Annotated in this window: 109 protein-coding genes, 1 other RNA gene, 10 pseudogenes and 1 riboswitch (1 of these 121 cut by a window edge); of the genes and pseudogenes, 75 read left to right on the top strand and 45 right to left on the bottom strand. The window is 43.9% G+C overall.

The window, feature by feature from the left end; translation table 11 throughout:
- Both FU659_RS01290 and FU659_RS01285 read right to left on the bottom strand, forming a co-directional pair.
- On the bottom strand, positions 1 to 1,098 hold the 5' portion of the coding sequence (locus FU659_RS01290; protein WP_147945863.1) for a phosphodiester glycosidase family protein. The gene continues 18 nt to the left of window position 1, outside the view; 1,098 of the gene's 1,116 nt are visible here — the first part of the coding sequence; its start codon is at positions 1,096 to 1,098; its stop codon lies off the left edge, out of view.
- A gap of 113 nt (positions 1,099 to 1,211) precedes the next feature.
- The gene (locus FU659_RS01285) at positions 1,212 to 1,865 is read right to left on the bottom strand and encodes a helix-turn-helix domain-containing protein (RefSeq protein ID WP_147945862.1); all 654 of its coding nucleotides are present in this window, start codon (positions 1,863 to 1,865) and stop codon (positions 1,212 to 1,214) included.
- A 173-nt stretch (positions 1,866 to 2,038) separates the two neighbouring features.
- Between FU659_RS01285 and FU659_RS36760 the strand changes: the two genes are divergently transcribed.
- The 10 genes from FU659_RS36760 to FU659_RS01240 all read left to right on the top strand — a co-directional run bounded on the left by FU659_RS36760 (position 2,039) and on the right by FU659_RS01240 (position 11,681).
- Positions 2,039 to 2,446, top strand: a complete 408-nt coding sequence (locus FU659_RS36760) for a hypothetical protein (protein WP_261807544.1) — start codon at positions 2,039 to 2,041, stop codon at positions 2,444 to 2,446.
- Between the two features lie 43 nt (positions 2,447 to 2,489).
- On the top strand, positions 2,490 to 4,076 hold the full coding sequence (locus FU659_RS01280; protein WP_261807543.1) for a glycoside hydrolase family 15 protein: 1,587 nt from the start codon (positions 2,490 to 2,492) through the stop codon (positions 4,074 to 4,076).
- A gap of 27 nt (positions 4,077 to 4,103) precedes the next feature.
- Positions 4,104 to 5,264: a glucose 1-dehydrogenase gene (locus tag FU659_RS01275; protein WP_147945861.1), complete on the top strand. Its 1,161-nt coding sequence runs from the start codon at positions 4,104 to 4,106 to the stop codon at positions 5,262 to 5,264.
- Positions 5,265 to 5,397: 133 nt separating this feature from the next.
- Complete coding sequence (locus tag FU659_RS01270) at positions 5,398 to 5,817, top strand: disulfide oxidoreductase (RefSeq protein ID WP_147945860.1); 420 nt, start codon at positions 5,398 to 5,400, stop codon at positions 5,815 to 5,817.
- Positions 5,818 to 5,903: 86 nt separating this feature from the next.
- Positions 5,904 to 6,905: a polysaccharide deacetylase family protein gene (locus FU659_RS01265; RefSeq protein ID WP_147945859.1), complete on the top strand. Its 1,002-nt coding sequence runs from the start codon at positions 5,904 to 5,906 to the stop codon at positions 6,903 to 6,905.
- Positions 6,906 to 7,002: 97 nt separating this feature from the next.
- Positions 7,003 to 7,812 (top strand): glutamate racemase, encoded by an 810-nt coding sequence (racE, locus tag FU659_RS01260; protein ID WP_147945858.1) that lies wholly within the window; start codon positions 7,003 to 7,005, stop codon positions 7,810 to 7,812.
- Between the two features lie 135 nt (positions 7,813 to 7,947).
- The gene (locus FU659_RS01255) at positions 7,948 to 8,835 is read left to right on the top strand and encodes a M14 family metallopeptidase (RefSeq protein WP_261807542.1); all 888 of its coding nucleotides are present in this window, start codon (positions 7,948 to 7,950) and stop codon (positions 8,833 to 8,835) included.
- A gap of 115 nt (positions 8,836 to 8,950) precedes the next feature.
- Complete coding sequence (locus FU659_RS01250) at positions 8,951 to 9,160, top strand: hypothetical protein (protein ID WP_147945857.1); 210 nt, start codon at positions 8,951 to 8,953, stop codon at positions 9,158 to 9,160.
- Positions 9,161 to 9,260: 100 nt separating this feature from the next.
- A complete protein-coding gene (locus FU659_RS01245) occupies positions 9,261 to 9,932 on the top strand; it encodes an HlyD family secretion protein (RefSeq protein ID WP_147945856.1) in 672 nt (223 codons plus the stop codon).
- Positions 9,933 to 9,944: 12 nt separating this feature from the next.
- Positions 9,945 to 11,681, top strand: a complete 1,737-nt coding sequence (locus FU659_RS01240; protein WP_147945855.1) for a DHA2 family efflux MFS transporter permease subunit — start codon at positions 9,945 to 9,947, stop codon at positions 11,679 to 11,681.
- Positions 11,682 to 11,729: 48 nt separating this feature from the next.
- On the opposite strand, the gene FU659_RS01235 is transcribed toward FU659_RS01240, so the two are convergent.
- The 6 genes from FU659_RS01235 to FU659_RS01220 all read right to left on the bottom strand — a co-directional run bounded on the left by FU659_RS01235 (position 11,730) and on the right by FU659_RS01220 (position 14,998).
- Positions 11,730 to 11,912 carry a DUF2524 domain-containing protein gene (locus FU659_RS01235; RefSeq protein WP_147945854.1) on the bottom strand — a complete coding sequence of 61 codons (183 nt, stop codon included), beginning with the start codon at positions 11,910 to 11,912 and terminating at the stop codon, positions 11,730 to 11,732.
- 253 nt (positions 11,913 to 12,165) lie between these two features.
- The gene (locus FU659_RS35020; RefSeq protein ID WP_187273838.1) at positions 12,166 to 12,336 is read right to left on the bottom strand and encodes a hypothetical protein; all 171 of its coding nucleotides are present in this window, start codon (positions 12,334 to 12,336) and stop codon (positions 12,166 to 12,168) included.
- Between the two features lie 125 nt (positions 12,337 to 12,461).
- Complete coding sequence (locus FU659_RS36755; protein ID WP_261807541.1) at positions 12,462 to 12,593, bottom strand: hypothetical protein; 132 nt, start codon at positions 12,591 to 12,593, stop codon at positions 12,462 to 12,464.
- A gap of 130 nt (positions 12,594 to 12,723) precedes the next feature.
- Positions 12,724 to 13,836 (bottom strand): sporulation integral membrane protein YtvI, encoded by a 1,113-nt coding sequence (gene ytvI, locus FU659_RS01230; protein WP_147945853.1) that lies wholly within the window; start codon positions 13,834 to 13,836, stop codon positions 12,724 to 12,726.
- A gap of 18 nt (positions 13,837 to 13,854) precedes the next feature.
- Entirely contained in the window at positions 13,855 to 14,601 is a 747-nt protein-coding gene (gene map, locus FU659_RS01225; RefSeq protein WP_147945852.1) for a type I methionyl aminopeptidase, read from the bottom strand.
- Positions 14,602 to 14,638: 37 nt separating this feature from the next.
- Entirely contained in the window at positions 14,639 to 14,998 is a 360-nt protein-coding gene (locus FU659_RS01220; RefSeq protein WP_147945851.1) for a winged helix-turn-helix transcriptional regulator, read from the bottom strand.
- 203 nt (positions 14,999 to 15,201) lie between these two features.
- Between FU659_RS01220 and FU659_RS01215 the strand changes: the two genes are divergently transcribed.
- Together FU659_RS01215 and FU659_RS01210 are read left to right on the top strand one after the other, a co-directional pair.
- The gene (locus FU659_RS01215) at positions 15,202 to 15,504 is read left to right on the top strand and encodes an iron-sulfur cluster assembly accessory protein (protein ID WP_147945850.1); all 303 of its coding nucleotides are present in this window, start codon (positions 15,202 to 15,204) and stop codon (positions 15,502 to 15,504) included.
- A complete protein-coding gene (locus FU659_RS01210) occupies positions 15,504 to 15,725 on the top strand; it encodes a YuzB family protein (RefSeq protein ID WP_147945849.1) in 222 nt (73 codons plus the stop codon). The genes FU659_RS01215 and FU659_RS01210 overlap by 1 nt, the downstream gene beginning before the upstream one ends.
- A 50-nt stretch (positions 15,726 to 15,775) precedes the next feature.
- On the opposite strand, the gene FU659_RS01205 is transcribed toward FU659_RS01210, so the two are convergent.
- The 3 genes from FU659_RS01205 to FU659_RS01200 all read right to left on the bottom strand — a co-directional run bounded on the left by FU659_RS01205 (position 15,776) and on the right by FU659_RS01200 (position 17,520).
- Positions 15,776 to 16,270 (bottom strand): glutathione peroxidase, encoded by a 495-nt coding sequence (locus FU659_RS01205; RefSeq protein WP_147945848.1) that lies wholly within the window; start codon positions 16,268 to 16,270, stop codon positions 15,776 to 15,778.
- A 369-nt stretch (positions 16,271 to 16,639) separates the two neighbouring features.
- Positions 16,640 to 16,771: a DUF1731 domain-containing protein gene (locus tag FU659_RS38160; protein ID WP_315971255.1), complete on the bottom strand. Its 132-nt coding sequence runs from the start codon at positions 16,769 to 16,771 to the stop codon at positions 16,640 to 16,642.
- Complete coding sequence (locus FU659_RS01200) at positions 16,768 to 17,520, bottom strand: TIGR01777 family oxidoreductase (RefSeq protein ID WP_315971254.1); 753 nt, start codon at positions 17,518 to 17,520, stop codon at positions 16,768 to 16,770. The genes FU659_RS38160 and FU659_RS01200 overlap by 4 nt, the downstream gene beginning before the upstream one ends.
- 109 nt (positions 17,521 to 17,629) lie before the next feature.
- Here FU659_RS01200 and FU659_RS01195 point away from each other — a divergent pair, with 109 nt between their 5' ends.
- The 9 genes from FU659_RS01195 (at position 17,630) to FU659_RS01160 (ending at position 25,405) form a co-directional block, all read left to right on the top strand.
- Entirely contained in the window at positions 17,630 to 18,649 is a 1,020-nt protein-coding gene (locus FU659_RS01195) for a glycine-rich domain-containing protein (protein ID WP_147945847.1), read from the top strand.
- Between the two features lie 889 nt (positions 18,650 to 19,538).
- Positions 19,539 to 20,762: an MDR family MFS transporter gene (locus FU659_RS01190; protein WP_147945846.1), complete on the top strand. Its 1,224-nt coding sequence runs from the start codon at positions 19,539 to 19,541 to the stop codon at positions 20,760 to 20,762.
- A 97-nt stretch (positions 20,763 to 20,859) separates the two neighbouring features.
- Positions 20,860 to 20,952: riboswitch (cyclic di-GMP riboswitch) on the top strand.
- 102 nt (positions 20,953 to 21,054) lie between these two features.
- Complete coding sequence (locus tag FU659_RS01185; RefSeq protein WP_147945845.1) at positions 21,055 to 21,360, top strand: hypothetical protein; 306 nt, start codon at positions 21,055 to 21,057, stop codon at positions 21,358 to 21,360.
- Between the two features lie 233 nt (positions 21,361 to 21,593).
- The gene (locus FU659_RS01180; RefSeq protein ID WP_147945844.1) at positions 21,594 to 22,508 is read left to right on the top strand and encodes an exopolyphosphatase; all 915 of its coding nucleotides are present in this window, start codon (positions 21,594 to 21,596) and stop codon (positions 22,506 to 22,508) included.
- A 79-nt stretch (positions 22,509 to 22,587) separates the two neighbouring features.
- On the top strand, positions 22,588 to 22,986 hold the full coding sequence (gene gloA2, locus FU659_RS01175; RefSeq protein WP_147945843.1) for an SMU1112c/YaeR family gloxylase I-like metalloprotein: 399 nt from the start codon (positions 22,588 to 22,590) through the stop codon (positions 22,984 to 22,986).
- The gene (locus tag FU659_RS36750) at positions 22,973 to 23,101 is read left to right on the top strand and encodes a hypothetical protein (RefSeq protein WP_261807540.1); all 129 of its coding nucleotides are present in this window, start codon (positions 22,973 to 22,975) and stop codon (positions 23,099 to 23,101) included. Before gloA2 ends, FU659_RS36750 begins: the two co-directional genes overlap by 14 nt.
- 246 nt (positions 23,102 to 23,347) lie before the next feature.
- The gene (locus FU659_RS01170) at positions 23,348 to 23,788 is read left to right on the top strand and encodes a hypothetical protein (protein ID WP_147945842.1); all 441 of its coding nucleotides are present in this window, start codon (positions 23,348 to 23,350) and stop codon (positions 23,786 to 23,788) included.
- A gap of 377 nt (positions 23,789 to 24,165) precedes the next feature.
- Positions 24,166 to 24,720 carry a helix-turn-helix domain-containing protein gene (locus FU659_RS01165; RefSeq protein ID WP_261807539.1) on the top strand — a complete coding sequence of 185 codons (555 nt, stop codon included), beginning with the start codon at positions 24,166 to 24,168 and terminating at the stop codon, positions 24,718 to 24,720.
- Positions 24,721 to 24,763: 43 nt separating this feature from the next.
- Positions 24,764 to 25,405: an alanine--tRNA ligase-related protein gene (locus FU659_RS01160; RefSeq protein WP_147945841.1), complete on the top strand. Its 642-nt coding sequence runs from the start codon at positions 24,764 to 24,766 to the stop codon at positions 25,403 to 25,405.
- Between the two features lie 77 nt (positions 25,406 to 25,482).
- On the opposite strand, the gene FU659_RS01155 is transcribed toward FU659_RS01160, so the two are convergent.
- Positions 25,483 to 26,625 carry a THUMP domain-containing class I SAM-dependent RNA methyltransferase gene (locus FU659_RS01155; protein ID WP_147945840.1) on the bottom strand — a complete coding sequence of 381 codons (1,143 nt, stop codon included), beginning with the start codon at positions 26,623 to 26,625 and terminating at the stop codon, positions 25,483 to 25,485.
- A gap of 196 nt (positions 26,626 to 26,821) precedes the next feature.
- Between FU659_RS01155 and FU659_RS01150 the strand changes: the two genes are divergently transcribed.
- Positions 26,822 to 27,457, top strand: coding sequence for an O-methyltransferase (locus FU659_RS01150; protein ID WP_147945839.1), 636 nt, complete (start codon positions 26,822 to 26,824; stop codon positions 27,455 to 27,457).
- 163 nt (positions 27,458 to 27,620) lie between these two features.
- Here FU659_RS01150 and FU659_RS01145 read toward each other — a convergent pair whose 3' ends face one another.
- The gene (locus FU659_RS01145; protein ID WP_147945838.1) at positions 27,621 to 27,839 is read right to left on the bottom strand and encodes a hypothetical protein; all 219 of its coding nucleotides are present in this window, start codon (positions 27,837 to 27,839) and stop codon (positions 27,621 to 27,623) included.
- Positions 27,840 to 27,913: 74 nt separating this feature from the next.
- Positions 27,914 to 28,687, bottom strand: a complete 774-nt coding sequence (locus FU659_RS01140) for a metallophosphoesterase family protein (protein ID WP_147945837.1) — start codon at positions 28,685 to 28,687, stop codon at positions 27,914 to 27,916.
- Between the two features lie 153 nt (positions 28,688 to 28,840).
- On the opposite strand from FU659_RS01140, the gene FU659_RS01135 reads away from it, so the two are divergent.
- Complete coding sequence (locus FU659_RS01135) at positions 28,841 to 30,109, top strand: CapA family protein (RefSeq protein ID WP_261807538.1); 1,269 nt, start codon at positions 28,841 to 28,843, stop codon at positions 30,107 to 30,109.
- Positions 30,110 to 30,126: 17 nt separating this feature from the next.
- Positions 30,127 to 30,753: a fumarylacetoacetate hydrolase family protein gene (locus tag FU659_RS01130; RefSeq protein ID WP_147945836.1), complete on the top strand. Its 627-nt coding sequence runs from the start codon at positions 30,127 to 30,129 to the stop codon at positions 30,751 to 30,753.
- Between the two features lie 51 nt (positions 30,754 to 30,804).
- Here the strand turns inward: FU659_RS01130 and FU659_RS36745 are convergent, their stop codons facing one another.
- Together FU659_RS36745 and FU659_RS36740 are read right to left on the bottom strand one after the other, a co-directional pair.
- Positions 30,805 to 31,506, bottom strand: a complete 702-nt coding sequence (locus FU659_RS36745; protein WP_147945835.1) for an HD-GYP domain-containing protein — start codon at positions 31,504 to 31,506, stop codon at positions 30,805 to 30,807.
- Positions 31,494 to 32,000, bottom strand: a complete 507-nt coding sequence (locus FU659_RS36740; protein WP_147945834.1) for a GAF domain-containing protein — start codon at positions 31,998 to 32,000, stop codon at positions 31,494 to 31,496. Before FU659_RS36740 ends, FU659_RS36745 begins: the two co-directional genes overlap by 13 nt.
- 207 nt (positions 32,001 to 32,207) lie before the next feature.
- Here FU659_RS36740 and FU659_RS01115 point away from each other — a divergent pair, with 207 nt between their 5' ends.
- On the top strand, positions 32,208 to 33,017 hold the full coding sequence (locus tag FU659_RS01115; RefSeq protein WP_147945833.1) for a DUF92 domain-containing protein: 810 nt from the start codon (positions 32,208 to 32,210) through the stop codon (positions 33,015 to 33,017).
- 236 nt (positions 33,018 to 33,253) lie between these two features.
- On the opposite strand, the gene FU659_RS01110 is transcribed toward FU659_RS01115, so the two are convergent.
- Both FU659_RS01110 and pepF read right to left on the bottom strand, forming a co-directional pair.
- On the bottom strand, positions 33,254 to 33,571 hold the full coding sequence (locus FU659_RS01110) for a LapA family protein (RefSeq protein ID WP_147945832.1): 318 nt from the start codon (positions 33,569 to 33,571) through the stop codon (positions 33,254 to 33,256).
- 64 nt (positions 33,572 to 33,635) lie between these two features.
- Complete coding sequence (gene pepF, locus FU659_RS01105; RefSeq protein WP_187273823.1) at positions 33,636 to 35,426, bottom strand: oligoendopeptidase F; 1,791 nt, start codon at positions 35,424 to 35,426, stop codon at positions 33,636 to 33,638.
- A gap of 302 nt (positions 35,427 to 35,728) precedes the next feature.
- Here pepF and FU659_RS35005 point away from each other — a divergent pair, with 302 nt between their 5' ends.
- Complete coding sequence (locus tag FU659_RS35005; protein WP_222708466.1) at positions 35,729 to 35,887, top strand: hypothetical protein; 159 nt, start codon at positions 35,729 to 35,731, stop codon at positions 35,885 to 35,887.
- Between the two features lie 275 nt (positions 35,888 to 36,162).
- Here the strand turns inward: FU659_RS35005 and FU659_RS01095 are convergent.
- Both FU659_RS01095 and FU659_RS01090 read right to left on the bottom strand, forming a co-directional pair.
- Positions 36,163 to 36,813 (bottom strand): annotated as a pseudogene (locus FU659_RS01095) (TerC family protein); the annotation flags it as partial.
- Between the two features lie 272 nt (positions 36,814 to 37,085).
- A complete protein-coding gene (locus FU659_RS01090) occupies positions 37,086 to 37,277 on the bottom strand; it encodes a hypothetical protein (protein ID WP_147945955.1) in 192 nt (63 codons plus the stop codon).
- Between the two features lie 255 nt (positions 37,278 to 37,532).
- On the opposite strand from FU659_RS01090, the gene FU659_RS01085 reads away from it, so the two are divergent.
- From FU659_RS01085 to FU659_RS35000, 4 genes are all read left to right on the top strand, one after another.
- The gene (locus FU659_RS01085) at positions 37,533 to 38,237 is read left to right on the top strand and encodes a class I SAM-dependent methyltransferase (protein WP_261807537.1); all 705 of its coding nucleotides are present in this window, start codon (positions 37,533 to 37,535) and stop codon (positions 38,235 to 38,237) included.
- Positions 38,238 to 38,377: 140 nt separating this feature from the next.
- Positions 38,378 to 38,575 carry a cold shock domain-containing protein gene (locus tag FU659_RS01080; RefSeq protein ID WP_028556542.1) on the top strand — a complete coding sequence of 66 codons (198 nt, stop codon included), beginning with the start codon at positions 38,378 to 38,380 and terminating at the stop codon, positions 38,573 to 38,575.
- A gap of 158 nt (positions 38,576 to 38,733) precedes the next feature.
- A complete protein-coding gene (locus tag FU659_RS01075; protein ID WP_147945828.1) occupies positions 38,734 to 39,474 on the top strand; it encodes a YebC/PmpR family DNA-binding transcriptional regulator in 741 nt (246 codons plus the stop codon).
- Between the two features lie 141 nt (positions 39,475 to 39,615).
- Complete coding sequence (locus FU659_RS35000; RefSeq protein ID WP_187273821.1) at positions 39,616 to 39,762, top strand: hypothetical protein; 147 nt, start codon at positions 39,616 to 39,618, stop codon at positions 39,760 to 39,762.
- A 500-nt stretch (positions 39,763 to 40,262) separates the two neighbouring features.
- Here the strand turns inward: FU659_RS35000 and FU659_RS01070 are convergent.
- The 6 genes and pseudogenes from FU659_RS01070 to FU659_RS01045 form a co-directional block, all read right to left on the bottom strand.
- Positions 40,263 to 40,909: pseudogene (locus tag FU659_RS01070) on the bottom strand (nitroreductase family protein).
- A 133-nt stretch (positions 40,910 to 41,042) separates the two neighbouring features.
- Positions 41,043 to 42,143 carry an efflux RND transporter periplasmic adaptor subunit gene (locus FU659_RS01065; RefSeq protein ID WP_147945827.1) on the bottom strand — a complete coding sequence of 367 codons (1,101 nt, stop codon included), beginning with the start codon at positions 42,141 to 42,143 and terminating at the stop codon, positions 41,043 to 41,045.
- Between the two features lie 13 nt (positions 42,144 to 42,156).
- Complete coding sequence (locus tag FU659_RS01060) at positions 42,157 to 43,509, bottom strand: ABC transporter permease (protein WP_147945826.1); 1,353 nt, start codon at positions 43,507 to 43,509, stop codon at positions 42,157 to 42,159.
- Positions 43,506 to 44,198 carry an ABC transporter ATP-binding protein gene (locus FU659_RS01055; RefSeq protein WP_147945825.1) on the bottom strand — a complete coding sequence of 231 codons (693 nt, stop codon included), beginning with the start codon at positions 44,196 to 44,198 and terminating at the stop codon, positions 43,506 to 43,508. The genes FU659_RS01060 and FU659_RS01055 overlap by 4 nt, the downstream gene beginning before the upstream one ends.
- Before the next feature lie 18 nt (positions 44,199 to 44,216).
- Complete coding sequence (locus tag FU659_RS01050) at positions 44,217 to 45,389, bottom strand: MFS transporter (RefSeq protein WP_261807536.1); 1,173 nt, start codon at positions 45,387 to 45,389, stop codon at positions 44,217 to 44,219.
- Between the two features lie 35 nt (positions 45,390 to 45,424).
- Positions 45,425 to 46,759, bottom strand: a complete 1,335-nt coding sequence (locus FU659_RS01045) for an MATE family efflux transporter (protein WP_147945823.1) — start codon at positions 46,757 to 46,759, stop codon at positions 45,425 to 45,427.
- Positions 46,760 to 46,935: 176 nt separating this feature from the next.
- Between FU659_RS01045 and FU659_RS01040 the strand changes: the two genes are divergently transcribed.
- From FU659_RS01040 to serS, 5 genes are all read left to right on the top strand, one after another.
- Positions 46,936 to 47,250, top strand: coding sequence for a hypothetical protein (locus FU659_RS01040; protein ID WP_147945822.1), 315 nt, complete (start codon positions 46,936 to 46,938; stop codon positions 47,248 to 47,250).
- Between the two features lie 28 nt (positions 47,251 to 47,278).
- On the top strand, positions 47,279 to 47,905 hold the full coding sequence (locus FU659_RS01035; protein ID WP_147945821.1) for a hypothetical protein: 627 nt from the start codon (positions 47,279 to 47,281) through the stop codon (positions 47,903 to 47,905).
- Positions 47,862 to 48,968 (top strand): tetraprenyl-beta-curcumene synthase family protein, encoded by a 1,107-nt coding sequence (locus tag FU659_RS01030; RefSeq protein WP_397354815.1) that lies wholly within the window; start codon positions 47,862 to 47,864, stop codon positions 48,966 to 48,968. Before FU659_RS01035 ends, FU659_RS01030 begins: the two co-directional genes overlap by 44 nt.
- Positions 48,969 to 49,002: 34 nt before the next feature.
- Positions 49,003 to 49,971: a 6-phosphofructokinase gene (gene pfkA / locus FU659_RS01025; protein ID WP_147945820.1), complete on the top strand. Its 969-nt coding sequence runs from the start codon at positions 49,003 to 49,005 to the stop codon at positions 49,969 to 49,971.
- A 300-nt stretch (positions 49,972 to 50,271) separates the two neighbouring features.
- The gene (serS, locus tag FU659_RS01020) at positions 50,272 to 51,555 is read left to right on the top strand and encodes a serine--tRNA ligase (RefSeq protein ID WP_147945819.1); all 1,284 of its coding nucleotides are present in this window, start codon (positions 50,272 to 50,274) and stop codon (positions 51,553 to 51,555) included.
- A 60-nt stretch (positions 51,556 to 51,615) separates the two neighbouring features.
- Here the strand turns inward: serS and FU659_RS01015 are convergent, their stop codons facing one another.
- Both FU659_RS01015 and FU659_RS01010 read right to left on the bottom strand, forming a co-directional pair.
- Entirely contained in the window at positions 51,616 to 52,578 is a 963-nt protein-coding gene (locus tag FU659_RS01015; RefSeq protein ID WP_261807535.1) for a D-2-hydroxyacid dehydrogenase, read from the bottom strand.
- 137 nt (positions 52,579 to 52,715) lie between these two features.
- A pseudogene (locus FU659_RS01010) lies at positions 52,716 to 53,893 on the bottom strand (putative glycoside hydrolase).
- Between the two features lie 109 nt (positions 53,894 to 54,002).
- Here FU659_RS01010 and FU659_RS01005 point away from each other — a divergent pair.
- Positions 54,003 to 55,157, top strand: coding sequence for an MFS transporter (locus FU659_RS01005; RefSeq protein ID WP_147945818.1), 1,155 nt, complete (start codon positions 54,003 to 54,005; stop codon positions 55,155 to 55,157).
- Positions 55,158 to 55,197: 40 nt separating this feature from the next.
- Here FU659_RS01005 and FU659_RS01000 read toward each other — a convergent pair whose 3' ends face one another.
- The 5 genes from FU659_RS01000 to FU659_RS00980 all read right to left on the bottom strand — a co-directional run bounded on the left by FU659_RS01000 (position 55,198) and on the right by FU659_RS00980 (position 58,226).
- Positions 55,198 to 55,431: a Sec-independent protein translocase subunit TatA/TatB gene (locus FU659_RS01000; protein ID WP_147945817.1), complete on the bottom strand. Its 234-nt coding sequence runs from the start codon at positions 55,429 to 55,431 to the stop codon at positions 55,198 to 55,200.
- A 130-nt stretch (positions 55,432 to 55,561) separates the two neighbouring features.
- A complete protein-coding gene (locus FU659_RS00995; protein ID WP_397354811.1) occupies positions 55,562 to 55,720 on the bottom strand; it encodes a hypothetical protein in 159 nt (52 codons plus the stop codon).
- Between the two features lie 165 nt (positions 55,721 to 55,885).
- Positions 55,886 to 56,707 carry a YitT family protein gene (locus FU659_RS00990; protein ID WP_147945815.1) on the bottom strand — a complete coding sequence of 274 codons (822 nt, stop codon included), beginning with the start codon at positions 56,705 to 56,707 and terminating at the stop codon, positions 55,886 to 55,888.
- 149 nt (positions 56,708 to 56,856) lie between these two features.
- The gene (locus FU659_RS00985) at positions 56,857 to 57,636 is read right to left on the bottom strand and encodes a DUF4247 domain-containing protein (protein ID WP_147945814.1); all 780 of its coding nucleotides are present in this window, start codon (positions 57,634 to 57,636) and stop codon (positions 56,857 to 56,859) included.
- 53 nt (positions 57,637 to 57,689) lie between these two features.
- Positions 57,690 to 58,226, bottom strand: coding sequence for a DUF4178 domain-containing protein (locus tag FU659_RS00980; RefSeq protein ID WP_147945813.1), 537 nt, complete (start codon positions 58,224 to 58,226; stop codon positions 57,690 to 57,692).
- A 278-nt stretch (positions 58,227 to 58,504) separates the two neighbouring features.
- On the opposite strand from FU659_RS00980, the pseudogene cshA reads away from it, so the two are divergent.
- The 3 genes and pseudogenes from cshA to ssrS all read left to right on the top strand — a co-directional run bounded on the left by cshA (position 58,505) and on the right by ssrS (position 61,383).
- Positions 58,505 to 60,129 (top strand): annotated as a pseudogene (gene cshA, locus FU659_RS00975) (degradosome RNA helicase CshA).
- Between the two features lie 192 nt (positions 60,130 to 60,321).
- Positions 60,322 to 61,164, top strand: a complete 843-nt coding sequence (locus FU659_RS00970) for a YesL family protein (protein ID WP_147945812.1) — start codon at positions 60,322 to 60,324, stop codon at positions 61,162 to 61,164.
- A gap of 37 nt (positions 61,165 to 61,201) precedes the next feature.
- A non-coding RNA gene (gene ssrS / locus FU659_RS00965) (6S RNA) lies at positions 61,202 to 61,383 on the top strand.
- A 1,000-nt stretch (positions 61,384 to 62,383) separates the two neighbouring features.
- Here ssrS and xylB read toward each other — a convergent pair.
- A pseudogene (xylB, locus tag FU659_RS00960) lies at positions 62,384 to 63,912 on the bottom strand (xylulokinase).
- A gap of 144 nt (positions 63,913 to 64,056) precedes the next feature.
- Positions 64,057 to 64,569: a GNAT family N-acetyltransferase gene (locus tag FU659_RS00955; RefSeq protein WP_147945811.1), complete on the bottom strand. Its 513-nt coding sequence runs from the start codon at positions 64,567 to 64,569 to the stop codon at positions 64,057 to 64,059.
- A 161-nt stretch (positions 64,570 to 64,730) separates the two neighbouring features.
- Here FU659_RS00955 and FU659_RS00950 point away from each other — a divergent pair, with 161 nt between their 5' ends.
- Together FU659_RS00950 and FU659_RS00945 are read left to right on the top strand one after the other, a co-directional pair.
- Entirely contained in the window at positions 64,731 to 66,077 is a 1,347-nt protein-coding gene (locus FU659_RS00950; protein ID WP_147945810.1) for an Nramp family divalent metal transporter, read from the top strand.
- Between the two features lie 122 nt (positions 66,078 to 66,199).
- The gene (locus tag FU659_RS00945) at positions 66,200 to 66,589 is read left to right on the top strand and encodes a DUF1499 domain-containing protein (protein ID WP_147945809.1); all 390 of its coding nucleotides are present in this window, start codon (positions 66,200 to 66,202) and stop codon (positions 66,587 to 66,589) included.
- A 52-nt stretch (positions 66,590 to 66,641) separates the two neighbouring features.
- On the opposite strand, the gene tpx is transcribed toward FU659_RS00945, so the two are convergent.
- Positions 66,642 to 67,160, bottom strand: coding sequence for a thiol peroxidase (gene tpx / locus FU659_RS00940; RefSeq protein ID WP_147945808.1), 519 nt, complete (start codon positions 67,158 to 67,160; stop codon positions 66,642 to 66,644).
- A 162-nt stretch (positions 67,161 to 67,322) separates the two neighbouring features.
- Between tpx and gltC the strand changes: the two genes are divergently transcribed.
- The gene (gene gltC, locus FU659_RS00935) at positions 67,323 to 68,207 is read left to right on the top strand and encodes a glutamate biosynthesis transcriptional regulator GltC (RefSeq protein ID WP_147945807.1); all 885 of its coding nucleotides are present in this window, start codon (positions 67,323 to 67,325) and stop codon (positions 68,205 to 68,207) included.
- A 58-nt stretch (positions 68,208 to 68,265) separates the two neighbouring features.
- On the opposite strand, the gene FU659_RS00930 is transcribed toward gltC, so the two are convergent.
- Entirely contained in the window at positions 68,266 to 68,958 is a 693-nt protein-coding gene (locus FU659_RS00930; protein ID WP_147945806.1) for a zinc metallopeptidase, read from the bottom strand.
- Positions 68,959 to 68,979: 21 nt separating this feature from the next.
- A pseudogene (locus FU659_RS00925) lies at positions 68,980 to 69,419 on the bottom strand (MerR family transcriptional regulator).
- A 324-nt stretch (positions 69,420 to 69,743) separates the two neighbouring features.
- Here FU659_RS00925 and FU659_RS00920 point away from each other — a divergent pair.
- The 3 genes and pseudogenes from FU659_RS00920 (at position 69,744) to FU659_RS00910 (ending at position 73,036) form a co-directional block, all read left to right on the top strand.
- Positions 69,744 to 71,129: an ammonium transporter gene (locus FU659_RS00920; protein WP_147945805.1), complete on the top strand. Its 1,386-nt coding sequence runs from the start codon at positions 69,744 to 69,746 to the stop codon at positions 71,127 to 71,129.
- Positions 71,130 to 71,172: 43 nt separating this feature from the next.
- A complete protein-coding gene (locus FU659_RS00915; protein ID WP_147945804.1) occupies positions 71,173 to 72,255 on the top strand; it encodes a DUF294 nucleotidyltransferase-like domain-containing protein in 1,083 nt (360 codons plus the stop codon).
- A 47-nt stretch (positions 72,256 to 72,302) separates the two neighbouring features.
- A pseudogene (locus tag FU659_RS00910) lies at positions 72,303 to 73,036 on the top strand (exonuclease domain-containing protein).
- Between the two features lie 4 nt (positions 73,037 to 73,040).
- Here FU659_RS00910 and FU659_RS00905 read toward each other — a convergent pair.
- Both FU659_RS00905 and FU659_RS00900 read right to left on the bottom strand, forming a co-directional pair.
- A complete protein-coding gene (locus FU659_RS00905; RefSeq protein ID WP_147945803.1) occupies positions 73,041 to 73,454 on the bottom strand; it encodes a M67 family metallopeptidase in 414 nt (137 codons plus the stop codon).
- 86 nt (positions 73,455 to 73,540) lie between these two features.
- Complete coding sequence (locus tag FU659_RS00900) at positions 73,541 to 74,779, bottom strand: MFS transporter (RefSeq protein ID WP_261807551.1); 1,239 nt, start codon at positions 74,777 to 74,779, stop codon at positions 73,541 to 73,543.
- 195 nt (positions 74,780 to 74,974) lie between these two features.
- On the opposite strand from FU659_RS00900, the gene FU659_RS00895 reads away from it, so the two are divergent.
- Positions 74,975 to 75,508 (top strand): TlpA family protein disulfide reductase, encoded by a 534-nt coding sequence (locus tag FU659_RS00895; protein WP_147945801.1) that lies wholly within the window; start codon positions 74,975 to 74,977, stop codon positions 75,506 to 75,508.
- 64 nt (positions 75,509 to 75,572) lie between these two features.
- On the opposite strand, the gene cimA is transcribed toward FU659_RS00895, so the two are convergent.
- Positions 75,573 to 77,192, bottom strand: a complete 1,620-nt coding sequence (cimA, locus tag FU659_RS00890; RefSeq protein WP_147945800.1) for a citramalate synthase — start codon at positions 77,190 to 77,192, stop codon at positions 75,573 to 75,575.
- Between the two features lie 220 nt (positions 77,193 to 77,412).
- On the opposite strand from cimA, the gene FU659_RS00885 reads away from it, so the two are divergent.
- The 7 genes and pseudogenes from FU659_RS00885 (at position 77,413) to FU659_RS00855 (ending at position 86,622) form a co-directional block, all read left to right on the top strand.
- Positions 77,413 to 78,708 (top strand): DNA polymerase IV, encoded by a 1,296-nt coding sequence (locus FU659_RS00885; protein WP_147945799.1) that lies wholly within the window; start codon positions 77,413 to 77,415, stop codon positions 78,706 to 78,708.
- A gap of 9 nt (positions 78,709 to 78,717) precedes the next feature.
- Entirely contained in the window at positions 78,718 to 79,215 is a 498-nt protein-coding gene (gene mobB / locus FU659_RS00880) for a molybdopterin-guanine dinucleotide biosynthesis protein B (RefSeq protein WP_147945798.1), read from the top strand.
- A 67-nt stretch (positions 79,216 to 79,282) separates the two neighbouring features.
- Positions 79,283 to 79,515, top strand: a pseudogene (locus FU659_RS00875) (ferredoxin).
- A 171-nt stretch (positions 79,516 to 79,686) separates the two neighbouring features.
- Complete coding sequence (locus FU659_RS00870) at positions 79,687 to 81,534, top strand: CHASE2 domain-containing protein (RefSeq protein ID WP_187273820.1); 1,848 nt, start codon at positions 79,687 to 79,689, stop codon at positions 81,532 to 81,534.
- 29 nt (positions 81,535 to 81,563) lie between these two features.
- Positions 81,564 to 83,306, top strand: a complete 1,743-nt coding sequence (locus FU659_RS00865; protein WP_147945796.1) for a FecR domain-containing protein — start codon at positions 81,564 to 81,566, stop codon at positions 83,304 to 83,306.
- 34 nt (positions 83,307 to 83,340) lie between these two features.
- Positions 83,341 to 84,945 carry an NHL domain-containing protein gene (locus tag FU659_RS00860; RefSeq protein ID WP_147945795.1) on the top strand — a complete coding sequence of 535 codons (1,605 nt, stop codon included), beginning with the start codon at positions 83,341 to 83,343 and terminating at the stop codon, positions 84,943 to 84,945.
- A gap of 132 nt (positions 84,946 to 85,077) precedes the next feature.
- Entirely contained in the window at positions 85,078 to 86,622 is a 1,545-nt protein-coding gene (locus FU659_RS00855; protein ID WP_147945794.1) for a L,D-transpeptidase family protein, read from the top strand.
- A gap of 612 nt (positions 86,623 to 87,234) precedes the next feature.
- On the opposite strand, the gene FU659_RS36735 is transcribed toward FU659_RS00855, so the two are convergent.
- Entirely contained in the window at positions 87,235 to 87,369 is a 135-nt protein-coding gene (locus FU659_RS36735; protein WP_261807534.1) for a hypothetical protein, read from the bottom strand.
- Positions 87,370 to 87,727: 358 nt separating this feature from the next.
- Here FU659_RS36735 and FU659_RS00850 point away from each other — a divergent pair, with 358 nt between their 5' ends.
- The 8 genes and pseudogenes from FU659_RS00850 to FU659_RS00815 all read left to right on the top strand — a co-directional run bounded on the left by FU659_RS00850 (position 87,728) and on the right by FU659_RS00815 (position 95,906).
- On the top strand, positions 87,728 to 89,083 hold the full coding sequence (locus FU659_RS00850) for an ABC transporter substrate-binding protein (protein ID WP_147945793.1): 1,356 nt from the start codon (positions 87,728 to 87,730) through the stop codon (positions 89,081 to 89,083).
- 86 nt (positions 89,084 to 89,169) lie between these two features.
- Positions 89,170 to 90,076 (top strand): annotated as a pseudogene (locus tag FU659_RS00845) (carbohydrate ABC transporter permease).
- A 42-nt stretch (positions 90,077 to 90,118) separates the two neighbouring features.
- Positions 90,119 to 90,958: a carbohydrate ABC transporter permease gene (locus tag FU659_RS00840; protein ID WP_147945792.1), complete on the top strand. Its 840-nt coding sequence runs from the start codon at positions 90,119 to 90,121 to the stop codon at positions 90,956 to 90,958.
- Between the two features lie 135 nt (positions 90,959 to 91,093).
- The gene (locus tag FU659_RS00835; protein WP_261807533.1) at positions 91,094 to 92,542 is read left to right on the top strand and encodes a PTS transporter subunit EIIC; all 1,449 of its coding nucleotides are present in this window, start codon (positions 91,094 to 91,096) and stop codon (positions 92,540 to 92,542) included.
- Positions 92,543 to 92,559: 17 nt separating this feature from the next.
- Positions 92,560 to 93,393, top strand: coding sequence for a PRD domain-containing protein (locus FU659_RS00830; protein WP_147945791.1), 834 nt, complete (start codon positions 92,560 to 92,562; stop codon positions 93,391 to 93,393).
- Between the two features lie 155 nt (positions 93,394 to 93,548).
- Positions 93,549 to 94,645 (top strand): annotated as a pseudogene (locus tag FU659_RS00825) (quinone-dependent dihydroorotate dehydrogenase).
- A gap of 25 nt (positions 94,646 to 94,670) precedes the next feature.
- Positions 94,671 to 95,474: a GTP diphosphokinase gene (gene yjbM, locus FU659_RS00820; RefSeq protein WP_147945790.1), complete on the top strand. Its 804-nt coding sequence runs from the start codon at positions 94,671 to 94,673 to the stop codon at positions 95,472 to 95,474.
- Between the two features lie 3 nt (positions 95,475 to 95,477).
- Positions 95,478 to 95,906, top strand: coding sequence for a DUF309 domain-containing protein (locus FU659_RS00815; RefSeq protein WP_147945789.1), 429 nt, complete (start codon positions 95,478 to 95,480; stop codon positions 95,904 to 95,906).
- A gap of 66 nt (positions 95,907 to 95,972) precedes the next feature.
- Here FU659_RS00815 and FU659_RS00810 read toward each other — a convergent pair whose 3' ends face one another.
- On the bottom strand, positions 95,973 to 96,482 hold the full coding sequence (locus FU659_RS00810; RefSeq protein ID WP_147945788.1) for a thioredoxin family protein: 510 nt from the start codon (positions 96,480 to 96,482) through the stop codon (positions 95,973 to 95,975).
- A gap of 148 nt (positions 96,483 to 96,630) precedes the next feature.
- Between FU659_RS00810 and FU659_RS38655 the strand changes: the two genes are divergently transcribed.
- From FU659_RS38655 to FU659_RS00775, 7 genes are all read left to right on the top strand, one after another.
- Entirely contained in the window at positions 96,631 to 97,569 is a 939-nt protein-coding gene (locus tag FU659_RS38655; RefSeq protein ID WP_147945787.1) for an RsmB/NOP family class I SAM-dependent RNA methyltransferase, read from the top strand.
- 101 nt (positions 97,570 to 97,670) lie between these two features.
- The gene (locus tag FU659_RS38650) at positions 97,671 to 98,114 is read left to right on the top strand and encodes an RsmF rRNA methyltransferase first C-terminal domain-containing protein (RefSeq protein ID WP_147945786.1); all 444 of its coding nucleotides are present in this window, start codon (positions 97,671 to 97,673) and stop codon (positions 98,112 to 98,114) included.
- Between the two features lie 6 nt (positions 98,115 to 98,120).
- The gene (locus FU659_RS00795; RefSeq protein ID WP_147945785.1) at positions 98,121 to 98,873 is read left to right on the top strand and encodes a pseudouridine synthase; all 753 of its coding nucleotides are present in this window, start codon (positions 98,121 to 98,123) and stop codon (positions 98,871 to 98,873) included.
- Between the two features lie 233 nt (positions 98,874 to 99,106).
- Positions 99,107 to 100,066, top strand: a complete 960-nt coding sequence (locus FU659_RS00790) for an S-layer homology domain-containing protein (RefSeq protein ID WP_147945784.1) — start codon at positions 99,107 to 99,109, stop codon at positions 100,064 to 100,066.
- Between the two features lie 166 nt (positions 100,067 to 100,232).
- A complete protein-coding gene (locus tag FU659_RS00785; protein ID WP_147945783.1) occupies positions 100,233 to 106,547 on the top strand; it encodes a CARDB domain-containing protein in 6,315 nt (2,104 codons plus the stop codon).
- An 86-nt stretch (positions 106,548 to 106,633) separates the two neighbouring features.
- Positions 106,634 to 107,440, top strand: coding sequence for a Cof-type HAD-IIB family hydrolase (locus tag FU659_RS00780; RefSeq protein ID WP_147945782.1), 807 nt, complete (start codon positions 106,634 to 106,636; stop codon positions 107,438 to 107,440).
- Between the two features lie 117 nt (positions 107,441 to 107,557).
- A complete protein-coding gene (locus tag FU659_RS00775; protein WP_261807532.1) occupies positions 107,558 to 108,640 on the top strand; it encodes a hypothetical protein in 1,083 nt (360 codons plus the stop codon).
- Positions 108,641 to 108,706: 66 nt separating this feature from the next.
- Here the strand turns inward: FU659_RS00775 and FU659_RS00770 are convergent, their stop codons facing one another.
- Positions 108,707 to 109,336 (bottom strand): nitroreductase family protein, encoded by a 630-nt coding sequence (locus tag FU659_RS00770; protein WP_147945781.1) that lies wholly within the window; start codon positions 109,334 to 109,336, stop codon positions 108,707 to 108,709.
- A gap of 224 nt (positions 109,337 to 109,560) precedes the next feature.
- On the opposite strand from FU659_RS00770, the gene FU659_RS00765 reads away from it, so the two are divergent.
- The 6 genes from FU659_RS00765 (at position 109,561) to FU659_RS00740 (ending at position 113,965) form a co-directional block, all read left to right on the top strand.
- Positions 109,561 to 109,824 (top strand): hypothetical protein, encoded by a 264-nt coding sequence (locus FU659_RS00765; RefSeq protein ID WP_261807550.1) that lies wholly within the window; start codon positions 109,561 to 109,563, stop codon positions 109,822 to 109,824.
- Between the two features lie 122 nt (positions 109,825 to 109,946).
- Positions 109,947 to 110,420: a 6-carboxytetrahydropterin synthase QueD gene (gene queD / locus FU659_RS00760; RefSeq protein ID WP_147945779.1), complete on the top strand. Its 474-nt coding sequence runs from the start codon at positions 109,947 to 109,949 to the stop codon at positions 110,418 to 110,420.
- Entirely contained in the window at positions 110,420 to 111,100 is a 681-nt protein-coding gene (locus FU659_RS00755; protein ID WP_147945950.1) for a 7-carboxy-7-deazaguanine synthase QueE, read from the top strand. The genes queD and FU659_RS00755 overlap by 1 nt, the downstream gene beginning before the upstream one ends.
- Before the next feature lie 38 nt (positions 111,101 to 111,138).
- A complete protein-coding gene (queC, locus tag FU659_RS00750) occupies positions 111,139 to 111,864 on the top strand; it encodes a 7-cyano-7-deazaguanine synthase QueC (RefSeq protein WP_147945778.1) in 726 nt (241 codons plus the stop codon).
- Between the two features lie 26 nt (positions 111,865 to 111,890).
- Positions 111,891 to 112,568 (top strand): response regulator transcription factor, encoded by a 678-nt coding sequence (locus FU659_RS00745; RefSeq protein WP_147945777.1) that lies wholly within the window; start codon positions 111,891 to 111,893, stop codon positions 112,566 to 112,568.
- A complete protein-coding gene (locus FU659_RS00740) occupies positions 112,565 to 113,965 on the top strand; it encodes a sensor histidine kinase (protein ID WP_147945776.1) in 1,401 nt (466 codons plus the stop codon). Before FU659_RS00745 ends, FU659_RS00740 begins: the two co-directional genes overlap by 4 nt.
- Before the next feature lie 56 nt (positions 113,966 to 114,021).
- On the opposite strand, the gene FU659_RS00735 is transcribed toward FU659_RS00740, so the two are convergent.
- Positions 114,022 to 114,786 carry an SDR family oxidoreductase gene (locus FU659_RS00735; RefSeq protein ID WP_147945775.1) on the bottom strand — a complete coding sequence of 255 codons (765 nt, stop codon included), beginning with the start codon at positions 114,784 to 114,786 and terminating at the stop codon, positions 114,022 to 114,024.
- 101 nt (positions 114,787 to 114,887) lie between these two features.
- Here FU659_RS00735 and FU659_RS00730 point away from each other — a divergent pair, with 101 nt between their 5' ends.
- Entirely contained in the window at positions 114,888 to 115,286 is a 399-nt protein-coding gene (locus FU659_RS00730; protein ID WP_261807531.1) for a MerR family transcriptional regulator, read from the top strand.
- Positions 115,287 to 115,343: the final 57 nt, after the last annotated feature.

Raw genomic sequence — 115,343 nt, 5'->3', positions numbered from 1 at the left:
AATTTTGCTTATATCCAGGCCTTCCCATACATTCTTAATCACAGCCGTTTCCGGATGATCGAAAAGAAGCCAGGCTGTAGGCAGATAGCGTTCTCCATATTCACTTGACGGTTTGTTGACGATGACATTGTTATGGACAAGTACAGTAGAAGCCCCACCGTCTAAGTTAGCGGCAGTAACAGCTCCGTGCTCTAGGAAAATTTCCTGAATATCATAGAGAGTAGCACCAATGCTGTTTTTCTGTCTGCCGTCGATTATGGCAAAGAGAATGGAGCCGTCCTTCGTTTGAGCCATACTTGTGCGTGGCGCGATACCCCAACCATCGGCTTGGCTCTTGATCTGTCCGACTCCATTGACGATGAAGCGCGGACTGAACGAGACCGCTTCCTGAACGCCCATGTCTATAAGTTCAGAAACCTTGTATTTCCCCGCTATCATGCGCCCCTCTTTATCAATCCCAACAACCTGCACAGTCCCATTCATGCCTTTATCATTATAGAAAATTTTGCCGCCGGAGATAACGATCCCTTCAGGTTGAAAACCGTTACCTTCCCAATTCGGGTCGATGAAACCGCCGCCGTTTACGCCGAGAACAGCTCCTGTTCTTTTGACCATGGAGGAGACTTTCTCTCCTTTGCCAGCTTTCTCAGGAACAGCAATTCTTAATTTTTTGGGATCTGATATCGTGACCAGCTGTCCCTTGAAATTCGTTCCGGAGATCGGTTCTATCGTGACCAGCTCTTTCTTTTCGATGACAGGTGTCTTCGTGTTGTGCTCGATTTCGACAATACCTTTATCCTTTTCATCGCCCATTTCATCAAATTTTTTCCAATAGGCTTCAACGCGGGTCTGCAGCTCGGTGGAGCCGATCAAATATTTGGCCCAATCTCGGTGTTGAGTCGTAATCAACGTATCGGCCATCATGTATCTGACGTTAGAACCCGATAAGGTAAGGAAAAACCAACCCATAACCCCCATGAAAAGCACAACAAACACAAGTAACGTGTACATGATGAACCGTATAATGCCGGAGAGCTTCGATTTCATTTTAACTTGTTGACGAGAAGGCAGCTGGGAGGCTGTTTGCTGTAACGCCATTTGTTCTCAACGCATCCTCTCTACACATAATTAAACCCACATTAAATAAACGAATAAAAGGAGGCAAAAGTTTCAGTTTTCGCTGAAATTTCCTCCTTTATTTGTAAATGTAGTCAAATAGGCCGTTTCAGAGGTGAGAACAGAGAATCCGAGGCTGCTTTTCGATCAAATTGAAAGTTTAAGCCCATACCGGTGTTGCGGGCTACACTGCTTATAATCTGTTCATGATACTTCTTCTGACGAATAGCGGCGATGACGACATATTTGCCAATGCCTAAAGAATCAAAATATAGTTTCCCTTCTCTTTCTATATATTTTTCAACGAGATTCAGATTGACGAATAAGTCGGTATCCATTTTTTTAAACCCTTGGTCCTCTAAGTTATCTAGAAAATGACTGAAATCTAACAAGGAATTGACGCTTCTGTTCAATTTCTCGGTTTGGGTATGGTAGGTTATTTCTTTGGCACTGACTTCGATATAAAGGACATTATGCACAGGTAGCTGATCCTCTGCAAGAGGAAGGTCTTCTTTTTCAAGATAACCTGCTTTTTCCATGAGCTCTGTATAAGAGAATTTATAGGCATCTGAAAGCTTTCTCAAAGTGACGGGAGAAGGTTTTATTTTTTCATTCGTCGAGCGGTTTCGCTGTAATTCCAAGTCACGAATATAAGCATGCGAAAGTCCGCTTTTATGAGCAGCTTCACGCAATGACATTTTACCTCTAAGGCTTTCTAAAAATTTTCCGAATCCTTCAAATTGCTGCATAATGAATCCCTCCATATGTTACATATTGTAATCGAATTATGATGATTTGAACATGGATAAAGCATAAATTGGTAGCAATTACCTCGATTACTCTCAAAGATGATGTCATGCATATTTAAGCCTCTTACAAGGTAAATTAGAAGCAACATCTTGGTTGGAAAGAGGTTGATGATATGGCAAGAGATTTACCGATTGGGAATGGGAATGTCCTTATTAATTTCGATGCTGCTTATAATATTCGTGACATGTATTACCCTTTAGTAGGTCAGGAGAATCAATCTAGTGATCATCTCTCACATTTTGGCGTTTGGTGTGAGGAAGAATTTTTTTGGATTGATCATCCGGAAGTATCTCAAAATCTTAATTACTTGGAGGATTCGCTGGTAACGAACACGATCTGCAGTCATGACCGTTTAGGTTTAAGTCTTAATTTTCGCGACGGTGTTGATGTTCAACAAAATGTGTTTTTACGTAAGGTTAGTGTGGAAAATCGCTTTGATACGGAGCGTCAGATCAAATTATATTTTCACTTGGATCTGCAAATCTATGGAAATGGCATTGGAGATACCATATTTTTTTGACCCGGAGCTGCATTCACTTATATTTTATAAAGGTCATCGGTATATGTCATTATCTTGCTTATCTCCGGATACGGAAAAAGCGATGCCAAGCGGTTATGCAACAGGTCAAAAAGGAGTTAACGGTCTTGAAGGAACTTGGCGTGATGCAGAGGATGGGAATCTGGGCGGGAATCCAATTGCCCAAGGCTCAGTCGATGGTGTTATCGAATTAACGATGATTATTCCTCCAAAAAGCAAGAAGGATGGTTGGTTTTGGATATGTTTTGGACGTAGTAAAGCTGAAGTTGAAAGACTGGAGAGATTGCTTCGAACCGCCACTCCCCAAGCCTTATTACAGCGTACCCATGATTATTGGTTAAAGTGGGTCAATCAGGATGCTCATCAACTGTCTCTCTTGAAGCCGGATATAGCGTCGTTTTACAAAAGAAGCCTCTTGATAACCAGAACAAATATTGATAATCGAGGCGCTATTATCGCTGCCAACGATTCGGATATCTTGAAATTTGCCAGAGATACATATTCTTATATGTGGCCGCGTGATGGTGCGTTGGTTTCTCATGCTCTAGATCGAGCAGGCTACTATGAATTATCCAGGAAATTTTTTGACTTCTGTATGAAGGTGCTGACGCCCGAAGGTTATCTTATGCATAAATATAACCCGGATGGTTCAGTGGGTTCCAGCTGGCATCCTTGGGTGAACGGACAAGGAAATAAACAGCTGGCCATACAAGAAGATGAAACAGCACTCGTTCTGTATGCCATGTGGCATCATCATAAGTTGGCGGGCACGATGGATAAATCGCTTGAGGATTACGAGAAATTCGTCAAGCCGGCAGCCGATTTTCTTGTTCATTATCGCGATGCGTCAGGACTCCCTTTGCCTTCCTATGACTTATGGGAAGAGCGATATGGCGTATTGGCTTTCACTGTAGCATCCGTGTACGCAGGACTGATTGCTGCTTCCAGATTCGCCGAATATCACCAAGATAAAGCGCGCTCCATCTATTATGCAGATACCGCGGCTCAAGTAAAGAAGGCTGCAGAACAGCAGCTTTATGCAGAAAATGAGAAGCGCTTTTTGCGTGCTTTATACTGGAATGATGAAACAAGCGCTTATGTACCTGACTATACATTAGATATGAGTATGTATGCATTATTTGATTTTGGATTATTTGAACTGGAAGATCCCCGCATGGTGGTGACGATGCAAATTCTTAAACAAAAATTGTGGGTAAATACCGATATCGGAGGTATCGCCCGTTATGAGAACGACTATTATCATCAGGTAACGAATGATATTGCTAAGGTACCGGGTAATCCTTGGTTTATATGTACGCTTTGGTATGCTGAGTGGCTTGTGGCCTCCTCGAAAACAGTTCAAGACTTAGTAGAAGCGGAAAATTTAATGCGTTGGGCTATTCAGCATGCTTCGCCTTCAGGTGCGATGGCTGAGCAAGTGCATCCTTTCACAGGGGAAGCCATGTCGGTTTCACCACTAACGTGGTCCCATGCTTCCTTCATCAAAGTGACGCAGGAGTATTTGTCCAAAATCAAACAGTTGACTTCGAAGGGAACCAAACAAGCCGTGGATGCAAGTGAAGATAAAGTACTTGAACCTGTTGTTCAGTAATTCGTTAATTGGAAGGAGACGTATCAGATGAAAGCGATTCGACTGAAGGACCTCAGGCAGGGGAATCCTTCCATCAGACTGGAAACAATAAATAATCCCCTACTTTCACATCCACAAGAAGTGATTGTGAAGGTATTGGCTGTAGGACTAGATGGTACGGACAAGGAGATATTGCAGGAAAAATATGGCGTGCCACCGCTGGGCGAAGATGATTTGACGACGGGTCATGAATCCCTTGGCGTTGTTGCTGAAGCTGGGGCTGAAAGCGGCTTTACCGTAGGAGATCTCGTCACCGCAATCGTTAGACGGCCTTGCAAAAATCTTGTCTGCGTTAATTGCCGCAATGGTCGCGCGGACTTTTGCCAAACAGGGGAGTATGTAGAGCGGGGAATTAGAGGGGCTCACGGCTTCCTCTCTGAGTTCTATAAAGAAGAGGGACGATATCTTGTGCAGGTCCCGACTGAGCTGCTGAAACATGGTATGCTGGCGGAGCCGCAAAGTATCGTTGAGAAAGTGTGGGATCAAGTCCTGAGGATTCAGCAAAGGTTGATTTGGGAGCCGCAGACCGCGCTGATCCTTGGCTCAGGGCCGCTGGGATTGCTGGCTGCGATGACCTGCCGATTACTGGGACTGGACGTGTATGTTTGGTCCATGTCACCACCCGAGAGTCTGCAAGCGCAGCTTGTGAAGGACACCGGAGGCATTTATCAGCAAGCCGGCGCAGCAGGAGGCCCAGAGACGTTGACGGCGTATGCGAAAGCAATCAACAAGCCGTTTGACTTAATCCTCGAATGCACGGGCTACAGCCCGCTTGCTTTCGAGGCTATGTCCATTCTAGCGCCTAATGGAGTGTTGGCGCTGCTCGGTGTGACGCCGGCGGACCGGAAGCTGGAGATTGGGTCAGACAAGCTGAACCACAGCATGGTGCTTGAAAACAAATGCGTGATGGGTTCCGTGAATGCATCACGCAAAGATTTTGAGACGGCCATCTACCGTCTGCAGCAGATGGAGAAACAAGTGCCTGGCTGGTTGGACCGCTTGGTTACCAATCGAATGAAGCTGGAGGATGTGCCGCAGCTGGATTTCAAAACGATTCCCATTAAAGCGGTAGTGGATATCGTTCCTGTTGAGCAGTGGAGCAGTTTAGTCAAACAAACGAAAGAAGTCGCTTATAGCTTCTCGGTATAACGCTCATAAGTGGTTGTGCAGGTTATCTGCTCAGCCACTTTTTCATTCCTGCTCCGTAGAGAGTCTCACTCCTCTTCATAGACTTCCGATCTGAATTTTTCTATAATAAGGGAGAAGGGGAGGACAAGATCACATGTCGAAAAAATGGTTAAGAGATAATGGGATGCATCTATCCTGGTTAATTGCTTTACTTGCTACACTAGGAAGCTTATATTTCTCGGAGATCATGCATTTTTTACCTTGTAAATTATGTTGGTATCAACGTATTCTGATGTATCCACTTGTGATTATTTTAGGGATCGCCGCGGTGCGCAGAGACTATAAGCTTACGATTTATGTTCTGCCGCTTACTATTTGGGGAGCTTGTATTTCAATTTATCATGTTTTACTTCAAACCGGTGTCTTCCATGAATCAGCAACTTCATGCGGACCTGTTCCTTGTGATACGGATTACATCAATTGGTTGGGCTTCATTACGATCCCTATGCTAGCTGGGACAGCCTTTATTCTGATTACGATTCTTCAATATTTGACATATCGCGCTACGAAATAATGTGGCTTGATAACAATTGGGCAGGTAATTTGTCCGGCACTGTCGAAATGAATACGTGAGTATTCAACATAAACGAGGTGCTAATTATGACTCCAATTACCAAAAGTGCTGCACTGCTGATCGCGCTTAGCGCAACATTGATCGGTTGTGCAGACCAAAGCCTGCTTTCCTCACCATCCGATAAGTCTGTTCCCGCGGCAGCAACTGCAACGCCCGGGCCCACCAGTAAACCGTCAACGCCAACTCCTCAACCAACAGCTACAGCTACACCTATACCTACTCCTCAACCAACGGTTATTCCAAGTGCTACACCGAAGCCATCGGCGCCAACGAGTTCGACATCAACCCCGAAGCCTGTTGTCGTAGGGGATTACAACAAAACGAAAAACACCACTGCCGACCGTGTCCCGTACTCTTGGTATTATATGAAAAAGAAGACAGGGCAAGTCCCTGATTTCCCTAAAGAAACTAAATCCTTCACAGAAGATCAGAAGGCGGTTTGGGTGGGAACAGGAAAGAAGGTCTATCTCACCATTGATGCTGGTGGACCTTTGATTGAAGTTGACCTTATGCTCAAATCACTGAAGGAAAATGGTGTAAAAGCAAATTTCTTTATTTCCGGAAATAACATTAAGAAAAATCCCGATTATTTAAAAAAGGTCGTCGCAGATGGCCATTTTATTGCCAATCATACCATGACGCATAATGATTTCAATGAGATGACCGATGATCAGATTCGCAAAGAAATTACTGATTTCGAAGCGCTGTATAAACAGCTCACAGGCAAGGAATTGGAAAAGTATTTCCGGTTTCCATTTGGCCATTATAATATGCATAATTTAAGTCTGGTGTCCTCAATGGGTTATACATCCGTTTTCTGGTCTACGGCAATGAAGGATTGGGAGCCAAGGAAAAACGGGGCTGAAGATCCATATAATGACATCATGAATAATTTGCACGATGGCAATGTCATTCTGATGCACCAGGGGTCTGAAGAAAACATGCAGGCGCTGGACCGCATCTGTAAAGAGATTAAGAAAAAGGGATATGAATTCGGACTTGTGAATGAACTCGAGTCTAATAAATAGAATCTGATTAGTAAACCTAGGTACCTTTGAGTTTGGACGCTCATATTCTAACCATGAGGGTTTCGAACTCATTAATCGGCAAAGGAAGCGTATATGTGTGCAGCAAGCGATAGCCGTACTGGACTCCGGAGTCGGAGGATTAACTGTAATCAAAGAAGTCATGAGACAGCTTCCGCAAGAAAAAGTCATTTACTTCGGGGATACTGCCAGAAGTCCCTATGGACCTCGACCGGCTGAGGAAGTTCGCGCATTCACCATGCAAATCGTTGATTACTTAATTCAATATGATCCTAAAATGATTGTCATTGCGTGTAATACGGCGACAGCTGCTGCTATAAAAGAAATTCGCACACATGTGTCAATACCAGTGATCGGTGTAATTTCACCAGGAGTCAGAGCGGCTATTAAATCTACACGAAGCGGTGTGGTTGGGGTTATCGGAACAGAAGGTACGATAAGGAGCAGGGCTTATGAGCAAGCATTAATGTCGATTTCACCTTCGATCCAGGTATTTAGTGAACCCTGTCCCTTGTTGGCTCCTCTTGTAGAGAAGGGACTTTTCGGTGAGGATCGTACGCAATCGGTCGTGGAACAATCGCTCAGAAAGCTTATTGGCAAACCTATTGATTGCTTGATCCTGGGCTGTACCCATTATCCATTTCTTGCGAAGGAAATTTCACGTGTTATGGGTCCCCATGTAGCTATAATCTCTTCCGCAGACGAAACGGCTAGAGAGATCAGCACCATTTTATCCGATCGTGGCATGTTGGCCACGTCAGGCCAGCTTCCTATCCACCAATTTTTTTGCAGCGGAGAGCCTGAATTGTTTAAGCAAATCGCTAAAGATTGGCTTAAGGAACAAATGTTTATAGTCCCTGTTGTTTGGCAAGTTCCTCGAATTATTTGAATCCTTTACCAAGTACCCCCCTCAATTCGAGGGGGGTTTAATATTTGCCATTTTTCATTCGAATGTGTTCAAGCTGGCGGGCATACTCATAAAGTTACCAATACATTTTCTGGGAAGTTGTGGGGTGGGGATAACTTGGACGGGTACGATTATGGCTATGATCATGAAAGATTGTGTGGGGAACTGAACCGTTTAGGCAAGATCTATCCTTTACTTCGGATAGAAACGATTGGTGAGAGTGTGATGGGCAAATCTATTCCTCTTGTTTGCATTGGGGCAGGAACGAAGCACATTCATTTTAATGCCTCTATGCATGCCAATGAATGGATAACAACACCACTTCTCATGCAGTTTGTAGAAGACTTAACGTGCTCATATGCCAGAGGAACTGCGTGGCAAGGCAGCAATATCAGGCGGCTGTTGTCTGAATATACGCTTTGGGTTGTGCCGATGGTAAATCCGGACGGTGTGGATCTCGTGCTTCATGGGGCTACAGAAGAGTATTCCCACAGAGAAACGTTGCTGGCGTGGAACAAAGGCTCAATGGATTTCAGCCAGTGGAAAGCGAACATTCGTGGTGTTGACCTCAATGACCAGTTCCCGGCTCATTGGGAGGAAGAAGCTAAACGAAGGGGAGAATCATATCCGGGTAGGCGTGATTACGGAGGCGAGGCCCCGCTAACGGAACCAGAGGCTATCGCCCTGGCACAGTTTACGGAAAGTATTTGCTTTGAACTGGTGGTTGCGCTGCATACACAAGGCAGAGAGATTTACTGGAATTATCGCGATTACGAGCCTCCAGAATCGGAATGGATGGCAGAGCGATTAGCGCTAGCCAGCGGTTATCAAGCAGTGAAGCTGACGGAAAGTGACGCGGGTTACAAAGACTGGTTTATTCAACAGTTTCGTCGACCGGGATTTACCGTTGAAGTCGGTTTTGGTGTTAATCCCTTGCCCGTCCAAACTTTTGCCGCGCTGTATGAAGAAATCGTCCCTATTTTGCTCACAGCAATGGAAGTGTAGCGTAATGTCACTATATTGTCTTTAGACAAGTCCAAACAACTTGATCTTGCTGTCCAAGAACCGTTCCACCCACGTTTCATATACTAATGACAGGAAACTGTTGGGAGGCGTGGGTATGGCACCTAAAGGAAAGAGCAGCAAAGTATCCAAAAAGAAAGAGCTTTCATCCAGAGCGCAATACACGATGCGAATTGTTGAATCGTCAACTTGTGCGGTTTGCAAGCAGCAATGCACAAGAGGGCTGCGATATTTAGCCATGATGTCAGAGCCCGGAGCCGTTGGCAAAGGAGTTCCGTGTATACTGACCAGAAGAAAAATCCATTAATTGGTATAGAAGAGGGTACTCTTGTAGGTACATACAAGAGTACCCTCTTTTTAACGTCCACATATTCCTTTTTTTAGTTGGGAATATTATTGCTGTTGGTATGAAATCCACAGAAAGGGCGGTTGATCCATTGAAAGGCACGGTAAAAATGATTGTTTTGAACATAGTGCTCCTTATCGTTCTCGTGGGGGGAGCCGCACTTGGTTACTATTTCTACAATCGATCGATTAATTATTTGTCGACGAATAACGCCCAAGTAACTGGTGAGCAGATTATTGTTGCCTCTTCCGTTGCCGGGAAGTTAACCGATTGGTATGGTGAAATAGGTAAGAAATATACACAAGGAGAACGAATAGGCACTGTCTTGACATCGACAGGCACAGTAGAGGTAACAGCGCCTAAGAGTGGTACCATTGTCCAGCAGAGTGCTGTAGTGAATGCTGTAGTGTCACCGGGCAGTCCGCTTGCTTATTTGTACGATTTCGATCGTTTATGGGTGAGCGCGAATGTCAAAGAAACCGATCTGAATGATGTCAAGATTGGACAAGCTGTAGACATTTATATCGATGCATTCCCTGGGACAACATTGAATGGGAGAGTGGAGAAGATGGGTCTGACGACAGCTGGCACCTTTTCGTTAATGCCAGCTTCGAATACGAACGGGAATTATACAAAGGTTACCCAGGTTATCCCCGTTACCATTTCATTGGAGGGCAATCGTGGGTTAGGCATTATCCCGGGTATGAGCGTGACGGCTCGCATCCATAAGTAAGGGAGCGATTACATGAATGCTTATATGATTGGCTACGGACTATTCAGCCTGCTAATATTGTTTGTGTCGAATTGGCTGTTCGTCCGCCAAAGAAGGCATAAGGTCGCTACTCCGGCCGGGAACTATACCCCGATTGCTGAGCCATCCAAAACGCTAGTGGAAATGTCAGAGGAATTGAGCGGCCAATTTCATGAAGAGCTCGGATCAGACTCGCCAAAAAAATCGACGCGAGGGGCGGAAATCAAAGTCGGTCAACTATTAACCGTTTTGATGCTTGGGGCGTTCGTCTCCATCTTGAATCAGACGCTGATTAATGTAGCCATTCCCCATATCATGACGGATTTCAATGTATCAGCGAATGTGGTTCAATGGCTCACAACAGGATATATGCTGGTGAATGGGGTCATGATCCCGATAACCGCTTTTCTAATTGAACGATATGGGTCACGTTTCATGTTCCTTACGGCGATGGTCTTATTTACAGCCGGGGCACTTATCTGTGCGCTTGCGCCTAATTTCTCCATTCTCATGGCTGGCAGAGTTGTACAAGCCTCGGGTGCTGGCATTATTATGCCGCTCATGATGACGGTATTCTTGACTGTGTTTCCGCCTGAGAAACGGGGAAGTGCAATGGGGACGATGGGGATTGCGATGATTTTCGCCCCAGCGATCGGGCCTACCTTATCCGGGTGGCTCGTACAAACTTACACATGGCGGCTACTCTTCTATATTGTGCTGCCGATTGGCATTATTGATATCCTTTTGGCGTTTTTCCTAATGGGGAATGTGACGAAGATGTCAAAAGTGAAATTCGATTTCTGGGGCTTTTTGTTTTCAACCGTTGGTTTTGGAGGGTTATTATTTGCCTTTAGTGAAGCCGGATCTGCCGGATGGCTGAGCATTCGCGTCCTAGGAACGATGCTGCTGGGGATTGTTAGCTTAATTCTCTTCGTTTGGCGCGAGCTCACTGTCAAGGAACCGATGATCGACTTACGCGTTTTCACATACAACATCTTTACACTCACCACTATCGTTAGCTCGATTATCAATATGGCGATGTTCGCCGCCATGATTCTGTTACCGATCTATTTACAAAATATCCGCGGATTTACACCACTCGCCTCAGGCCTGCTGCTGCTGCCGGGAGCGATCCTAATGGGAATCATGCAGCCGATTGCCGGAATGATTTTCGATCGAATTGGCGTTCGGTTACTGGCTATTGTTGGTTTGCTCATTACAACCGTCACCACGTGGGAGTTCAGTCAATTGACCGCGGATACGACCTATAATCATATTCTGCTCCTTTACTGTCTACGGATGTTCGGTATGTCCTTCATGATGATGACCATCATGACAGAAGGGATGAATCAGCTGCCGAGGCATTTACATAGCCATGGAACGGCGATGTCGAATACCTTGCGGCAAGTTGCAGGTTCTCTGGGGACTGCTCTCTTAGTAACCGTCATGAGTTCACGCGCAGACTTCCATTTGGGAAATAAAAGCAACAGCTTCATCTCCACAAACCCATATATTGTAGGTGAAATAAGCAGGCTTGGGCACGGAATAGCGGCCATGGCTCACATTCCTGTTGAAGCAGGGAACAAGCTGATATCGACCCTTTTGTACGCAACTGCGGTCAAGGATTCAACGATTAATGGGATCAACGATGCCTTCTTGATTGCTACAGGGATTACAGTGGTTGCGCTCGTATTCTCTTTTTTCATTCGTCGCGTCAAGCAGCCTTCGTAGAGCGAATAGAAAAGTCCAAGCCCTATATAGTAAGGGCTTGGACTTTTTTCAATGGCGGATAGAGCACTTGTTTTCAATAAAATGAACTTGGTTTTCGAGCCGATTGAGTTGCTCTTGTTCCTCTTGGGTAGTCGCTCCGCGACTATTGAACTGCTCAATCTCTTGCTTCAGGCTGTGCAGATCGGAGCCTGCATTCGCACAATCATAGTTGCTTTCCAAGTGATCGATCATAGGCCCGTTTCCTCACCTTCATTGATTATTTTTATTTTCTTACTGCTTCTGTCATCAGTGCGAGTGGTTGTATTCTGATTGGCATGGCCTTGCTGTTTGTGACCGGACATAGGATTTTCACTCCTTTTCATTTCACATTTTAAGGTGCGAGTTTATTATGAGCATCTGACTTTTTTGATACGGCAAAAATAAAAGCCCCGAGCGATTATGATCAACATAATCGTTCAAGGGCTAATCCGTGGTCCAACAATTATTAATGGTTGGGAGCCAGCAATTTATCTTCTAAAGTTTGTTTAAGCTTCTTGATGGCATCCGTTTCTAGCTTGTGATTTTGGTTGAATTTAGCACCCGTCAATGCAAGCGCTTCCTTAACAGTCATCTGAACATTAATAATTTCTTCGCCTTGTGGGAAATTGTTGCTCATTTTCATCACTCCTATGTCAACTTTTTGAAGTGGAAACCTTGATTTGTCGCACTTTCAATATAACATACCATGTAAGGTTAAGCAAGGGTTAATAAGACCTAATTTATTGGAAACTATGTCGGATTTTATGTTTGAGGATCACAGATGAGGGCCTCCATATGGCCGTGTATAGCCGTCTGTTGCAGCTCGCTCGGCAAGATCCCTGTCGCTGTGCAAAGTGCCGCTCCTGCGCCGGCAGACTCGTCAGTGGACGGCATACGTCGCCATGACGCAGTCTTCGAATAATTCCTGAGCGACGACATCATGGCCCCATATCGATTTATCGCAAAATGCATCGTGTTTAGAAACGAAAAAAACGCTGAAATCCGATTTGGATTTCAGCGTTTTTTAAGGTCCGTTATAAGGAGGTCTGCCTTCGACATACTCATCTTCCGGTTTATGAATCCAGCGTTTCAAATAGCCTTGTGTGCTCAAAGCTTTAATTAAAATGATTAAAACAGGAGATAGAATTACACCTGCAAAACCGAATAACGAGAGCGATACAATCATAAAGGCTAACGTAGTGAAGGCTGATACGCCTAGTGATTCTCCGGTAATCTTCGGTTCCATGATCTGTCTGACGAGAATAACAACGGCAAGAATGACGCTGAGCCAAATCGCAAGTGTCGTATTGCCGACTATAAACAGGTAGATGATCCAGGGAATGAACAATGTGGATACGCCAAGCAGCGGCAGCACATCGAAGATAGCGGATAAGAGCGAAATCGAGAAGGCGTTATTGACGCCTAAAAGAAGCAGGGCGATAAAGATGACAATAAACGTCAAGGAAATAAGCTTTGCTTGTGCTTTTATGTAAGAGACAATTCCTTTTACGACATTTTCCTTCAGGAAGAAAAACATGTTCTTGAAGGTTCTTGGTGTTTTTTCACTGGCAAGACGTTTCCAAGAATCGATTTCAATACTAAGGAAATACGCCAAAATGATACCGACAGCGAAATTAAACATAAAGGTTGAAAAGGACGTAAGCGAGTTAACCAACCCTAATAACAAAGTAATGATGAATCTTGAAGCATTGCCTGCAAATTGCCCTGCGTATTCTTTGGTTTTCGTAATCACATCAGGCGGCAGTGTTTGGAATTTATCATTCAGGTCGCTAATTCTTTGTACAATTTGTTCATTGAAAATCGCTTGATAATCATCTATTTTACCAACAAAACTCATGATCTGGCTGGTGAAAATGACGACTGCGCCGGCAAGCGCACCAAGGATAACAAGGACGAACAGCAGTGTGGAAATCGCCGAGGCAATTGACTTTCTCATTCCCTTGCGATGTAAAAATCCAGCCAAAGGCTCGATCATCATGAAGATGATCAGAGCCAGGAAGATAGGCGTGGCTATGCGGTATAAATAGCTGAATGCCAGCATGAATAAATAAACTGTGAGAACGATAAGCGCAATATCAAAGACTGTCCTCCAATATTTCTTATAAAAAGAAATCATACGGCCCCCCGAGAATGTTTATTGTTCGGTTAAAATAATCGGTCCTTGACTGGTAATGGCGATCGTATGCTCATATTGAGCAGATAGGCTGCCGTCAAATGTTCGTGCAGTCCACCCATCTGAATCCACTTTGGAATGGTATTTGCCTACATTAAGCATAGGTTCGATCGTGAAGACCATACCTTCTTTGATGCGAGGTCCTTTGCCCGCAGGTCCATAATGTGGGACTTGTGGTTCTTCATGCATTTCCGATCCAATCCCGTGACCGATAAAATCTCTGACTACAGAAAAACCTTGCGATTCCGCATACACCTGAATAGCATGGGAGACATCTCCGATACGATTGCCAGGGATCGCTTGCTCGATGCCTTTGTACAAAGATTCCTTGGTCACTCGCAGTAATTTCTCGGCAATTGGCGAGATTTGTCCAACGGCGTAAGACCAGGCAGAGTCTGCTAACCAGCCGTCGATGCGCACGACCATGTCGATGGTCACAATATCTCCATCATTCAGCGGCTCTTTTTTCGGAAACCCATGGCAAATCACATCGTTGACAGATGCGCAGGTTGCATAGGGATAACCATGGTATCCTTTTTGCTCTGGCGTTGCTCCGTGCTTAGTAAGGAAAGCTTCAACGAATTGATCAATTTCCCAAGAAGTAATTCCGGGACGTATCATGTTGGCGATCTCTTTATGGCAATCGGCCAAGATGCGGCCTGCTCTGCCCATTTTTTCAATTTGCTCTTTCGTTTTGATGGTGATCATCAAGTTCCACTCCTCTGATAAAATCCTTAAATAATCATTATGTCCATTTGGCGGACCACAGCTTCATCTCTTTTAATATTTGATGCAAATCCTCGCCTTTAGGTGTCAATGTGTACTCTACGGTTACGGGTACCGTCGGATAGGCCATCCGCTCCAATACACCATGTTCTTCAAGATGGCGAAGCGTATCGGTTAGGGATTTAGGGCTGATTCCTATGATTTGACGCTGCAGCTCACCGAATCTACGGGTTCCGGAAAACAACTCACGCAGTACAAGAAATGCCCATTTTCCGCCAATAACCTCAATGGTTCGTTCAATTGAGCACGCAATTTCTTTAGGTACTTTGGGTACATAATTGCTAAGTGGAGCGACTTTCTCATTCTCTAGGGTAGACATAAGATCGCTTCCTTTCAAATAGGGTTTATGTACACTAACGTACAGGTAAGTTAGTTACCTGCTTGTAGGTAGTGGTAATTATTCTCACTACTATGTATTTTAAAGTTCAATGGTCAAATTAGCAATAGTAAGCACAGGAGGTTGATTTCGTGCCTTAGATTCTTTACAATGAAAATAAAAAATGTTTCAGGAGATGTGTACATATGAACGTCAAAATTTCTCGTAACGCAGCAAAAGTACTTCAATTAGAACTTGAAAAAGAAGAAAACAAAGATTTGCTAGTTCGCGTACAAGTGACTCATTCACATGGGGACCATGCTCATTATGGATTGGGTCTTGACGATAAATCGGCTAACGATGTCGTTGTAAGCACAGATAAAGGTATTGATGTGTTGTTAGATAAGGACGAGCCGCTGCTTGATGGCATCCGTATTGACTATTTCTACACACCAGAAGAAGGTTTCATGATCACAAACCCAAGCAAGGGGAATCACGGGGATCACTAATGGCGAATGATATTCGCATTTGTGATAAATGCAAACATATGAAAGTGAAGTCTGCCCTTTCAAAAATTAATGCTATTGCACCTGACGCTGATGTTAAAGTTGCCTGCAAATCCTATTGTGGTCCATGTTCCAGATTTGCTTTTATATTTATTAACGGACGATATGTTACTGCAGCAACGGAAGACGAAGCGATTGAAAAAGTCAAAAAATATGTTAAATAACATAAAAAGCATCCTACCACGTAAATGAGTGGTATGGATGCTTTTTAGTTTTAGGCATGAACGGCTGATTTCTCCAGCAGCTTGCGCACTTGATTCTCTAATTTGCTTGGCGATGTTGTCGGGGAGAAGCGTTTAATCACATTGCCTTGCTGATCGACAAGGAACTTGGTGAAATTCCATTTGATGCCTGAGCCGAATAGTCCGGAAGCATGCTGCTTTAAATAACGGTAAAGTGGATGGGCGTCAGCACCGTTCACATTAATTTTGGAGAATAAGGGGAAATTAACGCCGAAATTAATTTGACAAGCTTGCTCTACCTGAGCGTCATCTCCGGGCTCTTGGTCTTTAAACTGATTGCAAGGAAATCCAAGTACCGTAAAGCCCTGATCCTTATATGTGTCATGCAGCTCTTGAAGTCCCTTGAATTGAGGAGCAAATCCGCATTTCGTAGCCGTATTCACAATAAGCAATGCTTGACCTTTGTAATCGGCAAGGGACTTTTCTTCACCGCGGATCGTACGAACCGTAAAATCATGAACGTTCAAAAGGATCACCTCTTCTATAATTATTTCACACAAATTAATTGTACACAATTTTTAGTGTGTTGAACAGAAGTTTTTTGTTTACGATATATTTATGTAGACCTGATATTCCACGCATATATAAACAGTATGCTGATCCTTAAGCAAGTTTAAAATAATGGAGGGTTCCTATGAAAAGATTTTTTAGAAGAAAACGGCTGCTTGTTGTGCTTGCAGCACTTTGTGCTGTCTCCACAACAACGGTCGTTTACCCAGGACAAACAGCGTCATAAGCAATTGAAGTCGAGTTTCAGACGAATGATTCTCTGCATAAGCAGATATGCAAAACCCAGATCATCGAGGGGATCTCGAAGCTCTAGGTTTCCTTTTTGTTTATACGATATCGATTAAAGCTTGATCAATCTGTGCGTAATGAAACGTAAATCCATGCTCTAGCAGCTCACGCGGAAGTACTTTCTGACCTTCCAAAAGCAGGGTGGATAACTCGCCGAAAATCAGTTTCATGACGAATGCAGGAAGCGGGAAAAAGTTCGGCCTATGCATGACTTCGCTAATACTCGTCCGAATTCTTTATTCGTTACAGGATTCGGTGCTGTTCCATTGACAGGACCAACAATTGCCTCGTTTTGGATACAGAAATCAATCAGTCTTACCATGTCATCGATGTGAATCCAGGAAAGCCACTGTTTACCGTTTCCTATAGGTCCACCGATTCCTAGTTTGTAAGGCATTGCCATCGACGGGAATGCGCCTTCTTTGCCGTCGAGAACAAGTCCTACGCGGACTTTCACTATGCGCGGCCCCTTGATCCCATCTGCCGCACGCTCCCATTGCTCAACAACGCCTGAAAGAAAATCAACGGACCGATGCGGGCTTCGTTCGTCAAAAGTTTCCGTTTCCGACGTTCCATACACAGACATGCCAGAAGCATTCACAACGACCTTTGGCTTGACTTCCAAACTTTCTACGAGCTGTGCCACTTGCGCGGCAGCTTGAGTGCGAGACTGTACGATCCGTTCCTTGGCCTTCGCCGTCCAACGCTGATTAATCGATTCTCCAGCTAAATTCACGATGGCGTCTAAGCCTGCCAACTCGGAAGGATTTGTCTTTAATTGCTCCCAAGTCAGGGTGCGTGCATGTTGAATAGTCTTAGGGGAGCGGGAAATATTGATCACTTCATGATTTTGCTGATGGAAGTAGGCAATCAATCGTTTCCCGATAAAACCACTGCCCCCTGTTACGGCTATTTTCATCCTAAAGCACCTCCTTTTCATCATTATAGGGCTCCATACAATGTTTTCCAACTTCCGTTATTCTTCCCCTAACAGTTATGTGTTATATTGGAAAAAGGGAGGGATTCATATGTTTCGTTTTTTATTTCGAAAATCACCCAAGCCAACTAAACGCCATCGTTTCGGGAATTCCAAAGCTGCCTATCGCGCTTCGGATCTGCCCCAAGGTCTTGGTTTAATAGATGATATTCCATTGGAACCTGTGGTGGCCAGACTTCACCAATCACTTCCGCCAGATTATGTGGAAAGACTCCACTATCGTGTGAAAACAGCGAATCCAGCCATGACAGATGATGAGTTTGCCTGTAAATGGTTTGAACTAAAGCGATTTTTTCTTATGAATATTATTTTGAAAAGAACTCCGATGTTTAGCAGTGAGATCGATGACATATGGCATGAAATGCTGATGTTTACGAGAGAATACCAGCGATTTGGCGATCAGTTTGCCGGTGGTGTGATCCATCACTCGCCAGAACGCGAGCCCAAACAGATGCCTGGCGAACGTGCATGGTTTGATTGGGTGTATGCGCACTTGTTTACATTCGCGCCATCAAGTGCACGCTGCTGGAATGGTTTCTTTCGTAATCCACTTGATACGGAGCGAACAGATTTACTGCGAGTGGGCAATGAGGCAGAGATTGCAGAGCGTTGGTTTGATATGGAACAGGCAAAGCGGTACCCTGAAGTCGCAGAGACGATTCAAATTCTTGTCGCACAAGCTATTCATGAAGCCAGGCATGCAGCGAGCAGCCGAGACTTTGAGGATACGGGCTGGAGAAATCCAGTCTCAACGCCTAACAGCATGGTGTATCTTGCTGGAGCGATGATGTTTTTCTCCATCACAGATAATAACGGCTACAATCAGAGCATGAATACAATATTTCCGGAGAGCAATCCGGATGTGCAGAGACAACAGGAAAGCAATTGTTCAACCTCCGGATGCGGCAGTTCGGGAAGTGATAGCAATGGGGATCAGGGGGGCAGCACTGGAGATACCGGCTCAGGGAGCAGCTGCAGCAGCGGTTCTTCCTGCTCGTCTGGGTCCAGCTGTTCTTCGGGATCCAGCTGCGGATCTGGTTGCAGCAGTTAGGTGACACAGGAACAGTGGTTATGGTTGTTACATTCAGCTTATGTATGCAATCACGGCAAGTGTGCTTGTTAACGCTCTAATCGCTGGTTTATTAGGTTATCAAACATATGGATGAATGCTGTTCGGCGTTGGGACACTAAGCTGGCTTATTCTTGATTCTGTGCTCTTACAGCAGCTTATGAAAGAATCGTGTGATCAGAGAGCTTATATGTATGACAGCTCCTATTTGCAGTGGCGCAAAATTGGTCGAAAATAAAGAGGTCAACCTAGGAGGTTGACCTCTTATTTTGTTTTGCCCGTTGCAGTTACATCAACTTCTGAAAGTCCCCTTGTTAAATCTGGAGGGTGAGGCGCAGGAAAATTTAAAATAAACAAGGTGAAATCATTTTATTTGGGCTCAACATCGAATCGGTGTTGGTGAGAGGAAAGAGAGTTCGATGAACGGACTATATAGCCGTTATTTTAGTTTTGGATGACCTGTTTGGGATTGAGCCGGACATCAGTGACGCTATTTGAGGAATAAGGGGCGGATATTTACAATTTCACTGCCCTTAACGGCACGTATGTCCGCTTACAGGCGAATTTGGGGATTTAATTGCGAATAACGGCTGCTGAGTCCGTTTAACTATTCAATCGTTCTACCAATCGTAGTTGAAACGCTCAGATCGGAATTCTCATGGAGCATTCGTACCTAATTGCTTAAAGTTAAGCAATCTATTTAAGGGGATCCTTTATTACTGCAGGAATTCATACAAACTGACAAAGACATAAACAATCTGGCGTTATTTTAGTATTTTGGACACGTTTTATCCATTTTCGTGTATAATTGGGCTTCGAGGTTTTTTTTAAACCTTCGGTTAATTAAATCATTGACAGGAGTTCGTTTATCATGAATCGGTTGCGTGGTTTTATTGGATCCTATCATCCTATCGTACTGACGTTAATTCTCGGTACCGTTATGGCGCGAGCAGCATCGTCTATGAGCTTGCCCTTTCTTGCTATTTATTTATCCAGACATACATCGATGAGCGCTGTAATGATTGGTGTTGTGATAGGCATGGGGGCTTTGGCAGGAACAGTAGGCGGATTTGTCGGTGGCACACTATCAGACCGATTCGGAAGACGGAGCATCATGCTTATAGCGCTTTTTGGTTGGGCGTTTGTTTTCACCGGTTTTGCATTGGTTACGCTGCCGGTCTGGTTTATGCTGCTCAATATGATGAACGGGCTGTGCCGTTCATTCTACGAACCTGTATCACAAGCTTTAATGGCTGATCTCACGGAACCGGCCAAAAGACTTAAAGTGTTCTCCATGCGGTATATGGCGATCAATGTAGGTGTTGCGGTGGGGCCTCTCTTGGGCGCCTTCTTTGCCACTTTGAACGGGTCATTGCCTTTTCTTCTAACAGGAGTCATTTATTTTGTTTATGCGGTTGCTCTTTATATTCTTCTCATCACTTTCGGGATCAAAAAGATTGAAGGCGAGAAGAAATCACCGGTTACTTTCGGTTCGGCTATAAAGGTGATTCGCAGCGATATGACGTTTCGGTTTTACATCTTCGGAGGAATCATTGGCGCCATCGGCTATTCTCAGGTTATGGTCACTCTTTCGCAGTATTTGGAACACAGCTTCACCGATGGCGTGAAAATGTTCGCGATCCTCATGAGTGTGAACGCCATTGTGGTGATTGCTTTTCAAATACCGTTTACGCGTATTGCTGAGAAGTATACGCCGTTTATGGCCATCGCGTTCGGCAATCTCATGTTCGCATTAGGTGACATTGGCTTTGCCTTCTCTCATTCGCTCGTTTGGCTGATTCTGTCTATGGCTATATTTACCCTCGGAGAAATATTAAACTATCCGGCAGCTAATATGCTCATTGATAAGCTTGCCCCCGAGCATATGCGAGGCACCTATTTTGGGGCTCAAACCTTGACCAATGCAGGACACTTTATGGGGCCTTGGATTGGTGGATTTTTGCTTGCTTCTTACGGGGGGAACACGCTTTATCTGTGTATGGCTTTACTGACGATGGGCGGCACCTTGTTTTATTGGAACGGAACGAAGCGATTATTTAGGATGAAGAAAACATTAAATGATAGGAATATGTGAAAAATGTCGAAAAAATAGTTCTCTAGAACTATACGATTTCAAAACCACATACCTTATCCTTGAGAGTATAGATTTTTTCGATACTACTTGCCACAAATATCGACAAAGGCAAACCTGGCGAAAGCCAGCGACGCAAAGCTATAGGGGCTTCTTTGTCCTTAACTGGACATTCAGCCAGCCAGCCGCCCAAAGATTGGTTCTTCAACAACTAGAATCCCTCCGGTCGGTCACAAGGTGGGTTTTTTTTCTGTCATAACCAAAAATATAAGAAACGTAAGGAGGTTCTTGCAGTATGCAACCTGAATGGATGCTACATGAAGAACAAAAAGTTACTTCTCTTTGTGGAAATCATATTGCCCGGTTGGTGCCATCCTCGGATGGACCGAAGCTCATGATTAATCGCGAAGAGTACGCCCTCAATGAATCTTGTTGGGATGTTGAAATGTTTCATGGAAGAAGCAACAGCATCTTAATTTTCTATTGGAAGGGCGAAGTTAAGCTTTCTGTGAAAATACCGCCTATCTCGCAAATTGAAGCTTTTTTGAATCGACTATACCAATGTTTAACTTCCAAACTAAGAACAGTTCAGCCCATATAGGCGAACTGTTCTTTTTTTTGTAGATAAGAAAGGATAGGTCTATACGTTTGCTTCGTATCTACCTTGACAAACTCGTTCGTCACTGAAAGACGACGAAGTCGTTAATCCTTTGTACAAAGCTGTAATCAGAATGTAAAGACAAAAGCGTTGTCACAAATCGACAGTAGCTGATATAATAAAATGGTTTAGATTAAGTAGTGCTTAAGAACTACGAATTAGGGGGATACCAGAGCATGAGATTAATCACACGTTCGGATTTCGATGGTTTAGTATGCGCGATGCTGTTTACAAAACTAAACATGGTGGATGAAATGAAATTCGTCCATCCGAAAGATATGCAGGACGGTTTGGTTGAGGTTAATGAGAACGATATTTTGGCTAATGTGCCTTATGTAGCAGGCTGTGGCTTATGGTTCGATCATCACTCCAGTGAATTGGAGAGGATGGGAGAAAAGGTTGACTTTAAAGGGGAAACACGGATTGCTCCAAGTGCGGCGCGAGTCGTTTACGATTATTATGGCGGACAGGCAACGTTCGGAGATATCGATGATATCATGCAAGGTGTAGATAAAGCGGATGCTGCACAGTTCAGTAAAGAAGATATATTGAATCCAAGCGGATGGGATTTACTATCGTTCATCATGGATGCCAGGACTGGACTTGGACGTTACCGTGATTACCGAATTAGTAATTATCAGCTTATGGAAGAGCTTGTCGAGCATTGTGCGACGAAGTCGGTTGCAGAAATCATGGAGCTGCCGGATGTGAAAGAGCGTGTAGCGCGTTATTTTGAATTGGATGTGTTGTACCGTGATATGCTTCAAACGTATACCCGTACGGAGGGCAATGTTATTATTACAGATCTTCGTGATGTGGAAACCATTTATCCGGGGAACCGATTCATGGTTTATGCCCTTTATCCCGAGCAAAATATTTCGATTTGGATTGTCGACGGACGCAATAAACAAAACTGCGTATTCGCCTGCGGTCACAGCATCGTAAACCGTACATCGAAGACGAATATTGGTGCTTTGATGCTTCAAAATGGCGGAGGCGGTCATCATGCAACTGGTACTTGCCAAGTGTCTTATGAACAATCCGAGGAAATTTTGAATAAAATTGTGGAAACGATGAGAGCAGACGGCTAAAATGAAAAAAACATGCCGCAGGAGAGGGAGTTTCCCAGAAATGCGGTTCTAACTAGATGAGTTAAAGAAAGGGAGGAAAATGACTATTCAGCGAATTCACCACGTGGCTGTTATTAGTTCGAATTATGAACGATCCAAGCATTTCTATGTTGATCTGCTTGGTTTGACGGTCATCCAGGAAACCTATCGAGCCGAGAGAGATTCTTACAAGCTCGATTTACGCATCGGGGAGACCCAGCAGCAAATCGAATTGTTTTCTTTTCCGAATCCACCCCTAAGAGTTAATCAACCTGAAGCTCGGGGACTCAGGCATTTGGCCTTTGTTGTATCGAATATGGAAGCAAGCGTTAAAGATCTTGAAAGTAAAGGCATAGCTGTGGAGCCCGTACGAGTTGATCCTATAACTGGCGATTTGTACACTTTTTTCGCAGATCCGGACGGCTTGCCACTGGAGTTGGTGGAACATGGGGACAAATAAGCGCATTCGTACAGAACGAGAGCCGAAGCTGCGTTTCGCCAAAGGCTGCCTATGGAGTGTTGTTATTTCTATCCCGGTATGGGTCTTGTTGATCTGGTTCTTTTTCTTAAAATAAAACCCTCAATCGCTTAACCGAATGCTGGCAAATAGCCGGCATGTCGGAAAGGCGATTGAGGGTTTTGTTGTGATTACTTGATTTCAACCGGCTTGCGCGGCGGGAGTGGGCCAAGACTGGAACAGGTTTACATGCTATATATTACCGATTAATGTTCTCAGAAAACAAAGTCATGTAATTAAGCAAACAGGGCGGGTACTTGAATAAACCTACGGGCAAAATACCTCAAAAAGGAGGTTCTTATTTATGTTTTGGAGGGGATTAAAGAAGCCCATTAAGCTACAGCATTGCGTATTTTTGATTGTACTTATTACTGTTATGTCAGCGTTTAATGAATCTGTGGTAGCAATTCCTAACGTAGGGGAACTAAAGAATATAAGCCCATATGATCCGTATGTTACCCCCCAGGAGAACATAGCTTTGATGAGCCAAGCAATGTTGTTCGATCTTTACACACGAATAGAACGAGCTATCACTTTGAAGTTTGGAGACATTAGAGCTTCATCCTATGACATATCCGGTGTAAGAAAGGATGCACACGGTGGTTTCAATGTAAAGGTAACAGGATATGTGGAGCATGGAGCAGTCGTTGATTATGTTGAAATAGTCTTAGGCTCGCCGCACTTCGGCAGGGGATTAGTAGTAGAAAATATAATAATTACTGGAACTAAAAAAAAAGTAGAATAACAAGAGAGCATATCACGCGGCAACTGCTCTTTTTTTCATTGAGGCAATGGGCAGTTTAATCTGAATTTTCGTGTAATTTATTAGGAATTTTATAAAGTATACTTTATTGGGTGATGTTTAATGGATTATTGATCTTCTGGGGGCAGTTTTTAGCGTGACTGGGGACGTTATTGCATATCTGTTTGGAAAAAATACAAACTAGTTAAACCTCCCCGCTAACGAGGAACGTTTGTTCAATAAACTCTAATGGAAGGCTGCCAGAACAATAGGCAGCCTTTCGCTCACCTAACGGGAGTTTAGTGTAACTACAGTTTTAATCGATTTGTTTTTTATATTGTTATTTTTGTATAATATAATAAACAAAAGGAGGTTATTTCTTGGAAGCGATTCACATCAGGATAGGTCACAACTTGCAACGTGTGAGGAAGCAAAGGCAGTTAAGCTTAGATAAAGTGGCAGATTTAACTGGGGTTAGTAAAGGTATGCTACATCAAATCGAGCGAGGGGACACACAGCCAACAGTAACCACCGTTTGGAAAATTGCTACGGGACTTCATATTTCTTTTTCAGCCCTAATTAAAGACGACGAATCTACAATAGCAATCGTTAATCGAAAAGAAGTACCAGATATAACGGAGGATAACGGTAATTGTCTAGTCTATTTATTATTTCCATTCAATCCGCAAACTCAAATTGAAATTTTCACAATTGTATTAAAACCTAAAGGAAACTATGTTTCCACACCCCACAATGAAGGTGTCCAAGAGTACATTACTGTTGTTACAGGGGAATTTAAAATCATGGTTAGGGATGACGAGTATACCCTGCATACAGGAGGTGCTATACAGTTTGCAGGAAACGTTACACACAAATATATAAATGACACGGATGAAGATGTCATCCTACAAGTTGTCATGCATTATCCAGAATAGTAAAACTGATATGTAATTCATGATGTGATAAGGAAGTGCTGATATGGTTGAAAAAGTATTTTGGACAAACCCATATGTAATAAAACTAGATACTCGCATAGCCAGTGTAAATGGCAATGACATTACAGTGGAACGAACCATCTTTTATGCTTTCTCTGGAGGACAAGATAGTGATACAGGATTGATTCATGGGTATTCCGTACATCAAGCAAAAAAAGATGGTCATGAAATCATTTATACAGTAGAAGAAGGGCATGACTTAAAAGTTGGTGATCAAGTGACGATGACCGTAGATTGGGAGCGTCGTTACAGACTTATGAGACTACATTTTGCAGCGGAGGTTGTATTAGAATTAGCTTATAAACATTTGAAAGGTATCGAGAAAATAGGCGCTCATATCGCTCAAGATAAAGCCCGAATAGATTTCGTATGGCACGAGAACATTTCAAAATCATTTCCTTTGATCGAGAAAGAGTCCCGTGAGATCATTGAGGCAAACCTAGACATTATTAGTGCCTTCAGTGACGAAGGAAATGGAAGAAGATATTGGGAAGTTAAAGGTTTTTCAAAGGTTCCCTGCGGTGGAACTCACTTGAAGAAAACAGGTGAAGTTGGAGAAATTAAGTTGAAGCGTAACAATATTGGGAGAGGGAAAGAAAGAATCGAAATCTATTTATGTGAATAAGCGGCAGATAAGACTTTTATTTTCAAGTCTTATCTGCCGCTGTTTCATTAAGTAGAAATTTTGGTGTGATATGTTCCTTATCTACGCGGCGGTAATGGGCCAAGAAACTGATAGAGATTACACTCAATCCGTCCGTTAAATAGCTTGCGCTTCTTATCTGCGCGGCGGTTCATGTAGTGCTCAAGCTGCAGACTTGGACTGAGGATGAATGTGCTCCAAGAAGGCATTGGGGCGATAAGCGCCCCCAGTTGGCGCAGCGCAATCTCGACATCGTTCTTCTCGCCAAGCCGTTCACCATAAGGCGGGTTGGTGATGATGCAGCCATAGTCGCCACGCGGGCGCGCTTTGGCTGCGGGCTCTACGAGAAGCTTGAATTGCTTCGTTAAGCCAGCGGATTTGGCGGCTGCTTCGGCAACTTCAATGGCAGTTGGATCGATGTCGCTGCCAATAATGTTCAACGGAACATTATCGCGCACGGCATCGAAGGCTTCATCGCGCGCTTTGTCCCACAGCTTGTGAGGGACATTGCCCCACGCTTCGCTGGGAAAGCTGCGCCGTAAGCCTGGGGCGATATTCCAACCGATCATCGCAGCTTCGATCGGAATTGTTCCCGACCCGCAGAACGGGTCGTAGAGCGGTCTGTCGACCTTCCAGCGGCTCAGAAGGATCATGGCAGCAGCCATGGTTTCTTTCAGCGGCGCTTCGGTCACTAGCTTACGATAGCCACGCTTGTGCAAGCTGGCGCCGGTGGTGTCAATCGTCAGCGTTGCGATATCGTTGAGCAGTGCAACCTCGATGACGTAACGGGCTCCGTTCTCAGGGAACCACTCCGTTCCGTAGCGGAGCTTCATTTTCTCAACGACAGCTTTCTTCACAATGCCTTGGCAAGCAGGCACACTGGATAGTTGTGACTTATGGGAACGCCCTTCGACAGGGAATTCGGCATCGTTGGGAATCCAGTCGGGCCAAGCGAGCGCCTTCGTGCCTTCAAACAGCTCATCGAAAGTCAGTGCCTGGAATTGCCCCATAAGAACCAGGATACGATCAGCCGTTCGAAGCCAAAGATTCGTCCGGCATATGGCCAGTTCATCTCCAAGGAAACGAACGCGTCCATTCTCAACGGTTACCTCGTTGTAGCCAAGATCTCGGATTTCACGAGCAACGATTGCTTCAAGTCCCATCGGACAAGTGGCGATTAATTCAAATTGTTGTGACATCATTAGATTCCTTCCATCGGGTTGTGCATCCCTCATAAAACTCATACAATTAACAAGTATAGGACAAATAGGTTACACTTACAAACGAAAACCTGAAAAGACAAGGCTTAGGTCGAAAAATTTCAGGAAACATGGGCCAGCTTGTTGCTGTTTATAGGACTTGTTTTCTGTTCGAGCCTAAAGTGAAGGAGGAAATAAAATGGAAACCATGACGGCTGAAGGCTATATGGAGGGCTTATACGAAGAAGATGCGGTACTGGAGCGGGTGAAGGAAGTTATTCGTTCCCATCACATGCCGGAAATCTCGATTGCTCCGGGGTATGGCCGATTGCTTACGATGCTGGTCACGATGATTGGGGCCAAGCAGGTATTGGAAATCGGAGCTTTAGGCGGCTACAGTGGGATATGCTTGGCGCGCGGTCTTAGCGACGGCGGCAAGCTGGTATCGTTGGAGCTGAAACAAGAATTTGCTGATGTGGCAAGGCAGAACGTAGCGGAAGCAGGCCTTGGCGAGCGAGTGGAATATCGGATCGGCGAAGCGCTGGTGCACCTACATCAACTGATTGAGCAGGGAGAGCGTTTTGATTTCTTCTTCATTGATGCAGACAAGGTTAATTATCCGAATTATTTGGAGCTGGCTATCCAGCTTGCAAATCCAGGCGCTATTATTGCGGGAGATAACACTTTGATGCGAGGAAAAGTTGTTGATGTCAATCAGAATAAAGCTTCCGTTCAGGCCATGCGTCAATTCAACCAGCTTATTGCCACAGATCCACGGTTGGAAAGTACGATTCTTCCGGCTTATGACGGTTTGGCTTTGGCGCGTGTGAAGTGAGATCTAATGTCTACGCAGTCGCCATGCGGCTAGAGGAACATCTGAATTTAAATGAGCGATAAAAAACGCACGAAGGCTAATTAGCCTCGTGCGTTTTCATTTATCGGTAAACAATTTTGGACTCCGAAAAGCAGCATGTCTGGAATGAAAACTAACTGGCTTTTCAAGAGGCTTTCTGATCTATGATTCGTAAATCAGGCTCGACTTGATATGGCTTTGTCGGTTTAAATTGTGTAAGCGGTGGAACCGATTGCGGTGATGTTATAGGGTGAGTCGTTGTTTGCTGTTTCTTGAAAGGAATAGCGCTGATGCTGTTCCAATAAATAAACAATAATTCGGCACATACAACGATTAAAACGATTTTGCGCCAGTTCAACTTCATAGTTGGCATCCTCACTTTCATAGTACATTCACATTACCATATTGTGGAATTTATTTCCATGATTATTTGGTAAGTTACTTATGAACAAGTGCCGTTGTGATTTCCAACTCGTACCTTTGACACTCCGGCATATTCGCCTCATAGGAGAGACGAACAGCAAGTTCGAGGTCATAAGGGACACGGATGAATTGAATCCCGAACCCAACTTGTACATGACAATCGGTTTCACCCTCCACAACACAGTAAGAGGCTTGAGGAATGCCATCATAGGGTGTGCCCACGCTTCCTGTATTAAACAGGATGAGACCGCCAGAGGGCGGGGTTTCTGTGCGTTTCTCGGAGGGATTCTTGATAGTCAATAAATAAGGAATATGAATATCCCCATAGCCAACGATGTCCGGTTGTCTTTGATCCGTCGGTGTTCCTGTCATTTCTGTGTTTTGAAACATAGCCAAACGATCCTCTTTGGAGGCTTTGCGTTTCAATCTGTGAAAGACGCTCTGTGCAGAAGCATGGAAAAATCGAAACAATTTACCGCTTAACCGCACATCCACGGAAAAAGGCAGCTGTTTCAAATAAAGCAGCCTTTCTTCGCCTAATTGCTGCTGATGCCATAAACCGGCCGGTTGCTCCTGCGGAAGGGTAATGCCCAGATCCCAATTGCCTTGAACAACCGCTTCACATGTTTCCTTGACGAGGTCTACTGCAGCGGCGGAATCAGGCCCTTTGCCCACAAGATCTCCTAAACAAATAATTCGCTCAATTCCTCTGCGCTTAATATCTAAAAGAACGGCGTTCAGCGCCGGCATATTGCCATGTATATCCGAAATAATTGCAATCTTTTCCAAAGGACTGTTCCCTTTCTTTCTTAGCTTTACATGATCATATCAATGCTTCTGTTATACCATACGAAATTAGATTCTGGAAATCTGTCGACCTTTACTATTACCTTTATAGGGATATTTCTGCTATAATTTGTAGGGGGAAAGGGGAATGTTCGATTGGAATCCAGACAAGCTCGTCACCGTAAACCGAAGAAAGAAGTCTCTTTACGCAGTAAGACATCACTGAAAGTGATTGGCGGACTCACGCTTGCTGCTGTTGTCTGTTTCGCCATCGGAATTGGCGCCTCTTATTGGACTTCAAATAAAGATCCTAAGGGAACGCCGCCGACTACAGTATCGTCCGCAGCATTGCCTACAGCTGCAATCTCACCAAAACCCTCAGCACAGACCAATCAGCCGAGTATGCAGCCCAGCCCGGCCGCTACAGCCCCAATGATCGTCAAGTCACCGTCTCCTGCTGTAACGGATAAACCGCCCGGGAATGGCTCACAAGTGAGGCTAAGTTTTGTTGGCGATGTGATGCTGGCCTCCAAAGTTGAAGATATTTTAAAAGCAAAAGGCTATGATTATCCCTATACGAATGTAAAAGACTTTCTAACGAAACCGGACTATACCATTGCTAATTTAGAAACCCCAATAACGACTAGAGGGACCGTACAAAGTAAGGATTATGTGTATCGGTCGTCTCCATTGGTTCTACCTGCGTTAAAGGCTTCAGGCATTGATTTAGTGAATCTGGCTAACAATCATGTGATGGATTATGGAACTGAAGGCTTGTTGGATACGATGGATGCACTTGATCAAGCAGATGTAAAGCGAGTCGGCGTAGGCAAAAATGTGGAAGAAGCCTATCAACCTGTTATCGTGGAAAAGCAAGGCATGAAGATCGCATTCTTCGGTTTTAGTCGCGTTGTGCCTGAGGCTTCGTGGAAAGCCTCGTCAAGCCATCCGGGAGTAGCGGAAACCTATAATTACATACCGCCTGTTGAAGCGATTCAGAAAGCAAGAGAGAAGGCAGATCTAGTCGTCGTCATTGCGCATTGGGGTGTAGAAAGAAGTGATCTTCCGGATAAGAACCAGAAAGATCTGGCTCATCGTTATATCGATGCCGGGGCCGATTTGGTTATTGGGAGTCACCCCCATGTGCTTCAAGGTTTTGAACAGTACAAAGGCAAATGGATCGCGTACAGCTTAGGCAATTTTATTTTTACAACGAATGATATACCGAAAACGTGGGAAACCGTCATTGTGGAAGCTGCCTGTTCCAAGGACAAACAATGCGACATGCATTTGGTGCCGATTCTGACTAAAAGTGCGCTGCCTACGCCAATGAACGCCGAGGATGGTAAGAAACTATTCGAGCGTCTCAGCCAAATCTCGATAGGCGCGCGTATAGATGCACAAGGGAATGTGAGTAAAAAGTAAGCAGAGGAGTATGGACTATGACAGAAACGATACGCAATATTTATTGTGTAGGACGCAACTACCGGGCGCATGCAGCTGAACTGGGAAATGATGTTCCTGATCAACCTATGATTTTTACGAAGCCTACCCATGCTCTTGTCCACATAGACGGCGGAGCTGTAACCCTTCCGGGAGATCAAGGTGAGATTCATTTTGAAACGGAAGTCGTTCTACATATTGCTAAACCCTATACCCCAGGCATTCAAGTTGATGATATTGTGGATCAATATGCGCTAGGCATCGATTTTACTTTACGGGATGTTCAAAATGTGATTAAGAAAAAAGGCCAACCCTGGTTGCCAGCTAAAGGTTTTCTTCAATCAGCACCCATTACCGCATTCAGACCGTTTCCGGGAGCTGCAGCACTTGCGGAAACAAACTTTAAGCTTCTTCAGAACGGTGCTGTTGTACAAGATGGCAATATAAGCAGCATGATTTTTGATCTGCAAACGATTATCGATTATATTGCTTTGCACTATGGTCTGGGTGTTGGCGACATTATTTATACGGGTACGCCTGAAGGAGTAGGTCCTGTGAGCCATGAGGATCGCTTGGAGCTAGTTTGGGGAGACGAAGTATTCGGTGCAGTCACGATTCATATCTAAAAAATAACGGCAATCCCGAAAGGTCCAACACGACCGGAGGGATTGCCTTTTTTACGTTTCTTTAGGATCTTTAGAATTTTCTAATGCTGCATCGGAATAATGTTCGCGGACAAGAAGGATGGCTGGCAGCTGCTCGAAGAAAATATCGACGACTTTGGGGTCAAAATGCTCGCCCCGCTCCTCCTTGAACAAGGTTAAGATACGGTCGAGTTCCCAAGCCTTCTTATAGACTCGTTCACTCCCCAAGGCATCAAAGACGTCGGCAATTGCCGTTATTCGCCCGAAAATATGAATGTCCTCCCCCTTAATGCCACGAGGATATCCACGTCCATTCCATTTTTCATGATGCTCATAAGCAACTGTAGCAGCCGTCGTGAGAATTTTTCGCGTAGATTGCTTAAGCAGGTTATACCCGATAACCGTATGATTTTGCATCAATTTGAACTCTTCATCTGTTAATTTTCCTGGTTTATTCAGGACGCTATCCGGAATGGCAACTTTGCCGATATCGTGCATAGGCGAAGCCATTTTCAATAAATCAGCTTCTTCCTGGCTTAGGCCCAATGCCAAGGCCAGAAGATAGGAATACTCGGCTACGCGCTTCACGTGGTTTCCGGTTTCCTTAGAACGGCTTTCACCGATTTCGCCCATTCTGAAAATAATTTCTTTCTGGGTTTCCTCGATCTCGTTCGTAAGTAAAGCGGATTCCAACGACTTACCGGCATAGGAAGAAGCCAACGTCAAATATTCCATATCTTTATCAGAAATTGCTCCGTCGGAGTCAGCTTATTGATGGCCTGGTAGGCGCCCATAATTTCACCTTGACTATTGCGGAAAGGGATGACCATCAGCGCTTTGGTACGATAGCCGGTTTGTTGATCCGTTCGGAGAGCACCATTCAGCAGATAAGGCTTATACTCTTCATTCGAATAGGCATCATGAATAAATACAGCTTGATCATGAGTTACCGCATAGCCGACCAAACCTGCGTTGCTTGGGATGCGAATTTCATTGAGACCATGAGCTACCTTGGACCATAATTCGTTTCGGCTCGAATCGAGCAGCCAGACTGTGCAACGATCAGAGACAATCATTTCGCGTCCCATATCTGCCATCAGCATAAGTACATTGTCAAGTATTCTTGCATTTGCTATTTTGGCTGCATAGTCGAAGATGACTCGCAGCATTTCTTGCGGATCCAGGTCTCTTTTCTTTTGAGAAGCTAAATCAAATTGATCGTGCCCCATGATTGCCTCCTAACGTTCACCAACGCTTCCTTCCTCATATATTCCTCATTCATCGATTAAATCCTGCCGAATCACCACTAATTTTGAATGATTTTGTCGAATTTTCATATTAACCTTTTAGCATGAAGAACCCTAGAACGGTGTGATACAATGTGAAGGATGATTGGAAATGGAACATAGATCGCATAAGCAAAGGGAGTGTACGCGTTGGTGTGGGTCTGGGGATTAATTGGGAGCTTGCTCATTGCGGGAGCCGCTTATTGGAAGGGGTCTTTATCGTTCTCGGGGCTGGTTGCAGCGAGCCTACTGGGAACATTGATGTTCGCGCTGGGCAGTTTGGCGTGGTTTGGAACACTGATTGCCTTTTTCTTAACTTCCACTTTGCTTTCGAAACTTAAACATAAACGGAAAGCAATTGCCGAAAGCGGGTATGCCAAGGGCGGAAGACGTGATGCAGGTCAAGTGTTTGCGAATGGCGGTCTTGGCTTAATCTTTTGCATCGGGAATGCGATATGGCCGGATTCTGTATGGTGGTGGTTATTCATCGGTGTTATGGCTACTGTTAATGCCGATACATGGGCAACCGAATTAGGAGGCATGAGCAAGTCAGCGCCTCGTTCCATCGTAAGCGGTAGGCAGGTAGCTCCCGGTACTTCGGGCGGTGTGACCGGTCTCGGGTTACTAGCCTCATTGCTGGGAGGAGCGTTCATTTGTTGGGTTGGCGGATGGTTCAATCATATCGGGGAACAGGGGGCTCACGCACCTGATCTTTGGTTTATGATCGGATTAGGAGCCGTCTCAGGCCTGTTGGGTGCACTTATTGATTCCTATCTGGGCGCAACCCTTCAAGTCATGTATAGATGCGAGAAATGTCATAAAACCATTGAAAGACAAGTTCATTGCAGTCAGAAAGCAGTGAGAATTCGTGGGGCAAGCTTTGTGACGAATGATGTTGTGAATGCGGCCTCCTCCTTTGCAGGTGGAGCTATTTGCTTGCTGCTAAGTAGATTTGTATAGGAAAATGAAAGGGTTATTCATCTTTACGTGAATAGGCTTTATTCAAGACCCAAATTAATAAGCCTAGCATAGCAAATACGAGGATGAAGGAAAAAACGATAATAGCAGTCAATACAACCCCGCTCCTTTCATAAATGAGATAAGCCAAATTGCCTTTCATTATTGTATGTCACATTGGAAGACAAAACAACCCTATCGCCGGAGTCGGCAATAGGGTTGTTTTGTCCTCAGTATGCCTAATTCATAGTTGTTGGGAGTGATTCTGCTAAATCTGTTTTAGGAGCGGGTTGTTCGATAGAAACAGGGGATAAAGCTTCTTGAAGTTGTTTCTCTACGTGTTTTAGCTTACGCTGCAGCTTGTATTGACGAACGATCCCAAAAAGTCCGACAATCAGTCCTCCCAATAAGGTTGATGTTAAAATAACTAGGATTAATGGGGTATTGGTTTGCGCAAAAAGAAAGTTAACTTGCACGGGTTCAACATTAATGACGGCAAAGACAGCCGTTAGGAGGGCGAATACTAGAGCGGATATTAGTGTCCATTGCGTTTTCATATTTCTCTCATCCTTTCATGGGGAAAAGGTTGAAAGCTTGTGCTCTCAACCTTCCTTTTGCACGTTACTTCGTCAATTCTTCCATTTGATCAAGGAGTGAACTGAAGACGCTCATGGCTTGCTTGATCGGTTCCGGTGTAGACATATCAACGCCGGCTTTCTTCAGGATGTTCAGCGAGTAATCGCTGCCTCCGCTTTTCAGGAAGCCTAAATAACGATCAACTGCAGGCTGGCCTTCGTCCAGAATTTGTTTCGCGAAGCTCGTTGCCGCCGAGAAGCCAGTTGCATATTTATACACATAAAAGCTGTTGTAGAAGTGAGGAATACGCGCCCATTCCATCTCAATGTCTTGATCGACAACCATGTCATTGCCATGGTACAGCTTGTTCAGACCATAGTAGATTTCACTGAATTCTTGAGGTGTAAGGGATTCTCCCTCTTCCGCTTTCTCATGCGTAATCTTTTCGAATTCGGCAAACATCGTTTGACGGAATACCGTGGTACGGAATTGATCCGCATAATACGTGAGCAAGTAGAGCTTTTCCTTCGGATCAGTAACGCGTTTGAGTAAATAATCCATAAGCAGCGCCTCATTCAGCGTTGAAGCCACCTCGGCAAGGAAAATGGTGTACTGCGCATAGCGATATTTTTGATTTTCGTCCGACAAATAGGAATGAATGGCATGACCCATTTCGTGTGTCAATGTGAACATGCTGTTCAAGTTGTCCTTGTGGTTTAACAAAACATAAGGATGTGTGCCGTATGCGCCCCAGCTATAAGCGCCGTTACGTTTATTTTGGTTCTCATACACATCGATCCAGTGATTGTCGAAGCCATCTTGAAGAATTTTCAAATAATTTTCGCCTAATGGGGCCAAGCTTTTCTTAATCTCTTCTTTGGCTTGCTGATAGGTAATATCCATCTTGAACTCTTCAACAAGCGGTGCGAACAAATCATACATATGTAATTGGTCGACTTTAAGCAGCTTCTTGCGGAGCTTCAAATAACGCTGCAGCTGCGGTAAAGAGTCATGAATGGTTGAAATTAAATTCGTGTACACTTCTTTATTGATGTTGTCGCCAAAGAGAGAGGATTCCAACACAGAAGGATAGTGACGAGCTTTCGCATAAAAAATGTTTTTATTAATATTCGCGCTTAATGTAGCGCCAATTGTATTTTTTTGGCCGCGATAGGTTGCGTAGACAGCTTGGAAAGCATTCTTCCGTACTTCAGGATCACGGCTTTCGAGAAACTGTATGTAGCTGCCATGTGTAAGCTCGACTTCTTCGCCTTTTTCATTTTTGATTTTTGGGAACTTCAAATCTGCATTGTTCAGCATGCCAAAAATGGTACTTGGCGCACCGGCCATGTTGCCAGCTTGTGCTAATAAAGCCTCTTGCTCCTTAGACAGTGTATGCGGCTTCTGACGAATCATTTGTTCCAACGAATCCTTGTAGAAGGAGAGGGAAGGATCATTGACTAGTTTTTGCAGCGACTCATCAGACAAGCTGAGAATTTCAGGTGAAATAAAGGAGAATGCTTCTCCTACTTCAACACTAATTTTTTTGGCTTTATCCGATAAACCCTGGTAGGCAGGTTCTGCTGTATCTTCATGGTGTTTCATGTTGGCGTAGACATACAGTCTTTCTGCTTTCAAAGACACTTCATCTTCCAATTCGAAACATTGCTTTACTGTAGCGGGATCGCTAAGCTTTCCTTGGAAGGCGCTGATTTTGCCAAGCGAGTCTTTCACACTTTGAAATTCCTGATCCCAAGCCTTTTGATTGGGGAATATATCCTCCAAATTCCAGCGGTGCTCGGCCGGTACTTGCTTGCGTTCCAATAATTGAGTCATCGGAGCCCTCCTGTCTTTTTTTTGAAATTGGGGTAACCTGTCTTCCTTTGCTTGTAAATCGGCTGCTGGGATAGAGCTGAGCAGAAGTCCCATTGCCGCAGTCACATAGATCCAGCGCATCACGGTCACACTCCCAGTATGTATCCACTTGAGGTGTTTTTCCTAAACTCCCCTTACATGGTTTTCACCTAGTATGACCGTTAACCTATTCATTTATGATTATATGAAAAAGCTGGAAGGAAGTAAATTTACTTCGCTGCCCCAAAAAACTAATCATGATAAGGACAAAGGATATCGAGACCATGACAATAGCCAGCAAGGCTAAGTATCGTTTCATGTGGGCAGGAAGCGAGTCTCTCTTCATAATCAAAATGATGGCCAAGCAGAAGGAAACGAGAATAAATGTAAGTATAGATCCGGAATCGGTCACTGTAGAATCATCCCATCAGAATAAAGTATGATACATGCTTACTTACGCATGATAATAAATTTCGCTGCACAAGGTGAAAATCCCTTTTTTCATGTTGCTTACAGTACGGACCAGGCTGCGTTATCCCGCATGCGGCATCGTTTTATCGGGATCTTCAGCATGATCAGCTTTCACTAATATATATTGACCGCGAGCATCCATTTGGACGGTGAAATGATCGTTGGGCATAATTTGTGCGACATCGCTTAATTCCTTTGGCAGCATTAACTGACCGCGTTCACCGACTTTAACAAGGAAGCCCAGCATTTTGGACCCTTTACCTGCAGCGAGTATGACCACGATGAGTAGGCCTATGAACAACCACTTGCCAAGTGGATTGGCATCGAAATAAGGGGAAAGGAACTCCTCTCCGGTTATCATTTTTCCAGCAGTTAAAACAAGCACGCCCGCACCGATATAAATGATCCAAGGGTATGTCTCAATCCATTTAATAAACAAGGTACTGCCCCAAACAACGATGGGTACGCTCACGAGAAGTCCGATGACAACAAGCAAGAAGTTGCCGTGAGAAGCTCCTGCTACAGCAATAACATTATCCAGGCCCATGACAGCGTCGGCGATGATGATGGTTCTAATGGCTGCCCACATGCTGTCTTTGGCTGTCACATGCTCATGATTTTTTTTCTCGCTGAGCAGCTTGTAAGAAATCCAGAGGAGAAGGATACCCCCTGCCAACAGAAGGCCGGGAATTTTGAGTAGACTGACGACCACCAAGGTAGCTAACGCGCGAATGACGATGGCGCCGATTGTTCCCCAAAGGATAACTTGTTTTTGGGTATCCTTTTTAAGATTGCGAGCAGCCAACCCGATCACGATGGCATTATCTCCCGCGAGTACCAAGTCAATGAGAATAATGCTGAGCAATGAGACGAAGAAGCCAGTTGTTAACCAATCCATAATCGAACACTCCCTTAAGTCGAATTTTTGAAAAAAAATAGAGCCTGACACCGGTGACCGGTGAAGGCTCTATTTCATCAAAAAAGACCTTCACCAATAAACATGGCAAAGGTCTTGCTAACAACGATTGTCGTTGCCAATAAAGCCGGGATCTGATGAGGATCCGAATTGACGACTTTACTGTATCAGCTACTCCCCTTTGGAGTGGAAACTATGAACTTATGGGTTAAGTATAAGAAAGTCAAAGTTGAAAGTCAAGATGATGAAATCAATTAAACCTGTTTGAAAGCTTCCATAATGGCTTCCCATTCTTCTTCGGTGCCTTGGAAACTTTCCTTTGGAAATCTTTCTTTGGCCCAGTGCATCATGGCAGGTCTCCCGATAAAGGTATGACATTCTTCGCCCCACTGATCCGAAATTTCCGTCAGCACGATTTTGGTTCCTTGGACTTCGACATTCAGCATGTTCCATTTATCTTTTTTGTAAATGACATGTCTCTTGAAAGGTTGATTTGACAATGTTTTTCCTCGTTTCTGTTTGTGCTCTAAGCTATGCAGTCATCGTACCATAAAAACAGTCTTTTTCCAAACAAGAAGTCGTAAATATCCCATTGCAAGCTGGTATGTTTAATGTTAAAATCTTCCTAATCCTTTCCAGAGGGAAAGGGTGTTGAGGAAATTGCGTTTAGATGAGCAGAGCTGAGCTGAGGAGAGATGGGTATGGAACAAAAACGTATTTATGAGCAAGTTGGGGTCGCTATGACCTCAAGATCGTATGCCGAGTATGAGAAAATGTTTGTGTTCAACACAGAAGACTTAAGAGGCAAGCATGTGTTGGATGTAGCGGGAGGGGCGTCTTCCTTTACCGCAGAAGCGTGTGAGAAGGGCATATACGCAAAAGCCTCAGACCCTCTTTATGAGAAAACGGCTGAAGCTATTACCGAGCATGGATTGCAAGAAATAGAATCTGTAGCTGCCAAGATGGCAAAGCTAGTGGATGTGTATGACTGGACTTTTTATGGCTCTGTCGAGAAACACAAAGCAGGGCGAGTCGCGAGCCTACATCATTTCGCAAAGGACTTTGCTGGTGAGAAAGCTGCTTCCAGGTATCACACTTCGATGCTGCCGAATCTTCCTTTTGAAGCTGATACATTTGATCTTGTGTTATGCAGCCATTTCCTTTTCCTCTATGAAGAACAGTTTGATTTTGCTTTTCATATAGCCGCATTGAAGGAACTGCTTCGTGTGTGTAAGCAAGGTGGTGAGGTGCGTATTTATCCCTTACTGAATTTTCGTACAGTGCCATATATCTGGTTAACCGATGTCATAAATATGCTCTCGGAATTAGGTTATATCGTGGAAAAAAGGAAATCATCACTTCCTTTTTTGCCAAATTCCGAACAATATATGTGTATCACGAAGTGAACGTCTGTATCGGGAAAAACGTTGATGTACCAACAAATTTTTAGCTTATCCACATGGGTTTGAGCGTTGATTTCTGCCTTTTTTGATGCTATAATTTTCTTATTCGTCATAGATGGCGATATTTTTAGGAGGTTGTTCATTTGAAAGGTACAGTTAAATGGTTTAACGCAGAAAAAGGCTACGGTTTTATTTCTGTTGATGGAGGCGACGATGTATTCGTACACTTCTCCGCAATTCAGGGCGAAGGATTCAAAACATTAGAAGAAGGCCAATCCGTTGAGTTTGATATTACTCAAGGCAACCGTGGTCCTCAAGCAGCTAACGTCACCAAATTATAAGAAACTGGGATCTCCCACTTATAAATAGTGTCATAGCACAAACAAAAAGACAGTTTTCGGGTTCTCCGAAACTGTCTTTTTTGCTATTCTCCTTTGACCGCAAAGGTACTGAATGGTAAAATAGAGTGGCAAAATGATAAAGGGGAGCGTTTGAACCGATGAAATTCAAATTGTTTAAAGACCGTAAAGGAAAAGCCGATCAGGCCAAAAATAATCAGTTTGTTAAATTGGGACGTGAAATTTATGTGGCTGCTCGCAAAGGCGGCTCTAATCCGGATGCGAACTATGCGTTGAAAACGGCCATTACGAATGCGCGTCAAGTTCAGATGCCCAACGATAATATTGAACGGGCGATCAAGAAAGCCACAGGCGATGGCGATAACGTCGAATACGAAGAAATTTTTTACGAAGGGTACGGACCGGGCGGCGTTGCGATTATGGTCAAGTGTTTGACGGATAACCGTAACCGTACTGCGGCGGATGTGCGTTCGATCTTTAATAAACGCGGCGGCAACATGGGTGAATCCGGTTGTGTCGCCTACATGTTCGATGAAAAAGGTGTGCTTGTTTTGAATCGGGAAGACTTTGAAGTGGAAGAGGACGAGCTGATGCTTCAAGTCCTAGATGCGGGCGCTGAAGATCTGACGACATCGGAAGAAAGCTTCGAAATCATCACACACCCGCATGAAATTGAAGCTGTCAAAACCGCGTTGGAGAAGGAAAGCTTTCGCTTTAGTTCGGCTGCTGTTCGTTGGATTCCGCAAAACACGGTTATGGTAGAAGGCGAAAACGCTGAAAAGCTGCTAAAAATGATGGATGCTTTTGACGATAACGATGATGTTCAGGATGTTTTTGCTAATTTTGAAATCAGCGAAGAAGAAATGCAACGAATTGGTTAACTACTTGCACGTACTAACGTAATTCTAATAAAAAGGTTATACCACTCTTTTTGGAGTGGTATAGCCTTTTTTTATTGCTGATCAATAAACCGTATCCCAGAAATTCGCCGTACAGCTGAGCAAACGTTAAAAAAGGCTGGGATGCAGATACCGCAAATATGTGTTGGCGGTGAGACAGCTACCCAATACGATACTAAAACGGTGGTAGAGCGTGACACGCGCGTAGTTACTTCCACTACCATGCTGCTGGGGAAAGCTGCATTCTGGCCTGGGAAAACGGAGGAATAACCACAGAGCTATTTACAGAAGAGCCGCTAATCGGGATATTAAAAAAAGAAGCTGTCGGCTTGCGACAACTTCTTTTGATGAACGTAATCATGGGGATGCGTTTGTAAAAAATCATAAGGAACATAATGGCCAAATGTTCGCAAGGAAGTACCCAAATTGAACGCTCCATGGAACGGGTTTACACGCTTAGTCTGTGAAGGATGTCATGACATCCGAAGAGTCCCACAAGGAAATGGCTCCACAAACGGTATGTCTAGAAAAATAACACTGTTTTTCAGTGTTACAGCAGTCAGTAGAAGCAACAACTTCACTATAACGCTGAAAAGCGTGCTTACAGATAGAAAAGTAGATCAAAAGTGACATATTTGGAATTGTAACACTGTTTTTCAGTGTTACAGCAATCAGTAGAAGCAACAACTTCACTATAACGCTGAAAAGCGTGCTTACAGATAGGAACGTCAGGATTTTCTGGCGATTTTCTTGTTAGGACATATCAGGCTTTAATCAATGATTTGAAGAATATCGTCGATTTCTTTGCGTGCCAATTTACCTGGGCGGTCCTTGGGATATCCAAGCGCGATGACCATGTTAATCTGACATTCTTCAGGAATGTCAAGGTAGGCTCTAATCTGATCCTGTGCAAGCAGCACGGGACCTGTCATCGGACAGTTGCCAAGCCACGGGCGTGAGCAGCTAACATCAGGTTCTGGGAGGCCAGGCAAGAGCTCTTGATGCCTTCTTCTGCCCAGACAGCATCGTCGACGAGCTCGATAGGGTCAAAGATCCGATCGCGGAACTTGGACTCATAGGGTGTCGCCAAACAAATGATCAACACAGGCGCATCGGAGAACGCTGTTGCATAAGGCCCAAAGGATCTGACCAGCATGCGGGCTTCTCTCGAAAGACCTTTCTCCTCGGCGGCCGCGGCACGGAGGTGAAGCTGATCCCACGTCAATTGTTCAATATGTTTAATCTTCTCCGTGTTTCTGATCGCAATAAACTTCCACGTTTGGGAATTCGTATCGCTGGGCGCATAACGGGCACAATCAATAATTTCACGAATATCTTCGATTGCTACTTCTTGCTCTGTAAAATTACGAACGCTGCGGCGTTCAAGTACGATTGTTTTGAAATCTTCATAATTCATGAAACGTATTACCTGCCTTTACAACTTCAATTTGGACATAAGATGCGAATACTTGACGACGATTGTGATAGGGTTCTTGGTGCAACCATTTATCACTTGGTACTAAGACGTTATCCTTATTATAAGGCACTACTTATTGTAGCACAACCGTGTCGCCAACGTTCAGTCCTTTGAGCACTTCAGTTTTCTCCGGAGTTTCCAATCCAATTTCAATATCTCGGCGCTCTGTGCCTTGAGCCGTTTGCAGCATGACATAGTAGACATCCTTCTCATGCATCACAGCTAATGTAGGAACGACTATGGCACCAGGACGATTTTCCGTTTCTATCGTCCCCGAGAGGCTGAGCCCTGCGATCAATTGATCATTTGGTTCTAGGGAAATGGTGACTTCAAATTGAGCGGAACCGGACCCTTGTTCGGTCCCTGTTTTGGCAAATTTGGATACTTTCTCAACCTTGCCTTTGAGTTTTGTCTGTTTCAAAGCATCTACTTTTACTTGGACGAGCATGTCTGGCTTGATCCGGAAGACATCGAATTCGCCTACCGTACAAACAAGCTGCAGTTTTGTTAAATCAACGATTTTACCGATTCTTACGCTTTCCTCGACAGATTTAGGAATTTTGGAGGAATCTTCGAATAAGAAAATGCCATTCTCAGGCGCTATGAAAGAAGCCTGTTCGACTTTTTCTTGTTTCTTGGCAAGCTGCAGCTGCGTCGACTCATTGCTGACACTATTCAATTGTTCCTGGATTTTGCGTCCTTCCGAGTCGGCAAAGCGCTGACGCGCTTCGTTTTCACTCAGAGCGCCCGCACTTAAGCTTGCTGCATCATTGGAGGAAGAAGCAGCTTTGAAGTTGGCAAGATCCGCCTCTAATTTTTGCTTTTTTAAGCTCGTTTGGAGATTTGCAATTTCACTCTTAAGCGGAGTGGCGTCGAGCTCAAACATAAGGTCTCCTTTTTTAACTTGAGCTCCGTCGGTCACGTTCCAAGCTTTGATTTCGCCGCTGAATGGAGCGTAAATACGCGTCTCTTTCTGATAGGAAGATTTGCCTTTAACTTCGATATTGTTGACTAAATCTTCTTTTGTCACTTTGAATTGCAATACTTTAAGTGCTGCTGCACTGTCATTTGGATTGTGCGCCGGTTTAGGATGGCTGGATATGTAAAGAAGGGTGCTAATGCCACAGACGGCAACCGCAGCTGCGACTATTGTCCATGTTTTCTTTTTGCTCATCGGGGACATTCTCCTATTCTCGTTTAATTGCGGTTAAAGCATCTGTTCGGGAAGCTTTGACTGCAGGGTACAGACCAGATAATACACCGGTCATAATGGCGAAAAACATGCCGACTGGAAGAATCCATAAGCTGATGAATAAAATTTCCGCGGATTCCCCGCTGGGATTGGAATTGAATTTGATAATAATTAAATTAATTCCCCATATCACCCAATAAGAGAGTAAGATGCCAACCAATCCGCCCAGCATGCCAAGGAGTGAGGATTCGACGATAAACATGTTGCGAATTTGGCTTAAATTAGCGCCAAGCACCTTCATAATACCAATCTGTCTGCGCCTTTGATGGGTTGACATGGTCATGGCAACAACGATTGAGATGGAGGCGACTAACAGTACAAAGAGACCAACACCGGTCAGCAGCAATCTGATAATAGCGAATTGACCTTTCATCCGATCCTCTTGATAGAGATTGGTCTGTGTCGTTAGCTGAAGTTTTTTGATGAGTTCATCGACTTGTTTGATATTCACGCTGCTATCGACTTTGACACGGACTTCTGAATAGTGAACTTGTCCGTTCGCGGAGGATTTGTTGAGTGACTGCAGTATTTTTAGGCCCATCTCAGGTGTTACATAAGCAATTTTGTTGCCTTGCAGCATGTAGTCAGGCAGCCCATCCGGTTTTTTCAGCACCCCTGTGACTCGAAGCGTAAATTCGCTGACCTTGGGGGTGGCGGTACTGGATGGGTTGCCCTGTTGTTCTGGGGAGTTAGCCGATTTCAGCAAAAGCTGTTTCTGGTAAAGGGCGTAAGGTATAGCTCCCATCTGTCTGTAAGTTTCCGTTTGTTCCTTGGTCGGATTTTGCTGCATGAGTTTATTTCTGACTTCCTGCGTTTTCGCATCCATAAGACCCAGTGTTGCTCCGTAATTGAGAACGATACTGCCTTCATGCTCAGCAACACCGCCTTGTTGGAATTTGGAGTCGAAGTCCTCCAAGGTATTTAGTTCAGTCGCAATAAGACGAAGATAGCTTTGTTTGTCTTCATCGACAGTGAGGTTGAACTGACCCAATTCTTGAAAGCTGGCAACAGATTTCACATGCGGAAAAGTACGTATGAGATTAAGCTTCGTAGGCGTTATTTTTCCTTGACCGTTAGGATTGTCGGTTTGATCGACGATCGTAATTTCATCGGTTTTCAAGTAATAGCTCATCTGCTTTTGACTATAATGCTGAATGGATTCGCCAAAACCTAAAGCAACCATGATGGAAGCAGAACCGATGGCAATCCCAACCGTACATAGCGCAGTTACAACCTTACGCCGTTGCAGCTGATCCCAGCCGAGACGAATGTAATCTTTGAGCTTCATCCGGCTTCACCCTCCTGATCGCCTTCCTCCAATAAATAGCCATCGCGCAATTGCAAAATACGCTGCGTGCGGCTTGCGACTTCGTGTTCATGCGTGACAATAACGAACGTAATGCCGGAGTTCTGATTCAAATCAATGAGCAAATCAATGATTTCCGTTTCGGTCTTCGTATCCAGGTTGCCTGTCGGTTCATCGGCGAAGACGATAGCCGGCTTGGTGATCAAGGAACGGGCGATACTGACTCGCTGCTGTTGGCCTCCGGATAGCTGCGAGGGAAACATTTCAGATTTATCACCGATACCGACTTTCTGCAAGAGGGACATCGCTCTTTGTTTACGCTCTTGACCGGATACGCTTTGGAAAACAAGCGGTAGTTCGACATTTTCGCGAACGGTCAAATGTGGTATTAATTCATAAGATTGGAAAATAAAGCCGATGTGAGTTCGCCGAAATTCCGCCAAGCGGTTTTCGTTCATTTTTTCAATGGCATGGCCCGCGATGAGAATACTTCCTTGGGTGGGCTTCATTAAGCCGGCCATCAGATTCAGCAATGTTGATTTCCCGGAGCCTGAACTGCCGAGTAAAGCGACCATTTCACCTTGCTCTACTCGGAAATTAAGCTCATGCAGAACGGGGGTATCTTCTTGGCCTGTTCGGAAGCTGTGAGATAACCGTTCAATGGCTAGCACGCAATCATTCCCTTCCTTTTACGATCTCTGCCGCGCTGGCAGGCTGTCATCATTTTGAAATAAGTGAGTTCCGAGAAACCCTATTGCGGATACGATGGATAAGCAGGCTGCAATGTAATAGACGGTGCTCCCGCCTGAAGAATCAAAAATCCAACCTCCTAATGTACCACTGATTAGTCCCGCAACACTTGACCAAGCGACAGCAAAAATGGCTTGACCCGAAGAGCGATACTCATCTGGAATAATTTGGCTAATATATCGATTAGCCGTGAATAAGAAAATGCCGAAGGTCAAGCTGTGCATCAGTTGAATGCCAATGACCCAAGAGGGATTATGAATCGAGCCCATGATCAAGAAACGAACCGCATACATGACACCGGCAAAAGCGAGCAGAGGCAATTCTTTAAAGCGATGACCTTGTTTACTCAGAAAAAAGAACACGGGAATTTCGCTTAGCGCAGACGTCATCCAGGCATATCCGATCAGAGAGTCGGAGGCTCCGAGCTGTCTCATATACAAGGCTAGGAATCCATCATTGAAGCGGTGGGAGACTGACATGATGATAACTAACAAAAGGAACCAGATAAACCGTCTGGAACGAATAATGTTGATCATCCCGCCAAATTCCATTTTCTTACCGCTTTGACGTGCGTCCTTCAACAGAAATACGATAATTAAAGAACAAGAAATCGTAAGTAGACATAGCATGGGCGTTAGTCCAGTACCATAGTATCTAAGAAGCATGCCAAAGCCGCCGGCAGACACGGCAAAGCCAATGGAACCCCATATACGGAAGGATGCATAGCTCTTGCCGCTCGTACGAATACTCAGCATCAGTTGGCTGTCATTCAGTGAGTTCACCGGCTGTTGAAAGAAGAAGAACATAGCCAAACATATGTAGAGCAGGGAGAACCAACCTGCAGTAAATACGAGCAAGGCTGTTACCAACTGTCCGGCAATGAGAATGATCATGATTTTCTTCACGGTTTGGAATCGGTCGCTAAGATATCCCCAAAGCAAATTTGTGGCAATGCCAATGAGCGGTCCAATCGCATAGAGCAGTCCGATTTGGATCTTGGTGTAGCCTTTGTAATCAAAATAAAGCGGAAAAAAAGTGACGACAATCCCCATCGTCATAAAGAAGGAAAAGGTGAACAGTTTAAGCAGTGAATCTCGTGTCTTCATAGTCATAGACGTATTCATCGCAGGTTATCACTCGATTTCTTTTAAAAATTTGTTGAAGAGATAGTGGATTGATCCTCTGGAGTCGTTCGTTTAAGAACAATAATCACGACGACGAGTTCAGCTAACATACCGAAAGACTGGGCCAGAGCGCCAATCATTCCATTCCAACCGGGTGTGAGCCAGACCGCGATAATGAGGGTCAGAATGGTTATGAAGGCGTTTGCTGATTGGGAAACAACCATAATTTGGGTCTGACCTCTAAGCATAATAATACCATTCATATAGTCTAACCAAGGAAACACAATGGTCATAATCATGAAAATGCGAATGGCGCTCAAACTAGCCGTCATAAGCTCGGCATTGACACCCATCACATGTGTCATAAACCAAGGTCCAAGAGCTGTATAGCCCAAAATAGCAATTAGTGTCCCAGGTATAAAGCTTAGAATGAGGGCGAAGCGCAGAACTCTCCTTGCATCTTTTCGATAAAAGTTTAATACAATTTGATGAATATAGGAGAAAAAGCTCATGACAAGCTGCGTTAAGGAGCCCGCAATGGCATAGGAAGAAATGGCTAAATGAATATGAATGGTTTTCCCCAGCATCGCATTAATAGCAGGTCCAATGACGACGGCGATAACGGAAGAATAGAGAAGCGGCTTATAGAAACTAAATATTTGCTTCTTGGTCTCGATGGGATGATCCGGTACCTTCTCCGGAATCACTTTTCTCAGCAAACTCGTCCCTTCCCATACAGCAACGATTGCCTCAATCACCATACCGACTAGGAAAATAATAGCGCCGACTCGACCGCTGGAGACGTTGTTTGTTGAAATGAAATATAGCGATAGCAAGTACATAGCCATAATTCGCACGCACATGCCGATGGTCAACCACTTCGTTCGCATATTAAAAATAATGATGCCGTGAAATAAGCATCGCAGTCCGGAAAAAATACTGACGTACATGAGAATTCGGTAAACACTGAGCGTCGTGCTTAGCAGTTCGCGTTCAATGCCAAAAAAATAAAGAAACACCCATTCTCCAACAGGCGTGTAACAGATCATAAGTCCGATTAGGATAATGCAAGCGAATACATAAGAACTGACGACAGCCATGGCCCGGAAAGATACCCGGTCTCTCACGAGTGCAGAACAAGCTTGTCTGAGCAGGACAACAGGCCTTTCCGTGATACCAAGCAAACTTAAGGGAAGTGCATAGCTGGCAATGACTATTTCCGGATTCTCAGCCCTAGCCAATGTGCTATTAATAATAACGTGCGAGAGGGTTACTAGGGTTGCCGAAAGGCCGAGGGGTAGAAAAAAGGAGATGAGCTGTTTCCATGCGATGTTTTCTTTTACTGGTGTAGCGGACATCTAAATCCTCCTTGCCAAATTCCGTTCTAAAAACATTGTTTAAGTATAACAGAAAACGAAATCGCATTGACATACAATTTTAACTGGAAACCAAAGGTTTGAAGTGTTACATTTAAAGGTAGAATGTTTCTTGAACAAGTAGCAGGCTGTTTTACTGCAAGGAGGTACACATAAGAATGAGCAGCTATTTTCACTATGATCCAAGATTAGGGATTGAGATTCCCTTTCTGGAAACAGAATGGGAGTCCTTTGAATCCGAAGTACGTGCTCATATATTATTGCGCTGGGAAGAAATCCGTGGATCGATCCCTGACCGCATTATGAAGTTAGAAGCAAAAATCATTTACAAACAAAATCAGCTTGATCGGGAGGATGATTTCCCTACTTCCTGTCACTTGAACTCGGAGATTGCTGATTTGGCTTCAATCATAAACGATCTTCATCTATGGTTCCGCACGAATCAGGAGTTGGAAACCAAAACCCACCATTAAGGGTTGTCTATGAAAGGGAGTGACTGGCATGCAGAGCGATAACAATGAAGCGAATTGGTTGGAAACTATTGCGAAGCCGTTGCTAGAGCATCTACCTGCTTTATATCCGATTGAAGAATGGGATATGAGGATGGATGCGCGTATTGAAGCAGTGTCACCTGCTACAATCACCCAAGGAAACATGGAACAAGAGCCGTATGGACTGGCGATAAAGGCTGGGCTTCATTTATTGAATGAAAGTTTGGATAAATCGCATGCCATTTCCCAAGAAATTACGAATGCAACAGGCAGCTATTGGCACGCCTTGATGCATCGGATGGAGGGGGACTACAGCAATGCCAAATATTGGTTCAATGATGTGGGTCATCATCCTATTTATTCTAATTTAATACCTTGTGTGAGAAATTACTTAACGGTAAAAGATTTGGTCGAGTTGGATAACGAGGCGCTTCGCAACAAGCTCGAAGTCCTTATTACATCACCGGGTTGGAACCCTTACGTTTTTATTGACGCTATAGAGCTGCAAGTTTCCTTAGTCCAGAATCCCATTGTTGATAATTGGTTGCGTCATATTCAGCGTTACGAGATGCAGTTGTTGCTGCAATATTGCTATGAACAAAGTTGTGGAGGAAGTTTGCTTGAAGCAATTGGATAAAAGCAGCCGGAAAGTTCCAAAAGGACCGATGCGACTCATGGTCAGGGTGTATCGCTACATTTTACCGGACGTGAATGTGCAGCTTTCCCTGTGGAAAGCGGCAGCAGAGCAAATCCCCGATCATGAATTGCGAACACAAGCCCTAGCGAGTATCGCAACCAAACAATTTCACTGTCAGGGTGGCGCTGTTTATGCGGCTGCTAATTTGTCGATGCGTCATGTTCTGATCCCATTCATTGTTGCTTTCCAAACGATTAGCGATTACCTGGATAATTTATGTGATCGCAGCACGTCATTGGACCCTCAGGATTTTCGGCAGCTACACCAATCGATGCTTGATGCAGTAGATCTTTCTAAGCCCCTCCATGATTATTATGCATATCGCCCTGAGAAAGAAGACGGGGGTTATTTGACAGATCTTGTCCGCAAGTGTCAATCCTGCGCAAGTTTGCTGCCATCCTACGAGATCGTAGCGGATCAGGTCCGGGAATTCGTTGCGTTATACTGTGATTTACAGGTGTACAAGCATATACGCAAAGATTTACGGGAGCCTGAGCTTCACGAGTGGTGGAACAGACATCATCATGGATTTAGTCAAATTGCCTGGAATGAGTTTGCTGCCGCTACCGGGTCAACGCTAGGCATGTTCATGCTCTTTCTGGCAGCCTGTGATCCTCAGCTAAGTCGAAGCCAGGTTGATTCGATCAAGGAGGCTTATTTCCCTTATGTATGCGGGCTCCATATTCTTCTCGATTACCTAATTGATCAAGAAGAAGATATCCTTGGCGGCGATCTGAATTTCTGCACGTATTACGATACGATGGAGACAACCGTAGAGCGAATCGCTTTCATTGTGAAGGAAGCACGCGAGAAAATTTTGTTCTTGGAACATCCGCGTTTTCATCGTATGATAATCGAGGGTTTACTTGCTTTATATTTATCAGATCCTAAAGTGAATCATCAACTACAAGTTAAGAAAATATCCAAGCGTCTTATGAAAAATAGTCCATTAACCCGGTTATTTTTCTGGCTAAATAGTATGTTCATACGTACGACATCATGAATATCATTCAGAAGAATTTGGAGGAGGAAATGAAATGTCAGCAGTAAAATCAATCGCGGTATTAACAAGTGGTGGAGATTCTCAGGGAATGAATGCGGCAGTGCGCGCCGTTGTCAGGAGCGCTTTGTTCCATGGCCTAGATGTATATGGCGTACAACGTGGTTATCATGGACTCATTAACGATGATATCCGTCAAATGGACTTGCGCAGTGTAGGGGATATTATTCAACGCGGAGGCACAATCCTGCAAACAGCCCGCTGCAAAGAGTTTATGACGTTGGAAGGCCAACAAATCGGTGCAGAAAATTTGCGTAAACGCGGTATTGACGGTTTGGTTGTCATTGGCGGAGATGGTTCTTATCAAGGTGCGAATAAGCTAAGCAAGCTAGGTATTAAGACAATGGCCCTACCGGGTACGATTGATAATGATATTCCTTTTACTGATTTTACGATTGGGTTCGATACTGCTGTCAGCATTGTCGTTGATGCCATCAACAAGCTTCGTGATACGATGACTTCTCATGAGCGTTCCTCGATCGTTGAAGTTATGGGGCGTCATTGCGGTGAAATTGCGCTGTATGCCGGACTAGCTAGTGGTGCAGAAACGATTATCGTATCTGAGGTGCCAAGCGATATTGATGAAGTGGCGAATCGGATGAAAGAAAATTTCTTGAATGGTAAGCGCCACAGCATCATTATCGTAGCTGAAGGAGCGGGGAGCGGAGACGGGGTCTCCAAGCAAATTACAGAGCGCAACGGTATTGAACCGCGAGTGACCGTATTGGGTCACATTCAGCGGGGCGGAGCGCCAACGCATAATGACCGAATTCTCGCAAGTAGACTAGGGGATTTCGCTGTTCGTAGATTGATTGAAGGCGATTCTAACAAAGGCTGCGGTGTCATTAGAGGCGAACTGGTAGCTACTGATATTGAACTGGTTGTGAGTACCAAAAGACCGTTCAACATGGAACTGTATGAGTTGGCACAACGGTTATCCCAATAAGTGCTTATCCTTGGTTGACCCTGGTCTTATCTTCGACTATAATAGCGAATAACGTACAAATCGACATTATGTCTATGAAGAGCATCCAACTCGGAGACGTTCATGATCGGAAAGGCACCCGGATCGTTGTCTTTCTCTAAATAAACCGGCACCGCCCGTTATCGCGGAACCAAGCGGATGATTACATGTTTATGTAGTCATCAAGTTGGGTGGCACCGCGAGCAGAACGCTCCTCGTCCCAATCGGATGAGGGGCGTTCTTTGTCTTTTTATCATAAAAAGAAGAAAGCGGTGACGGGAAATGTTAGAGATGAAATGGATTCGGCATCATCAGAAGGAAGTAACAGAAGCAGCAAGGAACAAGGGAATAGATATTTCGTTAGATGAGCTTCTGCTAGTGGATGAGAAGAAGAGGGAACTAAGCCAACAAGTAGATGAACTGCGTGCTGAGCGCAATCGGTTAACTGCATCAATTGCCGAGTGTTTAGCTCGGAAGCAGCAGGAAGAAGCCGATGAGAAGAAAAAGCAGGTTCGTGCAACCAATCGCGAATTATCCGTTTTTGAAGATGAGCTTCAACATCTAGAAAAACGATATGAGGAATTGATGGACACGATACCTAATTTGATGTCCTCGGAGACGCCTATTGGGGCAACAGATAAGGACAATGTCGTGGTGAAAGTGGTGGGGGAACGGACCACTTTCGACTTTGAACCTCGCGATCACATCCGGATAGGCGAAGATCATGATCTGTTCGATCTTCCCCGTGGTGTGAAAGTAGCAGGGACGCGTAATTATTATTTGAAGGGGATGGGCTTGTATTTGCATCGAGCCGTCCAACAGCTCGCTCTTGATTTGTTGACCGAACGCGGGTTTACCGCCATGGATGTACCCCTGATGGTACGCGAGGATACCTTGCGAAATGCAGCATTTTTCCCAGCAGGGAAAGATCAGACGTATGAGATGAAGGACGAGAATAAGTGGCTGGTCGGAACGTCAGAAGGTCCGCTTGTCTCCTACTACGCCAATGAAGTGGTTGATTTAACGAACGGTCCCATTCAGTTGGCAGGTGTATCCACTTGCTTCCGTAAGGAGGCAGGTTCAGCTGGTAAAGATGTGCGAGGCTTATATCGTGTTCATCAATTTGCCAAGGTTGAACAAGTGATTATTTGTGAGCATGATGAAGAAATAGCGGATCGATTGCTGGAGCAAATCACACGTAATGCGGAAGAGATTCTGAACTTGCTGGAGCTCCCTTATCGAATTGTAGCTGTCTGTTCAGGAGACATGGGGGCTAAAAATTATAAGCAATATGATATAGAAACGTGGATGCCAAGTCGGGAAGCTTATGGAGAGACACATTCTTCCTCGTTATTGCTTGATTTTCAGGCGCGTCGCAGCGGCATTCGTTATCGAGATCAGCATGGCGAGCTTCGATACTGTTATACGATGAATAATACCGCTGTCGCTTCACCGCGTATCCTGATCCCGTTACTTGAAAACCATCAGAGATCGGATGGCACGATTTATATCCCTCAAGCCTTGCGACCTTATATGAGGGGCTTAGCATCGCTAGGTGGTCATTAGATAAAAAATAGTACCTCATTGCTATCGCCACAGGGCTAGCTTTGAGGTACTTTATTTTGCCTAATAACCTTCCGTTAAATCAACCTTGTTCATCATTTCGCTGCCTTCCAAGATAGCAACTAGATTATGATAAAAAATAGAGGAGACACGCTCCGTATACCGAGCCGATGATCCGGCAATATGCGGTGTAAGGATGACATTCTCCATACTCCACAAAGGGGAATCAGCCGGTAACGGTTCCTGTTGAAAAACATCCAGAGCTGCCCCAGCCAACTTCCGCTCTTGCAGCGCAGTTATCAAAGCCTGCTCATCGAGAACGTCGCCGCGTGCCAGGTTGATGAGAAAAGCATTTGGTTTCAATAGCGCGATATGCTCTTTGGTCATAAAGCCTTTGGTCTTTGCCGTACTGGGAAGCAAAAGAACGACGAAATCACTTTGTGAAAGTAGATAGACAAGGCCTTCTTCTCCACTTACGGTGGAGTCATAGGCAGGGTGTGGAACCCCTGAGCGATTCAAGCCAATCACCTTCATGTCAAAAGCTTTAGCTTTGCGAGCGACAGCTTCACCAATCGCTCCTGCTCCAATAATGCCGATTGTTTTTCCATATAACTCGCCTACGGAGAGCTGATCGTCCCACATGTGTTGCTGTTGACGCTCGTGCAGCAGATTGGTTTTACGTACCCACTGCAACATAAGGCTGAGCGTGAATTCGCTCATCTGAATGGTATGTACGCCACGGGCATTGGTCAGTACGATATTTCGCTCTGCCAGTTCTTGAAGAGGAAGCTTGTCCACCCCTGCGGACAAGGTTTGCAGCCATTTAAGATTGGGAGTTTGCTTCATAATGTCAGGATTCATTTTGCCAGCCGTGACGATGACATCGGCATTGGCAAGATGAGCACTAGCCTCTTTGGAAGATTTAAACCAATGGAATTGGATGCGATTATTTAATTCCTTGGGCAGATTTTCCTGTAAATAAGTTAAATCCATACCCGTTATGGCGACAATATTCATCTGTTTCATTCACTCCTTAGCTAATCTTCTATACAAATGCTTTGTTATTCTGGTAACATGAAACCTGATTACATCATAAAGCAAAATGTAAACGAATGTAAAACGCAAACACCCTAAGAACTTTCGCCCTCAGGGTGCCTCATTGATTAGTAATTCACGTTCGGCGTGTAGTTATTGTTAGCATTCCATAAAAGGAATTCATCAACGCCGTTTTCCTTCAGAGCACGAATTTGTTCTTCAACTTCATGTTTGCCGTATTTAATATAACCAGGTATCCATGAGGCTGTGAAATCCTGAATCCAAGGACGTACAATTGGCTTCCAGCCTTTTTTATCAATAGCTTCGAGTTTTTTGTTCGTATCTTTGGAGGCACCGTTAATGGTAGCAAAAGGAGCAGCATCCGGTACTTTGGAGCCGAACCAGCCTGTGCTGTAATGGCTCGGATAAATCATTGGCGCGATAACATCGACATTTTGGGAGATTTTCTCGAAATCTTGACCAATACCCTCAGCGGCCGGAACGGAAGCAGCGTAACCAAAAATATCAACGGATACACGGGCGCCAAGCGGCTGCAGCTGCTCTTTGGCATATTTGACGAATGAAGCAACGGCATCGATGCGCGAGCGATCATCCTTCGTATACTTTAGTACGTCTGCTCTTTTCTCGAACCCTTCCGGGAATCGAACGTAGTCGAATTGAATTTCTTTGAATCCTGCTTTAATGGCTTCTTTGGCAACGGCAATGTTATAGTCCCATACTTCTTTGTTATAGGGATTGACGAAACTATCAGGCGGGTTCTTTCCATTGCCCCAAAGGGTGCCATCTGGGTTGACGAATGACCATTCAGGTTTCTTCTTGGCAAGAATCGTGTCTTTGAACACAACAATTCGTGCGATTGGATAAATATGATGTTCATTTAATGTACTCATTAGACTTGGCATGTTTCCTATGATCTTTTGGGTCGTTCCCATGGCATCCAATTCTGCATTCCCTGTTTCCCAGGTGATATAACCCCAATCATCCTTTACGTCAATAACAAGTGAATTGAGCTCAGTGTCATCCAGCAGTTTGATAAGAGTGTTCAGCCGCGCTCCACCTGCACTATGCGCTGTGGCATAGATCCCTTTGACCTTGGGCGCGTCTTTTGCGGATCTTGTTTATTGACAGGATCTAACGGATGGCTCTCTTGGGAGGGAGGCGTTTGAATGACTACAGCATTCTTCGCATTCAAAGAGGCTTGGACAAGTTGTTCAAAATTAGCATCCGGGTTTGCAGCTGCTACATTGCCCCAGATTAGGGCAAGGGAAGCGATTAAAATATCCATGATGTATAAGTCCTCTCCTATCTATGTTCCTAACTTATATTATAAAGCAAGCGGGTAACTCCGCACAGGGGAAATTTGTTGAGAATTGTAGAAGAAAGGTAGATGGCTGTTGAAAACTGACAAACAAATCGTTTCTTTATCTGGTGTTAATTTTTTTTACTATGCTTCCAGTGCCATTTTATTACCCTATTTGCCGCTATATCTCCAAAATAAAGGGTACTCATCGGGGGATATTGGTTTTTTGATGATGATTGGACCCTTTGTTTCCATCTTCGCCCAACCCTTCTGGGGATATGTAAGCGATCGTTTTCACACTGTGAAAAAAATTGTTTCCATCCTTTGGGCACTCTCCTTGCTTGGAAGTGCTGGACTTTTTTTAACGAATGGTTTTGGGTTAACACTCGGTTTCATCTTATTGCTCTATTTTTTTCTGCTTCCTTCGGTGCCTCTTATTGACAATTTAGTCGTCAAATCAACGGCACAACGCGGTATGTCCTATGGATCGGTTCGATTATGGGGCTCCATCGGTTTCTCGAGTGTTGCTCTTTTGTCTGGCTTATTGTTGGAGCCATTAGGAGGCGTTGCGCGCATTCCTTATTTTTATTGGGTGCTTTGGATATTTCCGTTCCTTCTGCTTGCTTTTATTAAAGACGAGAAGGGGAGCGGCGAACGTATTACCTTAAAGACGATTAGCGTTATTTTCAAAAACAAAGGATTTTTGTGGTTTATGGTTATGATTCTTATCGTATCCATTCCGCATCGAATGAATGATGCCCTATTAGGTTTATATCTAAGTAAATTGGGCGCTACAGATTCGATGGTCAGTTGGGCATGGGCGCTTGCTGCGGTCAGCGAAATTCCTGTATTCGCTTTGTTGAACCGATATATACATCGTTATCATGAACTGACGATACTTGGCATTGTTTCCATCCTTTATGCCGTTCGCTGGGTGGCCTACATATTCATTACAGATCCTTGGGTGCTCATTGGGATGCAGGTTACCCATATGGTTACATTCGCGATATTGTGGATTGTGGCTGTTCAGTATGTGGTTCGTCTGCTTCCGGAACAGTTCGGATCTACAGGTCAATCTATTCTGGCGATGGTGTTCATGGGATTGGCAGGTATTATAGGCGGTTTAGTTGGAGGATGGCTGAGCGATAGGTGGGGAGGAGCAAGCATGTATGTCTTCGCGACAGGGATGTCTGCTATTGCGGCATGTTTGTTCTTGAGCACACAGGCGGTTATGCGCCGTAAAAGCTAAAAAAAACACCCGGCAGCAATAAATGCCGGGTGTTTGGACGTTATTTGTGTACTTGTCCTGATTCGGTATTGGTGACCTCAGGATTGATCTCTTTACGAAGGGTTACCGGAGGCTCTTCCGTAGAAGAATTGCCGCTATTCCCATTCGTTGCATCCTTGAATTCACGAAACATTTTACCAAAACCTCGACCAAGCTCAGGCAGTTTATTAGGCCCAAACAGAAGAAGGGCAACAATTGCAATTAAGATGATGTGCCAAGGAGATAATGCTCCCATTCCAGACACCTCCATTAAGTTTATCTTACTGTCTAGTATAACATGATCTTATCATAACCTATATACCCTAATTATTACAAACTCACTAACATTCTATGAAAAAAGGGATGCGTAACAAAAAAGACGCCCTTTAGTGGTAAAGGGCGTCTTTATGATGTTCCGAAATACTAAATTGTATGATTTCCATGACATCTTCTGCTTCCAACGCCTCAATACCGAATCGGAGGACAATCTCGGAGTCCAGCTCACAGCTGGTTAAGAATGGGACCAATTCGGGTGTTAGTTTCATTACAATCCTGGATAATTTAACTGTCTCCACAAGCATCACCCTTCCAATCATAAGATTAGAATAAGAACTACGCCTGAATCTTTGAGATGAAAACCAGAACTATATGAAATTATATTTATTATAACACAAATTAACTTGTAAGTAAGAGGCTGATTTCACGTTTTGTTAGTGTGTTTTGCGGAATTCACCAAGGACTCCGACCGTTTCTACAATATTGACGAATGCTTTGGGATCGATTTGCTTGATCAACCGTTTTAATTCAGCAAGTTCGTAACGTGTAGTGACTGTCATAAGCATATCATGTTGCTGCTGTGTATATGCCCCTTCCGTTTTCACTAAGGTGACCCCTCTGGGTAATTTCAATAAAGCATTGAGCAACTCTTCCTTTTGTTTGGTAACGATGAAGGCTGTTACTTTCACGTGTCGGATATGAATCGTATCGACCACTTTGCCGCTAATATAAATGGCAAGCATGGAGTAGAGCGCAAGATCCCAATCCTGTTTGAAGTAACCAAGCGCCACGATGACCAGACCGTTCATGGAAGAGAGAAGCGTGCCGAGGGGGAAATCAAATTTCCGCGTCAAGATCAAGCCCACGATATCGAAACCGCCGCTCGAACCGCCAATGCGCAAAGTGATACCGCTTCCGATACCGACAAGCACACCACCGAACACAGCACCGAGAATAGGTGCCTGCGCGACATAGCTTGTTGGGAGAATTTGCATCAGCCACGCGGTTAAAATAACGGAGATAACACTAATAACAATGAATCTTCGGCCAATTGAAATCAATCCCCAAATCATGAGCGGCAGATTGAATAGTAAATATAAAAAACCAATGTTCCAATTCGTGAAATAACCGATAATCATAGCAAATCCAGAAACCCCGCCGCTAAGCAGTTGGTGAGGTATGAGGAACATGTTGAAGCCAACCGCGACAAGCAGTGCGCCAACTAGAATTATGATGGTATCTAACGCCTTTTTCAAACCGATTCACCTCTAAAATAGTATGCAGCATAATGCCAGTATAATTCATTATTTCAAAACTTCAATTATTATTTGACCAATGTATAATTAATAGTGAAAGGAAAATAAAAAAGCTGTGTCCATTGTGTGGACACAGCCGCGAGAACGAGCTATTTGCGTTTGGAAAAGGACCCGGACCGCGAGCTCGTACTTGGTTTATTATTTGTTGAAGGTTTGGAAACAGAGCCATCATTTTTGCGGTTGGTAGAACTGCTGCCATTATTCGGCGCTACGGAACCTGACCCAGATCCAGACCCAGACCCAGACCCAGACCCAGATCCAGACCCAGACCCAGATCCAGACCCAGATCCAGACCCAGATCCAGATCCTGCTCCCGTTCCCGTTTTGAAACTACCGGTCCGATCGGAAGTAGTCGGCGCTTTTTCCTTGGAACTATCCGTTGTAGGAGATGTTGTTCCGTTACCTGTATTGTAAGTAGGAGTCCTTGTATACCCTCTGTAATCCGAGCTTCTATTACTGCCCCAACCACTGCCAAATAAAGATTGAAGAAGTGTGGCTGTTAAATATCCCTGTAAAAATGAGGAGTCGTAATGTGACTTTGCATATTCAATACTGTCGATTTGAACAAGTGTATTCTTCGCTTCTTTGGGATCTTTCTGGATGTTTATCACTTTATCTGCATACACAAGGAACATTTGATCTTCGGATTCCTTGCTCTTTTCTTTTGGCTTTTCTTTGGCGGCAATTTCATTCGTTGCTTCAGGGACGGTTTTGCCCTCAATGGCATAGACCTTGGATAAATTCGTTCCTTTACCATCGACACTGACAAGCGGATATTTGTCCTTAATGTAAAGGCCGGCATCAGCGCCGCAAGCCGTAAGAAGGGTGATGATCAATACGAAAGCAAGCCATGAAGTCCATCTTTTCACTTTGTAGTGTCCCTCCTTTCCTTAGTACGAATCAATGATAGCATCAATTGTGATTAAGGCATAGATTTTAAAAACTTAATTTGATTTCCTGGTGTGCGTTCTCCCTCTAGAGCAATAAATTTACCATCCTGCCATTGGAGGAAGAAGAAGCGGCTGTCCGGTCCGAAATAACGCCAAAATATGATCTCATCATTATTTCGAAAATCCGTATTTCCTTCAATTCGAGTCATATCGTTTCGGTGAAACTCCAACTCAAAGGTAGCTTCTCCATCGAACTCTAGTCGTGTGGGAACATCATTAGGGTCATCCAAAGCGCCTTCCACGAAGCTGCATAGGAAACAATCCATGGTTCGACCTTTTTCAATGATAAGACACTGAATATTTTTGCCGTTTTGTAAATAATAAGCATAGCGATGTGGAGGAAAGCCTCGATCAAAATATTCCACTTTGCCGGAGATAACGTACTCTTCTAAATCCACATTAACAATATCTCCAACACGGGAATCTTCCAGCGGGTTGAATGTAGGCGGCTGAGTTGGTTCTTGTTTTTGACTGCGCAGGATGCTGCTCACGCGTTTAAAAATGGACATATAATTTCTCCTCTGTACCGTTTGATGTTATATGTTCTTATACGCATAGTTTATGCGGAAGGTTTCATTCTCATTAAGGAAAGACGCCTCTGGATATGTGTATACAACTTGTGCTATAATATTTGAGATGTTCTTAAGGGCGGCCAGTTGGATCATGGATGATGTAAATCGAAAATGTATTCCATCAAGAAACTATAGACACGGATAGGAAGTCGTACTTAAGGGTAAAAAAGATACAAGGCATTAGCCTGCCCTGTACAAAAGGAGATTGAATAGATTTGAAAACATTTCAAGAGTTCGGTTTAGAAGCAACTATTTTACGCGCAATTACGGAAATGGGCTTTGAAGAGTCCACGCCAATTCAAGAGAAAACAATACCGTTGGCCATGGAAGGCCGCGATTTGATCGGGCAAGCACAAACGGGAACAGGGAAAACAGCCGCATTCGGTATTCCGCTGGTTCACAAAATCAACGTTAAAGAAGAACGGATTTCTGCATTGATCATGTGTCCTACTCGCGAACTTGCCATTCAGGTTGCGGAAGAAGTTGAAAAACTTGGTCGCTTCAAAGGCATTCGTTCCCTACCAATTTATGGTGGACAGGACATTGTTAAACAAATTCGCGCATTGAAGAAAAAACCGCAAATTATTATCGGTACACCTGGACGTCTGCTTGATCATATTAACCGTAAAACAATTAAATTAGATGATGTGCAAACGGTCATTTTGGATGAAGCGGATGAAATGTTGGATATGGGCTTCATGGATGATATTCAGTCGATCCTTAAATTGGTTCCTGAAGAACGTCATACGATGTTGTTCTCTGCCACAATGCCGACAAACATTCAAAGTTGGCACAACAGTTCTTGCGTAACCCAGAGCACGTTTCCGTGATCCCGAAACAAGTTAGCGCTCCACTCATCGATCAAGCTTATATCGAATTGCATGAAAAACAAAAATTCGAAGCTTTAAGCCGTTTGATTGATATGGAAGCTCCTGATCTTGCGATCATTTTCGGGCGTACTAAACGTCGGGTTGACGAATTGGCTGAAGCATTGCAAAAAAGAGGCTACGCGGCTGAAGGTTTGCATGGCGATTTGTCCCAAAACCAACGTGACAATGTTATGAGAAAATTCCGTGATGGCAGCATTGATGTGCTTGTAGCGACTGACGTTGCTGCACGTGGTCTCGATGTATCCGGCGTCACACATGTTATCAACTTTGACTTGCCGCAAGATCCGGAAAGCTATGTACACCGTATTGGCCGTACAGGGCGCGCAGGTAAAGAAGGTACAGCTTGGACGTTCGTAACGCCAAGAGAGATCGATCACCTTCACTTCATTGAGAAGGTAACTCGTCACAAAATCAACAAAAAACCATTGCCTAGCTTGGCAGAAGCTATTGAAGGCAAACAAAAAATGACAGCTGAACGCATTCTCGATGTTCTACAAAATGAAGCACAAGCAGAATTCAAAGGTTTGGCGATTCAAATGTTGGAGCAATATGATTCCGTTAACCTGCTTGCAGCAGCAATGAAGCTTCTGACAGGGGATAAAAAGGAAACGAACATTGAGCTTACTCCGGAAGATCCAATCCGTGCAAGAAAGAAGAAATTCGACGTGCGCAGCTCAGGCAGACGCGTTGGTGGCGGATATACGTCTGGCGGATCTGGTTCAGGAGATCGTCGTCAAGGCGGTGGATATGGCGGCAACTCGTCAAGCAGCTCCAATTCCCGTTACCCGCGTAAAGACAGCAGAGATTACGGTTCCAACAGAGAAGGTGGAGAAGGCCGCAGTTCTTCTTCCAGAAGCCGTGAATACGGAAGCAACAACAGCAGCAACACCGGTAATAGAGATCGTTCCAGAGCTCCGCGCAAGAGCGAGGACACATTAGTTAATAAGTAAGGGCATGCCCTTCATAAAATAAAGGCGAAGATCCTGAGGGATCTTCGCCTTTGCTTCATAATGATAGATGTCTACCTATATGATCAAAAATAGGCTATAATTAAGTCATTAAGGACAAGTAAGATCATTTGAGTGTAGAAGCGATAATCAACGTAGAAATTTCCTGAAGGAAACGCTAAGGAGGAAACAGTTTTGGAGTTTAGAGGAGTTATGGGTGGACTGTACAGAATCTCAGAATGGGTCATGCGATTATCGGTGATTAATTTACTCTGGTTGTTGTGCTCCATTCCGGTTTTCTTTTTTGGCTTTATGGGCTTGGTCAGTCCATCGCCGGATGCGCTGATGTCAACATTGCCTATTTTGGCTATTTTGGCACCGTTTACTTTATTCCCGGCAACGTCTGCTATGTTTACTGTAGCCAGGAAATGGGTGACAGGTGAAGAGGATGTTCCTCTTTTAAAAACATTTTTTCGCGGATATAAAGAAAACTACGTGCAAAGCATGGTTGGCGGTATATTTTTCGCCATCATCTTCGTTATTATTGCTGTGAACTACTTCTTCTATCTGAAACAGGGAAGCACCTTGCGAGTGCTGGCTGTTTTGTTTATTGCTTTTACGGTCATTGTGACGATCTCTTTATTTAATTTCTTTTCCATTATGGTTCATTTACACATGAAAATATTGCAAATTATGAAAAACGCTATTTTAATTACGATAGGCAATCCGATTAATTCCATTGTGTTGCTGCTATGTAACGGTGCGATTTTCTATATTTGTGTAACCAAATTTAATTTCTTTCTCGTTGTTTTCTTCATGGGGAGTATTATGGCAACATTCTCTTTTTGGCAGTTTAACCGCAGCTTCACCAAGCTGCAAACTAAGCAGCAAGAGCTAGAAGAGAAAGAACAACAAAAGCTGGCTGAAGCGCAAGAGGCAGATGAACAAGGTGAACCTGCAGCAGATGCGAAGGGTTCTGAAATTAGCTTGCATAAAAAAGATGAAAATGTAGACCATAGAGATAACCCAACTAGTTGATAAACAGCCGGTAGGGCACTATAATAAGAACTACAATAGAATCCTGCGATGTTCGTAACGGTTTTAAGTTGTTTTAAACCAATGACTGTTTCTAGGGAGACCTATATTGAAGTGTGGCTGACATGCCCTCGAAAGGGGACCTCAAATACACTTCTGCGGACACCCACCTGCGAGAGCGGGTTTGAAGCACCAAAACCGGACGGCATAGGCGGGTTTCTTTGTGTCTATTTACATGAAAAAAGGAAAAGATCAGCCCATAAATGCAGGATTCTGTCTTCTGTAAATACAAAACCGTCAGAATGAAAATTCTGACGGTTTTTGTTTTATGTTTGTTTCGGGTTAAGCGGAAGCTTAACCCCCTTAATGTGGAGTCAAGCCCTACTAAAGCAGATGCTTTGCGATGAACGTCATCATTGGGATGCGTTTGTAAAAAATCATAAGGAACATATAAGGCAAAAGTTCTCGAGGAAGTACTAAAATTGAGCCGCTCCATGAAAAGGGTATACACTCTTATTCTGTGAAGGATGTCATGACCACAAGGAAATGGCTCCGTAAACGGTATGTTTAGAAAGATAACGTTCAGTGTTACAGCACTCAGTAGAAGCAACAACTCCACTATAACACTGAAAACCGCGCTTACAGATAGACAAGTAGATCAAAAATGACAAATTTGGAATTGTAACACTGTTTTTCAGTGTTCCAGCAGTCAGTCAGAGCAATTACTCCACTTTAACGCTGGAAGTGCTTACAGACAGATAAGTAGATCGAAATTGACAAATTTGGAATTGTAACGCTGTTTTTCAGTGTTCCAGCAGTCAGTCTAAGCAATAACTCCACTTTAACGCTGGAAAAAGTGCTTACAGACAGATAAGTAGATCCAAAGTGACAAATTTGGAATTGTAACCCTGTTTTTCAGTGTTACAGCAGCCAGTCTAAGCAATTACTCCACTTTAACGCTGGAAAAAGTGCTTACAGACAGATAAGTAGATCGAAATTGACATATTTGGAATTGTAATGCTGTTTTTCAGTGTTACAGCAGCCAGTCAGAGCAACAATCCCGCTTTAACGCTGAAAACCGTGCTTACAGATAGGGGCGTGGTTAGGATTTTCTTGCGGCTTTTATCGTGCAAACAGGAAAGGAAAGAGTTTGAGTTTCCCTTTGCAATGATACAGAAAATTACTACTTTCTACAGAAAAGAGTAGAAGCTTAATGTAATTTTTAATGGCCGGCCAGCTCGCTTAATTGGTGAAAGGTACTTTGCAAAGTGCCATAAAGTCCCCGATACACGCTGTAATAAGCGTCATATTGCTGCCGATTATCAGGATTTGGCTCGACACGTTCCGTGACTTGGATCCATTTCTCACATAGTGTCATCATATCTTCTTTCAATACCCCAGAAGCAGCCATAATAGCCGCTCCGTAAGCAGGACCATCTGTAGAGTTGACAGTGACTACAGGAATCCCGAAAATGTCAGCGATCATTTGGCGCCAGAACAAGCTTCTTGCACCGCCGCCACTCACACGCAGTTCGGTGACTTCGATTCCTGACTCTTGAATGAGTTGAAGGGAGTCACGGAGTCCAAATGTAATGCCTTCAAGAACCGCGCGAGTCAAATGCTCCTTTCCGTGTCGGAGGTTTAATCCGATGAAGGCACCGCGAGCCTTAGGATCTGGATGTGGCGTACGCTCACCGGACAGGTAAGGCAGGAACAACAAGCCCTCGCTTCCTAGGGGGGCGGTAGCGGCATCGGATGTCAAGATTTCGTAGACGTCCTTGCCTTCCTTCTCTGCACGCTCAAGCTCCTCGTGTGCAAAGTGGTTGCGCCACCACTGGAAGGAGCCGCCGGCGGCCAGCATGACACCCATGCGGTGCCATTTCCCCGGCACGCCATGGCAAAAGGAATGAAGCCGGTACGCTTCATCAACTTGGTAGGTGTCGTCATGGACGAAGACGACACCGGAAGTGCCGAGCGCTACGGAGGCGATACCTTGGCGTACAACGCCAACGCCTACGGCGCCGCACGCTTGATCGCCGCCGCCGGCGACGATAGGCGTGCCTGCGGCCAGCCCCGTGAGGCTGGCGGCTTCGGGCAGCAGCTGGCCGACGACGTCGCCAGATTCAAATAGCGGCGGCAGCCATTCCAGTGGAATGTCCAGCCGCTCGGCAACGGTCTGTGACCAGCTGCGGTGGGCCACATCCAGCAGCAGCGTTCCGCTGGCGTCGGCGACGTCCATGCCGAGCGCACCCGTCAGGCGCAGCCTGACGTAGTCCTTCGGCAGCAGCAGATGCCGACGCGCGCGTAGTGCTCCGGCTCATGCTGCCGGAGCCAAATGACCTTGGGCGCGGTGAAGCCGGTCAGCGCCCGGTTGCCTGTCAGTCGGCCGAGCTCGGCTTCGCCGACGGTCGACTCGATATATGCGCACTGCTCCGCGGTGCGCTGGTCGCACCAGAGCAGCGCAGGCCGGATAACCTGCTGCGCTTCATCCAGAAAGACAGACCCGTGCATTTGGCCAGAGAAGCCTATGCCGCTAATATCGCTGCCCGCGATGCCTGTCTTCTCCAAAAGTGTTCGAATACCTGTAACCGTACCCTGCCACCAATCCTCAGGATGCTGCTCCGCCCATCCTGGATGAGGCTGCTGCAAGGGGTACTCGACACTATGGCTCCCAATCACGTGCCCGGAGTCATCTACAAGAATGCATTTAACTGCAGAAGTACCTAAATCTAAACCTAAGAAAACGGACATGACGATTCACCCTTTGTTAGTTATAGTTAGTTTTTTCTTCTTTGTTTGTTTATTGAATATACAAAGATATAAACTACTATATTCGCACATCAGGGCAGAAATCCTTCTTTTTATTAATGAATTCTTTGATGTATACCAATTCGTTTAATATTGCCAAATCAAGCTCATTTCGTGCCATTGGATACCCCCATGCATAGAGGAAGAAGGAGATAAGTAGGCAAAGCCTTTATTTTTGTAAAAAGGAATCAAATGCTCTTCGCACATAAGCACAATTCCTTTTAAACCAGCCGTTTTAACGCGCTGGATGACTTGGTCGAGTAATTGAGAGGCAACTCCTTGGCGCTGATAATCAGGGTGTACAGCAATGGTTAATATGCAATAATAGCTGCCGTCGACAGCAGGTTCCGTGGCTTGTTTAATGCTATCATCGGCCAACTGAAAGTGATTCAGTCTGACCCCATTCGTCACTCCAATGATTGTGGCATTCGTTTCTATGGTAGTAACAGGCATTTCGGCCACGAGAAAAAAGGTTCCGAATATTTGCATTCTCATCTGAAAGGCCTCGAACGATGCCGCGGCTTCAGGTATATATACGTTTTTTTCTATTTCGTAAGACGCAATCAAGTCTTTTTCGGTTATGGCTGAGCGAATAAGCACTGGATGATGACTCCTTTATAATCATAATTTTCCTTAGGGAAACAAATTTTTACGTGCACACAACTGTTTGTTTATAGCATAAAATAAACTCATGGTGTATAATAAAAACATAAATGTTTCCCTAGGACAAAATTGTTGTGTGTAAGAAAGAAGGGGTTAAGATGGAAATAGCCTACAAAAAGCCGGAACAGGAACCTAGTGGTTGGAAAAGAGAGCCTTCAATGCCTAGCTTGCCTGAAGTTCATCAAAGTTTAAACGTGCCGAAAAAAGCCGGGTTTTTTCGTAAATTATTAGCTTTCATAGGGCCAGGTTATCTCGTGGCTGTTGGATATATGGATCCAGGAAATTGGGCAACTGATTTAGCGGGAGGTTCCCAATTCGGATATACCCTATTATCGGTTATTCTCATTTCAAACCTGATGGCTATATTATTGCAAGCTTTATCCGGTCGATTAGGGATTGTAACCGGGAGAGATCTTGCTCAAGCTTGCCGGGATCATTATAGCAAGCCGGTTTCATTCGGTCTTTGGGTCTTATGTGAACTCGCTATTGCGGCGTGTGATTTAGCTGAAGTAATTGGGGCGGCCATTGCATTAAATCTATTATTTGGCTTACCGCTCATCTATGGCGTTATTCTTACTTCTATAGACGTACTTTTAGTTCTTATGCTGCAGAAAAAAGGTTTCCGCTATATAGAAGCAATGGTTATCAGTTTAATGGTTTTAATCGCGGTTTGCTTTGTTTTTGAACTCATTTTTTCCAAACCTGATTTTGCGGCCGTAGCAGTAGGGTTTATACCTACGACACAAATTGTAACGAATCCGGCTATGCTGTATATTGCTCTTGGTATTCTAGGAGCTACGGTTATGCCTCATAATTTATATTTACATTCGTCCATTGTACAAACGCGGAAAATTGAACAGACAATTGAAGGCAAGCGCTCTGCAATCAAATTTTCAACGATTGATACAACGATAGCTTTGATGCTTGCATTATTCGTCAATGCGGCTATTCTCATTCTTTCTGCCGCGGCCTTTCATTCAGTCGGTAAAGAAGTAGCCGAAATTCAGGATGCTTATAAACTGCTGGGTCCAATGTTGGGGACAGGAGCTGCAAGTGTTTTGTTCGCTGTCGCCTTATTGGCATCCGGACAAAATTCAACGTTGACCGGAACATTAGCGGGACAGATCGTCATGGAAGGGTTTCTGAATATCAGACTTGCACCTTGGTTGCGTCGATTAATTACTCGATTAATTGCGATCGTGCCCGCCGTTATTGTGATTGGCATCTCTGGCGAAAAAGGAGCGACGGATTTACTAATTTTTAGTCAAGTTATTCTTTCCTTGCAGTTATCATTTGCAGTCATTCCGTTAGTTAAATTTACTTCGGATCGCAAGAAGATGGGGGTGCTGGTTACTCCCAAATGGATGGTCGTGCTAAGCTGGTTTGTGGCTGTAGTCATTGCTATTTTGAATGTTTATTTGCTTTATAGCACTTTTGCCGGATAAATCATTGGATATCAACGTCTTTTCATTTAACCCCTTTTTCTTACGGCTAATCAGTGGTAAGATAGAGAATAGTGTAGAAATAGCAAGTGGTCTATGCACTTCATTGAAGGGGGAAAAGGCTTTTGCTTAAGAGAACTTTAATCGGATTACTTCGCAGTCATGAAACGACTGGAGATAAGGCCAAAGATCCTCTGCTTAAAACAAGATATTACAAATTACCCAAAGAACAAGTATGGGAAGAGGTTACCGCGGTTCTGAAAAAAACGCCAGGCTACAAACTTCTTCATGAAGTTCAAAACGTAGGTGAAATTCTCGCGGAACGCAAAACAATGACTGGCCGAACACAGGATGTTACGTTAACGTTGTTTGGAATCAATCCAGTGAAAACTGCAGTAGATATTTATTCAGCTTCTCGTGGTTCGATGGGAGATCTGGGTTCAAATTATCGAACTATAATAGATATTTACAAACAATTAGACCGTAAACTTGCCGCATATAAAATTGAATCATAACAAAAACAGCAGGGAAGCTAGGCCTCCTTGCTGTTTTATTTGTATCTGACTGTTAAACTAATTGTTTGACAGCTGCTACAGCCGCTTCATAATTAGGGTGTTCTGTCATTTCGCCCAAGTACTCTACATATTGTACAGTATCATTTGCATCGATAACGAAAATAGAACGCATGTCGAGTTGAAGCTCTTTGATTAGAACGCCATATGCTTCGCCAAACGATTTGGTTTTGTAATCAGACAAAGTAACGACTTTATCGATACCTGCCGCACCGCACCAACGGGATTGAGCGAAAGGAAGATCAACGCTGATTGTCAAAACAGCAACATTGTCGCCAAGACCCGCAGCTTCTTCGTTAAAACGGCGAGTTTGTGCGTCACAAACGCCTGTATCCAATGAAGGAACAACGCTGATTAGCTTCACTTTACCTGCATAATCTGCGAGGGAAACCTGGTTTAGCAAATCTTTGTTAATTGTGAAATCAGGAGCTTTGTCGCCGACTTTAACTTCGGGACCTACTAGTGTGATAGGATTGCTTTTAAAAGTAGCAACGCCAGTACGTTCTTGTGCCATGAGTATGTTTCCTCCTTTATTTTCCATGCTAGATAACAACTTATTTATTATAAGCTTTTTGAAGTTGGGTTGTCCAATCGATAGGGGAAGGCTATAATTTAAATAGTTGGCTATTGATTTATCGTCTGTGAAAACGGAACAAAAGTTGGAGGATTTATCCTAGTGGAATTGAGACAGTTGCAGTATTTTGTAAAAGTTGCTAGGAAGCAACACGTAACCCAAGCCGCGGAGGAACTGCACGTGGCGCAATCAGCGGTTAGTCGGCAAATACATTTGCTCGAAGAAGAGCTTGGTGTCAATTTATTTGTGCAAAAGGGACGTAATCTTCATTTGACTTCTGTCGGACATCTTTTCTTAAGTCGGATCGAAGGTATCTTGACGGACTTGGAACGCGCTGTAGGTGAAATACATGAGTTTCTCAATCCCGAAGCAGGTGAAATTCGTATCGGATTTCCTCATAGCCTCGTCGTGAATCTGTTGCCTGCGGTCGTTGCGGCTTTCAAAAAAGATCATCCAAATGTGAAATTTAGACTGCGGCAAGGTACTTATACTTCGTTGATTCGTGATGTGACAAGAGGTGAGATTGATCTGGCATTTATCTCGCCATTTCCGGAAACACACGAGCATGTGACAGGTGAAATATTACTAACGGAAGAGTTGTTTGCCATTATTCCATCCAATCATATATTGGCCGAGTACACATCGATTCGCCTGGAGCAGTTGAAAAATGAGCCTTTTGTGATGTTTAGCGAGGAATATACGCTGCGATCCATCGTGATGGAGGCTTGTTTGAAGGCAGGCTTCGTACCGAAGGTTGAATTTGAAGGGGAAGAGACAGACACGATTCGAGGACTTGTTGCAGCAGGCATGGGAGTCAGTTTGTTGCCTTCCATGGCTCTTATGGAGGGCGGACAACTCCAGCCAACGAAAATTCGTGTCACAGACCCGCAAGTAACCCGAACAGTTGGTTTGATTTGCCGAAGTGGTGAAAAGCTTCCTCTTGTCGCTGAGGTGTTCCGAAGATTTCTTTCCGATTATTTTAAATAAGAAAAAAAGCTCTTCCGCTGTATGCGATTCACGCATCACAGGGAGAGCTTTTTTTGGTTTAATCATTGTTGTTGCGACCGCTGAAAATCATGATATATTTCAAAAGTTCCAGTACGGATATTAATGCTGCGGCAACATACGTAAGAGCCGCTGCACGAAGCACCTTGGCTACGCCACGCTCTTCCTCATTAGAGATGAACCCTTCTGAGAGCATAAGATCTCGTGCTCTTGAGCTTGCGTTAAACTCTACGGGCAAAGTAATAAGTTGGAAGGCGACTGCTACTGAAAAGAAAAGGATGCCGATTCCGAGAAGCCAAGGAATTTGTTGAAATATGAAGCCGCCTAAGATGAGAATAGGCGCTACGCCAGAAGCAAAGTTCACGACAGGGAATATATGATGTCTGGCTACGAGCATCGGATAATGGACTTTATGCTGAATGGCATGACCTACTTCGTGACAGGCCACAGAAACGGCCGAGATGGAGCTTTGATAGTAGACGGGTTCGGATAACCGGACAACCCGTGCAATCGGATCATAGTGATCCGTCAGCGTCCCAGGAACAGCTTCTACAGGAACATCATACAGTCCATTAGAATCGAGCATTCGTCTTGCTGCTTGAGCGCCTGTCATACCCGAGTAAATGGGGACCTCGGACCATTTGTTGAACGTGCTTCGAACACGCGACGATGCCCAGAGTGAAAGTACAAAAGCAACAATAATGACATAATCCAACGGGTGAAAGACGAACATAACACATGCCTCCGTAAATTGTTATGAGAACGGATTTTTACCTAGAAGGACAATAAGCGCTTCAATACAAGCAGCTGTAGGCTGCGTCAAGATACGATAAAGTTTCTTCATTTGATTCGGTTTCAATTGTTGAATAATAGGGTCAAGTTCTTTAGCTTCTTTCATTAACTGTTCGAGGTGCAGTTGAATAGATGTTAGCTTATCTCTCACCGTATCATCGGAGAAACTTTACTCCATTGCTGCAGATTGGCTTTAATCTCTTCTAAGGTATATTTCTCGTTCTTCATTGTTTCAATACGTTTAAGTCGATTTAAGGTTTCATCGCTATAAAGTCGGTAATTCGTATCGGATCGTTTCTCCGGTTCAATCAAACTCAACTTGGTGTAGTAATCGATGGTTCGAGGACTGACATCGGCAAGTTTAGCTAGTTCTCCGATTTTGTACAGTTTCTCATTCCCCATAGTAAGTTCACCTCTACTCCATGTTATGTACAACAGGCAATTAGCATTCTGCCTTTTGCCGTTACTCCTCATGATACCTGATTACAAACCGTACAGTCAAACGTGATGCTTATATGGGCTAAGTTCTATAATAAGGGAGAAATCCTAACATATTTCCTTCTATATGAAGGGAAACACGAATTATGCATGTGAGATGTTAGGTTATTTTTCGTTTTTTTAATGATCTTAGAGAAAATCCTATTGTCAAACCCGATTATCCTCGCTATAATGACAATAAGAGTTTCATTATATGTTACCTAATCTAACATTAAAGGAAGTGGTCGTATGCTTAAGAAATTATTGTTAGCTTTCGGCGTTATGGCATTATTGTTCCCTACTCTTGCTTTTGCGGCAGATGAAGCAACTATCCCTCAATTAACTAGTGCCATTGATGCTGTTTGGGTGATGCTCGCTGCAATCCTGGTTATCTTCATGCAAGCCGGTTTTGCACTATTGGAAGCGGGATCTACGAGAATGAAAAATGCCGGTCATGTAGCCGGTAAAACAATTTTAACCTTTGGTTTATGCGCCATTGCTTTCTGGGCAGTCGGCTTCGGTTTCGCTTTCGGCGATGGCAATGCCTTCTTCGGAACGACAGGGTTCTTCGTAACAGGTTTGGAAGATCAAGCTACTGCAGCTTTCGGCGCTTTATCTGGTTCTGATGTACCTATTGGCATTAAGTTCTTGTTCCAGCTTGCTTTTGCCGGAGTATCCTTGGCTATTGCTTGGGGGGGATTTGCAGAAAGAGCGAAGCTTCCGGTGTACTTTATTTTCGGAATTTTGTTCACTGTCGTTATTTATCCAATTGTTGCTCACTGGGTATGGGGCGGTGGTTGGTTAGGTCAACTTGGTATGCAAGACTTTGCAGGCTCCACAGTTGTTCATTTACAAGGTGCGACGGCAGCGCTTGTAGCGACCATCTTGTTAAAACCACGTATTGGCAAATATAATAAAGATAAAACACCTAATTTAATTCCAGGCCACAATCAAGTATTGTCTGTTCTCGGTGTTATTATCCTTTGGATCGGTTGGTTTGGGTTCAACCCAGGTAGTACACTTAGCGCAATGGGTGACGGTTTCTTCGGCTACATCGCACTGACAACGAATATGGCTGCTGCGGCAGGTGGAGTTGCGGCTCTGATTATCTCTTGGATGTATTTTGGTAAAGCGGATATTCCTAGTATGTTGAATGGCGTTCTTGCAGCGCTTGTAGCGATTACAGCAGCGTGCGCATTCGTAGATACTTGGGCAGCCATTGTTATCGGTGCTGTAGCGGGAATTGTAACGTTCTTCACAGCGCAATGGTTTGAGAAAGCTGGTATCGATGATCCCATCTACGCATTCTCCGTACACGGTATCGCTGGGATCTGGGGAACACTCTCCACTGGTTTATTTGCTACACCTGAGCTTTCCGCGAAAGTTGGTGTTGGTGGCGCGGGATTATTCTATGGCGGTGGCTTGCACCAATTAGGCATTCAAGCATTAGGCGTATTCGGAGCTCTTGCTTTCGTTCTTGTTCTTTCCTTCATCATCCTAGGTATTCTAAAAGCAACAGTAGGTCTTCGTGTAACGGAAGAAGAAGAAATCATTGGTTTGGATTTATCTGAGCACGGTTCTTACGGCTATCCGGAACAAATGAAAAAGGCAGCTCAAAACGGGGTTTCGGTATAAAAACTAACCTAACTATTCTCTACTAGAGTAAAGGGGATGCAACATGAATCATCTCTCCATGGAACAGATCTTGGCACGCATACATCGATCGGAACAGTTCGAGGAGATGCGAATAACCAGAGATCAGGTGCATGAGACGATTCGGGAGCATTCCCTTTTCTCACATTCATATGAGGCTCTGCAGGATGTAAACCGGCTTCACGATGCTTTCATTCGAAGAACGATTAAACTGGCTGAAGATAACCTGGAGCAAGAGGGCTGCGGCAAGCCGCCGGTTCCATATGCGTTTATTCTGTTCGGCAGTGGAGGCAGAAGTGAACAGACGCTCTGGAGCGATCAAGATAACGGACTTATCTATGAGCAAAGTCTACATCATTCGGAAGAAGAGTTGGAAGCCTATTTTGTTAAACTTGTCGATTGTATTCTTTATGGCTTAGGCATTTTGGGGTATCCACCTTGTCAGGGGAATGTGATATCGAGCAACAGACAATGGCGTAAGCCTATTGCGGCGTACATGGATGAAATGACGGCTTGGTTTGAAGAACCGGATTGGGAACATGTGCGTTATTTGCTCATCATGGCAGATATGCGAGCTGTTTATGGTTTTGAGGATTTGGTAAATCGGTTGAAAAGCGAATTCCTAGCGTATATTCAGCAGCATCCAACGATACTTAAGTATTTGTTATCCAACACGCTTCATCATAAAATTTCTCTGGGTGTATTTGGACATCTAATAACCGAGCGATATGGCGAGGATGCCGGTGGGTTTGATATTAAATATGGGGCTTACATACCGATTGTTAATGGTGTGCGTCTGCTTTCTATTCAAGCAGGAATCATAGAAGCTTCAACCTTAGAAAGAATCAGGCTTCTGAAGGAAAGTTCATTCATCCCTGAGTCATTGGCTGATGAATGGCGGGATGCTTTTGGCATAGCGCTCAAATTGCGGGATATGACCCCTTTTCAGCTGGAGGAAGAGATGTATACGACCAGGAGCAAATTATCCGCCGAGCAATTGACGAAAGAAGTTAGGCAGGAATTAAAGCAATGCTTACGCGCGGGAATAGATTTGCAAAAATTTGTGAAAAAATCAATCGATTTGCAAGTAGATAAAGAAAAAGGTTAGCCATGTCGGCAGGAATTGAAATTTGGCGTAGGGAGGGGTGATTGGAGATGAAAGACATGCGTCCCGCTGGTCGTATGTGGCACTTATATAAAATGGGCGGTCTCACACCTGCCCTTACTTCTATGTTTAATGTCCAAAGTGCGCAGCAGATGGCATTTATTCGCTCGATGCTGAAAGAACAGCGGAAAGATTCCTTATTTGATATCCCGCTCCACTCGATGGAACTTGTTGTTTTTGATTTGGAAACCACAGGCTTTTCACCTTACAATGGTGACGAGATCATCTCGTTTGGCGGCGTCTCGGTTATTGGCGGTGAAGTACAACTTCAGGACACCTTCTATAGCATGGTAAATCCTAAGCGTAAAATCCCTGACGAAATTGTAAAGCTAACTGGAATAACGAACGAAATGGCAGCCGCAGCGCCTGATTTAATAGTAGTGCTGAGTGATTTCTTGGAGTTTGTTCAACAGAGGATATTAGTTGCGCATGCAACAGGGCATGATAAAAATTTCCTGAACTCCGCTTTATGGCGACGTCCAAAGTAAGTTTATCTCATCGCGTTCTGGACACGATGATGATTGCCAAGTGGTTGATGCCGAAGAGAAAAAATTTAAGCTTGGATTCGCTGCTCCACGCTTATGATATTCCAGTTACAAATCGCCATCATGCGCTGGATGATTCCCTGATGACCGCCCAGCTTTGGTCAAGATTTATGGAGGAGATAAAATCGCGAGATGTGGATACATTGGGCGATCTCTATGCCTTATTGAGCCATCACTGACCCATCACAAACGAAGTTTGTTGAATGCGGTTGGGGAGGCTTTTTTTATTTGATATAAAAATAATTCAGGCTGTTTGGGCGCTTGTAAGGATAAAATCCAATGTGTCGGGATGGTATGCCACAGGGTTTGAAGATCCTGCTCAGAAGGTATGGGTGAAGCAGTGGGATGCGAATGGAAAATACCGATAACATGGTTTTCTGTATTTACAAGGAAAGGGACCATATCCTGCGGGGCAATATCGAATTGCAATTGCGGATTCGCAGCGCAATTGCGCATAGGGGCAAACGAATGGGCTGTAAAGCCAGCGTCTTGGTCTAGAACTTGTCCTAGAATAAAGCCGCAGGCTTCTTCGGGTAGTTTACTAAAGCTGTATTCGATAAGTGTGCGGTAAAGCTCATTTGTCATAAGTACCTGCATAACTCCTAGACACCTCTCATTGAATCGGGTTGCAATTAGTATAAAGGTTCAAGGAGAGAATGGGTAGATAGGAGCCTAGTGGTGGATCAATTCAGCTCCCCTTTGGGGCGTATGAAGAAAAAAACGAGTCCGAGCGTAAGGAAAGCTAAGGAAGATACGGTTATAAAGGTAGCTTTATGTGACAGATTCATTAGCCAGCCGAAAATAGGTGGACCGAACGCGACCCCGATAAAGCGGAGGCTATTGTAAAGAGAAGTAATCATGCCGCGCTGCTCCCGCTCAGCGGAGCCGGTAATCATCGTATTTAAACAAGGAAGCAGAGCTCCTGTGCCAATGCCACTTAGTGTGAGCAGTCCGATAAAAAGACCGAGCTTGGTACTTAAGAAGATTGTCAGTGTTAACGAAATCGTCATCAGGAGGAGTCCCAAATTGATAATCCAGCGCATCGCGGTCCCATTTTTTTTAATTAGGGCACCTGTCGTATAGGAAGTGATGACCAAACCTAGCAAAGGTATAGCAAGGATGAGTCCCTTCTTGACGCCTGTGATGTTATAAGGTTCTTCTTCTAATATTTGCGATAAATAAAAGAGAACGCCAAACAGGATAAATAAGGCTAGTGAACCTGCAATAAAGGCAGGGATTAACCAATGACCTTTTTCTTGCAATATGTTTTTGATTTGTTTTAAATAGGCACGTAGCGCTTGGGGCTTTTCTTTTTTTGGAGGCTCTTTGATCATAAAGATGACAGCTAGCAGCGCCAAAACACAGAAGATAGGAAAGGCGAAAAATGGAGCAAACCAGGCGATTAGAGCGATTAAAGAACCTAAAATAGGGCTGACGACTTTACCTATGCCGTTCGAGGCTTCAATCAAGCCCAAGGCTTTGCTCGCCTTGCCTCCCTTATAAAGATCTCCGACAAGCGCCATCGCAATGGGGGCTGTTCCGGCTGCTCCTAAGCCCTGTACAGCGCGCGCGATAATTAGGGTTGTGTAGGAATTCCAAATAGCTCCTAGGCCTGCTAGAACGCCGGCTGCTCCGTATACGATGAGCGAAGGGATGATAACTCCCTTACGCGAAAATCGATCTGATAAATAACCGGAGACAGGAATGATTAGTCCTGCGGTGATCGAGAACAAGGTGATTACCAATGAGCTTTGGAAACGGGAAATGCCCATCTTCTCCTGCATATCGGGCAGAATAGGCACTAACATCGAATTGCCCAGTACAAGAACTAAAGGGATTGTAGCGAGAGCAATATATTCCAAGATAGGTTTACTGGTCGATGGACCTGAATGATTCGCTGGTTTACTCTCTGGTTCACTCATAGTTTTGTTCATTGCTTTACCCATTGGTTTACCCATAGGTTTACTCATTGTTTTATTCATTGGTGATTCCTTTCTATACAGATTGGTAGGCTTACTTTTCCCTATAAGAGGAAAGACATGCATGTCCTTTACATCTTCCATGTTGGAAATCCTGGCGAATTGGAGATAATATAGACAGAGTGGAGGTGCAATTTGTTGAGAAAAAATATGATGATACTCGTTCTTGTCGTTTTCCTGGCTGGTTTTGCCGTTTACCAAAATGCCCGGAATGCCCATAAAGAAACGCTTTTGCCTACGGAGCAAGCCCCTAAGGTGAATTTCTTAGCGCCTAATTTTACGCTGAAAGGTTTGGATGGCAACGATTATGTCATAGGAGGGCCGCGGGAGAAGCCGTTGTTAGTTAATTTCTGGGCATCCTGGTGCGGTCCGTGTGAGGAAGAGGCGCCGGATCTTGTTCGTGTTTACAATAAATATCAAGGTCAGTTTGATCTGTATGCGGTCAATGTAACGCCGGGGGATAAGCTAGAGAATATTAAGAAGTTTGTGGAGCGGTATCAATATCCATTTCCTGTGATGTTGGATAAGCAAGGAACTAATGCGGATACATACCGTGTAGTGGCGATTCCAACCAGTTTCTTGATAGATAAAAACGGAGTTATCCGCGAGGTCATTCATGTGCTGTCTGCTAAAGATTTGGACAAGAGGATAGAGAATCTGATTAAAGGGTAAATAAATAAGCTGCATGGAACGCGAAACAGCGCGTTTTCCATGCAGCTTATGTTTATTGCTAAGATTAATGATTGACTAAGCCAAGTCGTCCTTGTTGATCTTTGGACGCTGGTTCTATGCGTTGCCTGCCGATTAGAGCATAGCGCAAGCTGTCTACAAGAGCATACCAGCTTGCTTCGATGATATTGCTGGATACGCCAAGTGTGTTCCAAGTGCTGTTAAAGTCGGTCGTTTCCATTAAAACTCTAACTTTACCGGCCGTAGCATCCTTCTCATCAAGTACACGTACTTTGTAATCGGATAAATGTATGTTTTGAATATCGGGATAATATTGGATAAGCGCCTTGCGTAAGGCATTGTCAAGTGCATTAACAGGACCATTGCCTTCTGCCGCGGTGTAAATCGTTTCGCCATGTACTTTTACTTTGACGATGGCTTCGGAAACGACAGCATGGTTCGCTGACTTCTCAACAAGCATTTTGAACGATTCCAAGGTAAAAATTTCTTCAAGTCCTTCGAAAGCCTCACGAAGCAGTAATTCGAGAGTTGCGTCGGCCCCTTCAAACTGGTAGCCCTGGTGCTCAAGATTTTTGATTTTCTCAATAACCTCTTTGGTTTTCTGATGCTCTTTGTTGAAATCAAGGTTCAGCTCTTGTGCCTTCACAAGCACATTGCTCTGTCCGGCAAGCTCTGAAACGAGCACGCGTTGCTTGTTGCCGACATTCTCAGGCTTGGTATGCTCATACGTACTGGCATCCTTGAGAATTGCGGATACGTGAATGCCGCCTTTGTGTGCAAATGCCGCATTACCGACATAAGGTTGATTAACGGGCATATGCATATTGGCTATTTCACTGATGTAGCGGGAAACAGGTGTTAACGATTGCAACTGTTCGACAGTTATAACCTCATAGCCAAGCTTCAATTGAAGATTAGGGATGATGGAGCTTAAGTTTGCGTTGCCGCAACGTTCGCCGTACCCATTGATTGTGCCTTGGACTTGTCTTGCGCCTGCTTGGACAGCGGCGAGGCTATTAGCCACGCCAAGTTCACAGTCGTTATGAGCATGTATGCCAACAGGTGTGGTGATGTGTAGTTTTACCGCTGTGACGATAGCTGTTATTTCTTCCGGCAAGGAACCGCCGTTCGTATCACACAGAACGATCCAATCTGCTCCGGCTTCTTGCGCCTTTTGGATCGTTTGCAAGGCGTATTCGGGATTGTTCTTGTATCCGTCAAAGAAATGTTCGGCATCGTAAATCACTTCAAGGCCGCTATTTTTCAGGAAAAGAACAGAGTCATAAATCATGGCCAAATTCTCTTCCAACGTAGTTTGAATGGCGGTATGAACGTGGAAGTCCCAAGACTTGCCGAAGATGGTCGCCACTTGAGCTCCTGATTCCACCAGTCTGTTCAAATTAATATCTTCTGAAGCTTGGGAGTCTTTGCGTCTGGTGCTTCCAAAAGCAGCGATTTTGGCATTGGCAAATGACATGTTTCGAGTACGCTCAAAAAATTCAATATCTTTGCTGTTGCTGCCCGGCCATCCGCCTTCAATATAATGAACTCCAAGCTCGTCGAGCTTGCGAGCAATTTTGATTTTATCCTCGACGGATAAGCTTATGCCTTCTCCTTGCGTACCGTCTCGTAGTGTTGTATCGAAGATTTTGACTGATGTTGGCATGGGTTCCTCCTTCAAAAGCTGGCAAACTAACTTTGATTTGTGTTCATTAATGGTGTTAGTGCTTGCTTTAAAGCGTCAATGTATAATGAATAACTATAACATAATTTCATTTGTAAGGACACCATAACGCAAAAATACGTTTGCTTGAAGGTGTGATTTTTTGTATGCTGAAATTGGCTCACATACAACGCAGCTTTACGAATGGGAGGGGATGTGAAGGATGTCGGTTCAACATCATTATCCCAAGCAAGGCAGAGTCATTTTACACATTGATATGAATGCGTTCTATTGCTCCGTTCATGAAGCCGTGGAACCTGAATTATACAAAGGGAAGCCTATAGCTGTTGCCGGTAGTGTCGAGCTTCGCCGGGGGATTATTGTTACTTCATCTTATACAGCACGAGCGAAGGGCATAAAGACAGGGATGCAGGTAAAGCAAGCGCTGCAACTGTGTCCGGATTTAATTCTAATTTCCCCTGATTTTGATCTATATCGCAGCTTCTCCAGACGTTTCATGCAGATTGCTTATAGCTATTCACCTTTGGTAGAATCTATGTCTATTGATGAGTGTTTTGTCGATATAACAGGGTCCAAGCAGTTCGGCACACCGCTGGAAATTGCTTCTACGATTCAACAGCAAATTATGAAAGAGTTAAATCTGCCCTGTTCAATTGGCGTAGCCCCCAATAAATTGCTGGCTAAGATGGGTTCTGATATGAAAAAGCCAAACGGGATTTCAGTTCTCCGACTGCGGGATGTTCCCACAGTTCTATGGGATAAACCTTGTAATTATTTATATGGGATTGGTAAAAAAACAGCAGATAAGCTAACAAGACTGAGTATTCATACCATAGGACAGCTCGCCGTTGGCAATGATGATCTGCTCAGTAAGCATTTTGGGATTATGGGCGCTCATTTGAAACGTTCCGCCAATGGGATTGATCATTCTTTGGTTAATCCGGAGCAGGAGCAAAGTAAGTCTATTGGTCACACCACTACGCTGCCACGAGACTTTTCAGATAGAAAAGACATTCACCGTGTTTTTCTGAATCTGGCAGACCAAGTGGCTAGAAGATTGCGCAAGCAGGATTTGATGTCCTCGACCATCCAAATTACGATCCGTGACCCGGATATGAGAACCATAACGCGATCAGTAACATTACCTACGCCAACCGAGCACATGGATGATATTTTTCGAACCTCTTGTGACTTATATGACCACCACTGGGAGGATGGCAATCCAGTGCGATTGCTGGGCATTACCTTGCAAAACTTAACGATGAAAGAAGAAACCTTCGTGCAATTGGATCTTTTCAATTATGAAAAGCAGCCCCAGAGAGAACAATTGAACCGCATTATGGACGGTCTTCGCGATAAGTTCGGGGAAAACGCGATTCTGACTGCTGGAATGATGGGAAATGATCCTTCAGCTTTAATACGCAACCATAAGGCAAGGGGGACATCCCTGCAAATGGATCATTTGCGGAACAATCCCCTTCATAAGGAAGAGGAGTAGAGAAGTATAATGGCTTACTGCATGGGCTTTGCTGGATATTCAGGAAGTGGTAAAACAACGCTGGTCACCCAATTAGTTGTCGAGATGAAGCGGCGCGGCTTTCGTGTTGCGGTTATTAAACATGATGCGCATGGACATTATAAAGAAGCAGCAGGTGCAGACTCGACTCTCTTCATAGAGGCTGGCGCGGATGCTGTTGTTACCATATCCCCTAACCAGGTTAATCATGTTGTGAAACAGCAAAACACTGACCTTCAAGAGGAACTAAAAGCATACACGCATGTAGACTACATTTTTGTTGAGGGATTTAAGATGGAAAAGCATCCAAAGATTGCTGTTTTTCGTACGATAGAGCAGAGTGAGATTATTCCTAGGCTTGATCCGAAGCCAGTTGCCATCGCAACTGACTTGAATAACCATCATTTGGAATATATAGCTCTGGATTTGAATGATATTTGTTCTGTTGCAGATTTTGTGGAACAATTTTTTGTGGTTAGTCCATTTTAGCGTTTGAACTTTGTCCATTTTTATATTATATTTTAACATGAGGAACAGTTGAGGAGGAGGAGTAAACATGGCAAAGTATACATTTGTTGATAAAGATACCTGCATCGCTTGCGGCGCTTGCGGAGCTACAGCTCCAGACATCTATGATTACGACGATGAAGGTTTAGCGGAAGTAATTTTGATGGTGATGGTAACAAAGGGGTAACTGAAATTCCGGAGGATCTGTTTGATGATCTTCAAGATGCTCAAGATGGTTGCCCGACCGATTCCATTAAAGTTGCGGATTCACCTTTTAGCTAATCATATCCAACCGCAATTTTGTGAAGTCATTCACAGAATGTCGAAAGAGCTCGGTTCCTGCCAAGGGATCGGGCTCTTTTCTCGATACAATTTGTATTAAATTGTAACATTTCATTGCCATTTCGTACGTGCCATCTTACAATGAATCTAGTAATCATAAGGGAGGATCTTATGGGTAAGATGAAGTGGATTCAAACTTTGACCGCTGGGCTTGTCTTGTTAGCTTTATCGACATATTTCTACACGGTGAATTCTAGCGGTTTGTTTTATTTTTTGGAGGATCCCCTGCAGGATAATATGCGTAAAGCCAAGTCGGTTGAAGAGCGCCAGCCGGATGATCGGATCAAGATTGTTAAAATTGATGATAAATCGCTCTCGGCCATCGGTAAATTTCCGTGGGACCGTTCGACTTATGCACAATTAATTGAGAAATTAGAAGAGTCAGGAGCAGCAGCCATCGGTATAGACGTAGTCTTGGCCGAACCTTCGAAAAACCCCGCTGACGATAAAGCTTTAGCTGATGTCTTGGCTAAATATCATAATGTCATTATGCCCGTTCAAATTAACTACCCCTCCAAGCAGCAGCAAGCAGGTGATCTTATACCTGAGAAAGTTGACTACCCCACTCCTACACTCACAACGAATAGACAGCAAATGGCGCATATTAACGTGTTTGTTGACAAGGATGGCAAAGCTCGGAAACTACCGGTCGGTCTACCGGATGAGACTGGAACCTACATACCTGCTTTCAGTGTTGCGCTCGCTAATTTGGTCCTTGATAATGAGGATAAAGTAAAGCGTGATGGAGCAACCGGGCAGTGGAAGCGTGGAAATGTTGTCCTACCGACAAATGATAGAAATCAAGTGACGACAGAGTTTTTCACGCTGCCGAGGCAGAAAGTAGATGCGACGACAGGTTATGAAATGCTCTCTTTCATAGATGTCCTTAACAGCAAAAAGCCATTGCCTTTGCAAGGGAGTATTGTTCTTGTCGGACCTTTCGTTACAGCTATGCAGGATGAATACCCGACTCCGATCAGCTCTGTAAAAATGTTTGGGATCGAAATTCATGCGAATATGATTCAAACGCTGCTGGAAAGCAAGTTTTATAAAGAAACAAGTAAACCGGTAGGAATTGGTATCATTGTTCTTGTTTCTTTGCTTGCCATATTCTTGTTTGAGAGATTCAAAGGTCGAACTGCATTATTCATCTTTTTAGGTGTGTTTATTGCTTATGGAGGCATTTGGCTGCTGCTTTATACGGTAGGGTCCATTTTTGCCCCGCTTGTATATCCGCAATTTGCACTAGGGACCATTTACATATGGTCATTGGTCAGTCATTACATTGAAGAACGCAAGGAACGCAATCGGGTAACAGGAATTTTCGGCAGATTCGTTTCCAAAAGCGTTGTGGACGAGCTGTTGCAATCCGGTGAAGACGTCAAACTAGGCGGAAGTCGCAAAGATATTTCATTGATTTTCGTAGATATTCGAGGGTTTACCCCGATGTCTGAACGTCTCGAGCCTGAGCAGGTCATTCAAGTGTTAAATGAGTATTTGGATGTATGTACGAAGGCGATTTTCAAGTTTAACGGAACGCTTGATAAATTTATTGGCGATGGCGTTATGGCGATGTTCGGAGCGCCGATTGCGTATGATAACCATCCGGAAATGGCCGTTCGCTCAGCCATTGAAATGAAATCACAAGCCAATATTCTCGAACAGAAGCTTATTGAGAAATATGGCATCGGCGTTAAGTTTGGTCTAGGCATTAACAGTGGTCCGGCGGTTGTTGGCAATATCGGTTCAGAAGATTTAAGGCTGGACTACACGGCTATCGGCGATACGGTCAACTTGTCAGCCCGTTTGGAAGCTAATGCGAAGCCTGGGCAGATTTTAATAAGTGAGCAAACCTATGCCAGAGTAAAAGACCTTTTCGTGATTGAGCCCATTGGCGAAATTAAAGTTAAAGGGAAAGAAAAGCCGGTCATGGTGTACGAGGTTATGGGGAATTTATAGACAACGATATTGCTAGGGAGGAATTCTGTGTGCGTGTAACCAAGAAATCATTCATTTCATTATTTTTAAGTTTTTGTTTAGCCTTTAGTTTGATTTCAATTTTACTGGTCAAGCCCGTAGAGGCAAAAACCGTCCGTGTTGCCGTAATTGGCTCCTTAAGCGGCGATGTAACCGTCAAAAAGGGCGGAGGTTCCAAGACGTACGATGGTTATGAAAGCATGAGTTTAAACCAAGGGGACACCATTTATACCGGAGCCAGTTCATCGGTTACCCTTCATTTAAGCAGTGGGGATGCCGATGTGACATTGGGTGACAACGCTGAAATTAATGTTTCGGACCTCAATACAACGGATGGCAATAAGAAATCCAAGCTTAAGCTATGGGCGGGTTCGATGTGGGTTAAAGTAAAATCATTAGCTGGTTCTAATGATGAATTTGAAGTGGAAACACCGACTGCAGTCATGGGTGTGCGCGGAACGCAATTTTTCGTAGGGATTGACCCTGAAACCGGGAAAATCAAGATGGCTGTAGGTGCGGGGAACGTATCGACAACTACGGTAACCAATACGGAGGGTTCCACGCAACAATCGTCGATTACATATTTATACCCAACACAACAAATTACGCTGGATGCCAGAGATGAATTAAAAGACTTATCATTGAAAATCGAATTCCTTGATTTAGAAGATTTCATTCGACAAGCTTCTCCTGAAGTCATTAAAGAATTGATCAGAAACAAGGCTGAAATCGATAAAGAGAACGAAGAGTTCATAGCCAAGAAAGCGAAGGAAATGGCGAATGGCGTAACGACGGATGGACAAACATCACTGGTATTGAAGGATCAAGCTGAATTAGCTAATGTAAAGCAAAACTTAGAAAATTTGATTGGCAACATTGCTAAAACGGCTGTAGCCGATAAAAAAATCGATAAAGATTTGATGGATAAAATCATTGCTGAGGCTAATCAAAAAATTACGGATCCAACCAGAAAATTAGATCTGGATAAAGTCTTGCCTTTAGATAAAACTGCGGGTACGGATGCTGAAAAAGAAAAGCAAAAACAGGCAGAACTCAAAAAGCTCGAAGAAGCGAAGAAGCTTAAGGAAGCCGAGCAGCTTAAGAAAAAAGAAGAGGCTAAACTGAAGTTAGCCGCCGCTCTTAAAGCGCTAGAGGAAGAGAAGGCGAAGATAGACGCAGCGAATAAACAGGCAGAGAATGATGCAAAGGCTAAGGCGCAAGATGCTCTTGATAAGCAAAATCAAGTTGTGAATCCTACACCAACCCCATCAAACAATGATGGGAACGAGTCGACAACACCATCGCCTTCCTTAAGTTTAAGTACAGCCAAGACAGGGACGAACGCTTTTAATCTCGCTATAAACTTAAGCAACTTTATAGGCAATAATGATATTTATGGCGTTGAAGTTCATCTGCTATATAGTTCTAATGTATCTTACAACACTCCAGCTGGTAAAATCGGAACTTCTGAGATTTTTCAAGACAGTAACAGTGCTGATAATATGAAAGAATTTATAGGTGAAACGAAAGAACTTATTTATTCTGTAACGAATTTCGGAGCTGGCAGTTCTAATATTGCGGTAAATGGGACGAAAAATTTGGTCACTTTACCGTTCACCGGATATGGTACAGCTACTGTTAAGGTGGATAAAATTATGATCGTTCGTAAAAATGGCACGGCTGTGCAGGAAATAATCGTACCAGCTGCTGTGCTGCCAGGTTCTGTGTCTTTAAGCCCCGGGTTTGTAAACTAAACCATTGACCATACATAAATAAAAGGAGAGACCTATGAAACCTTTCAAATATATTCTTGTTTCCTCCATCGTAGCTACTGCGGTTCTGGGGAGCTCATCAGCTTGGGCGGCAGGCCTTTCTTCTGATGCTTTGCTCACAAATAGCGGACAAATTCTGGCTGATGTAACTACACTTGCCGGTACTGGAGATTTTGATGAAAAGGACGGGGCTGCACGAAGTGCGGCTTTCCGTTCACCGGGCAGTATGGTTCAGCTTTCGGATGGAAGCATTGTTGTAGCGGATACGAGAAATCATGTTATTCGTCGAATAGCTGACGGAAAAGTTACGACTTTTGCAGGGCCTGATGTTGTCGTGAAGACAAATAGTCAAGGTTTTCCTATGGGAGGACTTCTGAATGGGAAATCATCAGAATCCTTTTTCAATGAGCCTGCCGGTTTGGCGGCGGATGCCAAAGGGAATATCTATGTAGCGGATTCGGCGAATAACGCTGTTCGCATGATTGCGACGAACGGACAAGTGACGACTTTGGCGGGGAACGGAGTTATCGGCAGTAAAGACGGAAAAGGTTCAGAGGCAAGATTCAATCACCCTACCTCTGTTGCAGTCGACGCTGACGGTACGGTGTATGTGGCTGATTCCTTGAATCATGTCATTCGTAAAATTGCGACGGATGGTCTGGTATCTACGTTAAATGCATCCTCCAATCGCGTTATTCAAATTCGACCAGGCACAGCTTCTTTTGCCGGCGATTTTCTGGATGGCAATTTAGCAGCGGCGAAGTTTAATGAGCCTTCAGGTTTGGTTCTGGATAGCAAAGGGAATTTATATGTGAGTGATACTGGAAATCATCGCATTCGTTATATCGATTTAAAAGCTGGAACCGTTACAACGGTTGCAGGAACAACGCCGACATATGAGAAAAATGAGTTGTATGCCGGTGGAGATTTCAAGGATGGCGACGCTTTACAAGCTAGGTTCGACTTTCCTAAAGGACTGACTGTAACTTCAGAAGGCGGACTCTTAATCGCAGACAGCTTAAATCACTCGATTCGTTATTTACGGAATGGGAAGGTGTCGACAATTGCTGGAACAATCCAAACGGGTGAAACGGATGGGGTAGAGCAAGCGGCTCAGTTTTATAATCCTACGGATGTTCTCGTAACGGCTCAAGGCAACATCATCGTTGCCGATTCTTCAAATAACAAGATTCGCAAAATTACACCCTATCAATTGCCGAATGATATAGCAAAAGGTCAGCCGATCAAAGTGGTCAATGATAGTCATGTGATTACTTTCGATGCGCAACCTGAAAATGTGGATGGGCGAACGATGGTTCCTGTTCGTGCAATCAGCGAAACTTTTGGTTATGAAGTCAAATATGTTGAACAGGCTGGGGAGTCAGTCGTACAGCTGATTAAAGGGGATGTCACCGTTGAGCTGACTATCGGCCAAACGGGAGTTAAACGCAAACAAGTGGGGAAAGCTGACATCAATCAGACGACAGATGCGGCTCCGTATGTGAAACAAGATCGTACCTATGTGCCTGTACGCTTTTTTGCAGAGCAGATTGGCTTGGATGTTCAGTGGGATGTTGCCCATCAAACGGCAATTCTGCGTACAAAAACATTTGTGAAATAAGCAAAAGACCGTCTTTGGCGGGCTTGGCAGGGGAAACCCTTGACCAGGCTCGTCTTTTTTTTACTTCAACTTCCAACTGGTAATGCCGATAAATGAGAAAGAGCCACAACCTGTGTAAAGGAGATTACCAAGTTGAAGGATAACCGGCGCAATGATCAGTTGGAGAAATTTTTTCAACATAATCCTATTGAAGATCCTCTTTATTTAAAAAAATATGTAAAAGAACATCCTGATCATAAAATGGCCTGGTATTTGCTGGGGAGGGAATATGCTGCGAAGGGGAAGGAGGGTAAAGCTGCTTATTGTTTTGCTCAGTCCGGTGAGATATACGAAGCTTTTGAGCGGCAGAAAATTACGCTGGATGGGCCATTGCCAACATTCTCTCCTCCTGTCCTGGAGAAAGAAGCGAAGAATTCTCCTCAACGTAAATCAGGGGTACTAAGTAGATGGCTGCCACTTCTCGCATTATTGCTGCTATTCGCTGTTCCTGCAGCGATTGATGTAGCCAAAGAACAAGTGAACGACTATCGCGGAAAGAATGGTGCGTCGGGTTCTCTCCCTACAAGTTCAGACATATCCCCTAGCCCTACTCCACAGGAGCCGGATGGGTTGAAATTGTATGTGACCGAGGGTGATTGGGGGAAGAAGCTCCAGCAAGTCCTTTCCTCGTCGGGAACGGATTCTGGGGAGTCTGTTATCATGGAAGCGCCTCGGAGTAAGGATGGCAAATGGCAGGAGTGGAATAGATCCATGAGGCCGCTATTGGGTGTCGTGAAGCAGGCTGGCGGCGACAGCAAGGCTGATCTTACCTATTACCAATCTCAGGTATGTTCGTGTCAGGTAGCAGATAGTTCAGCGCTTCTTCCTGTCATTTCGAATTGGATGAATGAAAGGGAGCAAGCGATTGTCTTGCAAAGCGCAATCCAAGCTTATCAGCAAAGGAGCGGGGGACTTCCTGACAAGGCCGAGCAGCTGACTCAACCTTATCCGGATAATTTGCTGCCAGGACTAACGCCCACCATGAAGGAGACGTTCCCGCAAGCTGTAAGCATGCTGAAAGAGAAAGCCAAGACCGGTAATGCGGTAGCGGCTTCTACGGATCAGAATGAACAGCAGAAGCAGACCGCAGCGGAGCAGAATAAGCCGGTCAATACGCAGCCGAAAGCTTCGGCTGATCCGCTGCGGGAACCCCTTCAAATTATCATCGATACGGACAAACATCGCTTAGTTCTGGTAAGCGGCAATTACGTGATTCGAAGTTATCCTGTGGGCTTAGGTGGGGATAAGACGCCTCAAGGGGAGTTTAAGATTTCAGAAAAGGTGCGTAATCCCAATGGCAAATCAAATGGGGAATTCGGCAGCAGAGGGATGACATTGTCCGATACGTTATACGCGATTCATGGAACGAATAAGCCAACCAGTGTAGGCAAGGATGAGTCCCATGGCTGTGTCAGAATGCTGCAGGCTGATGTTGAAGAACTGTACAACATGGTCCCTCATGAGACAAAAGTAACCATAGGCAAAGGCGTGCTTCCTCCTGATTCAGATCCTGGCAGTGGGGGTGGAGATGGCAATCAGGGCTCTGGGGCCGGAAGAGGCAATCCCAATCAATCTTTTGTTTTACCCTTGCAGACAAATGACAGTAATCCCGCGAAGAAATATAAATGGCTGGATTAGATGGAAATCAGGCTAAATTGGTTGAACTGGATAACAACATAATAAGACCTAATGGCATACCCGTTAGGTATATTTTATTAATATGTTTTTGGTTTTGGGATATGCGAAGCTTACCCCTTTTATCCTGTGGAACTCTCTGAAAGTCCGTATGGGTAGCGACATTGCTCTAACGAACTGTATTGTCTTTATGGAAGAGAAAACAGCATGATTATAGATCTAACGAACTGAATAAGTGTTATGGCCAAGCGAATAGGCGTAATGATAAGCTTTTGCTAGAAGTAACGTCTCTGGAGTTCGTTATCCCATCGAATTGATTATTTTTGATCAAATAAGGATGATTGAGTTCGTTAAGGATATGAACGATGGGTATAAGAATTTCATGGCTGCGTTGACCGTCGAAACAGGTATGAAATCCTTGCCCGTAAAGTTGATTTGCCATATGCAGTGTGCCCTGATCGCCTTAACGGGACGAATGGGTTTACACGCAAAAAGACCGTCAGGATGATCTGACGGTTTCTTTTATATCCAAAAATTTAGAAATTTTAGTATTGACAAGGAAGAGGAAAGCGATTACAATTCAAAATATGAACAATTCAATCATTTCGAATATTGTTATTTGTTCAAAATGAGCAATAAAGTCATGGCAATAACAACTGCAAGTAAAATGGAACCTGTCCAAATGATAGCTTTCTTGTTTATTTCATCTTTGGCTTTACGATTGGCTAAGGTTGGTTTGCGTTTGGACATAGGATTCACCTTTTTCTTTAGAGTTAACAGATATATACTATCTTATCACAAGTGTGGCAGTTCGTAGAATATGCTGTTGAAAATTTATGTTGACGATCATGTTACGATATTGTAAGATTTAATCACATTGAGCACGAAAAACAATTAAATATGTTAGTTTTAATAACATGTTACCGTAAGGGCATTAGTTATTGGAGAATGCAAGTCTTCTTCTATAACTATGCCCTTTTTATTTTTGCCAAAATGACATTTCTGAAAGGGGCTGATCGCACAAACGACTGGCGAAATGAGTGACACTGTAACCACCTAATAAAAAATTGATGAACAGAATTATTTAAAAAAGGGAGAAGATGAATACATGAACATGAAAAAATGGTCTACTTTAGGCTTGGCTGCATCAATGGCACTTGTAGCAGCAGGTTGTGGTAAAGCCGCTCCAGTTGAAACAGCAAAACCAGCTGCAACGGTCGCTCCAACGACGGCTGCAACTGCTGCACCAACTACCGCTGCTGTTAAAAAATTGTCTGGTGATTTCGAAATCCAATACTTTGTAGGCGGTTATGGCGACAAGTGGTGGAAAAAAGTTATTGCTGATTTCTCAGCAGCTAACCCGGATCTGAAAATTAAAGAAAGTGCGGGACCAAAAATCAACGAACAAATGAAACCCCGTTGGATCGCTGGTAACCCACCTGATTTCGTATATATCGATGGACCTGAATTGTTCGACCGTCAATTGGTGACAGATGGCCAATTGGAAGATCTGACTGACTGGCTGAAAGACGCTAAAAACGTTGATGGCGATAAAATCCTAGATTTGCTTGCTCAAAAGCCGCAAGACTTTGATGGCAAAATGTACAATATTCCTTTCGTAATGAGCTCATGGGGGATTTTCTACGATAAAGCGCTGTTCAAAGAAAAAGGTTGGGCTGAACCGAAGGACTTCGAAGAATTCTTAGCAGTAAGTGAAAAAATTAAAGCCGCTGGCATCAATCCATTCATCCATACAGGTAAATATCCTTATTACATCAATGGCGGTGTCCTCTACCCGGCAATCGTATCGGCTAATAACAACGATTACAAATTGCTGCAAGATATGTCTACAAACAATTTGGAAGCTTGGAAAAGCCCAGCCATCCTTAAAGGGTTAAATAAAATCGTTCAAATGCGTGATAAAGGTTACATCGATAAAGCTTCCGTACAAATCAATCACACGGATTCCCAATCTTTGTTCCTACAGCATAAAGATGCATTTATCCCGAATGGTTTATGGCTCCCTAACGAAATGGCAAAAGACGTTCCAGCAACATTTGATTTCGGATTTATTCCTTCGATCACACAAGATAAAGGTGGAAAAGTTGTAGCTAATACGTCCACATCCACATTCGCTATTCCGAAAAAAGCGAAAAACAAAGATGCTGCAAAAGCTTTCATGCAATTCGTATTCTCGAAAACACAAGCTTCTCAGTGGGCTGAGCTGAGTGGCGCTCCTTCCAACATTAAAGGTGACATTTCTTCCTCCAAAGCACCTAGCTTCGTTAAAGACGCAGCGAAATTCTTGTCCTCCCCGGACACTATCGTTGTACCAACGGTATCTTTCACAGCAGACGTTGATAAAGCGATGCAGGATGCAACAGTGGCTCTGACTATTGGCACAATTACACCTGAAGAGTGGGTCAAACGTGTAACGGATGTTGTTGCAAAACAAAAGAAGTAAGAACTGAATGAATAAGAGCGGGGAATGAGTAAGGCGATCGCCTTGCAGAGTTCTCCGCATTTTGATACAAGGACGGTGAAGATAGAATGAAGACCAGCACAACGAAGTGGAAACGGAATCTGTTCATCGCTTCATTCATCATTCCGACATTTCTGTTTTTCTGTGTATTCACCATGTACCCGGCTTACCAGGCGCTGCAGAAGTCACTTTATGATTGGTCGGGAATGTCAGAGAACAGCACCTTTATCGGATTAGATAATTTTGTTGAGATGTATAAAGATCCTATTATTTGGCAAGCCATTGGGAATGATTATTTTCTTGTAGCGGGCAAGGTTATTGGCATTATGATTCTTGCCACTTTTTTCGCAGTCGCTTTAACCCGATTTAAATTGAAAAGCTCCGGATTTTTCCGTGCGATATTTTTTATTCCGAATGTGATCTCTGTCGTTGTAATCGGCGTTTTTGTGGAACTTCATTTATAATCCACAAATCGGATTTTTAAATGCTTTTTTATCCCTCTTTACAGATAAAAAAGTAGATATTGCTTGGTTAGGATTTACCCAGCATACGATATGGATGTTACTGCCTCCAACGATTTGGGCTGGTATTGGGTTCTATATGATTTTAATGATTGCCGCAATCGTGAATATTCCTGCCTCCTACTACGAAGCAGCTAATATAGACGGAGCGGGGCAATGGTCGCAATTTCGCAACATTACCATGCCGCTCATCTGGGAGCAAATTCAGGTTTCCATTATCAATATTGTTATTACCACGTTGAATGGTTCCTTTGTTATCGTGCAATTAATGACGAATGGCGGACAACCCGATAATACAACACAGGTTATGGGATCTTATCTGTATCGAATGGCTTTTCAGCAATATCATTTCGGCTATGGTGCAGCCATTGGCGTATTGATTTTGGTTCTTTCGCTCATTACTACGCTCGTCTTGCAGCGAATATTGCGGCATCAAACCATCGAAATGCATTAATGCCATCTAAGATATGGATACTGAAGGAGGGAGCCCGTAATAATGAGAGTGCAAAATCCGGTTGCTAAGCTAATCGTCTGGTTTATTCTACTTTTATGGAGTGTTGCCGTACTATATCCGCTGATATGGACGCTCCTGGATTCGTTGAAAAACAATCAGCAATTTTTTCTAAATATGCCATGGGCTTTACCCAAATTTCCACTATTGTGGTCGAACTTTTCCTATGTATGGGACAAATATAATTTCAGTACGTATTTTCTGAACTCCATTGTCGTTACAGTTGGAAGTACAGTGCTTGCGATCATTCTTTCAGCAACGACAGCTTATGTCTTAGCCAGATATGCCTTTAAAGGAAGTAAAGTTCTTCTGACCATTTATATTGCTGCCTTGACGATTCCATTTGCATTAGCTTTAATTCCATTGTTTTTCTTGCTCAATGATCTACATTTAATCAACACTTGGTGGGGATTAATTCTCGTCTATGCTTCATTAAATTTGCCTTTCGGTATTTTCCTGCTTGTAGGTTTCTACAAATCATTACCTAAGGAAATTGAAGAAGCTGCGATTATCGATGGTACCTCGCACTATGGGACATTTTTTCATGTTATGCTGCCATTATCTCAACCCGGTCTTATAACGGTCATGATTACGAATATGCTCAATAACTGGAATGAGTATTTCCTTGGGGTAGTTTTGACCAATGAACCGACGAAATACACATTACCAATCGGTCTTGCGGTGATGCAAGCCGAAATGCAATATCGTGTAGAGTGGGGACCGCTATTCGCTGGTCTGCTGATAACGACTATTCCAACCTTGATCGTCTATATCATCTTCCAGCGTCAAATCGCAAGCGGGATTACAGCAGGAGCAGTTAAATAACCCGATACATGATATAGAAAAAACACCTTATCCTAGAGGATTTTATCCTTTCAGGAGGGTGTTCTTTCTACTATAATTGGGATATAGAAGAGCAAACAAGAAACGGCCAAACTTGTGGGCTATAGGTGAGATGACATGAGATTCATGTATTTATTGCAGAAAATAGGACGTTCCTTAATGATTCCGATTGCCGTGCTGCCGGCAGCCTCGATTTTATTGCGAATTGGAAAAATGACTTTTGAAGATCCGTTTCTCATGCAGGCAGCTCAAGTTTTCGGGTCTGGCGGAAGCGCGATTTTTGATAATTTACCCTTGATATTTGCTGTAGGCATTGCTATAGGTCTTACGTCAGGAGACGGGATAGCCGCATTGGCTGCTACGGTGGGGTATCTTGTATTCGATAACGTCTTGAAGCATTTTCAAGCGGGTACAGAAGCTGCCTCCCGGCTGGATATGGGCGTATTAGGCGGAATGCTTGTAGGGCTGCTGTCTGCCGCCTTTTTTGACAAATTCCAGCATGTTCGTCTTCCTAAGGCTTTAGGTTTTTTTGGAGGCAAGAGGTTCGTACCCTTGATTACTTCTCTAGCCATGGTGGTTTTAGGCGTGTTGATGGGCATTATGTGGCCTCCTGTCCAGAAAGGAATCAGCACCGTCGGGTTATGGATCGTAGAGAATGGGAATATCGGAGTATTCATCTATGGGATAATGAATCGCCTGCTCATACCCACAGGATTGCATCATATCATTAATAATATAGCTTGGTTCCAAATCGGCGATTTTGTTACACCGACAGGCAAAGTGGTACACGGCGATATTTCAAGATTTTTTGCTGGAGATCAGGAAGCGGGATTATTCATGACCGGATATTATCCAGTCATCATGTTCGGTCTTCCCGCCGCCGCCCTTGCATTGATCAAAAGCAGCTCTGCCGCCAACAGACAGCTTTTCGTCCCTGTCATGCTAAGCGCCGGTTTGACGAGTTTCTTAACCGGTGTAACGGAGCCCATTGAGTTTGCCTTTATGTTTGTAGCACCTGGATTATATGTGATACACGCCATTTATACAGGATTTTCAATGATGATTATGAATATTTTACAGGCGAAAATGGGTTTTGGCTTTTCAGCAGGTTTTATCGATTTTGTTCTGAATTGGAACTTATCCACGAATCCTTTTTGGATTCTCCTTATCGGTGTCGGATACTTTTTTCTTTATTATTTTACATTTCGGATCTACCTGCATTATTTTTCAGCTAAAGACTCAGGAAAGGATGAATCGTCTGTGCAAGCTGTTGATGCAGCAGGGGGAATTGTGAAGATCAAAGAAGATCGCCCTACTCGTATTTTGAGGCATATCGGGGGAGCTACCAATATCCTTTCGATCGATGCCTGTATAACACGCCTGCGTTTGTTGGTTCATGAAGAGAGTCTTATTAGTGATAGCGAGCTTAAAGAGCTCGGGGCTATTGGGGTAATCCGACTAGGCAAAGGAAATGTGCATGTTGTCTTCGGAACGGAATCTGAACAAATTCGCGAAAGTATTCAACCTATGCTTCAAATTCATAAAGAGAAATCAGGACAAGCCTAAGATCGCGGAGGTGTCTCATGATTGAACGGACGATCATTCACGTACTTTCTCACAATGTGGTGATGGCACACCTAACATCAGGGAAAAACTCGATCGCCTTCGGTAAAGGAATCGGATTTAAGAAAACACCGGGTATGTCCATTGTTGAAAGTGAAATCACCCAAGAGTTTCTGCTCCATACATCGGAAGTTCTCCGAAACTACGAGCAAATATTGAATGCCGTTGATGTGAAAATTATTGGGATCACCGAGGAAGTCATCGCCTATGCGCAAAGTATGCTGGAAGGTGATTTCTCTGAGACCATACATGCCTCCCTTGTTGATCATATTAACTTTGCCGTAGAACGGCAAAAACGCGGCATCTTCATCACGAACCCCTTCGCTTACGAAATTCAATATATGTACCCAGAGGAATATAAGGTAGCCAACAAATCCGTAGATTTCCTTAATGACCATCTGGACGTGAAGCTGCCGGACGATGAAGTTGCCTTCCTGGCGATGCATTTCAACGGCGCGCGCAAGAAGGAGAAGGCTTCGGATTCTTTGGTTGTCGTTCGATTAGTCTCTCAAACGATTGAAGCGGCGAAAGAGCTAGGTTTCAACTTTGACGATTCTTTCTCCACAGTTCGATTTATCAGTCATTTGAAGGGTGTTATCGAGCGCGTTAAGCAAAAGAAGACTTTGCAAAATTCCTTGCTTGAAAAGATTAAAGAGGAGTACGGCGATACGTATGTAAAAGCAAAGGTGTTATCCCTCATGTTGAGCGATTCATTGCAATTAGAGGTGCCGGATGATGAAACGGGCTATATCACGATGCATCTGGAACGACTGCTTCTTCGCACAGAAGCCTAGGGTCGTTAAATAGATCGAAATGATTCCCTTGCGACCCTTTCGGAGCAGGGATTTTTTGTTTGAAAAACAGCTTTAAGGGCTGCTTTGGATTGCATATTTGCACAATGTCAGCTAAACTGACTGTTAGAGTCATTAGAGAACGGAGTGCATAGGACATGCTTTATAAGAAGTTAGGTAAGCCCATTTTGTTCCGAATGGATCCAGAGCGGGCGCATCATCTTACGATTGACGGATTAAGCGTAGTAGGCGCTTTTCCTGGAGGCAAACGCTTGTTGAAGTCGATGTATGGCGTATCGCCTTCACCGCTCATGGCCCAACAATTATGGGGAATTGATTTTCAGAATCCGATTGGATTAGCTGCTGGCTTGGATAAAAATGCCAAGGCCGTCAAAGGATTTTCACAACTAGGTTTTGGCTTTATGGAAGTTGGAACGATTACACCGAAGCCACAACCGGGCAACGAGCTGCCGCGGCTATTTCGCCTTCCGGAGACCGCGCGTTAATCAATCGAATGGGTTTCAATAATGTAGGCACAGAGGAAATGGCAAGTAATCTCAAAAAGACAGGAAAGCGGGATATTCCCGTAGCTGTTAATATAGGAAAGAACAAAACAACACCGAACGAACAAGCAGAAGAGGATTATCGGGCTTGTATTCGTGAATTGTATACATACGGCGACTTCTTTGTCGTCAATATTAGCTCACCAAATACTCCGGATTTGCGTAATTTACAACATGGGAATGACTTGCATAGATTGCTCGAAGCCGTTACGGAAGAAATGAAGATTCAACAGGAAAAAAGCCATCAGCCAGCTAAACCGATCTTGGTCAAAATAGCTCCTGATCTTACGAATGAAGAGCTTGAATTAACCGTGCGCACGATCCAAGATAGTGGCGTTTCGGGTATTATTGCGACGAATACGACACTCAGTAGAGAAGGTCTTGTCCACCCCAACCGTGAGCAAGCAGGCGGACTGAGCGGTATCCCTCTTACAAGCCGATCAACGGAAGTCATAAGCCGCGTTTACCGACTGACAGAAGGTAAGCTTCCGATCATTGGGGCTGGCGGCATTTTTACGGCTCAAGATGCATATGACAAAATACGGGCTGGCGCAAGTTTAATTGAGGTATATACGGCTTTGATTTACGAAGGTCCGGGACTTCTAGGCAACCTAAATGAAGGGCTGCAAGCCTTATTAAAAAGAGACGGATATACACATATTTCCCAGGCAATCGGAGCAGATCAGAAGTAACCTCATTGGAATGGAGGACAAAACGATGGATGGACGAGACTGGAAGAAATTTCTCCTGCCTTATGAACAAGCGGTGGAAGAGTTAAAGGTAAAATTCAAGACATTGCGCGGTGAACTCAAGAGTCGGGAAGAGTACTCTCCCATTGAGTTTGTAACCGGACGTGTCAAAAAAATATCCAGCGTGCTGGAGAAAGCTAAGCGACTAAATGTTCCAATGGATGAATTAGAATCAGGCATCGAGGACATAGCTGGCCTTCGCATTATGTGTCAGTTCGTAGAAGATATTGAGCGTCTGGTTGAGCTGATTCGCAGCAGGCAAGATATGAATGTTGTTTATGAAAAAGATTATATAACGAATAAAAAGCCAAGCGGTTACCGCAGTTTTCATATTATTATTGAATATCCCGTCCAAACGGCTTTGGGCATGAAACGCATTTTAGCCGAAGTGCAGATTCGGACTTTGGCCATGAATTTCTGGGCAACTATTGAGCATTCGTTGAATTATAAATATAAAGAGCAGCTCCCTTCGGATGTGCGCGTACGCTTAAGCAAAGCCGCTGAAGCCGCTTATTTATTAGATCAGGAAATGTCCAGCATCCGCGGTGAGATTGTTGAATCTCAGAAAATGTTTGAGGATCACGCCAATTTGGTCACGAAAGTGCTTAATCATATTCAAGAACTCTATTTTTATCATCGCGTAAGGGAAGCCGCTCAATTCCAGCTTAGATTTAACGAAATATGGGATTTGGATGACGTATGGGAATTAAGTGATTTGTCTTCAGAAATTGAAGCAGCCATCACTCGGGCCAAAAAAGGAGATCAATCCTAAGCTATGGGTGCTTATGATCGTTTATATGTGGCTTACTTGTATTATTTCAATGAAAAGCGAGATTATTTTGAATGTCATGAAGTGATGGAGGAGCTTTGGCTGGAAGAAGGTCGAAGTCCCTTATACCAAGGTCTACTGCAGGTTGCAGTGGGCCTTTATCATCATGCGAATGGAAACGTAAGCGGTTCTATCAAGCTCTTTAGCGCAGGATTGAACAAACTATCGTCATATCCGGATGATTCGCTAGGGATAAACTTGGGGAAAATCAAGGAAGACAGCCAAATCTACTTGGATAAGCTTTTGCTTTTTAAGGAGCGGCCATTTGAAGCCTATGATCTGGATATCGAAATCTTGGATCATAACCTTGTGGAACAGCTTGAAAAAGTGAAACGCAATCCACCGAGTCCAAGTGAGGAAGAAGGCCATGATTAAGGTTTGTTGGTGTAAAAGAAAGGACTTTCACGCCTAAATGGTGTGAAGTCCTTTTTGGTATGGCTGTTAACCTTTATATTTTTGGAAAAAGGCTTTGAATACTTCTGGTGTATTACCGCCAGTCGTTGCGGATTCAGGCACTCCGCCGACAATACGCTCTACCTCTTTCCCGTCTTTGTAATAAACGAGGGTAGGCGTTGATTCGATATTGTATTTTTGCCAGCCTTCCTTGAATTCTTCTAAATTGTATTGTTTCACATCGATACCTAATTCTTTTTCCATTGGAACTAGAACTGGTGTCGTTACTTTACAGTGTGGGCATGTGGAAGCATAGTAATATTGGAAAAATGTTTCTTTGTTTTTCAATCTTTGGTCCAAATCTTTTGGTAAAATCAGGTTTTGATAGTTTGGATCCGTTAGTTGCTTCACGGTTTCCGGATTTAATTTGGATGCGGCTACGCCATAAGGGTTGCCTGCATTCGCCTTATCCGACGCTTTGGTCGACTGTTGATTAACCAAATACAAACCACCAAATAAAATAACTACAATGCCAAGATAAATAAGCAGCTTCTTCATTATGCACCTCATTGAAATATACTTTCTTCTATCTTCTATCAAAGTATAGCATATCCTGTTCGTATTTTGAAAATAATTGGCTGTTTAGTGACAGTTCGGCTATAATACCGATGAGATGAAGAGTTCATGATGAAAGAGAAGATAAAAAATGACAAAACAGCTGCCTGCTTTATTTAGGGAGAAAATGATTGACTTATTAGGGGAAGACGAATTTGCAGAGTATGTAAAATCCTATGACGAGGCAAGGTTGTTTGGTTTGCGGGTTAATAGCAATAAAATCGATAAGGCTGATTTCTTGGCGAAAAGTCCGTTTACTTTGACCCCAGTACCTTGGGCCTCTGAAGGCTATTATTATCAAGAGGGAGAACGGCCTGGCAAGCATCCTTACTATCACGCGGGTCTTTATTATATTCAAGAACCTAGCGCCATGGCGCCTGTTGAACTGCTTCATGTTCGGCCAGGGGAGCGGGTATTGGATCTGTGCGCTGCGCCGGGTGGGAAATCAACTCAAATTGCCGCGAAGCTGAAAGGCGAAGGGGTACTTGTCGTTAATGACAATCATTCGGACCGGGTCAAAGCTCTCGTCAAGAACCTCGAGTTGTTTGGCGTGCGCAATGCCGTAGTTCTGAATGAGCGGCCGGAGCGAATGTTAACAGCGTTTCAAGGCTTTTTTGATAAAATATTAATTGATGCCCCATGCTCAGGTGAGGGAATGTTCCGTAAGGAAGAAGATATGATGGTGCAATGGGAACGTCATTCTGTCCAAGAGTTTGCCGCTATGCAGAGGGAATTATTGGGACAAGCTGCTCAGATGCTGGCGCCTGGGGGAACGATTGTTTATTCAACATGTACCTTTTCTCCCGAAGAGAATGAGGCTCAAATTGCTGAATTTTTGGATAAACATCCAATCTTTGAGGTTGTGCCGATGGCGTCTTTGCATCAGGACGTCCGGATTGGCTGCGTGAGCCATGGTGCCATGAATCCTATTCGGCGCGTGCTGTTGAAGCTGTCGCGGGAACGGCAAGACTGTGGCCTCATAAGCTTAAGGGCGAAGGGCATTATGTGGCTGTGCTGCGATCGACAGTGACTGAGGGGCACGCAGATGCCGTGGCTGGGAGGCGCAGCGGACGTGAAGCGCCGCGGGTTGGGAAAGGCCGTGCGAAGGTTGATCGTACGGCGGTTGTAAGCTTGGAGCCGCTGCAGGCATTTATGGGCGAGCTGCTGCACAGCACGCCCTTCGCCGCGGAGCGGCTCGTATGCTACGGCGAGCACGCGTATGCGTCGCCGGAGGTCATGCCTGAGCTGCACGGACTGAAAGTCGTGCGGCCAGGTTGGTACATCGGCGCGCTGCACCGCGGCCGATTCGAACCGTCCCATGCGCTAGCCATGGGACTGCGCATGCGCGAAGCCAAGCGAGCGCTGAGCTTGGCTGCGAGCGACGAGCGAGCCCTTCGGTATCTGAAGGGCGAGACGCTCGAAGTCGCGGAGAGCGAGATCATCCGCGATCCGGAAGTGAACCAGGCAGCCAAAGGCTACTGCCTGGTCTGCATCGAAGGCCATCCCGTCGGCTGGGGGAAATGGCATGACGGGATGCTGAAGAACGAATACCCGCCCGGTTGGAGGTGGACCTAGTCGGTCATGAAACAAACACAACGGCTCGATAAAATACTCGCCCACGTTGGCATTGGCACGCGCTCTGAACTCAAACGCCTCGCCAAAGGCGGTGCGATTATCGTCAATGGCGTGAAGGTGAAAGATAGCGGCATGCAAGTAAATCCGGATACTGACCTCATCCAAGTAAATGGAGAAACGGTTGTATACCGTGAGTTCGTTTACCTGATGATGAATAAACCGCAGGGGGTCGTGTCTGCGACGGAAGATAATCGTGATCGCACGGTTGTTGATCTTTTGGATGCCGTCTACAAACCATTTGACGTGTTTCCAGTTGGACGTCTGGATAAAGATACGGAAGGTTTCCTTTTACTTACCAACGATGGGAAGCTGACCCACAATCTTCTCTCGCCGCGCAAACACGTTCCCAAAACGTACTATGCCAAAGTAGAGTGGGAGGTTAGCGAAGCTGATCGTGAAGCCTTCTCGCAAGGCGTTACCCTGGATGACGGCTACGAGACACTTCCGGGCGTGCTGAAAATATTAAAGACTGGGAGCGAACCTGAAGGGATTGTCTCTGAGATTGAGCTAACCATTATGGAAGGCAAGTTTCATCAAGTTAAACGAATGTTTCAAGCCGTAGGCAAAACAGTTGTTTATTTGAAACGACTTTCTATGGGCCCGCTTGCACTTGATCCGAATTTGGAATTAGGGCAAGTTAGAGAGCTAAGCGCAGACGAACTTACGGTTTTGCAAAATGCGCATGAACTTCAAAATTAGAGATTTACAAAAATACGAATACATGGTATTTTCATAAAAGAAGAAGTATTGCAACGTGCGGAAGAACCGCCCATGCAGTCGCTAAGTAAATGGCGATTGCGGGGCGGTTTTTTTTGCTTTTATATGGATTGATATGGATAAAAAAGGTAGACATTAACAGGAAAAATATGACATACTACCGATAATGATGAAGTCACGTTTTGGATATGAACAGATAAACAAAGGAGAGATTAATGATGTTAAAGAAACTTTTTACTGTATTAACGATGACGACCATCCTAACTGCTTGCACAAACAATGTGAGTGATGCGGCAGTTGAAATCAACTCCAGTTCGCCGATGGTTGCAAAACAGCTTTCTTTTTCCGATATTTCAAATCATTGGGCTAAATCTTCTATAGAGGGCGCTGTGAAAAAGGGTTATGTGGACGGTTACGAGGATGCAAGTTTTAAACCTGAAAAAAATGTGAGCCGAGCTGAGTTTGTAAAAATGGTGGTAACGGCAATCAAAGAACCGGTTAATGGCGCAGCAACGGGATCCGAGTGGGTTGTACCCTATATAGCAGCTGCGAAAAACAAGGGGATTTTGAGAGATTTAGATTTCCCGGCTGATTCACTAAACGAACCTATTTCGCGTTTGGAAATGTCCCGAATCGCATTACGCGCGTCGGACAGTGCTCTTCAAAACAAAGCTGTTCAAATCGATGATAAATCAGTTATGTATAACGCGGCTAAAATAGGGCTTATTCAAGGTCTTAGCGGTGGTGAATTAGGATCTGGGAAGCCTACGACAAGGGCTCAGTCTGTAACAATAATAGAGAGAGTCATGACGGTAATTAGCGGTGGAAAGTTGGAAGTTGATAAAGCGGCTGCTAGCTTTGCGGAAATCGATTTACGGGGCAGTAATTTTGATACCATGTGGGGAATCAACGTAAAGGAATTCCCTTATACTCATCATATTGGCGAAGGACTTGACATGTTTATCAATAAGGTTGTTGTTATAGATCATACCGATAGTAATTCTGCTTATTACGATCTTTATAAGGATGGCCGTATAAGCAATGGTCAAAACTCATATTCCATAGCATTTGATATAACTATGAAAAATTCTACAAAGAAAGATCACTTTAGCTTCTATCCTAGACAATCAATTTCAATGCTAGATTTTGTGGGTTCCTTTACACAAAAAAAATGATTTGAAGTCCTTTGAGATGGATCAAATAGGCGATACCCAGGGTTGGCTAGGATTCAATGCTAAAAAGGAATATATCGATAGAATATTAAGTCTAGGGAATACGCCAAGGATTGATTTAAAGGTTCAATCAGAGCAGATTAATTTTATTATAGGGAAGTGAATTTAGTTGAAAAAAGCGAATAAACAAATTAATTTAATAATTTTATTCATCTTTTCGATTCAATTACTAATTCCATTATTCGAAACTTCCATTTTCGCAGCTTCCCCACTGACAAAAAGAATATATATTAATTTTAATTCAAACACCGCTGATTCTAGTCAAAATGAATATGTATACCCTGAGAAAACTAAATCTTTTACCTTTAAATTGGATGGTCATGTCACAGGTGAAATAAAATCTTGGAAATTATTCGTTAATAATTTAGATAAAACTTCCTTGGCATCATTACAAGGTTATAACCTAAATGTTAACAATTTACAGGGGCAGATTGGACTTCTTTACAGTCAACAATCAACAAATCCTGGTCACCATATTTACAGATTGCCAAGTGGAACAGCTTGGGAACATACAGGAAAATATACTCCAATTATGCAGTTTGATGCGGATAGTTCGACTTATGATGGTAATACTTTTTCGCAATATCCGGGACTGATTCCGACAGAAGGACACGCTAGAAATAGTAGCACAATGATTTCTTATCCAGAGGATTTAAGATATGACGGTTTAAAAGGAATTGCCCCAAATTGGAATGGATATGGTGCAGGTGTCACAGCTTCATATGACCCTACTCCTCCATCTATTTTTTATCATAGTAAACAAGATTTTTTAGATAATAGCAAAAATACTATTAGCCTTAACCAAATCGACAATGCATCTATCCGTATTACAGGAGGATTTGCTAAACCTAATCTTTATTCAAATGCCGTAATCCCTTATGACTGGGGACGAACAAGCGGAGGAGAAAATTATATAAAGATTTTCAGAAAGTTTGAAAAGGGACTTTTAGATGATGGTGTTGACTATTACGGTAAACCCGATACAGGCAAAGGTGAAGATCGAAACTATTTAATGGAGGTTCAAACTGAATGGGCTGCTAATGCGTATTTTTATTCTGGCTATATTGATGTAACCTATCTAGAAATCGATAAACCCGATCTCGTAGCAATCGACATCGTTCCATCCGTTTCTTGCTTCCAACAAGGCGAAACCGTTCAATTCGAATATCAGTTCAGAAACATCGGTCCCGACACTTCAACGCCGTTCAAAGTTGAAATCAGAATCGATGGCGTCCTGTTAAAAACAGACGATTGGACTGGGGCAACGCAGGATACACCACTAGGTAGAACTTTCAGTTATAAGTTCACATCACCGTTGGAGAAGTCAATTACTGTCAAGTTAGATTCAACTAACGCGATTGACGAAGAAACAAAACTGAATAACACTATAAGTAAAGTTTTCATCCCATCTTCAAGCTGCGGACCAGTTATTACACCAGAGAAGGTTGACGGCGCCTTTACTATTGAAAAGCCCCGACTTAAGTTTGGTGAAAGCAATTCCGTTAGCGTAATTAACGTTTCCGTCACTGGCGGTGATTCATGCGCTTACTTAAACACCACCGCTAAATTCACACAAGACAATAAATTACAAACTTCAAATACGAATGGCAAAATACACTCTTTTAACGGACTGCCATATCCGAAAGGCATGGGAGTCGGATTTGTACAAGTCAGTGTCACTATCAAAACAACCTGTGGAACCGTGAAGGACTTAGGCACTAAATCATTTGAAATCTATATCGATAATTCAAAGCCAAATAGCCCTCCTGTATTTACACCGGGTTTTGTTAATCGGGGAAATGTGAATGCGATTCAGCCCTTGATTAACGTTCAGGTAGGTACACACGTAGATTTGCAAATTCTTCATACACCCGAAATACTTCCAGATACGAAAGCAACGCCTTATGATCCGGACGGGGACGCTTTCATTTACATATGGGATTTTGATAATACGAATGCAGATTGGTTGAAAACAAAATATGTGGACATGGGATGGTGGCAATACGACGAAAGATATAGCTACTTTATTCCAGACAAGCTAGGTACATTTCAGATCCAAGTCACAGCCATGGATTATCGCGGGGCATCATCGACTAAAACGGCTACAATAAACGTTGTTCCTCCCAATCCTGTACCCGTTATCAATGTTCCTTCAAGGATCGTTGAGGGTAGAACCTTTACACCCGACATTTCAGGCGCTAACAGCTATAGTCCTTTCGGATACAGCATTGTCCAATATGTATGGGGGAATAAAAGAACGATTTACCCAACATCAGGACAAGAAATAGTCACACTTGATGTAGTTGATTCCAACGGTTTACATGCCATTACTCCAGCTTCCACGACTATTAACGTACTCCCAGATTTGCCTCCCATTGCTCAAGCCTTCGTTCCACCTACAGGATTAAGAAATAATCAAATGATCATCCAGGATTCCTCGTATTCGCCAGACAATGACCCCATTCTAATTCATACCGACACCATAACCTGTGATTCTAACAATAATGGCAGTTTCGAAGATGAAACACCTGTTGCCGTCACGCGGGATGCCAATGGAAATATTTATTTTTCGGCTTCAAGAGTAGGCAAGTGCAAGCTGCACATTTTTATTCAAGAAGCAGAAGGATATAAAAAATCGGACTCGAAGGATTATTATTTTGAAATTCTAAACGATCAACCTGTTGCTACATTTGCGATGGCAGGACAAATTCAACCACCGCCTTTAGAGCTGCCAAAAAAGATCGCAACCGATACGTTCTTACAACCCAATTGGAAAACAAGTACGTTAGATGGCGATGTACCGCTAAAAGCTGCTTGGTTCAAGAACTCTTCCGGTGAGTTACAGACGGCTCCTTATTTTCAAAATTCAGATAAGTATGCCGGGCAGAGTTCCCCCTACAACGCACCTAACCCGTCTACGTTAACGGCTCGTGATGTAGCCAAAGGTGATTACGAAAAAGCCCTTCTAGGCGAGGATATCACCATTAACATGGATGCTGCATTAACACAATGGGAAATCCGACGGAACGGAACTATGATTAAGACAGCCCCTTTAGAACCAAAAGGAAGCTACTGGTATAACCCTCGACCCGAGCTTTATTCTGTAACAGAACAATATCTCTATTTATATTCCTTTACAGCATTTAGTGGGGATTGTGATGGATACGGAAATAACTGGTGGTCGATACCTATCGAAAAAATACTTGATCCCAGCTATATTCTAACATCTTGGGCAGGTGGTAATGGTCCTAAAACCTGGTGCGGCGGTTCGCCTGTTAATTCGATGCTTCCTAATACTCAATTAGGAAATCCAGTGATTAACTGGTCTTCGCCTGATAATAGTCCACTGACTATAAGTAAGGTGCTTGATAGTCGCACGCTTTGGACAGTGACCGAACCAAACACTAACTCATGGTGGACAAGTTATGACCGTACGATTCCATTTAATAGTGATTTGTCAAAGTTCGCGTACATGTTTAGATTTGGCAGTAATGATTCTTATCATCTTGAAATTAGAGATGCTAATTCGACATCTCTACTCAAAGATATAACCATAGCAACAACACCATTCTCAAAAGGAGAATTCATAGGTTATTACAAAGATATATTTCTTTTGAGTTTGGATTCGAAGGTATATGCGTATGACTTTAACGGAACATTACTGTGGTCTAAATCATCTGTTGATAAAAATAGTGCTATTTCAAAAGACGGATATTTAGTAGGTATGACAGCTTCGATTTCCGGTACATTTAAAGGAATTTATAGTTTGCAAGTTGTAGATATAAAAACTGGAAATTTAATATCTGAAGCTCCATTTATTACTGAATCGGGGCGTGATTATTATCGAGATTTTAAACCATTTACCCTTAATACTAGAATTCTTGATAATGGAAAAGTCTATGTCAGATATGGTTACTATGAGACAGATTGTTGTGAGAGTACTACAACTAACTACAAAGAGAAAATTTTGGAGGGAAGCGTCTTAAATACTGCAATTAAGGAACCATATCGCTCATATGGACAACTATACGACCCGCAAGTTACTAATCAAAATGCTGAATTCACGTACGCGATTACGTTTAAAAGTGGGACTTCCACCAAGTATTTCTCCCAAGAAACGGCTGGATTCTCCTTCCGAATTCAAAATGCAGGAAATATGTATCGGGTGGAACATAACCGCTATTCGACGAAATTAGTATCTTATGTGAATGGTAATCGTACAGTAATAGGTTCTATCGATTGGCCAATTAGTGAAAACACGCCATATAACATTAAAATCAAGTTAAATGGCACCCATATCAAAGTCTATATGAATGGCTCACCGGTATTAGATAAAGATGACACCATATTCACTGAGGCTGGCTCCTACGGGCCATATGCAGTGAAAGGAAATGTGCAATTCAAGGGAATTTCAGTATTGAATTACCCACCAACAAAGTTTATGGATAATGTGGTAGTCGTCGGTCAACCGATCGTCTATAACACGAGTTATTCAGATCCGGAGAATGATCCTGCAATGCCATCAAGAGCGAAATGGATCTTCACAAATCAGCAGCCGTATAAGTACCTAAATAATGGTGATGGTTACTCTGAAATAGCGCCAAATAACAGCTATAACAATTTGTTAGTGACTTCACCGAATCCTACACTTAGTAAGGTGGGTTTTTACAAGGTAGACTATCAAATTCCCGACGATCCATCGCCACCGGGTTACAGTTATGCGGACGGAGTATTTTCTAGTTACAGTCAATATTCAGATCCATATACCCAATTAGTTAAAGTAGTTCGAGTTCCTATCGCCCAATTTACAATCCAAAAGAACGCTAACAATACTTTAAGTCCAATTGATGCAAGTTTTGATCCTGATCGTTGGCTGAGTGCTTCAAACTACCAAGCAGGGTATGGAACTAACCGCGGGATATTCGATCAAAAATGGAAGTACACTGCCCCCGATGGAACGGAAGGTTTCGGTTTCCCAACAAATCCCAATCAAACGGGAACCTATATTGTAAGTCTAGTTGTGATGCAGGAAGATGGCATTTGGAGTGAGTGGTATGAGCAAACGGTCAATGTGCTAATACCTGTACCTAATAATCCGCCAACGGCTGTTCTCACGTTTCCAAATGGAACACAAGCGAGCCCATCCTATGTTAACACCTTAATGCCTACTATAAAATGGAATCAAAGTGATCCCGATGTTGGAACTATTTTTGCATCATTTCATGTTGTCATTAAAGATGTAAATGGAAATGTCGTTATAGACTCAGGGATTCAACCTTTAGGTACATCTGCAACGTCAGGACAGTGGACATTAGATCAATCGTTAGTAATTGGTCAAGCCTATCAAGTTCAGGTAGCTGTAAATGATGGAACTGTGTGGTCAACTTGGTCGAATATCGGATGGATGATTACCAATCGGCCACCCAAAGCGACAATGACTATACCTGATGGCACGCAATCTAATCCAACGATGTTTAGCACCCTTCGACCCACGTTGCATTGGATTCAGACGGATCCTGATCCTGGAACAACGTTTATCTATTTTCAGATTCAAATCACAAATGAAGCAAACGATACGATCATTGTGGATTCTGGTCAACAATGGCAATATACAAGTGCAACATCGGGCAATTGGACAGTCCCTACCAATCTGCCTGCTAGAGAAAAATTACGTGTGAGAGTCAGAGTTAACGACGGAATTACGTGGTCCGACTATTCTCCTCAAACCTGGTTCTATATTAATCGAGCACCCGTAGCAGATTTTGACTGGTTTCCTAAGCCGGTTTGGGAAGGTGATTTTGTTCAAATGAGCAATGGGTCGTTCGATCCGGACGGGGATGCTTTAACCTATGATTGGAAATTGGAGGGGCCTAATGGAGCCATTAGCCATTTTTTCACTAAAGATATTACCCATAGGTTCCTCTTAGTCGGTATTTACAAGGTTACACTAACCGTGTCCGATGGTATTCTTTCAGATACACGAGTTAAAGCAATAACGGCCAAGCCGCTAACGATTCTCTCGGACGTCATGTATACCGAGGATTGGCGGCTTCTACATGAGCGAAGCGGCCATCAAACGTTAATGGCGCCTAGGGATTTTTACTCTGGAGAGATATTCATGGTTTCTAGTATCAGTGCGCCTGCTGCGGTTGATGAAGTTACAGCTTGGATGGATACTGTGGGTATGGATGGGAATTCCTTATTTGTTTCTGTCAAATTACTTGTATCGAACGAAGATGCTACCCTTTTCAAGGGGGAACTTTTTGATCCGAAATTCCAGTCACTTACGGAGGGATTGCCACGAGGTATACAACATATTCATTTTAAAATTCAGTATCATAATGGTCGGGTGAAAACAGAATCAGTTCCTGTTCAAATTATTGGTAATGTGAACCAATCGGTTGGTGTACATCGTGTTCAATAACTGTCTTTTTTGTAAAACCGATGAACGGACGATAGACCTATGGTACAATAAGTCGATGAAGATGAGAGACAAGGGAGACGAGAACCTTGAAATTTAAATTGATAGCATTGGATGTAGATGGGACTTTATTAAATGATGACCATGAATTAACCGAGAGAACCATAGAGACCATTCAGGAAGTACATGATCAAGGCTGCCATATTGTGCTTTGTACGGGAAGGGCACCCGCCAGTACGCTGCCTATTCTGCAGCAGCTTGGGTTGGAAGGCACAATGATTACTCATAATGGCGCTGCAACGGTTCATGCGGACGAGCGTGGGCAGTCCTTAGTCAACGAGTTTTCATTCACACTTTCGGAAATTCAGCCTATGTTGGATTATGTGAGACGTGAGGGGATTCATTTTGATGTATGCACCTCTTTTAATATGTATATCGAACGAATTGGTGAGTATGAAAAAGAGATGTATAAGAAGTTTTTAATTAGCCCTAAGCTTGTGACTGATGTATCCGAACTAGGGCTGCCGATTGTGAAATTCACATTGTTTGGCCAACCGGACGTATTGGATCGTGTTCAAAAGGAATGGGAAGAGCAGAAACTATATGGTCATTTGCGGATGATTCGCAGCGGCGATCTGTTTATTGATGTCATGAGTGCAGAGGCTAATAAAGGGAATGCTTTAAAGGCTTTGGCTGCAACCTTAGAGGTGAATCCAACTGAGATAATGGCAATCGGCAATTATTATAATGATTTGGAAATGATGGCATTCGCGGGGCTTGGCATTGCGGTAGCCAATTCTCCTGAAGATGTGCGGAACGCCGCCGATGCTTTAACATCATCCAATAATAATGAAGGGGTTCATGAAGCCCTGTCTAAATATTGTTTACACAATTAGTGAAAAACAGGGTTGCATACCGAGGCTATCGTTCAGGCGCACAAATTCCTCATAATTTGGTCGATGTTGGGACACTCTACAAAAGAATGATACAAGATCTGTAGAGGAGGCGAGTAAGTGGTGGCCGATATCATGCTTAGACCCGATTTGAAAACAGCAGGCGGTGAAGTCTGCGATATTATGTACAATGGTGAGTTTGTCGGTACGTTAACGCTAGTCTACAGGGAATCGCATCGGCTTAAGGGCTCAATCCAACTAGAACGGCAGTCCATAACGATTGTGAATAAACAGAAGGTGTATGAATTCGTACAAACATACATTCAGCAAGTGACTGATGCACTGGCCATTGAGGAATGTGAGGTGCTTGTCAGTTATAGTGATTTTGACCTGATTATTGCAACAGGAGCTAACCTACAAACAACGGAGACCGCATGGGATTCCAGTGCGATGTCCTCTCACTTTCACGATGATGAAGTTGATTATGAGTGGGTGAGGGATGGTTCACGATTCGATGATACCGATCCGGATGGCGCAGAAGAAATGGATATGAGGGGTGGGCTTAAGAAGGAGAAGGGCTATGAACTTGTGATTGTAGGTGAGAAGAGAAACCGTGTGGACTATCACGTATATGATAATGAAGCAGATTTAATAGCTGAGGTCATGCTTCAAGTGTATGGCTCGGAAGTTGTAGGCAATATAACCTGGAAGTTTGATCCTTTTGATGAAGAAATGGACACGGTGACTGAATTAATTGTGGCTGATTTCAACGAGGATGAAACAGATACGTTTATTTTCAACATGAATGTTAATGGGGAAACGATAGATACTGTCGAACTCACACATATTGATCTTTTGGATCTGGCAGATCTACCTAACCAAGCAACGATGACTCCTCTTGATCCCAATGATTATACGATTGTTATGGCTAGAGATGATGGGGATACGCTTACGTATGAAATCTACCAGCAATCCTACGGCGGACTGCCTATCGGTACGGCCACGGTTGATATCAGTGAGCGCCAGCTAACGGGATTTATTGATTTCCGTGAACCTGGAAATTCGGATGACCGAGAGCTGATAGCTTCATTATTGATGGAAGAATTGGACAAGGAAAAAGAGTATGAAACCTTCAACGTGTCCATGCTGTATAAGAATAAGTTGATCGATGAAATTTGGTTCGAAACAGATCAAATTCATTAGTAAGGTTTTCTTCGATAAAAAAGGCATGTGTTCCATCTTCCGATGGAACCATGCCTTTTCGTTGTTTTAGAAGGAATTAGAGACGGTGATTTGATCTAAGGATAGTCGGCCTGCAGATCTTGCAGGTGAAGCTGCCAATCCAACGCTAATCAGCATGACAGGAAGGTAACGTTCAGGTACGTTGAAAGCTTCAACGAATTTGGCCGCGTCATAACCACCCATTGGACAAGTATCATAACCTAAGGCTTTGGCGGCAATCATCAGCTGCATCGCAGCAAGAGAAGCATTGCGAATGGCTTCATCACGAGCGACTTGCGGATATTGATAAGCACCTTCGATTTGTGCAACGAGGTTATCTTTCAATTCTTTGGGCATGAAGCCTGCTTCAACAGCCGGCCCGAAGACAAGCTCAGCATTTTTGTTTGCTTGAAGATCACCCAGAATAGCGATAACAACAGAGCTTTCAACGATTTGCTTTTGGCCGTACGCGATAGGGAGCAATTTCTCTTTTTGAGCTTGATCTTCAATAACGAGAAGCTTCCAGTGCTGAAGATTCCACGCAGATGGGGCTTGTGATGTCGACGTCAATAATTGCTTCAAAACCTCTTTTGGTATTTTATGTCCGGTTTGATATTGCTTAACCGAGTGACGATCTTCCAGAACTTGTAATACATCCGATTGCAATTGTGTGCTCATTATGTTCCCTCCAAGTATGAAAATTCTTTTTAGTGTGTATCTACGACAGATTTATATCCTTTCCGATAAAAGAAAAATGCTTCCATCTTCGCTAAAATCAGAACGTGATAAAATAATTAGTTTCTGTAATAATAAAAGTTATAGTTTCCGTTGTCAAGATACTCTTTCCCGATGTCTAAAAATGTTGGATAATGGAAGCAGGAAAGGGGATGATCCTCTTGAAAATGACACAAGCAGAGTTGAGTCACCTTGTTTTTTTGTCGGAAGTTGTTCTTACAGGTAAAAAGAAGAGCCTCATGGAAGAGACGCTGCAGTGCTTGCTCTATATTGTGAAATCACTTGAGGAAATAGAACTCCCCGATATGGTAGTTGACCAAATCGAACAGTTGACTGCTTTAATTGAGTCTGATCTGCGGAGTGAAAATGAGCGTATTCAGGAAATTCGTGGACACTTGGACTGGAATCAAAAAAATCGAAAAAACCCCTAACATTCTTCGCTTCCTATATCTCCTTACAAATACCAATGATTCATCCCATGCAGTGGATTGTGAGAATCGCAATCGACATGATATAATAGAAAGTACTGTTTTTTATATAAGAGGTGATAGATATGAGCTACCAAATCCCTAGAGATGTACAAATATTGGGACGAGACATCAAAGAAAATCAACTAAAATATCATCACAAATCCGTCTTGGTTTCCAAAGAGTTTACGTTTGACAGTGCCCACCATTTGCATTGTTATGAGGGGAAATGTAAAAATCTGCACGGCCACACCTACAAATTACAAGTTATTATGCGGGGGAAAGTGGATAACCGGGGGATCGCTATAGATTTTGGGGATATTAAACGGATTGCAAAAGAACGTATAATTGATCGGTTGGATCATCAATATTTAAATGATGTTTTGCCGGCGATGAATACAACAGCTGAAAATATGGTAGTCTGGATGTATGAAGAGATTCAACAAGCTCTTCTTGCTGAGCAGCTTTATCCTGCCATCCTGCTGGAAGAAATTCGGCTTTGGGAGACACCGACAAGCTACGCGGCTGTCACTCGAGCCATGATGGAGGAAGAAGCTTGATGCGAGATATCCGTATTCCGATGGTCGAGATTTTCGAGACGGTTGAAGGCGAGGGGACACGAGCAGGGTTCCCGACAGTCTTCGTCCGTCTTTTTGGTTGCAACCTGCGTTGTACTTGGTGTGATACCAAATATAGCTACCCCCCTACGGAAGCAGATACGGTCATGACGATTTCCGAAATCGTCAGCAAGGTCTGCACATTCCATTCGCGGCATATTTGCCTTACCGGTGGTGAGCCGCTTTTGTATGGAGAGAAGTCACTGGCTCTAATCGAGGCGCTTGCAGAACTGGATCATATTGATGACCTGCATATAGAGACGAACGGGGCCATCGATCTCTCCCTTTTTGCAGAGCGCGTGCTTTCGCCAAAGGTGCGATATATTATGGATTATAAGCTGCCTGATTCCGGTGAGATGGAGCAGATGATCGTTAGCAACCTTGCGCTGCTCCGCGAGCAGGATGAACTAAAATTCGTTATCGGCTCCGATCTGGATTTCCGTACCGCGGTTGAAGTGTTGGAACAGTATCCGACGAAGGCGCTTCCGATGTTTAGCCCAGTGTGGGAAACGATGCCGCCGCGCAAGCTTGTGGAGCTTATGCTGGAAGCCGGCTTGTCCAAGGTGAAGCTCAACATGCAGCTTCACAAAATAATTTGGGACCCTGCAATGCGCGGTGTATAGCTAATTAGTCAATCGAATAAAAAGAGGTGGCTTTCAATATGAATGCAAGCAATAATCTAGAGAACAAACGAGCTGTCGTTATTTTGAGCGGCGGTTTAGATAGCACGACCTGTATGGGACTGGCCAAAGAGGCTGGTTATGAGCTTTACCCGTTATCCTTTGATTATGGACAACGTCACAAAATCGAGATCGAGAATGCCAAGCAAGTTGCTGAGCATTACGGTGTCGGTCGTCGCCACAAAATCATTAAGCTTGATTTTCTACGTGATTTCGGCGGAAGTGCACTGACCGATGAGCGGATTGAGGTGCCTCAAATCGTGAATGGTCAAGCTCCTCATTCAGAAGAATCGGAAATTCCGGTTACCTACGTGCCTGGTCGCAATTTACTTTTTCTTTCTATTGCGACTTCATATGCAGAAGTAACAGGCTCTGAAGCCATTTATATCGGTGTAAATGCGCTTGACTATAGCGGTTATCCGGATTGTCGTCCGGCATTTATCCACAAAGTCGAGGAAGTCATTGCGTTAGCGACAAAAGTAGGCGTCGAGGGAAAAGGGATTACCATTGAAACGCCTTTGATGGAATGGACCAAAGCTCAAATTATCGAAGAGGGCTTGAAAATTGGTGTTCCTTACGAATTAACAACCTCATGCTACAACGGAAAAGCGGAAGCTTGCGGTGAGTGCGATAGCTGTCGACTGCGTTTGAAGGGTTTTGAGGAAGCGGGATCGACGGATCCGATTGCTTATATGGGCGAGAGATAACACAGTAAGAGAGAGGTGAGTGATCCTTGGCCAAGATCCTGGTTGTAGATGATGATTCAGATATCCGTGAACTGATTCGTGTTTATTTGGCCAGAGAGGGCCTGGACGTGATAGAAGCAAGAAATGGGCAAGAAGCATTGACGTTTCTGGAAACGGCGCAGGCTGATCTTGTCATTCTGGACATTATGATGCCGCTCATGGATGGCTGGGAGTTGTGCCGTCAGATTCGTTCCCAATATAATGACCTACCCATACTCATGGTAACAGCCAAAGGAGAGTCAACGCATAAAGTGAAAGGGTTTCAGCTTGGAACAGATGATTATGTCGTAAAACCATTTGACCCAGTCGAACTGGTTATGCGAGTTAAGGCTTTGCTCAAGCGTTACCGAATTGCGTCCTCCCAGAAGGTGCAAATGGGTGATATCGTGATTGATCGAACGACATTGGCGGTTCGTGTTCAAGAACAATTAATTGTTCTTCCACTTAAAGAGTTTGAGTTATTGTATAAATTGGGCAGCTATCCGGCGCAAATTTTTACAAGGACCCAGCTTATTGAACAAATATGGGGAATGGATTATGAAGGCGATGAGAGAACCGTTGATGTGCACATCAAACGTCTTCGCGAACGCTTCGAACCGATAACGGATCAATTCCAGATTACAACCATTCGTGGATTAGGCTATCGTCTTGAGGTAAGGCTATGATCAAAACCTTATATTTACGAGTTGTACTCGTTTTCTCAGCAGTTGTAGTGATAAGCGTTCTACTAGCTTTTCCCATAGCTATGCTGTTGTACACCGACCGAATTACAACGGAAGTCCAAACTTCACTTTTGAAAATTGGTCGGCAGCTTGTAATGATGAGCGATGAGTTTAAACCTCAGGATTTGAATACCTTTTTGGAAGCCAGTACAGAATTGAATGATAGTTATTCCTTGACCCTCTACGATACAAACGGTAACCACGAATCATTTGGAGTGGCAAAAAAAGGCGATTACGTTCATATCGATCCGCTTGAGGTTAGAAAAGTATTGAGTGGCGATATCTACAAGAGTGTTAATGTCAAATATGGGATATTCGAGAATGCGGTAAGTGTAAAAATTGGCATTCCACTAACGGTGAATGCAACGAATTATGCCATATTTCTAGCCCCCAAGTTCACCGAGGAAGCCAGAAGACAGAGCCAAACGGCGGTTGCATCCGTGCTCTTTATTGTTTTATTAATAGGTAGTTTTCTTATTCTTATCGCTTCCCGTTACATTGTAAGCCCCGTAAAAAGACTGACGTTGGCAACCAATCGTTTGGCCCGAGGTAATTTTAACGTGAACATCAAGGTGAAAACGAAGGACGAAATCGGCTTGCTGACCGAGAGTTTCAATCATATGGCCGGAGAACTCAAACAGCTTGAGCAGATGAGGCAGGATTTCGTGTCCAACGTGTCCCATGAAATACAATCACCTTTGACGGCCATCCGCGGTTTCTCTAAAGCGTTAAGACAAAATGACATTCTAGAGGATGATCGTCTTCGCTATTTGGAAATCATTGAGCGTGAAAGTGAAAGATTGTCTCGATTAAGTGAGAATTTATTAAAGCTTGCTTCGCTGGAATCTGAGCATCATCCTTTTCATCCCACAATCTTTGATTTAGATGAGCAGATTCGAAGAATTGTTGTTTTTCATGAACCACAATGGTCAGAAAAACGGATTGATATGGATTTAGCTTTACCGAGGGTGAAAATATCAGGGGATGCGGATCAATTAAGTCAGGTTTGGATGAATATCATCGGCAATGCCGTCAAATTTACCCCTCAGGGTGGGCATATTTATGTAAAGCTCGTCCCTTTAACTGACCGAGTTGAGGTGCGTATTCAGGATAATGGCATTGGTATTCAGGAGGAAGACCAAGGAAGGATTTTTGATCGATTCTATAAAGCGGATCAAGCTAGATTGCGTGAAACCGGTGGAAGTGGTCTGGGTCTTGCCATAGCTCGAAAGATTATCGATAAACATCAAGGCACTATTGAAGTTCAAAGCGAGTGGGGAAAAGGCACCTTATTTATTGTGACCCTACCTGTAATGACGTTTATGCCGAAAAAATCATAAATAATGAACACCTTGGAAGAGAACTTCCAAGGTGTTCATTATTTAAATTCTGTAGATTAGAGAAACATGCCCCCAGAAGCCTCGATACGCTGCGCGTTCACCCAACCCAAATCGGCCGTGCACAAGGACGCGACAACCCCGCCGATATCGTTGGCTTCTCCAACTCTTCCTAATGCCGTTTGAGAGCCGATAAATTCCTGTATCCCCTCATTATCTCTCACCGCGCCACCGCCGAAATCCGTAGCGATCGCTCCCGGGGCGACGGCATTGACCCGAATGCCTCTGCGTCCCCATTCTTTGGCCATGTACTTCGTCAATATTTCGATTGCGCCTTTCATGGCGGCATAAGCTCCGTAGCCTTCAAGCGCAAAACGAGTTAAGCCCGTTGAAAGGTTAATGATCCTTCCGTTATCGGCAATACGGGAAATCAGCTTTTGTGTCAGGAAAAACACACCCTTGAAGTGAACGTTCATCAAGTTATCGAATTGTGCCTCTGTTGTTTGCGCAAGAGGAGCATTCAGTCCAAATCCAGCATTGTTGATCAAAAAGTCGAAATGCTCTTGATTCCAATTTTCTTTAAGTATGTTTGACAGTTGAGATTCAAAAGCTTCGAAAGAGGATACGTTACCCGTATCTAGTTGCAGTGCAGCAGCTTTTCGGCCATTGCCTACGATTTCTTTGACTACCGAATCTGCTTCTTCTTTTCGGGTATGATAAGTGACGATGACGTCGATTCCTTTGTTGGACAGCGCAATGGCAGTATTCCTGCCTAGACCTCTGCTACCTCCTGTTACTAACGCGATCTTTTGAGTTGTTTCCATTGTCCATTCTCCTTTAATTATGTGATTGACCACTTGATTTTTCTAATTATGTGGACTAAAGTGATGATATCACTTCGAGTTAACTCTAAGTCAAGGGGAAGGTGAGGAAAATAAATTTTACCATTAACGAGGTAGCCAATAAATTCGGACTATCCGCACACACGTTGCGATTTTATGACAAAGAGGGTCTTCTTCCCTTTGTTGAGAGGAACAAATCCGGTAACCGAACGTTCACCGAAGGGGATCTTAAATGGATAGCAATGATCTGCTGCCTGAAAAATACGGGCATGCAGATTAAAGAAATCAAGCAGTACAGTGATTGGTGTACGCAGGGAAGCGGAACGGTGGACGCACGCAAAACGATGCTCACTGCGCACCGTAGTCAAGTATTAATGCAAATTGACGACTTGAAGAGAAATCTTGAGCTTATTGATTCGAAAATCGCGATCTATGAAGATCCTGATATGGCCCGAAGGATGGACGACCATCTGGATAGATAATATCCGAACAAGCAGCCTCTTTTAGGCTTTCCAGTAGCCTAGGATATGATCCTAGGC

The sequence above is a fragment of the Paenibacillus sp. N3.4 genome, from assembly GCF_008017805.1.
In the GTDB taxonomy this organism is placed as follows: domain Bacteria; phylum Bacillota; class Bacilli; order Paenibacillales; family NBRC-103111; genus Paenibacillus_E.
This window is presented reverse-complemented; position numbering and strand designations above follow the sequence as displayed.

Bases quoted from the DNA above. Each gene is read 5' to 3' on its own strand.
- FU659_RS01285 (WP_147945862.1), bottom strand. From the start codon at position 1,865: ATGCAGCAATTTGAAGGATTCGGAAAATTTTTAGAAAGCCTTAGAGGT.
- FU659_RS36760 (WP_261807544.1), top strand. From the start codon at position 2,039: ATGGCAAGAGATTTACCGATTGGGAATGGGAATGTCCTTATTAATTTC.
- FU659_RS01280 (WP_261807543.1), top strand. From the start codon at position 2,490: ATGTCATTATCTTGCTTATCTCCGGATACGGAAAAAGCGATGCCAAGC.
- FU659_RS01275 (WP_147945861.1), top strand. From the start codon at position 4,104: ATGAAAGCGATTCGACTGAAGGACCTCAGGCAGGGGAATCCTTCCATC.
- FU659_RS01270 (WP_147945860.1), top strand. From the start codon at position 5,398: ATGTCGAAAAAATGGTTAAGAGATAATGGGATGCATCTATCCTGGTTA.
- FU659_RS01265 (WP_147945859.1), top strand. From the start codon at position 5,904: ATGACTCCAATTACCAAAAGTGCTGCACTGCTGATCGCGCTTAGCGCA.
- FU659_RS01250 (WP_147945857.1), top strand. From the start codon at position 8,951: ATGGCACCTAAAGGAAAGAGCAGCAAAGTATCCAAAAAGAAAGAGCTT.
- FU659_RS01245 (WP_147945856.1), top strand. From the start codon at position 9,261: ATGAAATCCACAGAAAGGGCGGTTGATCCATTGAAAGGCACGGTAAAA.
- FU659_RS01240 (WP_147945855.1), top strand. From the start codon at position 9,945: ATGAATGCTTATATGATTGGCTACGGACTATTCAGCCTGCTAATATTG.
- FU659_RS01235 (WP_147945854.1), bottom strand. From the start codon at position 11,912: ATGATCGATCACTTGGAAAGCAACTATGATTGTGCGAATGCAGGCTCC.
- FU659_RS35020 (WP_187273838.1), bottom strand. From the start codon at position 12,336: ATGAGCAACAATTTCCCACAAGGCGAAGAAATTATTAATGTTCAGATG.
- FU659_RS36755 (WP_261807541.1), bottom strand. From the start codon at position 12,593: ATGCCGTCCACTGACGAGTCTGCCGGCGCAGGAGCGGCACTTTGCACA.
- ytvI (WP_147945853.1), bottom strand. From the start codon at position 13,836: ATGATTTCTTTTTATAAGAAATATTGGAGGACAGTCTTTGATATTGCG.
- map (WP_147945852.1), bottom strand. From the start codon at position 14,601: ATGATCACCATCAAAACGAAAGAGCAAATTGAAAAAATGGGCAGAGCA.
- FU659_RS01220 (WP_147945851.1), bottom strand. From the start codon at position 14,998: ATGTCTACCCTAGAGAATGAGAAAGTCGCTCCACTTAGCAATTATGTA.
- FU659_RS01215 (WP_147945850.1), top strand. From the start codon at position 15,202: ATGAACGTCAAAATTTCTCGTAACGCAGCAAAAGTACTTCAATTAGAA.
- FU659_RS01210 (WP_147945849.1), top strand. From the start codon at position 15,504: ATGGCGAATGATATTCGCATTTGTGATAAATGCAAACATATGAAAGTG.
- FU659_RS38160 (WP_315971255.1), bottom strand. From the start codon at position 16,771: ATGAAACTGATTTTCGGCGAGTTATCCACCCTGCTTTTGGAAGGTCAG.
- FU659_RS01200 (WP_315971254.1), bottom strand. From the start codon at position 17,520: ATGAAAATAGCCGTAACAGGGGGCAGTGGTTTTATCGGGAAACGATTG.
- FU659_RS01195 (WP_147945847.1), top strand. From the start codon at position 17,630: ATGTTTCGTTTTTTATTTCGAAAATCACCCAAGCCAACTAAACGCCAT.
- FU659_RS01190 (WP_147945846.1), top strand. From the start codon at position 19,539: ATGAATCGGTTGCGTGGTTTTATTGGATCCTATCATCCTATCGTACTG.
- FU659_RS01185 (WP_147945845.1), top strand. From the start codon at position 21,055: ATGCAACCTGAATGGATGCTACATGAAGAACAAAAAGTTACTTCTCTT.
- FU659_RS01180 (WP_147945844.1), top strand. From the start codon at position 21,594: ATGAGATTAATCACACGTTCGGATTTCGATGGTTTAGTATGCGCGATG.
- gloA2 (WP_147945843.1), top strand. From the start codon at position 22,588: ATGACTATTCAGCGAATTCACCACGTGGCTGTTATTAGTTCGAATTAT.
- FU659_RS36750 (WP_261807540.1), top strand. From the start codon at position 22,973: ATGGGGACAAATAAGCGCATTCGTACAGAACGAGAGCCGAAGCTGCGT.
- FU659_RS01170 (WP_147945842.1), top strand. From the start codon at position 23,348: ATGTTTTGGAGGGGATTAAAGAAGCCCATTAAGCTACAGCATTGCGTA.
- FU659_RS01160 (WP_147945841.1), top strand. From the start codon at position 24,764: ATGGTTGAAAAAGTATTTTGGACAAACCCATATGTAATAAAACTAGAT.
- FU659_RS01155 (WP_147945840.1), bottom strand. From the start codon at position 26,625: ATGATGTCACAACAATTTGAATTAATCGCCACTTGTCCGATGGGACTT.
- FU659_RS01150 (WP_147945839.1), top strand. From the start codon at position 26,822: ATGGAAACCATGACGGCTGAAGGCTATATGGAGGGCTTATACGAAGAA.
- FU659_RS01145 (WP_147945838.1), bottom strand. From the start codon at position 27,839: ATGAAGTTGAACTGGCGCAAAATCGTTTTAATCGTTGTATGTGCCGAA.
- FU659_RS01130 (WP_147945836.1), top strand. From the start codon at position 30,127: ATGACAGAAACGATACGCAATATTTATTGTGTAGGACGCAACTACCGG.
- FU659_RS36745 (WP_147945835.1), bottom strand. From the start codon at position 31,506: ATGGAATATTTGACGTTGGCTTCTTCCTATGCCGGTAAGTCGTTGGAA.
- FU659_RS36740 (WP_147945834.1), bottom strand. From the start codon at position 32,000: ATGGGGCACGATCAATTTGATTTAGCTTCTCAAAAGAAAAGAGACCTG.
- FU659_RS01110 (WP_147945832.1), bottom strand. From the start codon at position 33,571: ATGAAAACGCAATGGACACTAATATCCGCTCTAGTATTCGCCCTCCTA.
- pepF (WP_187273823.1), bottom strand. From the start codon at position 35,426: ATGACTCAATTATTGGAACGCAAGCAAGTACCGGCCGAGCACCGCTGG.
- FU659_RS35005 (WP_222708466.1), top strand. From the start codon at position 35,729: ATGACAATAGCCAGCAAGGCTAAGTATCGTTTCATGTGGGCAGGAAGC.
- FU659_RS01090 (WP_147945955.1), bottom strand. From the start codon at position 37,277: ATGCTGAATGTCGAAGTCCAAGGAACCAAAATCGTGCTGACGGAAATT.
- FU659_RS01085 (WP_261807537.1), top strand. From the start codon at position 37,533: ATGGAACAAAAACGTATTTATGAGCAAGTTGGGGTCGCTATGACCTCA.
- FU659_RS01075 (WP_147945828.1), top strand. From the start codon at position 38,734: ATGAAATTCAAATTGTTTAAAGACCGTAAAGGAAAAGCCGATCAGGCC.
- FU659_RS35000 (WP_187273821.1), top strand. From the start codon at position 39,616: ATGCAGATACCGCAAATATGTGTTGGCGGTGAGACAGCTACCCAATAC.
- FU659_RS01065 (WP_147945827.1), bottom strand. From the start codon at position 42,143: ATGAGCAAAAAGAAAACATGGACAATAGTCGCAGCTGCGGTTGCCGTC.
- FU659_RS01060 (WP_147945826.1), bottom strand. From the start codon at position 43,509: ATGAAGCTCAAAGATTACATTCGTCTCGGCTGGGATCAGCTGCAACGG.
- FU659_RS01050 (WP_261807536.1), bottom strand. From the start codon at position 45,389: ATGACTATGAAGACACGAGATTCACTGCTTAAACTGTTCACCTTTTCC.
- FU659_RS01045 (WP_147945823.1), bottom strand. From the start codon at position 46,759: ATGTCCGCTACACCAGTAAAAGAAAACATCGCATGGAAACAGCTCATC.
- FU659_RS01040 (WP_147945822.1), top strand. From the start codon at position 46,936: ATGAGCAGCTATTTTCACTATGATCCAAGATTAGGGATTGAGATTCCC.
- FU659_RS01035 (WP_147945821.1), top strand. From the start codon at position 47,279: ATGCAGAGCGATAACAATGAAGCGAATTGGTTGGAAACTATTGCGAAG.
- FU659_RS01030 (WP_397354815.1), top strand. From the start codon at position 47,862: ATGAACAAAGTTGTGGAGGAAGTTTGCTTGAAGCAATTGGATAAAAGC.
- pfkA (WP_147945820.1), top strand. From the start codon at position 49,003: ATGTCAGCAGTAAAATCAATCGCGGTATTAACAAGTGGTGGAGATTCT.
- serS (WP_147945819.1), top strand. From the start codon at position 50,272: ATGTTAGAGATGAAATGGATTCGGCATCATCAGAAGGAAGTAACAGAA.
- FU659_RS01015 (WP_261807535.1), bottom strand. From the start codon at position 52,578: ATGAAACAGATGAATATTGTCGCCATAACGGGTATGGATTTAACTTAT.
- FU659_RS01000 (WP_147945817.1), bottom strand. From the start codon at position 55,431: ATGGGAGCATTATCTCCTTGGCACATCATCTTAATTGCAATTGTTGCC.
- FU659_RS00995 (WP_397354811.1), bottom strand. From the start codon at position 55,720: ATGAAACTAACACCCGAATTGGTCCCATTCTTAACCAGCTGTGAGCTG.
- FU659_RS00980 (WP_147945813.1), bottom strand. From the start codon at position 58,226: ATGTCCATTTTTAAACGCGTGAGCAGCATCCTGCGCAGTCAAAAACAA.
- FU659_RS00950 (WP_147945810.1), top strand. From the start codon at position 64,731: ATGGAAATAGCCTACAAAAAGCCGGAACAGGAACCTAGTGGTTGGAAA.
- tpx (WP_147945808.1), bottom strand. From the start codon at position 67,160: ATGGCACAAGAACGTACTGGCGTTGCTACTTTTAAAAGCAATCCTATC.
- FU659_RS00930 (WP_147945806.1), bottom strand. From the start codon at position 68,958: ATGTTCGTCTTTCACCCGTTGGATTATGTCATTATTGTTGCTTTTGTA.
- FU659_RS00920 (WP_147945805.1), top strand. From the start codon at position 69,744: ATGCTTAAGAAATTATTGTTAGCTTTCGGCGTTATGGCATTATTGTTC.
- FU659_RS00915 (WP_147945804.1), top strand. From the start codon at position 71,173: ATGAATCATCTCTCCATGGAACAGATCTTGGCACGCATACATCGATCG.
- FU659_RS00905 (WP_147945803.1), bottom strand. From the start codon at position 73,454: ATGCAGGTACTTATGACAAATGAGCTTTACCGCACACTTATCGAATAC.
- FU659_RS00900 (WP_261807551.1), bottom strand. From the start codon at position 74,779: ATGAGTGAACCAGAGAGTAAACCAGCGAATCATTCAGGTCCATCGACC.
- cimA (WP_147945800.1), bottom strand. From the start codon at position 77,192: ATGCCAACATCAGTCAAAATCTTCGATACAACACTACGAGACGGTACG.
- FU659_RS00885 (WP_147945799.1), top strand. From the start codon at position 77,413: ATGTCGGTTCAACATCATTATCCCAAGCAAGGCAGAGTCATTTTACAC.
- mobB (WP_147945798.1), top strand. From the start codon at position 78,718: ATGGCTTACTGCATGGGCTTTGCTGGATATTCAGGAAGTGGTAAAACA.
- FU659_RS00870 (WP_187273820.1), top strand. From the start codon at position 79,687: ATGGGTAAGATGAAGTGGATTCAAACTTTGACCGCTGGGCTTGTCTTG.
- FU659_RS00860 (WP_147945795.1), top strand. From the start codon at position 83,341: ATGAAACCTTTCAAATATATTCTTGTTTCCTCCATCGTAGCTACTGCG.
- FU659_RS36735 (WP_261807534.1), bottom strand. From the start codon at position 87,369: ATGTCCAAACGCAAACCAACCTTAGCCAATCGTAAAGCCAAAGATGAA.
- FU659_RS00850 (WP_147945793.1), top strand. From the start codon at position 87,728: ATGAACATGAAAAAATGGTCTACTTTAGGCTTGGCTGCATCAATGGCA.
- FU659_RS00840 (WP_147945792.1), top strand. From the start codon at position 90,119: ATGAGAGTGCAAAATCCGGTTGCTAAGCTAATCGTCTGGTTTATTCTA.
- FU659_RS00835 (WP_261807533.1), top strand. From the start codon at position 91,094: ATGAGATTCATGTATTTATTGCAGAAAATAGGACGTTCCTTAATGATT.
- FU659_RS00830 (WP_147945791.1), top strand. From the start codon at position 92,560: ATGATTGAACGGACGATCATTCACGTACTTTCTCACAATGTGGTGATG.
- yjbM (WP_147945790.1), top strand. From the start codon at position 94,671: ATGGATGGACGAGACTGGAAGAAATTTCTCCTGCCTTATGAACAAGCG.
- FU659_RS00815 (WP_147945789.1), top strand. From the start codon at position 95,478: ATGGGTGCTTATGATCGTTTATATGTGGCTTACTTGTATTATTTCAAT.
- FU659_RS00810 (WP_147945788.1), bottom strand. From the start codon at position 96,482: ATGAAGAAGCTGCTTATTTATCTTGGCATTGTAGTTATTTTATTTGGT.
- FU659_RS38655 (WP_147945787.1), top strand. From the start codon at position 96,631: ATGACAAAACAGCTGCCTGCTTTATTTAGGGAGAAAATGATTGACTTA.
- FU659_RS00795 (WP_147945785.1), top strand. From the start codon at position 98,121: ATGAAACAAACACAACGGCTCGATAAAATACTCGCCCACGTTGGCATT.
- FU659_RS00790 (WP_147945784.1), top strand. From the start codon at position 99,107: ATGATGTTAAAGAAACTTTTTACTGTATTAACGATGACGACCATCCTA.
- FU659_RS00770 (WP_147945781.1), bottom strand. From the start codon at position 109,336: ATGAGCACACAATTGCAATCGGATGTATTACAAGTTCTGGAAGATCGT.
- FU659_RS00765 (WP_261807550.1), top strand. From the start codon at position 109,561: ATGACACAAGCAGAGTTGAGTCACCTTGTTTTTTTGTCGGAAGTTGTT.
- queD (WP_147945779.1), top strand. From the start codon at position 109,947: ATGAGCTACCAAATCCCTAGAGATGTACAAATATTGGGACGAGACATC.
- FU659_RS00755 (WP_147945950.1), top strand. From the start codon at position 110,420: ATGCGAGATATCCGTATTCCGATGGTCGAGATTTTCGAGACGGTTGAA.
- queC (WP_147945778.1), top strand. From the start codon at position 111,139: ATGAATGCAAGCAATAATCTAGAGAACAAACGAGCTGTCGTTATTTTG.
- FU659_RS00740 (WP_147945776.1), top strand. From the start codon at position 112,565: ATGATCAAAACCTTATATTTACGAGTTGTACTCGTTTTCTCAGCAGTT.
- FU659_RS00735 (WP_147945775.1), bottom strand. From the start codon at position 114,786: ATGGAAACAACTCAAAAGATCGCGTTAGTAACAGGAGGTAGCAGAGGT.